The 111450-nt window shown below is 73.0% G+C and carries 94 protein-coding genes; 49 read left to right on the top strand and 45 right to left on the bottom strand.

The features are described from left to right. From eccCb to IEZ31_RS58110, 6 genes are all read left to right on the top strand, one after another. Positions 1–1324, top strand: a 1324-nt coding sequence (eccCb, locus tag IEZ31_RS55985; protein ID WP_229833963.1) for a type VII secretion protein EccCb, incomplete at its 5' end; no start/stop codon positions are given. 148 nt (positions 1325–1472) lie between these two features. Beyond that, positions 1473–1787, top strand: coding sequence for a WXG100 family type VII secretion target (locus IEZ31_RS01650; RefSeq protein ID WP_229833961.1), 315 nt, complete (start codon positions 1473–1475; stop codon positions 1785–1787). A gap of 25 nt (positions 1788–1812) precedes the next feature. Then, the gene (locus tag IEZ31_RS01645) at positions 1813–2094 is read left to right on the top strand and encodes a WXG100 family type VII secretion target (RefSeq protein WP_190247879.1); all 282 of its coding nucleotides are present in this window, start codon (positions 1813–1815) and stop codon (positions 2092–2094) included. A 133-nt stretch (positions 2095–2227) separates the two neighbouring features. Then, positions 2228–2770, top strand: coding sequence for a DUF2563 family protein (locus tag IEZ31_RS01640; RefSeq protein ID WP_190247878.1), 543 nt, complete (start codon positions 2228–2230; stop codon positions 2768–2770). Between the two features lie 9 nt (positions 2771–2779). Further along, the gene (locus tag IEZ31_RS01635) at positions 2780–4108 is read left to right on the top strand and encodes a WXG100 family type VII secretion target (RefSeq protein WP_190247877.1); all 1329 of its coding nucleotides are present in this window, start codon (positions 2780–2782) and stop codon (positions 4106–4108) included. Then, on the top strand, positions 4108–5796 hold the full coding sequence (locus IEZ31_RS58110; protein ID WP_190247876.1) for a S8 family serine peptidase: 1689 nt from the start codon (positions 4108–4110) through the stop codon (positions 5794–5796). The genes IEZ31_RS01635 and IEZ31_RS58110 overlap by 1 nt, the downstream gene beginning before the upstream one ends. A gap of 264 nt (positions 5797–6060) precedes the next feature. On the opposite strand, the gene mycP is transcribed toward IEZ31_RS58110, so the two are convergent. Beyond that, positions 6061–7479, bottom strand: a complete 1419-nt coding sequence (gene mycP / locus IEZ31_RS01625; protein ID WP_190247875.1) for a type VII secretion-associated serine protease mycosin — start codon at positions 7477–7479, stop codon at positions 6061–6063. Between the two features lie 76 nt (positions 7480–7555). Between mycP and IEZ31_RS01620 the strand changes: the two genes are divergently transcribed. Further along, a complete protein-coding gene (locus tag IEZ31_RS01620) occupies positions 7556–9028 on the top strand; it encodes a hypothetical protein (protein WP_190247874.1) in 1473 nt (490 codons plus the stop codon). A 54-nt stretch (positions 9029–9082) separates the two neighbouring features. Here the strand turns inward: IEZ31_RS01620 and IEZ31_RS01615 are convergent, their stop codons facing one another. Further along, positions 9083–10033, bottom strand: coding sequence for an LCP family protein (locus IEZ31_RS01615; RefSeq protein WP_229833959.1), 951 nt, complete (start codon positions 10031–10033; stop codon positions 9083–9085). On the opposite strand from IEZ31_RS01615, the gene IEZ31_RS01610 reads away from it, so the two are divergent. The 14 genes from IEZ31_RS01610 (at position 10008) to IEZ31_RS01545 (ending at position 23954) form a co-directional block, all read left to right on the top strand. Then, positions 10008–10283 (top strand): hypothetical protein, encoded by a 276-nt coding sequence (locus tag IEZ31_RS01610; protein WP_190248068.1) that lies wholly within the window; start codon positions 10008–10010, stop codon positions 10281–10283. The two genes, IEZ31_RS01615 and IEZ31_RS01610, sit on opposite strands and share 26 nt — an antisense overlap. Positions 10284–10824: 541 nt before the next feature. Continuing rightward, positions 10825–12135 carry a sugar transferase gene (locus IEZ31_RS01605; RefSeq protein WP_190248044.1) on the top strand — a complete coding sequence of 437 codons (1311 nt, stop codon included), beginning with the start codon at positions 10825–10827 and terminating at the stop codon, positions 12133–12135. Next, positions 12132–13235, top strand: coding sequence for a glycosyltransferase (locus IEZ31_RS01600; protein WP_229833957.1), 1104 nt, complete (start codon positions 12132–12134; stop codon positions 13233–13235). Before IEZ31_RS01605 ends, IEZ31_RS01600 begins: the two co-directional genes overlap by 4 nt. Then, positions 13211–14404 carry a glycosyltransferase family 4 protein gene (locus IEZ31_RS01595; RefSeq protein WP_190247873.1) on the top strand — a complete coding sequence of 398 codons (1194 nt, stop codon included), beginning with the start codon at positions 13211–13213 and terminating at the stop codon, positions 14402–14404. The genes IEZ31_RS01600 and IEZ31_RS01595 overlap by 25 nt, the downstream gene beginning before the upstream one ends. 80 nt (positions 14405–14484) lie before the next feature. Next, positions 14485–15657, top strand: a complete 1173-nt coding sequence (locus IEZ31_RS01590) for a glycosyltransferase (protein ID WP_190247872.1) — start codon at positions 14485–14487, stop codon at positions 15655–15657. Then, the gene (locus tag IEZ31_RS01585) at positions 15654–16850 is read left to right on the top strand and encodes a glycosyltransferase (RefSeq protein WP_190247871.1); all 1197 of its coding nucleotides are present in this window, start codon (positions 15654–15656) and stop codon (positions 16848–16850) included. Before IEZ31_RS01590 ends, IEZ31_RS01585 begins: the two co-directional genes overlap by 4 nt. Continuing rightward, on the top strand, positions 16850–18169 hold the full coding sequence (locus IEZ31_RS01580; protein ID WP_190247870.1) for an oligosaccharide flippase family protein: 1320 nt from the start codon (positions 16850–16852) through the stop codon (positions 18167–18169). The genes IEZ31_RS01585 and IEZ31_RS01580 overlap by 1 nt, the downstream gene beginning before the upstream one ends. Before the next feature lie 88 nt (positions 18170–18257). Next, complete coding sequence (locus tag IEZ31_RS01575) at positions 18258–19637, top strand: glycoside hydrolase family 55 protein (RefSeq protein WP_229833956.1); 1380 nt, start codon at positions 18258–18260, stop codon at positions 19635–19637. A 65-nt stretch (positions 19638–19702) separates the two neighbouring features. Next, a complete protein-coding gene (locus tag IEZ31_RS01570; RefSeq protein ID WP_190247869.1) occupies positions 19703–21460 on the top strand; it encodes an O-antigen ligase family protein in 1758 nt (585 codons plus the stop codon). A gap of 29 nt (positions 21461–21489) precedes the next feature. Then, complete coding sequence (locus IEZ31_RS01565) at positions 21490–21993, top strand: hypothetical protein (RefSeq protein ID WP_190247868.1); 504 nt, start codon at positions 21490–21492, stop codon at positions 21991–21993. 22 nt (positions 21994–22015) lie between these two features. Then, positions 22016–22429 (top strand): YbaB/EbfC family nucleoid-associated protein, encoded by a 414-nt coding sequence (locus IEZ31_RS01560; RefSeq protein ID WP_229834006.1) that lies wholly within the window; start codon positions 22016–22018, stop codon positions 22427–22429. Between the two features lie 2 nt (positions 22430–22431). Further along, on the top strand, positions 22432–22959 hold the full coding sequence (locus tag IEZ31_RS01555) for a hypothetical protein (RefSeq protein WP_190247866.1): 528 nt from the start codon (positions 22432–22434) through the stop codon (positions 22957–22959). A gap of 28 nt (positions 22960–22987) precedes the next feature. Continuing rightward, positions 22988–23281 carry a hypothetical protein gene (locus IEZ31_RS01550; RefSeq protein ID WP_229833954.1) on the top strand — a complete coding sequence of 98 codons (294 nt, stop codon included), beginning with the start codon at positions 22988–22990 and terminating at the stop codon, positions 23279–23281. Further along, a complete protein-coding gene (locus IEZ31_RS01545) occupies positions 23268–23954 on the top strand; it encodes a hypothetical protein (RefSeq protein ID WP_190247865.1) in 687 nt (228 codons plus the stop codon). Before IEZ31_RS01550 ends, IEZ31_RS01545 begins: the two co-directional genes overlap by 14 nt. 115 nt (positions 23955–24069) lie before the next feature. Here the strand turns inward: IEZ31_RS01545 and IEZ31_RS01540 are convergent, their stop codons facing one another. Together IEZ31_RS01540 and IEZ31_RS01535 are read right to left on the bottom strand one after the other, a co-directional pair. Beyond that, positions 24070–25311, bottom strand: a complete 1242-nt coding sequence (locus IEZ31_RS01540) for a beta-propeller fold lactonase family protein (RefSeq protein ID WP_190247864.1) — start codon at positions 25309–25311, stop codon at positions 24070–24072. Continuing rightward, a complete protein-coding gene (locus IEZ31_RS01535) occupies positions 25308–25817 on the bottom strand; it encodes a SigE family RNA polymerase sigma factor (RefSeq protein ID WP_229833953.1) in 510 nt (169 codons plus the stop codon). Before IEZ31_RS01535 ends, IEZ31_RS01540 begins: the two co-directional genes overlap by 4 nt. A gap of 144 nt (positions 25818–25961) precedes the next feature. Here IEZ31_RS01535 and IEZ31_RS01530 point away from each other — a divergent pair, with 144 nt between their 5' ends. From IEZ31_RS01530 to IEZ31_RS01520, 3 genes are all read left to right on the top strand, one after another. After that, complete coding sequence (locus tag IEZ31_RS01530; RefSeq protein ID WP_190247862.1) at positions 25962–26534, top strand: hypothetical protein; 573 nt, start codon at positions 25962–25964, stop codon at positions 26532–26534. A 153-nt stretch (positions 26535–26687) separates the two neighbouring features. Continuing rightward, a complete protein-coding gene (locus tag IEZ31_RS01525; protein WP_229833952.1) occupies positions 26688–27974 on the top strand; it encodes an immune inhibitor A in 1287 nt (428 codons plus the stop codon). A 541-nt stretch (positions 27975–28515) separates the two neighbouring features. Further along, entirely contained in the window at positions 28516–28935 is a 420-nt protein-coding gene (locus IEZ31_RS01520) for a PPOX class F420-dependent oxidoreductase (RefSeq protein ID WP_190247861.1), read from the top strand. Between the two features lie 4 nt (positions 28936–28939). On the opposite strand, the gene IEZ31_RS01515 is transcribed toward IEZ31_RS01520, so the two are convergent. After that, on the bottom strand, positions 28940–30403 hold the full coding sequence (locus IEZ31_RS01515) for a M1 family metallopeptidase (RefSeq protein WP_190247860.1): 1464 nt from the start codon (positions 30401–30403) through the stop codon (positions 28940–28942). Positions 30404–30507: 104 nt separating this feature from the next. Here IEZ31_RS01515 and IEZ31_RS01510 point away from each other — a divergent pair, with 104 nt between their 5' ends. Beyond that, positions 30508–30981, top strand: coding sequence for a GNAT family N-acetyltransferase (locus tag IEZ31_RS01510; RefSeq protein WP_190247859.1), 474 nt, complete (start codon positions 30508–30510; stop codon positions 30979–30981). Between the two features lies 1 nt (position 30982). Here IEZ31_RS01510 and IEZ31_RS01505 read toward each other — a convergent pair whose 3' ends face one another. The 5 genes from IEZ31_RS01505 to IEZ31_RS01485 are packed head-to-tail and all read right to left on the bottom strand — an operon-like array spanning position 30983 to position 36573. Then, positions 30983–32197 carry an ROK family protein gene (locus IEZ31_RS01505; protein WP_190247858.1) on the bottom strand — a complete coding sequence of 405 codons (1215 nt, stop codon included), beginning with the start codon at positions 32195–32197 and terminating at the stop codon, positions 30983–30985. A gap of 22 nt (positions 32198–32219) precedes the next feature. Next, positions 32220–33638, bottom strand: coding sequence for a glycoside hydrolase family 5 protein (locus tag IEZ31_RS01500; protein ID WP_190247857.1), 1419 nt, complete (start codon positions 33636–33638; stop codon positions 32220–32222). A gap of 13 nt (positions 33639–33651) precedes the next feature. Next, positions 33652–34470, bottom strand: coding sequence for a carbohydrate ABC transporter permease (locus tag IEZ31_RS01495; protein WP_190247856.1), 819 nt, complete (start codon positions 34468–34470; stop codon positions 33652–33654). Next, a complete protein-coding gene (locus tag IEZ31_RS01490; RefSeq protein WP_190247855.1) occupies positions 34457–35335 on the bottom strand; it encodes a carbohydrate ABC transporter permease in 879 nt (292 codons plus the stop codon). Before IEZ31_RS01490 ends, IEZ31_RS01495 begins: the two co-directional genes overlap by 14 nt. Continuing rightward, on the bottom strand, positions 35335–36573 hold the full coding sequence (locus IEZ31_RS01485; RefSeq protein WP_190247854.1) for an extracellular solute-binding protein: 1239 nt from the start codon (positions 36571–36573) through the stop codon (positions 35335–35337). The genes IEZ31_RS01490 and IEZ31_RS01485 overlap by 1 nt, the downstream gene beginning before the upstream one ends. Positions 36574–36927: 354 nt before the next feature. Here IEZ31_RS01485 and IEZ31_RS01480 point away from each other — a divergent pair, with 354 nt between their 5' ends. After that, positions 36928–39543 (top strand): AfsR/SARP family transcriptional regulator, encoded by a 2616-nt coding sequence (locus IEZ31_RS01480; RefSeq protein ID WP_190247853.1) that lies wholly within the window; start codon positions 36928–36930, stop codon positions 39541–39543. Between the two features lie 120 nt (positions 39544–39663). On the opposite strand, the gene IEZ31_RS01475 is transcribed toward IEZ31_RS01480, so the two are convergent. Both IEZ31_RS01475 and IEZ31_RS01470 read right to left on the bottom strand, forming a co-directional pair. Beyond that, positions 39664–40854, bottom strand: coding sequence for a cation:proton antiporter (locus IEZ31_RS01475; protein ID WP_190247852.1), 1191 nt, complete (start codon positions 40852–40854; stop codon positions 39664–39666). 6 nt (positions 40855–40860) lie between these two features. After that, positions 40861–41343 (bottom strand): cation:proton antiporter regulatory subunit, encoded by a 483-nt coding sequence (locus tag IEZ31_RS01470; protein ID WP_190247851.1) that lies wholly within the window; start codon positions 41341–41343, stop codon positions 40861–40863. A gap of 234 nt (positions 41344–41577) precedes the next feature. On the opposite strand from IEZ31_RS01470, the gene IEZ31_RS01465 reads away from it, so the two are divergent. The 3 genes from IEZ31_RS01465 to IEZ31_RS01455 all read left to right on the top strand — a co-directional run bounded on the left by IEZ31_RS01465 (position 41578) and on the right by IEZ31_RS01455 (position 48024). Continuing rightward, positions 41578–42228, top strand: coding sequence for a hypothetical protein (locus IEZ31_RS01465; protein WP_190247850.1), 651 nt, complete (start codon positions 41578–41580; stop codon positions 42226–42228). 82 nt (positions 42229–42310) lie between these two features. Beyond that, positions 42311–43057, top strand: a complete 747-nt coding sequence (locus IEZ31_RS01460) for a HoxN/HupN/NixA family nickel/cobalt transporter (protein ID WP_190247849.1) — start codon at positions 42311–42313, stop codon at positions 43055–43057. Between the two features lie 8 nt (positions 43058–43065). Further along, entirely contained in the window at positions 43066–48024 is a 4959-nt protein-coding gene (locus IEZ31_RS01455) for a carbohydrate-binding protein (protein ID WP_190247848.1), read from the top strand. A 36-nt stretch (positions 48025–48060) separates the two neighbouring features. Here the strand turns inward: IEZ31_RS01455 and IEZ31_RS01450 are convergent, their stop codons facing one another. Genes IEZ31_RS01450 through IEZ31_RS01440 form a run of 3 tightly spaced genes read right to left on the bottom strand, consistent with a single transcriptional unit; the run spans position 48061 to position 52258 of the window. Continuing rightward, positions 48061–49596 carry a glycosyltransferase family 39 protein gene (locus IEZ31_RS01450; RefSeq protein WP_190247847.1) on the bottom strand — a complete coding sequence of 512 codons (1536 nt, stop codon included), beginning with the start codon at positions 49594–49596 and terminating at the stop codon, positions 48061–48063. Continuing rightward, positions 49590–50609 (bottom strand): glycoside hydrolase family 26 protein, encoded by a 1020-nt coding sequence (locus IEZ31_RS01445; protein WP_190247846.1) that lies wholly within the window; start codon positions 50607–50609, stop codon positions 49590–49592. Before IEZ31_RS01445 ends, IEZ31_RS01450 begins: the two co-directional genes overlap by 7 nt. 2 nt (positions 50610–50611) lie before the next feature. Further along, the gene (locus tag IEZ31_RS01440; protein ID WP_190247845.1) at positions 50612–52258 is read right to left on the bottom strand and encodes a glycosyltransferase family 2 protein; all 1647 of its coding nucleotides are present in this window, start codon (positions 52256–52258) and stop codon (positions 50612–50614) included. A gap of 207 nt (positions 52259–52465) precedes the next feature. Here IEZ31_RS01440 and IEZ31_RS01435 point away from each other — a divergent pair, with 207 nt between their 5' ends. The 3 genes from IEZ31_RS01435 to IEZ31_RS01425 all read left to right on the top strand — a co-directional run bounded on the left by IEZ31_RS01435 (position 52466) and on the right by IEZ31_RS01425 (position 56096). After that, the gene (locus tag IEZ31_RS01435; protein WP_229833950.1) at positions 52466–54376 is read left to right on the top strand and encodes a potassium transporter Kup; all 1911 of its coding nucleotides are present in this window, start codon (positions 52466–52468) and stop codon (positions 54374–54376) included. A gap of 225 nt (positions 54377–54601) precedes the next feature. Next, the gene (locus IEZ31_RS01430) at positions 54602–54970 is read left to right on the top strand and encodes a MerR family transcriptional regulator (RefSeq protein WP_190247843.1); all 369 of its coding nucleotides are present in this window, start codon (positions 54602–54604) and stop codon (positions 54968–54970) included. A gap of 43 nt (positions 54971–55013) precedes the next feature. Next, positions 55014–56096, top strand: a complete 1083-nt coding sequence (locus IEZ31_RS01425) for an oxidoreductase (protein ID WP_190247842.1) — start codon at positions 55014–55016, stop codon at positions 56094–56096. Position 56097: 1 nt separating this feature from the next. On the opposite strand, the gene IEZ31_RS01420 is transcribed toward IEZ31_RS01425, so the two are convergent. Further along, a complete protein-coding gene (locus IEZ31_RS01420; RefSeq protein WP_229833948.1) occupies positions 56098–56766 on the bottom strand; it encodes a TetR/AcrR family transcriptional regulator in 669 nt (222 codons plus the stop codon). A 118-nt stretch (positions 56767–56884) separates the two neighbouring features. Between IEZ31_RS01420 and IEZ31_RS01415 the strand changes: the two genes are divergently transcribed. Both IEZ31_RS01415 and IEZ31_RS01410 read left to right on the top strand, forming a co-directional pair. Next, positions 56885–57619, top strand: a complete 735-nt coding sequence (locus IEZ31_RS01415) for a Crp/Fnr family transcriptional regulator (RefSeq protein ID WP_190247840.1) — start codon at positions 56885–56887, stop codon at positions 57617–57619. Between the two features lie 22 nt (positions 57620–57641). Next, complete coding sequence (locus IEZ31_RS01410; protein WP_190247839.1) at positions 57642–58394, top strand: endonuclease/exonuclease/phosphatase family protein; 753 nt, start codon at positions 57642–57644, stop codon at positions 58392–58394. A gap of 229 nt (positions 58395–58623) precedes the next feature. Here the strand turns inward: IEZ31_RS01410 and IEZ31_RS01405 are convergent, their stop codons facing one another. Then, entirely contained in the window at positions 58624–59268 is a 645-nt protein-coding gene (locus tag IEZ31_RS01405; protein WP_190247838.1) for a LysR substrate-binding domain-containing protein, read from the bottom strand. A gap of 41 nt (positions 59269–59309) precedes the next feature. On the opposite strand from IEZ31_RS01405, the gene IEZ31_RS01400 reads away from it, so the two are divergent. After that, a complete protein-coding gene (locus tag IEZ31_RS01400) occupies positions 59310–59681 on the top strand; it encodes a DUF5997 family protein (RefSeq protein WP_229833946.1) in 372 nt (123 codons plus the stop codon). Between the two features lie 71 nt (positions 59682–59752). Here IEZ31_RS01400 and IEZ31_RS01395 read toward each other — a convergent pair whose 3' ends face one another. From IEZ31_RS01395 to IEZ31_RS01375, 5 genes are all read right to left on the bottom strand, one after another. Beyond that, on the bottom strand, positions 59753–60613 hold the full coding sequence (locus IEZ31_RS01395) for a hypothetical protein (protein WP_190247837.1): 861 nt from the start codon (positions 60611–60613) through the stop codon (positions 59753–59755). Further along, positions 60610–61128: an RNA polymerase sigma factor gene (locus IEZ31_RS01390; protein WP_190247836.1), complete on the bottom strand. Its 519-nt coding sequence runs from the start codon at positions 61126–61128 to the stop codon at positions 60610–60612. The genes IEZ31_RS01395 and IEZ31_RS01390 overlap by 4 nt, the downstream gene beginning before the upstream one ends. A 141-nt stretch (positions 61129–61269) precedes the next feature. Further along, positions 61270–62652, bottom strand: a complete 1383-nt coding sequence (locus IEZ31_RS01385) for a cellulase family glycosylhydrolase (RefSeq protein WP_190247835.1) — start codon at positions 62650–62652, stop codon at positions 61270–61272. Between the two features lie 183 nt (positions 62653–62835). Then, the gene (locus tag IEZ31_RS01380; RefSeq protein WP_190247834.1) at positions 62836–64926 is read right to left on the bottom strand and encodes a ThuA domain-containing protein; all 2091 of its coding nucleotides are present in this window, start codon (positions 64924–64926) and stop codon (positions 62836–62838) included. A gap of 11 nt (positions 64927–64937) precedes the next feature. Then, positions 64938–68111, bottom strand: a complete 3174-nt coding sequence (locus IEZ31_RS01375) for a galactose-binding domain-containing protein (protein WP_190247833.1) — start codon at positions 68109–68111, stop codon at positions 64938–64940. Positions 68112–68562: 451 nt separating this feature from the next. Between IEZ31_RS01375 and IEZ31_RS01370 the strand changes: the two genes are divergently transcribed. The 3 genes from IEZ31_RS01370 to IEZ31_RS01360 are packed head-to-tail and all read left to right on the top strand — an operon-like array spanning position 68563 to position 71155. Beyond that, positions 68563–69195, top strand: a complete 633-nt coding sequence (locus tag IEZ31_RS01370; RefSeq protein ID WP_190247832.1) for an HIT family protein — start codon at positions 68563–68565, stop codon at positions 69193–69195. Continuing rightward, entirely contained in the window at positions 69195–69860 is a 666-nt protein-coding gene (locus IEZ31_RS01365) for a class I SAM-dependent methyltransferase (RefSeq protein WP_190247831.1), read from the top strand. Before IEZ31_RS01370 ends, IEZ31_RS01365 begins: the two co-directional genes overlap by 1 nt. 14 nt (positions 69861–69874) lie before the next feature. Continuing rightward, the gene (locus IEZ31_RS01360; RefSeq protein ID WP_190247830.1) at positions 69875–71155 is read left to right on the top strand and encodes a prenyltransferase/squalene oxidase repeat-containing protein; all 1281 of its coding nucleotides are present in this window, start codon (positions 69875–69877) and stop codon (positions 71153–71155) included. Here IEZ31_RS01360 and IEZ31_RS01355 read toward each other — a convergent pair. From IEZ31_RS01355 to hisD, 3 genes are read right to left on the bottom strand one after another with little or no spacing between them, the layout of a single operon-like run. Next, entirely contained in the window at positions 71112–71588 is a 477-nt protein-coding gene (locus tag IEZ31_RS01355; RefSeq protein ID WP_190247829.1) for a nucleoside 2-deoxyribosyltransferase, read from the bottom strand. The genes IEZ31_RS01360 and IEZ31_RS01355 overlap by 44 nt on opposite strands. Positions 71589–71611: 23 nt before the next feature. Then, a complete protein-coding gene (locus IEZ31_RS01350; protein WP_229833944.1) occupies positions 71612–72376 on the bottom strand; it encodes an SDR family NAD(P)-dependent oxidoreductase in 765 nt (254 codons plus the stop codon). After that, positions 72373–73674 carry a histidinol dehydrogenase gene (gene hisD / locus IEZ31_RS01345; protein ID WP_190247828.1) on the bottom strand — a complete coding sequence of 434 codons (1302 nt, stop codon included), beginning with the start codon at positions 73672–73674 and terminating at the stop codon, positions 72373–72375. Before hisD ends, IEZ31_RS01350 begins: the two co-directional genes overlap by 4 nt. 37 nt (positions 73675–73711) lie before the next feature. Between hisD and IEZ31_RS01340 the strand changes: the two genes are divergently transcribed. Beyond that, on the top strand, positions 73712–74701 hold the full coding sequence (locus IEZ31_RS01340) for a LacI family DNA-binding transcriptional regulator (protein ID WP_190247827.1): 990 nt from the start codon (positions 73712–73714) through the stop codon (positions 74699–74701). Between the two features lie 63 nt (positions 74702–74764). Here IEZ31_RS01340 and IEZ31_RS01335 read toward each other — a convergent pair whose 3' ends face one another. From IEZ31_RS01335 to IEZ31_RS01310, 6 genes are read right to left on the bottom strand one after another with little or no spacing between them, the layout of a single operon-like run. Next, positions 74765–76360, bottom strand: a complete 1596-nt coding sequence (locus IEZ31_RS01335; protein ID WP_190247826.1) for a DUF4139 domain-containing protein — start codon at positions 76358–76360, stop codon at positions 74765–74767. Positions 76361–76398: 38 nt separating this feature from the next. Next, positions 76399–78582: a glycosyl hydrolase family 95 catalytic domain-containing protein gene (locus IEZ31_RS01330; protein ID WP_190247825.1), complete on the bottom strand. Its 2184-nt coding sequence runs from the start codon at positions 78580–78582 to the stop codon at positions 76399–76401. Next, positions 78566–80443: a beta-galactosidase gene (locus IEZ31_RS01325; protein ID WP_229833942.1), complete on the bottom strand. Its 1878-nt coding sequence runs from the start codon at positions 80441–80443 to the stop codon at positions 78566–78568. The genes IEZ31_RS01330 and IEZ31_RS01325 overlap by 17 nt, the downstream gene beginning before the upstream one ends. A 4-nt stretch (positions 80444–80447) precedes the next feature. Next, complete coding sequence (locus IEZ31_RS01320) at positions 80448–81377, bottom strand: carbohydrate ABC transporter permease (RefSeq protein WP_190247824.1); 930 nt, start codon at positions 81375–81377, stop codon at positions 80448–80450. Next, a complete protein-coding gene (locus IEZ31_RS01315; RefSeq protein WP_229833940.1) occupies positions 81374–82312 on the bottom strand; it encodes an ABC transporter permease in 939 nt (312 codons plus the stop codon). The genes IEZ31_RS01320 and IEZ31_RS01315 overlap by 4 nt, the downstream gene beginning before the upstream one ends. 49 nt (positions 82313–82361) lie before the next feature. Then, a complete protein-coding gene (locus tag IEZ31_RS01310) occupies positions 82362–84041 on the bottom strand; it encodes a type 2 periplasmic-binding domain-containing protein (RefSeq protein WP_190247823.1) in 1680 nt (559 codons plus the stop codon). A gap of 218 nt (positions 84042–84259) precedes the next feature. Between IEZ31_RS01310 and IEZ31_RS01305 the strand changes: the two genes are divergently transcribed. Further along, complete coding sequence (locus IEZ31_RS01305; RefSeq protein WP_190247822.1) at positions 84260–86503, top strand: beta-glucosidase family protein; 2244 nt, start codon at positions 84260–84262, stop codon at positions 86501–86503. Here the strand turns inward: IEZ31_RS01305 and uxaC are convergent. Further along, the gene (gene uxaC / locus IEZ31_RS01300) at positions 86493–87905 is read right to left on the bottom strand and encodes a glucuronate isomerase (RefSeq protein WP_229833938.1); all 1413 of its coding nucleotides are present in this window, start codon (positions 87903–87905) and stop codon (positions 86493–86495) included. The two genes, IEZ31_RS01305 and uxaC, sit on opposite strands and share 11 nt — an antisense overlap. A gap of 398 nt (positions 87906–88303) precedes the next feature. Here uxaC and IEZ31_RS01295 point away from each other — a divergent pair, with 398 nt between their 5' ends. Beyond that, the gene (locus tag IEZ31_RS01295) at positions 88304–89293 is read left to right on the top strand and encodes a LacI family DNA-binding transcriptional regulator (RefSeq protein WP_190247821.1); all 990 of its coding nucleotides are present in this window, start codon (positions 88304–88306) and stop codon (positions 89291–89293) included. Positions 89294–89347: 54 nt separating this feature from the next. After that, positions 89348–90556, top strand: coding sequence for a D-mannonate dehydratase ManD (gene manD, locus IEZ31_RS01290; RefSeq protein WP_190247820.1), 1209 nt, complete (start codon positions 89348–89350; stop codon positions 90554–90556). 25 nt (positions 90557–90581) lie between these two features. On the opposite strand, the gene IEZ31_RS01285 is transcribed toward manD, so the two are convergent. The 4 genes from IEZ31_RS01285 to IEZ31_RS01270 are packed head-to-tail and all read right to left on the bottom strand — an operon-like array spanning position 90582 to position 94516. Further along, a complete protein-coding gene (locus IEZ31_RS01285) occupies positions 90582–91394 on the bottom strand; it encodes an ABC transporter permease (protein WP_190247819.1) in 813 nt (270 codons plus the stop codon). Next, entirely contained in the window at positions 91391–92269 is an 879-nt protein-coding gene (locus IEZ31_RS01280) for an ABC transporter permease (protein WP_190247818.1), read from the bottom strand. The genes IEZ31_RS01285 and IEZ31_RS01280 overlap by 4 nt, the downstream gene beginning before the upstream one ends. Continuing rightward, positions 92269–93477 (bottom strand): ABC transporter substrate-binding protein, encoded by a 1209-nt coding sequence (locus tag IEZ31_RS01275; protein WP_190247817.1) that lies wholly within the window; start codon positions 93475–93477, stop codon positions 92269–92271. The genes IEZ31_RS01280 and IEZ31_RS01275 overlap by 1 nt, the downstream gene beginning before the upstream one ends. A gap of 31 nt (positions 93478–93508) precedes the next feature. Beyond that, entirely contained in the window at positions 93509–94516 is a 1008-nt protein-coding gene (locus tag IEZ31_RS01270; RefSeq protein WP_229833937.1) for an ABC transporter ATP-binding protein, read from the bottom strand. A gap of 123 nt (positions 94517–94639) precedes the next feature. On the opposite strand from IEZ31_RS01270, the gene IEZ31_RS01265 reads away from it, so the two are divergent. Further along, positions 94640–96106 carry a PucR family transcriptional regulator gene (locus IEZ31_RS01265; RefSeq protein WP_190247815.1) on the top strand — a complete coding sequence of 489 codons (1467 nt, stop codon included), beginning with the start codon at positions 94640–94642 and terminating at the stop codon, positions 96104–96106. 61 nt (positions 96107–96167) lie between these two features. Here the strand turns inward: IEZ31_RS01265 and katG are convergent, their stop codons facing one another. Then, the gene (gene katG, locus IEZ31_RS01260; protein WP_373294480.1) at positions 96168–98345 is read right to left on the bottom strand and encodes a catalase/peroxidase HPI; all 2178 of its coding nucleotides are present in this window, start codon (positions 98343–98345) and stop codon (positions 96168–96170) included. Positions 98346–98445: 100 nt separating this feature from the next. After that, positions 98446–99291 carry an alpha/beta fold hydrolase gene (locus IEZ31_RS01255; protein WP_190247814.1) on the bottom strand — a complete coding sequence of 282 codons (846 nt, stop codon included), beginning with the start codon at positions 99289–99291 and terminating at the stop codon, positions 98446–98448. Positions 99292–99355: 64 nt separating this feature from the next. Between IEZ31_RS01255 and IEZ31_RS01250 the strand changes: the two genes are divergently transcribed. The 3 genes from IEZ31_RS01250 to IEZ31_RS01240 all read left to right on the top strand — a co-directional run bounded on the left by IEZ31_RS01250 (position 99356) and on the right by IEZ31_RS01240 (position 101322). Beyond that, positions 99356–100072, top strand: coding sequence for a TioE family transcriptional regulator (locus IEZ31_RS01250; protein WP_190247813.1), 717 nt, complete (start codon positions 99356–99358; stop codon positions 100070–100072). A 260-nt stretch (positions 100073–100332) separates the two neighbouring features. Next, entirely contained in the window at positions 100333–100479 is a 147-nt protein-coding gene (locus IEZ31_RS01245) for a hypothetical protein (protein ID WP_190247812.1), read from the top strand. A 177-nt stretch (positions 100480–100656) separates the two neighbouring features. Next, positions 100657–101322, top strand: coding sequence for a response regulator (locus IEZ31_RS01240; RefSeq protein WP_229833935.1), 666 nt, complete (start codon positions 100657–100659; stop codon positions 101320–101322). A gap of 10 nt (positions 101323–101332) precedes the next feature. Here IEZ31_RS01240 and IEZ31_RS01235 read toward each other — a convergent pair whose 3' ends face one another. Next, complete coding sequence (locus tag IEZ31_RS01235) at positions 101333–102826, bottom strand: MFS transporter (protein ID WP_190247810.1); 1494 nt, start codon at positions 102824–102826, stop codon at positions 101333–101335. A 340-nt stretch (positions 102827–103166) separates the two neighbouring features. Here IEZ31_RS01235 and IEZ31_RS01230 point away from each other — a divergent pair, with 340 nt between their 5' ends. Further along, a complete protein-coding gene (locus tag IEZ31_RS01230; protein WP_190247809.1) occupies positions 103167–103850 on the top strand; it encodes an AfsR/SARP family transcriptional regulator in 684 nt (227 codons plus the stop codon). A gap of 9 nt (positions 103851–103859) precedes the next feature. On the opposite strand, the gene IEZ31_RS01225 is transcribed toward IEZ31_RS01230, so the two are convergent. From IEZ31_RS01225 to IEZ31_RS01205, 5 genes are read right to left on the bottom strand one after another with little or no spacing between them, the layout of a single operon-like run. Next, entirely contained in the window at positions 103860–105062 is a 1203-nt protein-coding gene (locus tag IEZ31_RS01225; RefSeq protein WP_190247808.1) for a cytochrome P450, read from the bottom strand. After that, positions 105059–105700, bottom strand: a complete 642-nt coding sequence (locus IEZ31_RS01220) for an HAD family hydrolase (RefSeq protein WP_190247807.1) — start codon at positions 105698–105700, stop codon at positions 105059–105061. Before IEZ31_RS01220 ends, IEZ31_RS01225 begins: the two co-directional genes overlap by 4 nt. A 5-nt stretch (positions 105701–105705) precedes the next feature. Then, a complete protein-coding gene (locus IEZ31_RS01215) occupies positions 105706–106821 on the bottom strand; it encodes a beta-ketoacyl synthase N-terminal-like domain-containing protein (RefSeq protein ID WP_190247806.1) in 1116 nt (371 codons plus the stop codon). Continuing rightward, positions 106818–108041 carry a beta-ketoacyl-[acyl-carrier-protein] synthase family protein gene (locus IEZ31_RS01210; protein WP_190247805.1) on the bottom strand — a complete coding sequence of 408 codons (1224 nt, stop codon included), beginning with the start codon at positions 108039–108041 and terminating at the stop codon, positions 106818–106820. The genes IEZ31_RS01215 and IEZ31_RS01210 overlap by 4 nt, the downstream gene beginning before the upstream one ends. Then, complete coding sequence (locus IEZ31_RS01205) at positions 108038–108304, bottom strand: acyl carrier protein (protein WP_190247804.1); 267 nt, start codon at positions 108302–108304, stop codon at positions 108038–108040. The genes IEZ31_RS01210 and IEZ31_RS01205 overlap by 4 nt, the downstream gene beginning before the upstream one ends. 230 nt (positions 108305–108534) lie before the next feature. Between IEZ31_RS01205 and IEZ31_RS01200 the strand changes: the two genes are divergently transcribed. Both IEZ31_RS01200 and IEZ31_RS01195 read left to right on the top strand, forming a co-directional pair. Then, positions 108535–109521: a hypothetical protein gene (locus tag IEZ31_RS01200; protein WP_229833933.1), complete on the top strand. Its 987-nt coding sequence runs from the start codon at positions 108535–108537 to the stop codon at positions 109519–109521. A 70-nt stretch (positions 109522–109591) separates the two neighbouring features. Next, positions 109592–110650 (top strand): sensor histidine kinase, encoded by a 1059-nt coding sequence (locus IEZ31_RS01195; protein WP_190247803.1) that lies wholly within the window; start codon positions 109592–109594, stop codon positions 110648–110650. On the opposite strand, the gene fabG is transcribed toward IEZ31_RS01195, so the two are convergent. Continuing rightward, complete coding sequence (gene fabG, locus IEZ31_RS01190; RefSeq protein ID WP_190247802.1) at positions 110601–111305, bottom strand: 3-oxoacyl-ACP reductase FabG; 705 nt, start codon at positions 111303–111305, stop codon at positions 110601–110603. The genes IEZ31_RS01195 and fabG overlap by 50 nt on opposite strands. Positions 111306–111450: the final 145 nt, after the last annotated feature.

The raw sequence follows: 111450 nt of genomic DNA, 5'->3' as shown, positions 1-111450 counted from the left end.
CGGCGTCGCCGGCCGCCGCGAGGGCGAGGCCGTGCGGCGCACGGTCGCCGAGGTGGCGGCCCTCATCGACGAGCGCGAGGCCAGGTTCACCGAGCTCGGCGTGGAGTCGATGCAGGCGTACCGCAGGTCCCGCAACGCCGGCGACATCGCCGACGACCCGTTCGGCGACGTGTTCCTCGTCGTCGACGGCTGGGGCACCGTGCGCGAGCACTACGAGGAGCTGGAGCCGCGGATCACCTCGCTCGCCGCGCGGGGGCTCGGCTTCGGCATCCACGTCGTCATCGCCGCGAACCGCTGGGCCGAGCTGCGCAGCAACCTGCGCGACCTGATGGGCACGCGCGTCGAGCTGCGGCTCGGCGACCCGGCCGAGTCCGAGATCGACCGGCGGGCCGCGCAGAACGTGCCGGCCGGCACCCCGGGCCGCGGCCTCACCGGCGACAAGCTGCACTTCCTCACCGCGCTGCCGCGCATCGAGGGCGGTGAGGGGGTCGAGGACCTCGCGGCCGGCGCCGCCGACCTAATCCGCCAGGTGCGCGAGGCGTGGCCGTTCCAGCCGGCGCCGCCGGTGCGCCTGCTGCCGAAGGTGCTGCAGGTGACCGAGCTGGCGAAGCTCGTCGCGCAGCGGCCCCAGTCGGGCGTGCCGATCGGCATCAACGAGACGCACCTCGCGCCCGTGCACCTCGACTTCGCGGCCGAGCCGCACCTGATCGTGCTCGGCGACGCGGAGTCGGGCAAGACGGCGCTGCTGCGGCTCATCGCCCGCAGCATCATCGAGACCAAGACGCGCGACGAGGCGCGGATCTTCGTCGCCGACTTCCGGCGCAGCCTGCTCGGCGTGGTCGACCAGGAGTACCTCCTGGACTATGCGCCGTCGCACTCGGCGCTCGGCGGGATGATCGGCGACCTGCGCGGCGCGATCCAGGCCCGGCTGCCCGGGTCCGACGTGACGCCCGAGCAGCTGCGCAACCGCAGCTGGTGGCGGGGCCCGGACCTCTACATCCTGGTCGACGACTACGACCTGGTGGCGCTGCCCGGCAACAACCCGATCTCGCAGCTGCTGGAGCTGCTGCCGCAGGCGCGCGACGTCGGGCTGCACCTCATCCTGACCCGCCGGGTCGGCGGCGCGGCGCGGGCCCTGTACGAACCGGTCATCCAGCGCCTGCGGGAGCTGGACGCCCCGGGGTTCCTCATGTCGGGCAACCGCGAGGAGGGGCCGCTGTTCGGTGATCTTCGACCCAGCCCGCAGCCGCCGGGGCGCGGTACCCTCGTGCGCAGGAGCGACGGCCGCCAGCTCGTCCAGACCGCATGGATCGATCCTGTGTAATGATGTCAACGGTCGCGGGCTGCGCGACCTTGCCATTGTCCGATACCGTCGCATTGGAAACACCAACGTCGATGACCGCGGCGCCACCGTACGGGGGTTGCTCCGGGTGTCTTGTCCCGCGGGACAATCCAGGAAGGGGTGAGTTGGCGTGACGCAGCCGATGAGAGTCGATTCTGCGACCATGCACGCTGCTGCGAAGGACGTTCGCAGCACGCACGACACCGTCAACGGCAAGCTGTCCGATCTGCGCAACCAGATCGACGACCTTGTCGCCGCATGGAAGGGCCAGGCCTCAGCCGGTTTCGAGTCGGTGATGCGGCGCTGGGACGGCGACACGAACAAGCTGCTCAAGGCGCTCAGCGACATCGCGGACCTCCTCGACAAGGGTGCGAACACGCACCAGGCCAACGAGGAAGAGCAGGCCGCGATGATGAACAAGTACAACACCGCGCTGAACTACTGACGGCCGAGAGCGGAGGGTTCCTTCGATGACGTACTTCGAGACTAACTACGAGAAGATGGACCAGGCCTCGGCCCAGATCCAGGCCATCTCCAAGACGATCGACACCGAGCTCGACACGCTGCGTCGCAAGCTGCAGTCGATGACCTGGGACGGTCAGGACCGCGAGGCCTACAACCAGCACCAGGCGGCGTGGGACTCGGCCGTGGCCGACATGAACGCGCTGCTCAACGAGATCGGTGGCGGCGTCGGCATCGCGCGGCAGAACTACATCACGACCGAGATGAACAACGCCCGGGTCTGGCGGTAGTTCGGCTCGGCGGGCCACCCAGTCCGGATCGGCGTGGCGCCTCTGGTGCCACGCCGATCGGCTTCACGGGGAAAGCGCTCATCGGGCACGAGCGAGCGCATGAGCGAGAGGATGGCGAGTCACGTTGGTTGCCTTGCCCGAGAACTCCAAGGTCGACGTCGAGCAGATCGAGAAGCTGCCGCCGCTCCTGGACACGCTCCAGCGGTACGTCGAGACAGACTGCATCGGCTACATGACGAACATCAAGGCCCACCTCGACGTCAGCGGCGTCGACATGGACGACGTGGACGTCAAGCTCAACGCCCAGGCGACCCCGTTCGGCGGTTTCTACAGCGCCTACGGTGTCCAGGCCAAGGCGAGCTCGGCCTACAAGTCGGTCAACGAGAGCCTGCACAACCTCGCCAAGACGATCGGTGAGCTCATCGAGCCGACCAAGAAGATCGCGCAGAACTACCGCAGCACCGAGGAGCAGAACCGGGCCAGCATGGCCGACATCAAGCGGCTCCTCGACGAGGGCACCGGCACGTACAAGGTCAAGGACCAGGACGCGGTGGACAACACCAACCCGACGTCGCCGATCGCGCAGGAGCCGCACGAGGACGACGACGTGCAGATCCTCGCGCCCGGCCCGCTCGACGGGTCCGGCTCGGGCAACCCGAAGACGACGGCGGTGTAGGCGGCTGACATGGGTGGCGGAACCGACCCGGGGGACCTGGGCACCACGCAGTACGAGAACCCCAACGAGGGCAACAACGGATTCTGGGCCTCGACGTTCGGCACGGCGTACGCCAACGAGAAGGACCCGTCCTGGGAAGACGTCATCGCGATGGTCGTCATCCCCGGCAACCCGGCCGCGATCGAGCAGGCGGCCGACGAGTGGCGCGAGCTGCTGCGCCGCGTCCACGAGGTGGAGCGCGTCCTGACCGAGGTCAACAAGGACCTCGAGCACTGGAAGGGCGCGGGCGGCGAGGAGTACCGCCGGCACATCTCCGACATGATCAAGAAGATCAAGGGGATCTACAGCGAGCTCGACAACCTGCCGCACTACCTGGACCAGGCGGCCGGCAACCTGCGCACGGCGATCGACAAGATCCCGATCCCGGACGACATGGCCTACGAGGTGATGGCCGCCAAGAACGGGTACATCGCCAACGGCAAGGTCTCCGGCCCGTGGTTCGCCGGCGGCATCTACGACACGCTGCTGCCCGTCTACGGCAACAAGTGGTACGACGAGGCGCGCGAGTTCTTCACCTGGGACTGGGCGTCGCACAAGCTGCGCGACTGGATCTCCACCCAGGACGACAAGGCCAAGGACGCCTATCAGGCGCTGGCCGGCCAGCACTCCAACACGATGTCGCACATGCCGGGCGCCAACACGACCGGCTTCGACGACCCGCGCGACCCCGAGCCGTTCGACCCGACCGACCCGAAGCTTCCGGGCGGCCCGGGCGGCGTGCCGGACCTCGGCAAGGGCATGGGCGACCCGAAGATCGGCGGCCCCGGGATCACCGACCCGAGCAAGAACCCCGATCTCGGCAACCCGGACTTCACCAACCCCAGCACCACCGACCCCAACCTCGGCGACCCGCCCGGCACCGGCCTGGCCGGCGCGGGCGGCGGCGGCATCGGCGGGCTCGGCAACCCGGGCTCCGGCGGGCTGGGCCCCGGCGTCGGCGGGCTCGGCGGCGGCGGTGGCGGGCTCGGCGGTGGCGGCCTCGGTGCCGGTGGCCTGAAGGCCGGCGGCGCGGGCGGGCTCGGCGGCATGATGCCCGGCATGGGCATCGGCGGGGGTGCCGGCCGCGGGGTCACCGGCGCGGGCGCCGGACGCGGTGGCGTCAAGGGCGGCGGCGCGGGCGGCAAGGGCCTGGGCGGCGCGCGCGGCGGCCTCGGCATGATGCCGCACGGCGGCGCGGGACACGGCAACGGAGACGGCGAGGACCACAACACGTGGCTGCAGGAGGACGAGGACGTGTGGGGCTCGGACAGCGAGGCCCCGCCCTCGGTGCTGGGTTGATGGGACGGACGAACGGCACGCCGCCGGCCCCGCGCCGGCGGCACCGCCTGACCGCGGCGGTGGCGGCGCTGGTCATGAGCGTGCTCGGCGGCCTCGCCGGTGCGCTGGCCGTGCCGGGCGCGGCCCACGCCGAGACGATCCGCGAGATGCAGTACTTCCTCGACACGCTCGGCGTCGTGAAGGCCCAGCAGACCGCCAAGGGCGACGGCGTCACGGTCGCGGTCATCGACGGCGGCGTCGACGCGAAGCACCCGGACCTGGCCGGCGCGGTGCTCCCGGGCGTCGCGATGCCCGGCGCCGGGCAGGCCGACGGCTCGACCGACCGGCAGGGCCACGGCACGCGGATGGCGTCGCTCATCGCGGCGCGCGGTGGCGGCGCGAACCACGCGCTCGGCATCGCGCCGCGGGCGAAGATCCTGCCGATCGCGATCCCGTACGAGGAGACCGCCGACCCGGGCGCGAAGCCGACCGACCTGTCGGCGCCGATCCGCTACGCGGTCGACCACGGCGCGAAGATCATCAACATGTCGATCGCCAACCCGACGAGCGGCCCGCGCCAGCCGGACATCGACGCGATCGCGTACGCCCGCTCGAAGGGCGCCATCATCGTCGCCGCGGGCGGCAACCGCACCCAGGGCGACACGAAGGTCCCGATCCCGGGCAGCTATGCGGGCGTCATCACGGTCGGCGGCACCAACCGCGACGGCACCGCCTGGTCGGGCTCGATCGCCGACGAGACGGTCGACATCGCCGCTCCGGCCCAGGACCTCGTCGCCGCGGCCCCGACATCGAAGATCAAGTCCGGCTACGGCCAGAGCAGCGGGACCAGCGGCTCCACCGCGATCGTGTCGGGCGTCCTGGCGCTGATCTGGTCGAAGTACCCGGACATGGACGCCGCCAACGTCGTCAACCGCCTGTTCAAGACGGCCCAGGACAAGGGACAGCCCGGCCGCGACCCGGTGTTCGGCAACGGCGTCGTGGACCCGGTGGCGGCGTTGACGGCCGACGTGCCGGCGGTGACCGCCGATCCGCTGGGCCCGGCAACCTCGGCGTCGACCGCGGCCACGACCGCCCCGACCGGCTCCGACAAGTCGTTCGGCACCCCCGCGGTCCGCACGGCGATCGCCGCGGGCGTCGGGCTGTTCTGCATCCTGGCGGTCGCGCTGGCGATCATCCTGCCGGTCCGCGCGGCGGCCCGCCGGCGCGCTCGCGGCCCGCAGGCGCCACCGCCGGGCCGCTTCCCGCCTCCGGGCCCGCCCGGCCCCGGATTCTCCGGTCCGCCCGGCTACGGCCCGCCCGGCGGGCCGGGCGGCTTCGGTCCACCGGGCCAGCCCGGCGGCCCGGGAACGGCCGGCTCCGGTCACCCAGGCCCGCCCGGCGGCCCCGGCACGGCCGGCTTCGGTCACCCGGGCCCGCCGGGCGGCCCTGGAACAGCCGGCTTCGGGCAGCCGGGGCCGGCCGGTCAGACCGGGCAGCCGGGGCACGGGTTCGGCCCGCCGCCCGGCCCGCCACAGCGCGGTGATGGGCCCGCGACGGCCGGCTGGGAGCAGGCGACGGGTCAGCACACCGGACCGGTCGGGGGCCATTCGGGCATGTTCGCGGCCCAGCCGGACCACACGGGCGCGTACGGCAACCCGCCGCCCGGGCGCCCGCAGGACCAGCCGCCGGCGGCACCGCCCACGGGCTGACCGACCGCACGAGACGCATCGGCCGATCGACTCGAAGCGCGAGTGGATCGGCCGTCGTCGTTCCCACCGAACGCGCGGTGCCGGGGGGAGGTGGGTGGTGCGGCGTCGGAGGCGGGAAGATGCGCGCGGTCCGACCAGCTGGAGGGCCCGCACGCCGGGGTCCGGCGAGTGCGGCTGGCAGGGGTTCGCGGGGCAGGCCCGGCGGTGCGGCCGGGCAGGCCCGGCGGTGCGGCTGGGCAGGTCGGTGCGGGCGGCTGGGGGAGGTCAGTGCGGGCGGGTCGGTGGGCCGCCGGTGGAGCCGCCCGACGCCGTCGGCATGCTCAGGCCGCGGCGCTCCGCGGCCGCCAGACCCCGGGCCTGGGCGCCTCGGCGGACGATTGGGCCGGTCACCGTGAGCTCGTTGGATGCCTCGTCGCGGCGTGAGCGGCCGCCGCCGCCACCCCCGCCGCCCGGCCGGGAGCCGGGCCTGGAGGACCCGCCGCCCGCGGAAGCCGGCGGGAACGCGGGCGCCGCGTCCGTGCCCAGGCGGCGGCGGTGGGCGCGCTGGGCGATCAGGCCCACCCACACCAGCGCCGTCAGCAACAGGGCACCCAGGGTCGTCCAGATCGCCGGCAGGTGCGAGTCCTTCGTGGCGGCCGCGCTCGGGCCCAGCCGCGACGCCCGGCTCGCCGCCGGCCCGGCGCCGCCCCCGCCGCCCTGGATGGTGGCCACGGCCCGGTACGGGTTCACGGTGCCGTAGCCGACCTCCTGGTCGCGGCCCGCCGGCGGGTGGTCGGCCGTCGACGTGATCCGGTCGGCGATCTCGCGGGCCGTCATGGTGGGGTAGTAGGCGCGCAGCAGCGCCGCGGTGCCGGAGACATAGGGCGCGGCGAAGCTCGTGCCGCCGCTGGAGCGCAGGCCGAACCCGCCGCCCTGCGGGGCGGGGCCCTGGATGCGCACGCCCGGCGCGGCGACGTCCACGAAGTCGCCCGTCGTCGATGTCGGCACGTGCTTGTCGTTCTCGTCGACGCCCGCGACGGCGATCACGCCGTCGTAGGCGGCCGGGTAGGCCGGCTGGTTGCCGGTCTGCGAGGCCCCGTCGTTGCCGGCCGCGGCCACGACGATCACGTTGCGGCTCAGGGCGCGGGCCACGGCGGCCTGCAGCTGCGGCGTCGGCTGCGTGACCAGCGAGAGGTTGATCACCCCGGCGCCGTTGTCGACCGCGAAGTTGATGGCGTCGGCGATGACGTTGGGCAGGTTCGTGTCGTGGGACTTCTGGTCGTCCTCGACGACCCGGATCGGGAGGATCCTGGCGCCCGGGGCCACGCCGTAGAAGCCGGTGTTGGGCAGCTTCAGGCCGGCGATGATCCCGGCGACGAACGTGCCGTGGGCGACGAGGTCGCAGTCGGGGGTGCCGGTGGCGACGTAGTTCTTGCCCGGCAGCACCTGGCCCTTGAGCGACGGGTGCGAGGTCGAGACACCGTTGTCGATCACCGCGACCGTCACGCCCACGCCCGTGCTGAGCGGCCAGGCCGCCTCCGGGTGCAGCCGGGCGAGCGGCCACGGCGTGTCGGTGAGCTGGTCGCCGAAGCTCGGCCCGCAGGCCGCCGCGGCGACCCCGCCGAGGACCGGCAGCGCCGGCGCGGCCAGGCCGAGCAGGGCGACGGTGAGGATCCGCGCCGTCCATCGATTCCCGAGCTGCACGAGCGACAGGGTAGCGTGCCGACGGCGAGGGTGCTGGCCTGTGGACTCCTGGCCGTACGTTGGTACCCTGCGGCTCGTGAGTGACGAGGCGCGTCAGTATCCAGGACCCGGCCAGCACCCGCAGGGGGTCAGCCCGCCGTCGCCGTGGGCGGTGCCGCCCACGCAGCGGCCGGAGCCGGAAGAGCCCGAGTGGGAGCAGCAGACGGAGGCGGTCTCGCCCAACTGGCTGCCCGCTCCCGGCGAGCCGGCGCCGCCCGCGACGTCGACGCCCGGCGCCACACCCTATGGCCAGCAGCCGCCGTCACAGCAGCCCCAGTACGGGCCGCCCCAGCAGCACGGGCAGCCCCAGTACGGGCCGCCCCAGCAGCACGGGCAGCCGCAGTACGGCCCGCCGCCGCAGCAGTACGGGCAGGGATACGGCCAGGCGTCCGTCCCGCCGTACGGGCAGACGTCCGCGCCGCCGTACCCGCAGCCCGGCTTCCCGCCGGTCTCCGGCCCGCCCGGCGCGGCGGGCCAGACGTCGGGCGGGCCGTACTGGACGGGTGGCGGCCCGGCGGTGACCCCGCCCGGCGTGAGCCCGGCCGGCCAGTATCCGCAGCAGCAGCAGCCCGGCCCGATGCCGCCGCAGCCGGCGCCCGGTTCGTGGACCGCCGGGCAGGCACCGGCCGCGCACCAGCAGCCGCCCGGCCAGTGGCCGCAGGGGTACGCGGCGGCCCCGGTGTCGGTGCCGCCCCAGCCGGTGTCCGTGCCGCCGCAGCCGGTGTCGGTGCCGCCCCTGCCGGTGTCGGTGCCGCCGCAGCCGGCGGGGGACTCGTGGCCGTCGGCGCAGCCCGCGCAGTCCAGGCCCGGCTGGACCGCGGCCGCCCCGGAGGAGCCGGCCGCCGACCTCGACGAGCCGTCGGGCGGCCGGACGGTGCTGTGGAGCATCGTGGTGGCCGTGGTCGTCGCCGTGCTCGCCGGCGGTGGCGGCTACTTCCTCGGCGCCTCGGGCACATTCGGCGGCAAGAAGGCCGATCCGCAGGCCGGCGGCAGCCCGGCCGGGTCGTCGCCCCCGTCGTCGAGCGGCTACGAGCAGAGCCTGGAACAGCAGAACAAGCCGAAGTTCGACGGCGATCTCGCTCCGCTCGCGGCGCCGTGGCTCACGCAGCTCAGCGGCTGCCGCACCGACACGGAGCCCCGCGGGCCCAAGCTCGCGGACGACGAGTCGAGGCACGTCCACTGCCGGTACTTCGGGCTGTCGGTCCAGTTCGCGCAGTATCCGTCGGCGGAGGCGCGCGACGCCGCCCGCGCGTACCGGGTCAAGCTCTACACGAACTCGGGCGACAGCCTGGCGCCGGGCCTCGTCGAGCCCGGCCCGAAGACGAGCGGCAGGGGCGCGCAGGGCGAGTACGTCGAGTATGCGCTCAAGTACAAGGAGGACCGGGTCCTGTGCGGCATCTGGTGGAACCGCAACGACGGCAACGCCGGGATGTACATGGAGGGCGAGTGCGTGGACGGGGCGAGCGCCGACTGGAAGCCGCTGCGGGAGCTGTGGCAGCGCAACAGCTGACCTGAAGCCCGACAAAAAGGGCCGCGGGGAACCGCGGCCCTTTCGCGTGTCGCGTTACTTGGTCGGTGCCGGCAGCGGCTGGTCCTCGCGCAGCGCGTCGTAGAACGGCTTGATCTTGTCGTCGTCGGCCAGCACCACGCTCTCCGAGCCCATCATGCCCGTGCCCTTGGTGGGGCTGGTGAAGAACGACAGGTCGTCGCCGCGCAGGTTGCGCAGCTCCATCGCCATGTCGAAGATGTTCAGCGTGCCGTCGACGGTGACCGAGTCGGCCGTCGCGTGCAGGAACGAATTGAGCCGCGCCGGGTTCGCGAGGGTGCCGCCGGAGGCCGCCTTGTTCAGGATGGCCTTGATGACCTGCTGCTGGTGGCGGATGCGGGCGAAGTCGCCGTCCTTGAACGCGTAGCGCTCGCGAGCGTAGTCGAGGGCGGCCGCGCCGTCCATCGTCTGCACGCCCTTCTCGAAGCGCCGCTTGCCGTCGGGGTTCAGCGAGTGCGTCGACGTGAAGCTCTCGGTCACGTCGATCTCCACGCCGCCGAGCGCGTCGACGATCTCCCGGAAGCCGGAGAAGTCGACGATCGCGACGTGGTCGATGCGCACGCCGGTGAACCGCTCCACGGTCTGCACGGTGAGCGGCACCCCGCCCCAGGCGTAGGCCGCATTGATCTTCGCGTTGGTGTTGCCGTACTGCCCGTTCTTCGACTTCGGCACGAAGACCCAGGTGTCGCGGGGGATCGACACCATCTGCGCCTTCGACCGGTTCTTGTCGAGGTGCAGCACGATGATGGTGTCGCTGCGCGAGCCGCCCTGGTTCTCCGGGTCGCGGGTGTCGCTGCCCAGCAGCAGGAAGTTCATCGCGCCCTTGGCGCCCTCCGCCTTCTGCGGCCGGTCGGCCTCGGGCACCTCGCTGAAGGCGTCGACCCGCTTGACCTCGCCTGTGACGGACCGCAACCACAGGCTGACACCGAGCATCGAGCCGCCGATGATCACCACCAGTGACGCGGCCACGATGAGCCAGATCCGTTTTTTCCGGCTCATCCGCTTCGACGAAGGCGCAGGTGAGGGCGGCTTCGTGGGCGTGTCCGGGGCGCTGCGCCGCCTGCGGCGCTGCGCCGGGATCCGCTCGACGACCGCGGTGGCGTCACCGTCCGTAGGCCATTCTTCCCTGGGCATGGCGACGATCGTACGCATGGACGGCACGCCGCACGGACCGGCCGGTCGATGGCCGAGGTTGGCACGCGACCCCGGAAATCGGTGAAGGAAGGGGAGATGCGGCATCTGCCGGTATTGCGGTACTAGCGAGGGCCCGCAAACGTGCGAAGTGCCGCGAATGCCTGCAGTTGCACTGTCCGGATACGCCCGTAGTTGCAACTGGTGCCTGTGACCCTCATCTCAAACTCCGGACCGGCTTCATGCTGCGGACTGGTGAAATCCGGCGACTTGGTCCTAACATCCAGATCCATTGGGCGCGGCGATGCGCTCGTTGCGTCGGCGGGGGAGCCATGCACGTTGATCCGGGTCGATCGGCGTCTGCGCGCACGGACACGGGTCCGGCGGCAGACGTCTCGCTCGCGACCGCTGACGAGACCGGCGCTTGGATCCCGGTCCAGCGCGAGGACGCGGACAGTCGGTCGGTTGATCCCGATCGTACATTCGAATATTCGAATAAGTCGATAAGGAGGCCTCCTCCCGCGTCGCCCCCGCCACCGCCGCCGTCGGGCGGGATCACCGGCTCGACCGTGGTCCTGCCGTATCTCGGCTCGTCGACCGCCCGCCGCACCCGGGCCCTGCGGGTCTGGATGCTCTCGCTGCCGGTCGACTTCGCCGCGTTCGCGCTGCCGGCGATCCACTTCCAGCAGCACTGGAAGAGCATCGTGGTGGCGGCCGGGCTCACCGTGCTGCTGTTCGCCGTCGGCGGGCTCTACGGCGCGCGCCGGCACCTGAGCTTCCTCGACGACCTGCCGATGCTGCTCGGCCGCATGCTGGTCGCCGGCGCGCTGGTCGCGATCGTCGTGGCGATGCGGCACGGCTCGCCCGACAACCTCGCCTCCTACCTGCGCGTCATCGCCGTCTCGTCGACGCTGGTGCTGCTGGGCCGCGCGGTCAACTACGCGTCGGTCCGGCTGGCCCGGCGCCGCCGCTGGGTCGAGCACAGCGCCATCATCCTGGGTGGCGGGCCGGTCGCGATCGAGCTGGCGCGGCTGCTGCGCCGCTACCCGCAGTACGGGCTGCGCTTCGCGGGCTTCGTGGACGTCGACACGACCGCGCACGAGCTGCAGGAGAGCACCCCGCTCATCGGCCGGTTCGACGACCTCGACGAGGTCGCCCGCATGGTCGACTGCGACGTCATCATCATCGCCGACATCGACTGCCCCGAGTCGCGCCTGCTGCCGGTCGTGCGGTCGACCTCCGCCGCCGGCTACGACCTGTGGATGGTGCCGCGCCTGCGCGAGTTCAGCGCGCAGAGCAGCAGCCCCGACCACATCGGCGCGATCCCGGTCGTGCGGGTGCGCCGCCCCACGCTCAGCGGCGTCAAGTGGCTGGTGAAGCGCGCCTCCGACATCGCACTGTCCGGCCTCGCGCTGCTCGTCCTCAGCCCGATCCTGCTGATCACCGCGATCGCGGTGCGGCTGGAGGGCGGGCCCGGGATCTTCTTCCGCCAGCAGCGCATCGGGCAGTTCGGCCGGCCGTTCCAGCTGGTGAAGTTCCGCTCGATGCGCCCAGTGAACGAGGCCGAGTCGCAGACAAACTGGAACATCGCGGGCGACAAGCGGGTCGGCCCGGTCGGTAAGATCATCCGGCGGACCTCGCTCGACGAGTTGCCCCAGCTGTGGAACATTCTGCGCGGCGACATGACGATCGTCGGCCCGCGGCCCGAGCGGCCGTACTTCGTGGACCAGTTCTCCGCCGAGCACCCCGACTACGCGATGCGCCACCGGGTGCCGGTCGGGCTCACCGGCCTGGCCCAGGTCAGCGGCCTGCGCGGCGACACCCCGATCTCCGACCGGGCCCGGTTCGACAACTACTACATCGAAAACTGGTCGATCTGGCTGGACGCCAAGGTGGTGCTGCGCACCGTCGCCGAGGTGTTCCGCGGTGGCGGTCGGTGAAGCGAGAGGAAACGCCCACCGTGGAGCTCCTGCCGGGCAAATCGGTCGCCATCGTCCACGAGTGGTTCGCCGCGACCGGGGGCTCGGAGAACGTCTTCGTCGCCATCAGCGAGGTGCTGCCGCAGGCCAAGCCGTTCGTGCTCTGGCGGGAGGAGGACGCGCAGCGCGGCGCCGGCTTCCAGCAGTCGTGGCTGGCCCGCACCCCGCTGCGCAAGGCCAAGCCGCTCGCCCTGCCGGCGATGCCGCTGGCCTGGCGCACGCTGACGCGGGAGAGCTTCGACGTCGTCCTGTCGTCCAGCCACGCCTTCGCCCACACGGTGAAGATGGGGTCGAACGAGGCCACGCGGTACCTCAGCTACATCCACTCGCCGGCCCGCTACGTGTGGAGCCCGGACTTCGACGGCCGCGGCTCCGGCGGCCTGCTGGCGCTGCCGCGCAAGGCGCTGCAGGTCGCCGACGTGCGCCTCAGCCGGCACGTGCACAGCTACGCGGCGAACTCCCGCGAGGTCCAGGCCCGCATCAACCGGTTCTGGCACCGCGACGCCCGGGTCATCCACCCGCCGGTCGACGTGGCGTACTTCGCGGCGGGCGCGCCCCGCGAGCGTGAGTACCTGCTCGGCGCCGGCCGCTGGATCCCGTACAAGAACTTCGACCTCGTCATCGAGATCGCCGAGGCCGCCCGGATGCCCCTCGTGATCGCGGGCTCCGGCCCGGAGGAGGACAACCTGCGGCGGGCCGCGCAGCGGGTGAGCGTGCCGGTCCACTTCGAGCACCGGCCTTCGCGTGAGCGGTTGCGCGAGTTGTACTGCGGAGCCCGCGCCCTGCTGTTCCCCGCGCACGAGGACTTCGGCATCATCCCGGTCGAGGCGCAGGCCTGCGGCACCCCGGTGCTCGGCGTGCGGCGCGGCGGCCTGCTGGAGACGGTCGTCGACGGCGAGACCGGCTACCTGCTCGACTCCCGCGACCCGGCCGACTACGCCACCGCCCTGCAGCACCTCGGCAAGCTCGACCACGAGCGGATCCGGGCGCACGCGTGGAACTTCTCCGACGAGGTGTTCAAGGCGAACATCGCGGCGTGGGTCACCGACGAGGCCGCCTGACCGCGATGCGCATCGTCCACGTCAGCCACACCTCGCAGCGCGGCGGCGCCGAGCTGGCCCTGGTCCGCCTGCTGGCCCGGCCGTCGCGCTGGGACGCCGCCGTGTGCGCGTCCCCCGGCGGCGACGCGTTCGCCGGCCTGCCGGTGCACGGCGTCCCGGTCCAGCTCGACCTGCCCGGCCTGCCCGGGGGCGGCACGCGCGGCAAGAGCCCGGCGCTGGCCGCGAAGTACCTGTCGGCGCTGCGGGCCGCGGCGCGGACGCTGCGGGACAGCCCGCTCGTGCACGAGGCCGACCTGCTGCACGCCAACTCCGCGGCGGCCGCGATCATCTGCGCGCTCGCCAACCGCCGCCGGCGCGTCCCGCTCGTCGTGCACCTGCGCGATCTCGTCGACCCCGAGAGCCTCGGGCGCTTCGGCTTCGAGGCGTTCACCCGCATCGGGCTGGTCCGCGCCGACGCCGTCGTCGCCAACTCCGCCACCACCCTGCGGTCGGCCGAGAGCCGGATCGGCCCGGGCGTGTTCCAGGCCGTCCTGCAGAGCCCGAGCGGCATCGACCGGCGCGTGACGACGCCGTCCGTGGCCGACCGGGTGCGCACCGTGGGCATGATCGGGCGGCTGCAGCGCTGGAAGGGCCAGCACGTGTTCCTGGAGGCGTTCGCCCACGCCTTCGCCGGCACCGACGTGCGCGCCCGCCTGGCCGGCGCCGCGCTGTTCGGCGAGGCCGCCTACGAGGAGGAGCTGCGCGAGCAGGCGGCCCGGCTCGGCATCGCCGGCCAGGTCGACTTCCTCGGGCACGTCGAGGACATCCCCCGGTTCATCGACGGCGTCGACGTGCTCGTCCACGCCTCGACCCGCGCGGAGCCGCTGGGCCAGTCGGTGCTGCAGGGGCTCGCGCACGCGAAGCCGGTCGTCGCCACCGAGGGCGGCGGGCCGGGGGAGTGGCTCCGGCCGGGCGAGAACGGGCTGCTCGTGCCGCCCGGCGACGCCGGTGCCCTCGCGGACGCGCTGCGGACCCTCGCCGCGCCCGGCGACCTGCGCGCCCGGCTCGCGGCCGGGGCGGCCCGCACGCCGGGGCTGCTCACCGACGACGAGTGCGCGGACGCTCACGCGGCGTTCTTCGGTACCGTACTCGGCGTGCGGGCGACGGCGAGCGGAAGGCACCCAGAGTGACCGGTCCGGAGCGGAGCGCAGGGGTCGGTCGCCACGGGTTCAGCCCGGAGATCGGGCGGCCGGAGCACAGCGGAGGGCGGATGGCCAGTCGCCCACTGCGCGTGGCGTACGTGCTGTTGCGAGAGCCGACGTACAGCGAGACCTTCATCTGGTCGGAGATCAACGCCGTGCGCGCCGCGGGCGCCGAGGTGGCGCCGTTCTTCGCCCGTGACCGGCCCCGGGGACGCCGGGCCGAGGCGGTCAGCGCGCTGCGCAGCCTGCTCGACCACCCCGGCCGGGTGCCGGGGCAGGTCGGCCGGCTCGGCGCCTCGTACGGCGCGCGGGCCCTGCTCGCGAGCGCCTACGCGACCGCGCTGGAGCGGGACGTCGCCGCGTTCCGGCCCGACGTCGTGCACACCCACTTCGTCAACCTGCCCACCGCCGTCGCGGTGCTCGTCGCGGAGCGGCTCGGCGTGCCGGTGACCGCGCTCGCGCACGCCGCCGACTTCCTGCTCGACGGCAACCCGGGGGCGCTCGACCGGCGCGTGGCCGCGCTCAGCCACCTGTTCGTCATCTCGTCCGCGGCGGCCACGCAGCTGCGGGAGAAGGGCGTCGACCTGTCGCGCGTGTCGCACAGCGTCGTGCGGGCCGCGTTCGACGGCACGTTCACCGACCCTCCGGCACACCGCGCACCCGGGCCGCTGCGGATCGTCACGATCGCGCGGCTCATCGAGAAGAAGGGCATCGACACCGCGGTCGCGGCCGTCGCCCGGCTCGTCGCGGCCGGGCACCCGGTGCGGTACGACGTCTACGGCGACGGCCCCGAGGGCGAGCGGCTGCGACAGGCCGTCGCGGCCGACCCCGCGCTGTCCGGCAGCGTAATGCTGCACGGTGCCGCCGCCCACGACGTGGCGATGCGCGCGCTCGCCGGCGCCGACCTCGCGGTGCTGCCCTGCCGGCCGGCCGCCAACGGCGACGTCGACGGCATCCCCGTGGTCCTCATGGAGGCGGCCGCCCGCGGCGTGCCGGTGGTCACCACCGCGGTCTCCGGCATCCCGGAGCTGGTCACCGGCGACGCCGGCTGGCTGGTGCCGCCGAACGACGCCGCCGCGCTCGCCGCCGCCATCGCGCACGCCGCCGGGGCGCCCGACGAGGCGTGGCGCCGGTCCGCGGCGCTGCGCGCGCGGATCCGCTCGGAGTTCGCCCCCGGCCTGCAGGCGCAGCGGCTGCTCGGCACCTGGAACGCGCTGGTCGAGACAGGGGTGCGCCGATGAACCCGGGTGCGTCGACGAACCTCACCGTCGTGTCGACCTTCTTCCCGCTGCCGCAGGACCGTGGCGACCCGGTGCGGGTGCTCATGATCCTTCGCGCGATCGCCCGTTCCCGGCCCTATACGCTGCTCGTCGTGCGGCGCCACGACACCACCACCGCGCTGGTCGACGAGCTGCGGCGGATGCTGCCCGGGGTGACCGTGGCCGACTTCCCCGCGACGCCGTACCGGCTGAATCGCCTCGGCCCGCTCGGCCGGTTCCCCGAGGCGTCGCTGGAGGGCATGCCGCCGTGGGTGCGCACGCGGTACAGCGAGGGCCTGCACGAACGGCTCGCCCGCAGCACCGGCGCGGCGCTCGCGATCGGCGAGGCGGCCGGCGCGTACTTCCGCGACACCACGCTGCGCTGGCACTGGGACAAGGCCAACGTGCTCGCGGCGAGCACCCGGCAGGACGTCGACGAGGCACCGAGCCGGGCGCACCGGCTGCGGGCGCAGTTCCTGGCCCGCGCCTCCGCCCGCTTCGAGGCCGAGGCCCTCCGGCGCTGCAGCACCGTGTCGGTGACGAGCGACGCGGAGTCCGCGCGGCTGGCCGAGCACTACCACCGGCCGGCCGACTTCACCCTGCCCAGCTGCGTCACCGTGCCCAGCGGCCACACCCCGGCGCCGCGGCCCGGGCACCTCGTGTGGCTCAGCAGCTTCTCCTACCGGCCCAACCTGCTCGGGCTGCGCCGGTTCCTCGACGAGGGCTGGCCGGTCGCCCGGCGTTCGGGGTACACCTTGAGCCTCATCGGCTCCGGGCTCACCGACGCCGTCCGGGACGAGCTCGCCCGCCACGACGGGGTCGAGGTGCTCGGCTTCGTCGAGGACCTGCGCCCGGTCCTGGCCACAGCCCGGGCCGCCGTCGTGCCGCTGTGGAGCGGCGCCGGCGTCAAGCTCAAGACGCTGACGCTGCTGGCCCACTCGGTGCCGGTCTTCGCCACGCTGGTCGGCGCGGAGGGCGTCCCGTCGAACGGGGCCGTGCGGCTGGCCGACACGCCGGCCGGGCTCGCCCACGAGCTCGTGTCGGCGACCGCGGAGGACCTCGACAAGATGGCCGGCGAGGCGCTCCGCCTGGTCCGGCAGCAGTTCTCCGAGGAGTACTTCGCCGAGCGCCTCATCGGGTCGCTCGGCGCGACCGGCTATCTCGGGCAGCGCTGATGTCGACGAGAAAACTGGCCATCGCGTCCTTCGCCAACCTGCTGATCCCGATCAGCGGCCTGCTCGTCAGCCCGTTCCTGTCGCGCGAGCTCGGCCCGGAGAACCGCGGCCTCTACGCGGCGCTGACCCTGCCCATCGTCGTCTACGGCTGGCTCGGCACGTTCGGCCTGCAGGACGCGCTGAGCTTCCACGTGCGCAACGGCAGCCTCGGCCGCCGGGCCGCGGCCAAGGTGAGCCTCATCGCGTCGGTGCCGCTCGGCGTGCTCAGCATCGTGCTGCTCGGCGCGCTCGGCATGTTCGTCTTCGCCGACGACGCCGACCACTACCGGCTGTTCCTCATCCTCGTCGTGCTGGCCCCGCTGCACGTCGTGTCGAACCTGTTCATCGGCGGGCTCACGGGCGCCTCCGACATCCACGGCGTGAACCTGGTCAAGGTGCTGCCGGCGTTGGCCCGCACCGGGATCGTCATCTTCGCCTGCCTCGCGTTCGACCTCGACGCGTTCTGGGCCGCGCTGCTCTTCGTGATCACCGCCGTGGTCGGCGTGGTGGCCGGCCTGCAGCGGCTGCGGACGGTGCCCGACGAGGACGGCCCGCCGCCGGCGGCGATCCCGAGCCGGTCGCTGTTCACCTACGCCATGGCCTGCCTGCCCGGTTCGCTCGCCGCCGTCTCCAGCGCGCGCCTCGACCAGATCGTCGGCCTGCCGGTCATCGGCGCGAAGGAGCTCGGCTACTACGCGGTCGCGGTCAGCGTCGCGGAGATCCCGATGGTCATCGCGACCGCGGCCCGCACCGTCCTGCTCGGCAAGCCCGACACCACCGAGCCGCGCAGCGCGACCCAGGTCGCCCGGCTGGCCGTCGCGACGTCGGTGTTCGCCTGCGGCTTCCTGGCGCTCGTCGCGCCGTTCGCGGTGCCGTTCGTCTTCGGCGGGGCCTTCGCCCCCGCGGTGACGCCGACCGTGATCCTGTGCCTGGCGACCATCCTCTACACGAACATGACGCTGTTCACGGCGGTACTGCTGGGCAACGGCAAGGCCGGCTGGTCCTCGATCGCGCTCGTGGTCGGTTCGGCGTGCGGCGTCGTGCTCCTCTTCGCGCTCGCCTCCCTCGGCGCCGTCGGCGCGGCGCTGGCCAGCCTCGGTGGCTACGGCGTATCGGTCGTGATCGCCGCCGCCGCCCTGCGCCGGTCGGGCAGCGCGCACACTGTGCGCATGCTTACGATGCTGTACCGGGACGACGTCGTCCGGATCCAGGATCAACTCATCTCCCGGATCAGCACGGTCATCGCACCGAAGCGGCGCGCAGGCAGACATGCTCGATAAAATCCTGGCTCGTCCGCGGACCGTGCTGTTCGACCCGCTGTTGCGCCGCTTGCTTCGCCGGCCCGCGCGGGTCGCACCAGGAGACCGCATGATCGACGACTATCCGGACATGCAGCCGGCGGCACGGGTCGTCTCCCGCCGCGCGGCGCTGACGGGTGGGGCGCTGGCGGCGGGCGCGGGGGCCACCGCGGCGGGTGTGATCGCCGGTTGGGGCGGTTCCCCGGAAGGCCGGGCCGGCGAGGCGGCGTTCAACGTCCGCGACTTCGGCGCCGCCGGGGACGGCAAGGCCGACGACACGGAGAAGCTCCAGGCGGCGATCGACGCCGCGCGTGAGACCGGCGGCATCGTCCTGCTCCCGCCCGGGACGTACCTGACGCGTCGGCTGACCCTGCACTCGCGGATCCACCTGCGCGGTTCCGGTGGCGACGCCACGGTGCTCAAGCTCTGGCCCGCAGCGAACACCGCCATCCTCGAGTCCCCCGGCTTCGACAAGCTGACCGGCACCGACTCGGCCGACGGGACGACCCTGTTCAGCGTCCGCGACCTCACGCTCGACGGGAACAAGGACCAGAACCCCAACGGCGGCTACGGCATGCGGCTGTACAGCTACGCGTACGAGATCAGCGACGTCATCGTCTTCAACTGCCGCAACGACGGCATCTACAGCGAGTGGGGGACCTCCAGCGCCCTGCCGGCCCCCTCGCACCAGATGGAGGCGCGGCTGTCGGGGATCCGGTCGCACGACAACGACGGTCACGGCATCAACTTCACGGGACCGCACGACTCGATGTTCCTCAACTGCCTGACGTTCCAGAACCGCGACTCCGGCTTCCGGATCGCCGGCAACAGCCCCGGGACGCTGATGGTGAACTGCCACGCCTGGGGCCTCGACCAGAACATCGCCTTCGACCTCGCCGCCGCGCACGTCAGCTGCATGAACTGCTACGCCGACCTCAACGGTGGCATAGGCGTGCGCATCTCCCGCAGCGGCTGCCGCTGGATCGGCGGGACGGTCCTCGGCTACAACCACGCCGGACCCGGTCGCGAGGTCGGCATCCAGCTCGTGGCCGGGCCGAAGCCGGACGAGCCGACCGGCACCATGATCGACACCAAGGTCATGAACTGCGCGACCGCCGCCGTCGACTTCGGCGGTGAGCGCGGCTCGTCGAGCATCCGGGCGCTGTTCTGGCAGCCCGGCGTCAAGGACAAGCAGGGAGTTCCCGTCCCGGGCACGGGCCTCGGGTGGATCGGCACGCCGGACCCCACCACCCAGGTCGAGCTGACCACCGGCCTCGGCGACCGGAAGAACCTGGTGATCCGGCCGGCGTTCGACCTGCGGGTGCAGGCGACGCCGCCGGCTCCGGCGGCGGACGCGGTCCGCGTCTTCGCCCGCAAGGTGGGCGGCCGGACCCAATTGTGCGCACTGTTCCCGGGCGGAGCGGTGCAGGTGATGGCGACGGAGCCCTGACGATCATGAGCGATCCAGCGCCCGCGCACCCCTCACCAGGCACCGGTGCAGGGACGAGCCGACCCGTGGCCGACCTCGGGCCGCTCTTCTGGGTGCGCGCCGTCGCGGCACTGGCCCTGGGCGTCGTCGTCTGCATCTGGTCGCCGAGCTACTACGTCACCGTGCTGGCGGCATTGGCGCTGCCGGTCGTCACGTGGCGGTACTCCCTGGCCACCGTTGTGTTCTTCGCGATCACGGCACGCGAGGCCCCGTCGGGCCGGGGCTTCGACTACGTGACGATGCTGGGATCGCAGATCTACTACCAGGGCAAGGTCCCGGCGATCAGTTTCCTCGCCGCCTCGGCGGTCGCCGTCACGCTCCTGCGCCTGTACCGCCGCGGCGGCCGGCTCCGGCCGAGCCGGACCGCCTGGTGGCTGCTCGGCTGCCTGGGTGCGCTCGCGCTGCTCGCCTTCGTGCTGGGGATCGTCTACGGCCAGTCCGTCGTCTCCGCCGCCAACCAGAACAGCCGCAACTTCGCCGTGGCCGCGCTGGGCGTCGTCATCGGACTGCTCGTCATGCAGTTCCCCGAGGAGATCAGGGCCGTCAAGATCGCGGCGGTGAGCGGCCTGGGCCTCCTCGTGATCGCCGCGGTCTACGCGGTGGCCACCGGGCAGGCCGCGGACGACCGGGTGAGCCGGTACTTCACGTACTACGACTCGGCGCTGCCCGCCGTCGCGACCGCGGTCTTCGGCGCGCTGCTGGTCGGCCGGGCGCGCGTGACCTGGCCGGCCGGGCTGGCCATGGGGCTGTCGCTGGCCCTGGTGCTGATCGGTTTCCGGCTCACCATCTGGCTCGCCACGTTCGTCGTCCTCGCGTTCACCGTCGTGCTCTGCCGCGAGTGGACGGCCATCGCGCGCCGCGCCGCCGTCAGCGCCGTGGCGCTGGTCGTCTGCATCCTGGTCCTGCCGGGGATGCGGTCGGACATCACCAGCCGGGTGCTCGGCGCCTCTTCGGCCGCCCCGGCGGGGGCGACGGCCGCGCCCACGCAGGGCGCCACTCCGCGCAGGAGCGTCCCGCCCACACCGAGCGCGGCCGAGTCGGCCGGCACGCCGGCCACCCCGACCGCCGGCCCCAGGCGCAGTGCTCCCCCCAAGGCGAACACGGGCGACAAGGGCCACAACGTGGCCGCCGAGTCCAGCCAGGGGCACTTCGAGGACATCCGCGTCGCATGGTCCTACGTCCGCAAGAACTTCTGGACCGGGATCGGGCCGCAGCACCCTCAGCTGCCCGGCCTGGCGTCGGACAAGACCACGGTGCTGTACGTGCACAACGAATGGCTGCAGGACTGGCTGCGCTTCGGGCCCGGCGCCGTGCTGCTCGTGACCGCGTTCCTGCTCATCGCCGCGGTCCTGGCCATGCGCACCCTGGCCGGGCGGCGGGCCCCCGCACTGCACCGCGCGGCGGCGATCTTCGGGCTCATCACGCCGATCTGCCTGCTGGCGTTCCCCTACTTCTCGGAGTCCAGCCAGTGGCCCCTGCTGCTGGGCGTCGCCGTCGGGATCCTCGCCGCCGGCTGGAACGAGACCGACGAGGAGTCACCGCGGCCGAGGGGGCGGCACGCCGCGGGCAGGGGCTACCGCCCGGCCCCGCCACCACCGGTCGTGCCCGCCGTGCCCGCCGTGCCCGGCACCGAGGCTGACACCGTCGTCTTTCCCGCGGTCGGCGGACCGGGAGGGGACGACGACACGGTCGTGCTCCGCGCCTTCGGCGCATCCGGCAACCGGTCGCCGGTCGACACCGGCGTGCTGCCCGCGGTCCCCGATGCCCGTCCGGATCCCGCGTGAGCCGCCGGCGCCGCGCGTAGAACCGCCGGGTGGACGGCCGTTCCCTCGGCATCGTGATGCTGCGTGCCGCCCTCGGCACCTCCCTGGGGGCCGCTCCCTTCATCAGCAGCGCGCTCCGCTTCGCCCTCATGGTCGGGCTCGGCAGCACCGGCACCGCCCTGCAGGCCGTCGCCGCCGCCTACTTCGCCTTCTGCGTCATGGCCGTCACCGCCGCCGCCTTCATCGCCGCCTGCGTCGTGGCCGTCATCATGGCGATGGCGACACCGGCCTTCCCCGCGGTCAAGAGCGCGGCCGAGGCGGTCGTCTCCGCCATCGCGATGGTCGCCGGCGCCGCCGGGAAGGTGCTGACCGGGATCGCCGCCGGCGGCACCGCGATCCTGATGGCCGGGTTCGGGCTGAAGATGTTCGTCGGCTCCGAGCCGGGCGGCGTCAAGGGTGCCGACTTCCAGCAGATCAAGATCGACTACTCGCCGCTCGGCAGCGGCGACTACGTCGCGCCGAAGAAGGAGCTCCCGGCCCCGGCCGGCCCGTGACCGAGAACGAGAGGAAGTGACCATGGATCCGGACCGGATCGTCGAGGACGCGCTGCGGCAGATGCGCGCGGTCGAGGACTTCCAGCGGAGGTCGGCCGCCATGGTGGGCCGCGGCGAGGCGCTCGGCGGCCTGGTGACCGCCGAGGCCCGCGGCGACGGCGGCCTGTCGGCCATCACCATCGACCCGCGGGCGATGCGCTCGTCGTCGCAGGAAATCGGCGAGGCGACGCTGGCCGCCGCCCGGGCCGCGATCGAGGACCTCCAGCAGCAGACGATGGCGGCGATGCAGGAGGTGGTCGGCGGCGAGGTCATGGACGCCCTGACCGGCAAGGCCGACCCGACCAAGCTGATGGCCGAGGCCGAGCAGAAGTTCCGCATGTCGGCCGACGACGCGCTGGCCGAGATCGACAAGCTCCGCCGCCAGGGTGGGTTCTGACCGTGGTCCGCCTCCGCCGCGACCGCGCCCTGCTGCGCACCCACGGCTTCGTCTTCGCGCTGATCGCGCTGCTCGTCGCCCTCGCGGTGACCGGCATCGTGTTCTCCGGCAGCTACCTCAGCGGCGGCGGCCCCGCCTGGATGGACCTGGGGCTGAAGACGCTCGCCTGGCTGTGGATCGTGCTCGCGGCAGTGTCGCTCCTGGTCGCGGCCGCGGTGTTCGCCCTGTTCGTGCTTCCGTGGCTGTCCGGCCGCACCGAGCTCACCGACCGCGGCATCGTCCTGCGGTGGCGCGACCGCGCGGAGACCCTCCCGTGGATCGACGTGGCGGAGCTGCGGGCGATCCCGGCGTCCGGCGGCCACCTGTACGCGGTGCGCATGGAGACCGGCACAACCCCCCGCCGCGTCGGCCGGGGCTGGGTCGGTGGCACGAAGGAGGCGTACCTCGGCTGGCACGAGGGCGCCGACACCCCGGTCGCGGCGGTGGCCCGCCCGTCACTCGGCATCAAGTACCACGGCGCGGCCCGCTGACTCGCGGGCGGACAGGTATGGTCGGGCCGTGGCCGATGACGACGGGCTGCTCCTGGCGGCCGTGGTGGAGATGGCCCCGGGCGAGGCCGAGGCCGGCCGGCGCTACGAGGACGCCGTCCTGGCCCACCTGGGCCGCCACGGCGGCGTCCTCGAGCGCCGCACCCGCAGCGCCGACGGCGCCACCGAGGTCCACCTGATCCGGTTCGCCTCCCGCGACGGCTACGAGTCCTTCCTCGCCGACCCCGACCGCCTCGCCCTGCGCGAGACCCTCGGCCCGGCGGCCCCCACCACCAGGGTCATCGAGGTCCGTGACGTCGCGTAGGCCCGTGTGGGCGCTCGCGGCGGCCGGCCTCGGGCTGCTCGCGTTCCTCGCCGACTACCTCGACGGCGCCGCCAGGGCCGTAGCGGTCGCCGTGACGAGCAGCGGTTTCGCGTGGGGCCTCGCCGCGTTCCTGGCCGGCTGGTCCGCCACTGCCCGGCGCGCCGCGGTGGTCCGCGCCACCGGGACCCTGGTCGTGGCGACGCTCGTGTACTACCTGCTGGTCGTCTTCGTCAGCCGGCGGTGGAGCGGCTTCACGCTGGAGGACGGCAGCTCGGCCGACGCCTACGGGCTGCGGTCCGTCGCCCTCATGACCGGCGTGTGGCTGGCCGGCTCGCTCGTGGCCGGGCCGCTGCTCGGGCTGCTCGGCCACGCCGTGCGCACCGGGCCGCCCCGGTGGGCGGCGGGCGCGGCCGGGGTGGCCTGCGGGTTGCTGTCCGCCGAGGGCTGGGCGACGACCGTGCCCTGGCGGGTGCTCCTGAGCGACGACCCGTTCGTCCGGGCCGTCGCCGCCGGGACGGCCGTGCGGATCGTGCTGCCGCTCGTCGTGCTCGGGTGGCTCGCGGCGCGGCACCGGCTGTGGGCGGCGTGGCCGGTGCTGGCCGGGGCGGCCGTGGCCGGCGGCGTCGGGGGAGTGGTGCTGTGGCGCGTGTTCGTCGCTTCTGTCAATGCTTGACAGAATGTCTGATCGAGTGCAGTCTCTATGGAACTTGTTGAATTTTGTCGAACAGGCTCACGCTGGCCGCCGTCCTGCTGCCCCAACGGCACTGCGCGTCCATCCATAGACCGCCCTAGGTGGGGTGTGGCGGGGTACGGCGGCGGCCGGTGAGGGGCCGCCGCCGGACCGCCACCGCCAGCCCGGCCACGGCCACCAGCGTGGCCACCACCGCCAGGAGCCACCGCCACTCCTCCCGCAGCGGGGTGAGCGGCGCGTCCAGGTCCGGGCCGCCGAACCGTCCCGCGACGACGAGGTCGCGGGCGACGTCGAGCTGCTCGGCGCGCGAGGGACCCTCGGCCAGGACCGCCGCCGGCTCGCCGGGCCGCACCGCCTGGATCGTCCGGCCGTCGACGATCCAGATCGCGGCTCCGTCGTGCCAGCCGATCAGCCGGTCGGGCCAGCCGCTGCGGCCGGTGCGCGACTCGTCCGTCGCCGCGCCGGTGGCGACGTCCACGAACCGCAGGTGCCACCGCTGCCGGGCCAGGAGCGCGAGCGCGCTGTCGCGGCTGGTCGCGTCGCGCCCGCACTCGCTCCACGGGCACTGCTCAGCGACGAGGAAGATGAGCCGGCCGCCGGTGGCGTCCCAGCCGGCGAACCTTTGCCAGGCCCCGTACGGCACCCGGGCCGCGGCGTCGCCGGTGGCCGCGTCGACGACCGTCACCTGGTCGGACTCGGCCAGGGCGACCCGGCGGCCGTCCGGGGAGAACGCGCCCCCCGACGGGCTGCCGACCCCGAGCCGCTCACCGTGGCCCGTGGCCGCCTCCACCACGGTGGCGCCGGTCGGCGAGGTCATCAGGAGCTGCCGGCCGTCCGGCGACCAGTCGGCCACGGATCCGAACGAGGCGTCGATCGGCACGACGGCGTTGGTCGACAGGTCGACGATCCGGTCGGGCTGGGCGAGGAACCGCCCGTCGGGCGAGAGCCGGCCCAGCCGCGCCGAGCCGCGGAAGGAACCGTCCTGGCCGATGACGGTGACCGGCCTGGCCGGCAGCGACAGGCGGCCCTGGACGTTGACGAAGGTGAGCATGACCGGCCCGTTCGGATCGCGCTCGGCGAGCTCCTGCCAGGGCCGGGCCGGCTCGAAGCGGCGCGGCACCGCGGGGCCGCCGCCGTCGCCGGGGACCGCCGCCGGTGGCCCGGGCCGGACGAGCAGCGCGGGCCCGGCCACCGCGGCCAGGGCGATCAGCGCCAGACCGCCCGCCGTCCACCGGCGGCGCCGCCTGCGGCGTCGTCCCTGCACCCAGAGGCCGGCGGTGGCCGGTGGCCGCGCGTCCCCGGCCAGCTCGGTCAGGGCCTCCTGCAGTCGCGTGGTCATCGGTCCACCGCCTTGGCGAGGTCGGACAGTTCGGGGGCGAGGCGGCGCAGCCGGGCCAGGGCGTCGCGGGTCTGGCTGCGGACGGTGCCGACCCGCACCCCGAGGACGGTCGCGGCCTGGGACTCGGTGAGATCCTCGAAGTACCGCAGCACGAGCACCGCCCGCTGCTTCGGCGCCAGGGTGTCGAGGGCCCGCCGCACGGCGACGGTCGTGGTGACCTCGCCGGCGATGTCGGGCACCGCCGGCTCCGGCAGCTCGCCGGTCGGGCGGGCGTCCCGCCGGTGGCGGCGCCACCACGACAGGTGCTTGCGGTACAGCACCGTGCGAACGTAGGGCTCGGGGTCGCCGCCGGCCAGGATGCGTTCCCACCGCGACGCCACCTCGATGAGCGTGACCTGCACGAGGTCCTCGGCGAGGTGGGCGTCGCCGGTCAGCAGGAACGCGACCCGCGCCAGCCCCGCGGCGCGGGCCCGCACGTACTCCTCGAAGAGCGTCTTGGACCCCACACCACCTACCACGCTCGGAGACCATCGCATCTAGGGGCGGTCGTTGTCACACATTGGCACGAGCACCGCGACGGCGCCCGGCGTCAGGCGACGGTGAGGTTGACGGGGCGGCCGCCCGGCTCGGGGTACAGCAGGAGCGTCCCGGTGGAGCACTGGCGCAGCCTGTGGCGGGCGGCCCCGCCCCAGCCCCGCCGCCCGGTGCCGGCCACCGACCAGCCCGCCGCGGCCGTGGTGATCGGGCGGCCGCCGACCGACGCGGCCGCGCTGCGGGAGCGCCCCCGGCTCGCGGCCGCGATCGACGCCGCCCTCGGTGGCGGCGACGTGCGGCAGGTCCTGCTCGCCGGTCCCGGCGGCGCCGGCAAGTCCCAGCTCGCCGCGGCCGCGTTCCACCGCGCCCGGGGCCGGACCAAGCTCTGGGTGCCGGCCGCGTCCCGCCCGGCGGTGCTCGCCGCGTACGCGCGGGCCTGGCGGGCCATCGCCGCCGCCGACGGCCCCGACGGGGGCCTCCAGCCGGTGGTCGAGGAGGTCTTCGGCCGCGCGCACCGGCGCCCGCTGCGCACTCGGCACCAGCGGGCCGAGCTGCGCCACCGCGGCGGCGACGAGCGGGGCGCGGTCGCGGATGCGGCGACGGTACTGGCGGAGATGCGCGACGTGCAGGGCGACGACCACCCGCGGACCCGCGAGCTGGCCGACCTGCTCGCCCGCTGGACCGTGTAACTTTCACGGCCGAAAAGTTTTCGTCTCGCTGGTGTTACAGTCACTTGCGTCGATGCGTTGACAGTTGGGTTCTTCGATGTCAAGGTCCGCCCGAAAAGGTTTTCGGATCGGCTCCGAGTTCGATCTGAGTTCTATTTGAGGGAGGACCCGCAGATGCGATTGCCCAGCATCGCCGCCGTGGCCGCCGCGACGCTCGCGCTGCTCGTCGGCGTGCCCGTCGTGGCGGACGCGGCCCCCGGCCAGGGCGACAACCTGGCCCGCGCCGCCACCGCCACCGCGTCCTACACGTCGCCGTGGGAGAGCGTGGCCGCCGTCAACGACGGCATCGACCCCACCACCTCGAACGACACGGTCAACCGGCGCTGGGGCACCTGGCCCAACACCGGCGAGCAGTGGGTGCTGCTCACCTGGCCGTCGGCGCAGACCCTGCGCTCGGCCGACGTCTACTTCTTCGACGACAACGGCGGCGTGCGGCTGCCGGCGTCGTGGCGGCTGCAGTACTGGACCGGCTCCGCGTACGCCGACGTGTCCGGTGTGAGCGGCTATCCCGTCGCCGTGAACAAGTACAACGCGGTGAACTTCAACCAGGTGAGCACCAGCCGGCTGCGGGTGGTCCTGCAGAGCGGGTCGGCGTCGGTCGGCCTGCTGGAGGTGCGGGCCTACGCCTCGGCGATCACCACGACCCCGACCACCCCGACCACCGGCTGGAACCCGCCGGCCAACCTGGTCACCCCGCTCAACCAGGTGTGGACGCACCAGGAGCAGACCTACACCAACCTGTACGGGTTCCGGAACTACGGCTGGGACCAGCTCTTCGCCAACGGCGGCAGCATCAACTACTGCGTGCGCTGGGACTCGTCGGCGACGGTGAGCGCCGCGCTGCGCGACCGCATCCACGCGGCGCTGCAGCGGCAGTTCAAGAAATGGATGGACGTCATGGTGGGCCACAACGGCTGGCCGTACCAGAACGTCCCCGTGAAGGTGGTCGGCTGGGCGGTGCGCGACCGCGCGCAGCTACAGTGGAGCGACACCTCGGTCGACATCTACGTCAACGACATCCGGGAGAACGCCCCGCAGTGCTCGACGCCGTGCGGGCGCTTCTTCAACCAGAGCGGCCAGTATCCCAACTGTCCCGGCGGCCCGTCGCACCACTACGACATGTCGCTGTGGCTGACCGCGGGCTTCGGCGGCGGCGCCGGCGGCGACTGGGGCCAGCGCATCGGCAGCGAGTACTACGTCGGCGCGCTCGACACCGACAACATCCACATTCTGCTGCACGAGATGGGCCACAGCTTCGGCCTGGACGACTTCTACGACTGGACCCCGACGGGCGTCGGCGGCTTCCTCATGAAGGCGGGCTCGGCGTCGCAGATCACCGAGTTCGACGCCTGGATGTTCCGCGACTGGTGGCGCCACCTGAAGAACCGCTACGGCTACTGACAGCTCCCGCCGCCCGGCCCCGCCCCCGCCCCCCGGCTCCCGGCTCCCGGCCCAGCTAAGACGTCGGTCGATCTACCCTCACTTCGATCTCCGATGCCGAGGGTAGATCGACCAACGTCTGTGCCTGTCGTCCGCGTGTCCGCGCCGCGTCCGCTCGCCTGCGCCCGCGCCGCCCGCGCCGCCCGCGCCCCGGTCTGGCTGAGACGTTGGTCGATGCACCCTCATGCCGATGTCGGGACGCGTCCGAACCGAGATTGGTGGGCGGCGGCGCGGGCAGCCGGGCGGCTTACGCCTGTGCCGCGCCGCGTCGCGCAGGGTCGTGCCGCGGCCGGCCCATGATCGATGGAGACTTCCGGCTGCCATGGCAGCCGAATCCGTCCATCGATCATGGGCACCCACCTCGGGTGACCGGGCGCGGCGGCCCGAGAGCAGCAGCGGCAGCACCGATCCGGTCGGCGGGTGCCACTGGCCGGCGAGCGGGTCACCCCCTTGCTCGCGCGATCGGTGCGTCGCCGCGCGCAACACTGCAGGTGTGGCAACGATGACGGATCAAGAGGTGATGGACCTCCTCGGCGAGGGCACCCACACGGGCAAGCTCGCCACGGCCGGTACCCGGGCCGACCCGCACGTCGCGCCGATCTGGTTCGTGATCGACGGCGGCGACCTCGTCTTCAGCACCGGCACCGAGTCGGTGAAGGGACGCCACCTGCGGGCGAACCCGCGGGCGGCGCTCACCGTCGACGTGGAGCGGTTCCCGTACCAGTTCGTGGCCGTGCGGGGCGAGGTCACCATGGCCGAGGACCCACCGGACCTGCGCCGGTGGGCGACCCGGATCGCCGAGCGCTACGTCCCCAAGGGGGAGGCCGAGCGCTACGGCGAGGTGAACAGCGGAGCCGGCAACCTGCTGTGCCGGCTGCGCATGGAGCGGCTCACGGGTGAGCGCGACATCGCCGTGATCTGAGGCGCTACTTGGGCGTGGTGGGCGAGTCGAGCCAGGTGTTGATCAGGGACGTGAAGTCCTTGCCCGTGTGCTGGTTCACGAACGCGATGAACGACGCGCGGTCCTGGGTCGTGTTGCGGTGCTTCTGGGCCCAGTCGGTGGCCATCGCGAAGAACGCCGTGTCGCCGATCTGCTTGTGGATCTGGTGCAGCATGAGCGCCGGGCACATGTACACGTTGCTCTCCGCGAAGCTGTCCGCCTTCGGCTTGCCGGGCGGGCCGAGCCGCTGGCGCAGGCGGGCGTCGACCCCGCGGGCCCAGTCCTCCCACGCCTTCGCGGTGACCTTGTCGCGCTCGTTGGTGTAGAGGTGCTGGGCGTAGGTCGCCCAGCCCTCGTTCAGCCACAGGTCGTTCCAGTTCGTCGGGGTGACCGCGTCGCCGAACCACTGGTGCGCGTACTCGTGCAGCAGGTCGGCGTCGAACCCGGTCTTGAAGGCGGCCTCGCTGCCGTAGTCGGGCAGGCCCATCGTGATCATCTGCTGGGTCTCCATGCCCGACGCCGACGGCACCATGAGCACGCCGCCGCTGTCGAACGGGTACGGCCCGAAGCGCTGCTCCAGCCAGGTCAGGTACTGCGGCGACTTGCGCAGGTAGGGCAGCGCCTTGTCGTCGGCGCCGGCCCGCCACCAGTAGGTGAGCGGGATCCCGTGCGGCCCGGCGGCCGTCTCCTTCTGGTACTTACCGACGGCGAGCGTCGTCAGGTAGCTCGCCACCGGCGCCGTCGCCGTGTACTTGAACGTCGTGCCCTCCGGCGCCTGCGCCGTGCCGGACGCGATCGCCGACCACCCCTCGGGCACGGTCACCGCGATGTCGTAGAGCGCCTTGTCCGACGGCTGGTCGTTGGCGGGGTACCAGGTGGAGGCCCCGTACGGCTCCTGCATGGTCCACAGGCCGCCGTCCTTGGTGACGGTGAGCCCGAGCGGCTCCGAGTCGGTCCGGTGCGACGGCATCGGCACGGTCGTCGGCGTGCCGTGGTACTTCACGACGAGCGTGGCGAACGCGTCCTTGGCCAGCGAGCCGGCGACCGTGAGCTTGGTGTCCGCGACGGTACCGCCGGCCGGCGCCCCGTTCACCGTCACCTCGTCGATCGTGTAGGCCTTGGAGAAGTCGAGCTTCAGGTCACTGACCGCGGCCGCGGCCCGGATCCGCAGCGTCGCCGTCCCGGTGAGGGTCTTCGTGTCCGGCTTCCAGTCCAGGACGAGCCCGTAGTGCAGCACGTCGAGCGCGGGGTTGCCGTAGCCGGGATACATGGGGTCGGCGACGGGCGTGGACGTCCCGCCCTGCCAGGCGGTGTAGTCGACCCCGGCGGAACTGGGGGCGGCGGTGCTGGGCGCGGTGCTGCCGGAGGCCGCGGGGTCGGGCTCGCTATCGGTGCACGCGGCCGTGAGCAGGGCCGCGACGAGAACGCCAGAGATCAAGATACGACGCACGGGCGTGACCATACGGTACCGGGCGCCCCCGCGAGGCCCCGACACAACGACCCCGATACATCCCACCAGCCCACCCGGCCCACGGCGGCGGTACGATGCCGGCCGTGATCGAGACCTCGCGGCTCGTGCTGGAGCCGCTCGACCAGGATGCGCTGCGGGCCGTGGCCGGCGGGGAGCGGACCGGCCGGGCGTGGCATGCGGAGTTCCCCGTCGAGGACGACCGGGACGCCGCCCGGATGACCCTGCGGCACCTCGATCCCGTGTTCGGGTGCCTCGCGGTCGTCGAGCGGGGCAGCGGGAACGCGGTCGGGACCATCGGGTTCTTCGGGCCGCCGGACGAGCGGGGGGCCGTGGTCGTCGGGTACGGGCTGGTGCCCTCCGCACGCGGGCAGGGGTATGCGACCGAGGCGCTGCGGGCGCTCGTCCGGTTCGCGTTCTCCAACGATCAGGTGCGGCGGATCGAGGCCGATCCCGATCGCGCCAACCGTGCCTCGCACCGGGTGCTGGAGAAGGCCGGGTTCGTGCGCGGGCGTGCCGACGGGGACGCCGTCTGGTACGCCGTCGAGCGGGCCGGCTGAGTCAGCGCTGGGCGATCATCGCCTCCAGCGGGAGCAGCGCGGAGCCCGTGGCCACGGCGTCGCCGCCGAAGGCCGCGTCCAGCAGCCGGAACTGGGCGCCCGGGCGGGACAGGCTGTGCGCGCGGATCGACTCCTCGATGCGGGCGGCCAGGGACTCCATCAGGCGCAGGCCGACCCAGCCGCCGATCACGATCCGCTCCGGGCCGGTCAGGTTCACCATGCCGCCCAGGGCCGCGCCCAGGCAGTCGACCACGTCGTCGACGACCGCCGCGGCGGACGGGTCGCCGGCCGCCGCCGCGGTCAGGAGCTCGCCGATCGCGCGCCAGCCCGAGCCCTCGAAGGTCGCGCCCGTGCGGCGCCAGGCGTCCAGGATCGCGTCGGCGCCGAGGTAGGCCTCGACGCAGCCGCGGTTGCCGCAGCGGCAGGGGCGGCCGCCGCGCTCGACGACCGTGTGGCCCCACTCGCCGGCGCTGGAGTGGGAGCCCTGCATGAGGCGGCCCTCGGTGACCACGCCCAGGCCGACGCCGCGGCCGAGGAGGACGACCAGCGCGTGGCCGGCGCCGCGCGCGTTGCCGAACCACAGCTCGGCGCGGGCCTGCATCTTCGCGCCGTTCTCGGCGAGCACCGGCATGCCGACGTCGCACAGCGACGTGACGGGGACCGGCGGCCAGCCGAGGCTCTGCGCATACAGCAGCTGCCGGCCGTCGGCGCCGACCTCGACGATGCCGGGCAGGCCGAGGCCGATGCCCAGCAGGGTCGGCCAGCGGGCCGCGTGCCGCTCGCGCAGCGCCTCCAGGGCGTCCTGGAGGTCGACGCCGATCTTCTCCGGCGACTCCTCCTCGGCACCGCCGCGGAACTCGCGGTCGATGCGCTGCATCGACAGGTCGAACATCTCCACCGCGACGCCCCGCTCGCCGATGTCGGCGCCGATCGTCACCGCGCTCTCGGCGCGCGGGGCGATGACCGCGATCGGCCGCCCGCCCCGCGACGACACCGAGCCGCGCTCCTCGACCAGGCCGTCGGCGATGAGGGCGGCGACCAGGTTGGCGGCGGACGCGGTGGACAGGCCGCAGTCGCGCGCGATGTCGGCCCGGGTGGTCTGCTGGGCGAGGATGACGTGCCGCAGGACCAGCGCGCTGTTGCGCTGCCGCAGGGTGGTGACCGTCGACACCTCGGGAAGGCCGGTGCTGTGCCGGCCGGCGGCGAGGTCGCTCATGGTTGCCCGATCATACTCGTCGTCAGTCCCCGCTCAGCTCGATCGCGCGCAGCCGGGCGGCGGTCGTGGCCCGGGCGACGATCCGGTCGCCGTGCCAGCGGACCTCGAAGGACCCGTCGCTGTCGACCCGCCAGGCGGCGGGCCGGCGCTCCAGGGGGAAGTGCAGTTCCTCGCCGGCCGGCACGCTGATCGGCGCGGTCTCGTCGGCACCGTACGGCTCGCCGAACGGGTGGTGCCACACGTTCGCGGTGTCGAACCCGGCGAACCGGTCGCGGAAGCGGGCCCGCTGGTCGATGTAGCCCCAGCCGGGCACGCGCAGCGGCGCGCGGCCGAACATCGCGTTGACCACGTCGGGGCGCCGCTCGCAGGCCGGCAGCGCCACCGCGTCGAGGAACCGCAGCAGGACGCGCCAGGCGGTGTCGGGGTCCACATCGGACGCCGGATCCGCGATGAGCTCCCAGCCGTCCGGCCGCCGCGCGGACAGCGGCGACGTGCGGGTGTCGAGCTTCTTCCACGGCCAGAAGTTCCAGCCGATGCCGTGCTGCTCGTAGAGCCGGTGCGCGGTGTAGATCCACTCGGGCGTGTTCTCGCCGCCCTCGCCCATGTAGATGGGCAGGCCCAGGCGGTACCGCGCGTCGAGGTACGGCTGGATCGAGGAGCGGTCGGGCGGGCACCAGTAGCGGTGGAACTGCAGCGCCGAGTTCGGGTCGAGCACCTCCGTGAAGATCGACCAGTTGGTCGCCCAGTGCGAGCCCTCGTAGACCAGCAGGTGGTCGGGGTCGACGGCGCGGATCGCGGCGGTCAGCTCCCGGTACAGCTCGACCAGCTGGGCGGCGTAGACGTGCTGCCACTCGTTCGGCAGCGGCTCGTTGAGCAGGTCGTACCCGAGGACCACGGTGCGGCGACGGTACCGCCGGGCGATCTCGGTCCACAGGTGCACCGTCAGCCGCCGGTACCGCGGCACCATGAACAGCTCCGGTCGCCCGTTCGGCGAGTCGTCGATGTTGGTGCCGGTCTGCCCGCCGGGCGCCCCGTGCAGGTCGAGCAGCACCCGCAGCCCGTGGCGCTCGCACCAGTCCAGCAGGTTGTCGACGTGGGCGAACCCGTCCGGGAGGAACTCGCCGTCGTCGGACATGAGGACCCGCGAGTTCAGCGGCAGCCGCACGTGGTCGAAGCCCAGCGCGGCGATCTCGGCCACGTCGGCCTCGGTGACGAACGCGGCGCGGAACCGGGCCCAGAACTCGGCGGCCCGCTGCGGCCCGACGAGCCGCTCGACGTGGGCCTCGATCTGCCGGGGCGAGCTGAGGTCGTCGCCGAACCGCCACATGTACCCCTCGGGCAGCAGCCAGTTGCCGAGGCCGATGCCCCGCAGCAGCAGCGGGCGGCCCGCGCCGTCGAGCAGCTGTGCGCCGTCGGCGCGGACGAAACCTGCGAGTCGCATGAACTTCAACGCCTTACTTGAGACCGGACATGGTGAAGCCCTGCACGACGAACCGCTGCAGGACGGCGAACACGGCGAGGATCGGCACCACCATGAGGGTCGCGGCGGCCATCTGGAGCGAGGGGTTGGTGGCGATCTGCCGGTTGAGCAGCGACACCCCGACGGAGAGCGTGTAGAGGCGCTCGTCGTCGGCGACGATGAGCGGCCACAGGAAGCTGTTCCACCCGGCGATGAAGGCGAGCACGGCCTGCACCGCGAGGATGGGCCGGGACAGCGGCAGGACGACGCGCAGGAAGATGCGCGCCTCCCCGGCGCCGTCGATGCGGGCGGCCTCCAGCAGCTCGGCCGGGATCGTCGACATGAACTGGCGGAACAGGAACACGCTGAACCCGGAGACCAGGCCGGGCAGCGCGATGCCCAGCAGCGTGTTGGTGAGCCCGAGGCCGTTGAGGATGAGGTACGTCGGGACCATGGTGACCTGGACCGGGATCATCATCGTGACCAGGACGAGGAAGAACAGCGGCTCCCGGCCGCGGAAGCGGAACTTCGCGAAGCCGTACCCGGCCATGGCCATGACCAGCACGCCGGCCATCCCGATGACGACGACGGTGACGGTGTTGAGCAGGTACCGGCCGAAGTCGAGCTCCTCGAACAGCTGCCGGAAGTACTCCAGCGTCGGCTGCTGCGGCAGGACCTTCGGCGGGTAGGCGACGGACTCGCTGCGCGGCTTCACCGAGCCGAACACCATCCAGGCGAACGGGAACGCGGTGACGAGCGCGCCCAGCCCGAGGACGATCCCGATGACGATCGTCGTGCTTCTACGCTTCCGCATCGGTCTTCACCACTCGCAGCTGCAGCAGCGTGACCGCCGCGATGACGACGAACAGGACGACCGAGCCGGCGCTCGCGTAGCCGAACTGGCTCACCGAGAAGCCTTTCTGGTACAGGAAGAGCGAGATGCTCGTCGACTCGCCGAGCGGGCCGCCCTTGGTGAGCACGAACGGCTCGTCGAAGAACTGCAGCCAGGCGATGACGGTCGTGACGGTGACGAAGAGGATCGCGAAGCGCAGCAGCGGGACGACGACGCTGACGGTCGTGCGCAGCTCGCCGGCGCCGTCGAGGGCGGCGGCCTCGCGGTACTCCTTCGGCACCGCCTGCAGCGCGGCCAGGAAGATGATGATGTTCAGGCCGGTGCCCCGCCACACGGCGACCAGCGCGACCGAGAACTTCACCCACAGCGGGTCGCTGAGCCACCGCACCTCGGGCAGGCCCACCGTCGACAGGAGATGGTTGAGCAGGCCGAACTGGGTGTTGTAGAGGTACCCCCAGACGAGCGAGACGGCCACGACGGCGGTGATGGCGGGCACGAAGTAGAAGCTGCGCAGCGCCCGGAAGTACCGGTTCCCGGAGCGGTGCAGCAGCAGCGCCACCGCGAGGGACAGCACCACGACCGACGGCACGCCGACGACGACGAAGATGCCGGTGTTCGTCAGCGCCTGCCAGAACTCGTCGTCGGCGAACAGCCGCTCGTAGTTGGCGAGGCCGGTGAAGCCGATCCGGTCGCGGTCGCCGAGGCCGGCGAGGTTGAGGTCGGTCAGGCTGACGCCGAGCGCGACCAGGATCGGCAGGACACCGAAGGCGAGCAGCAGCACCATCGCGGGGCTGATGAAGGCGTACGGTGCGAGGCGCTGTCTCATCAGTTCACTGAGGTGGCGCCGGTGGCGCTGTACAGGTTCTTGAGGGCGGTGTCGCGGCCGTCGCCCTTCAGCACGATCGAGTTGAGCGCGTCGAGCAGCGCCTTGCCGGTCTCGCCGTCCCAGTTCGGCACCAGCGGGAGCAGCCGGGCCGTCGCGAGCTGCTTGGCGTAGACCTGCACCAGCGGGTCGGCGGTGAGGCTGCTGTCGGTGAGCGCCTGCTTCACCGTCGGCAGCTGGCCGTCCAGCTTGTACCAGGTGAGCTGGGTCTGCGGCTCGGACAGGTAGTCGAGGAGCTGGAGGGCGCCGTCGCGGTTGCCGGTGCTGCCCCAGACGCCGAGGCTGGATCCGGCGAGGAGGGATGCGTCGGTACCGCCGGTGGGAATCGGGGCGACGGACCACTTGCCCTTCAGGTCGGGCGCGGCGGCGCTGACGGCGCCGGCGAGGTACGGCCCGGAGACGAGCATCGGCACCACGCCGGACGTGAAGCCCTGGACCTGGTCGAAGTCGGCGTTGGTGGGCACGCTCTTGTCCGCGTAGAGCCCGGTGTAGAGGTCGACGGCCTTGCCGAACTCGGGCGTGTCGAAGGTGATCTTTCCGGACGCGTCGACCACCTGGCCGCCCTGCGTCCACGTCATGATGACGGGCAGGGCGCTGTCCCACTGCGGGATGTAGTACCCGTACCGGCCCTTGCCGCGCTGCGCGAGCGTCCGGGCGTCGGCGCGCAGCGCGTCCCAGGTCTTCGGCGGCTCGCTGATGCCGGCGGCCTGGAGGATGTCGGTGCGGTAGAAGAGCACGCGGGTGTCGCTGACCCACGGGACGCTGACGACGTTGTTGCCGATCGCGGTGGCCTTCCCGGCGACGCCGTCGAGGAACTTGTCGGCGGCCAGGTTCGGGTGGTCGGCGAGCGTCTTGTCGTCGAACGTCATCAGCGCGCCGGAGCTCGCGAACGTGCGCAGTTTCGACAGGCCGATCTGCAGCACGTCGGGCCCCTTGCCGGACGCGACGGCGGTGGTGAGCTTCTGGTCGATCGAGTCCCAGGGGATGGCGACCGCGTCGACGGCGATGCCGGTCTTCGCGGTGAAGGGCTTGACGAGCTCCTCGAAGTGGGCGGAGCTGTCGCCCATGATCCAGACGGTGAGCTGCTTGGGGTCGGCGGCGGACCCGCCGCCACCTCCTGAGCACCCGGCGCTGCCGAGCGCGGCGACCAGCACGGAGGCAATGAGGGCACGACGTCTCATGGCGGAGGCGAACCTTTCGGGACGGGGGCGTACGTCCATTCTTATGCGGCTTACGCTAAGCCATAGAAAAAGCCTCCACAACCCCCTGACCTGTCGATGCGCGCGGCCTGCGGTCCGTTTCAGAAGTTGACCTTGGTGGGTTTCGGCCGCCGGGGCAGCGGAAATCCACCAAGGTCGACCGGGGCCCGCGCCCGTACCGCGTCGGCGCCGGTCACGCTGGCGGCGATCCGACCGCCGCGCGGTACGGCATGCGACAGATGATCACCGCAACCTCCCGGCCCCGCCAGACATCTGACCTGACATCTGACCACACATCTGCACAGGTGCAGGCGAAGTGAACCACTGGGAGCGTGCATGGCTGACCCGCGATTCGGCGTCCTCGGACCACTGGAGGTCACGCTCGGCGAGCGGCCGGTGGACCTCGGCGGCCTCCGCCCCCGCATGCTGCTCGCGCTGCTGCTCAGCACCGGCGGCCAGGAGGTGGCGTTCCACCGCATCGTCGAGGTGCTCTGGGGCGCCGAGCCGCCGGCGACCGCCCTCGGCACCGTGCACAGCCACCTGGCCCGGCTGCGTCGCGCGCTGGAGCCGGACCGGCCGCCGCGTTCGCCGTCGCGGGTTCTGGTGCGGGTCGGCGCCGGGTACGCGGTGCGGCCCGCCCCGGGCTGCTTCGACGCCGACCGGTTCAGCGGCCGCGCCACCGAGGGGCAGGAGCTGGTCGCCGCCGGCCGGCACGGGCCGGGCCGCGAGCTGCTCGACGCCGCGCTCGCCGAGTGGCGGGGCGGTGCCTACGCCGACTTCCCCGACGCGCCGTTCGCCCTCGCCGCCGCGCGGCGGCTGGAGGAGCAGCGGGTCCAGGCCCGCATCGACCGCATGGCAGCCGAGCTCGGGCTGGGCCGGCACGAGGCGGCCGTGGCCGAGCTGTCCGGGCTGGCCCGCGAGCACCCCGGCCGGGAGCGGCTCTGGCAGCTGCTGGCGGTGGCGCTGTACCGCTCCGGACGCCAGGTCGACGCCCTCGCCGTGCTCCGTGAGGCCCGGGCGACGCTCTCCGGCCGGTTCGGCGTCGACCCCGGCCCGCCCCTGCACGCCCTCGAGGCGGCCATCCTGCGGCACGAGCCGGTCACGCTCGACGGCCCGGCCCCCGCTCCGGCCGCGGTCGAGTTTCCGGTACCGGCGGCGCCGATCGTCGGGCGGAGCGCGGAGCTGGCGGCGCTGGGCGACCTGCTGCGCGCGGCCCGGGTCGTGACGGTCACCGGCCCGCCGGGCGTGGGCAAGAGCCGGCTCGTGCAGGAGTACGCCCATCGGCACGCGGAGCTGACCGGGGTGCCGCCGGTGCTCTGGCCGGGCGAGCCGGGGCCGGAGACGCGGCTGCTCGTCGTCGACGGGTCCGGCCCGGTGCCGGCCGAGCGGCTCGCCGCGTCGACCCGGGTGCTGGCCGCCGCGCGCGAGCCGCTCGGGCTGCCGGGGGAGGCGCTGCTGGAGCTCGGCCCGCTGCCGCTCGGCGACGCCGTCGACCTGTTCGTGGCGCGGGCCGCCGAGGCGCCCGACCGGGGGCTGGCCGCCGCCGTCTGCACGGCGGTCGGGTGCCTGCCGGCGGCCGTCGAGCGGGCCGCCGCCCTGACCCGGGCGCTGCCGGTGGCGGCGCTCGCGGTACACCTGCGTGAGGATCCGGCCGGGCTGCTCGGACCCGCCGCGGACCCGATCGGCGGGGCGCTCCTGCCGGGCGACGCCGCGCTGCTCGGCCGGCTGGCCGTCTTCGAGGGCGGCTTCGACCTCGACGCGATGGACGCCGTCGCCCCCGGGCAGCGGGCGCGCCTGCCCGGGCTGGTCGCGCGGTCCCTGGTGCAGGTGGTGCGCGACCGGGAGACCGGGGTGGCGCACCGGTACCGGCTGGGGCGCCCGCTGCGGCAGTACGCCGCCGGGCTCATCGACGACGACGAGCGGGCCCGGGCCGTGCGCCGCCACCGCGACTGGGCGCGCCGGCTGTCCGGCGAGGCCGCCGCCGGCCTGCGCACGGCCGCGGCCGACGACTGGCTGCGCCGCCTGCACCGGGAGCGGCGCAACGTCCGGGCTGCCCTGCGGCACGCGCTCGCCGACGGCGACGGGGCCGCCGCGGTGGACGTGGCGGGCGGCGTGGCCTGGTACTGGTTCCACCACGGCGCCACCGCCGAGGGCACCGCGTGGTTGCGCGCCTCCCTGGCGGCCGCCGGCCAGGACCGCTCGTCGGCCGGCCGGGCGGCCCGCAGCCGGGCGCAGCTGGGCCTGTCGGCGCTGCGCTCGATCGCGGGCGACGTCCCCGACGCGGTCGCCCAGGCCCACGCGGCGGTCTGGGAGGCCGAGCGGGCCGGGCACGACTACCTGCGCGCGGACGCGCTGTGCGCACTGTCGTTCGTGGCGGCGGCCTCGGGCGACGCGGCGTTCGCGGGTGCCGCCGCCGCTCGCTCGTACCGCGCCGCCGACGTCGTCGGCTGGCCCGACCTGCGGGCCCAGGCCGGCATGGTGTCGGGGCACGCGCAGTACCTCCGCGGCGACCTGACCGCCGCCGCCGACCTGCTCGCCGAGGCCCGCCGCTCGGCCCGCAAGTGCGGCTACGGCTGGGTCGTCACGGTCGCGGGCTGGCTGGGCGTCGAGGTGGCCCTGGACCAGGCCCGCCACGACGAGGCCCGTCAGGCGGCGCTGCTGCTGTCCGGCCGGCTGGGCGACTCGCCGACGGTGAGCTCCTGGCTGGTGACGACGCTGTCGCTGGCCCGCGCGCTGACGCTGACGGGCGACGGCGAGGCGGGTGCGCTGCTGTGGGGCGCGGTGACGGGCATCGGCCGCACGGTGGGCCTGACGGCGCAGCGGATCGGCCGCGCCCACGCCCACCGCACCCGCCACGGGGCGCCGGCCCACCGCCACACGGCCGCGTACGTGCGCGGCCTGGAGATGGACCGCGCGGAGGCGGTGGCCCTGATCGCCACCCTGGCCCCGTAACGGCGCCGGGCTCCACGATCAAGGGAAACGTCTGGTCGCTCCGGCGGCCGGAGGTTTCCCTTGATCATGGGCCGGGCGTTCCTGTTCGGATCGCGCCGGCGCCGCTGCACGCCGCGTGACTCAGGCGGCTTCGACCGCCGGCTCCGGCTCGGTGCCGCGGCGGCGCAGGCGCCAGCGCACGATCGGCTCCAGCGACCGGGCCAGGATCGGGCCGGCGACCGCGAGGACCAGCACGTACGCGGCCGCGAGCGGGCCGATCTTGTCATTGAGCCCGGCCGCCACCGCCAGGCCGGCGATGACGATGTTGAACTCGCCGCGCGGGGTCAGCGCGATTCCGGCCCGGGCCCGGCCGAGTGGGCCGATCCCGGCCCGGCGGGCCGCCCACCAGCCGGTCGCCGCCTTCGTCGCCAGGCCCACCGCGGCCAGCAGCAGCGCCCAGCCGAGCATCGGCGGGAGCGCGTTCGGGTCGGTGTGCAGGCCGAAGAAGACGAAGAACACCGCCGCGAACAGGTCCCGCAGCGGCGACAGCAGCTCCCGCGCGGTGTGCGCGAGGGGCCCGGACAGCGCGATGCCGACGAGGAACGCGCCGACCGCCGCCGAGACCTGCAGCAGCTGGGCGACGCCGGCCACCAGCACCGTGAGGCCCAGCACCTTGAGCAGCAGGACCTCCTCGTTCGGCGAGCTGACGAACCGCTCGACGTAGCGGCCGAACCGCAGCGCCACGATGAGGATCACGGTGATCGTCGCCGCGGCGATCGCGAGCGTGGTGAGCCCCGCCATCAGCCCGACGCCGGCCAGCAGCGCGGTGAGGATCGGCAGGTAGACCGCCATCGTCAGGTCCTCGAACACCAGCAGCGACAGCACGATCGGCACCTCGCGGTTACCGAGCCACTGCAGGTCGGCGAGCACCTTCGCGGTGATGCCGGACGAGGTCACGTACGTGACGCCGCCGAGCGCGACCGCCGCGACCGGGCCCCAGCCCAGCAGCAGCGCCACGGCGACGCCCGGCGCCGCGTTGAGGACGAGGTCGACCAGGCCCGCGACGGCGTTGTGCCGCAGCGTGCCGACGAGCTCGGGCGCGGTGTACTCCAGGCCGAGCGTGAACAAGAGCAGGATGACGCCGATCTCGGCGCCCGTGGCGGTGAACTCCTCGCTCGTGGCCAGCGGCAGGATGCCGCCCTTGCCGAACGCGAGGCCGGCCAGCAGGTACAGCGGGATGGGGGAGATGGAGAACTTGGCGGAGAGCGCCCCGAGCAGGCCGAGCCCGAGGATCACCGCGCCGATCTCGATGAGCGCGACGGCACCGTGCATGCGCGGTCAGCCGTTGGAGAAGATGTTGGAGACCGCCGCCGTGCCCTCGGCCGTGCCGACCACGACGACGAGGTCGCCGGGGAGGAAGCCGAAGTCGGGCCGCGGGCTGGCCAGGATCTGCCCGGCCCGGATCACGGCCACGATCGACGCGCCGGTGCGGGTGCGGGCCTGGGTGTCGCCGAGCGAGCGGCCGTCGTACGGCGAGCCGGCGATGATCGGCACCTGCGCCGTCACCAGCCCGGTGACCTGCCGCTGCAGGTCGGCCAGCCGCTCGACGATCCGCGCGGTGCCGAGCAGCTCGGCGACGCCGTTGGCCTCGTCGGTGTTCAGTGCCAATGTGGCCGCGACCGTATCCGGATCGTCAGGGTCGTAGAGGACGATGTCCCGCCGTCCCGAGACGTGCGACACCACCGCCGCGTGCTGGCCCTTGGCGGTCACGAACTCGTGCCGCAACCCGATGCCTGGCAGTGCCGTGCGTTCCGCGTCCACCGGTCGAACCCTCCTCATGGTCATGCTGAACTGGCCCACTGTCCCGGACCGATATGGCCGAATTACCGTTGAATGATGACAGTTCTGTGACAAAACTGCTCGTCCCGAATGTTCATCCGGGTGTTCCCTCCTGCTGGCCAACGATCGGCAGACTCGGCGCGTACCAAGATCCTCTATTCGGAGTATGCCTTGGCCACGCGCGGACGACAGCGGTGGCGGGGAGCGGTGTGCCTGGTGGCGCTCGCGGTCCTCGCCGGGTTCGCCGTTCCCGGGACGGCGGCGGCGCACCCGTTCGGGGACCCGCAGGCCGTCGCCGTCGGCCTCGGTGACGGCCGGCCCGACGTCGTTCGGGTGCGGTGGCGGGCCGGCGGGCTCGACGACCTGACGCTGCTCGGGGTGTCGCTCGGCATCCTGCCGCAGGACCGGGTCATGCTCGACGGCGCCGTCTTCTACCGCGACGCCGACGCGGCGGCCATCGCGCCCGCGCCGGCCTTCGCCCGGTACCTCCTCGACCGGATCACGGTCAGCACCGCGGGCCGCGCCTGTCCGGGCTCGGTCCAGCCCGTCGAGGACCTCGCCAAGCGCGGCGTGACGGTCGACTTCGCCTGCCCGGGGCCGGTCGGCGTCGCCTCGGTCGCGGTCCGCACGCTGACCGACCTCCACCCGGCGTATCAGACCCTGGCGACCGGCCCGGACGGGCAGCGCACCGTGTACCGCCAGGGCGCCGAGTCCCACGACTGGCCCCTCGGCGAGGTGCCGGCGACCGCGCCGGCGTCGGGAAGCAGCGCCGCGATCCAGCTCACCGCCGTCATCGCCGGCGTCCTCGTCGCGATCGCCGTCGTGTGGCTCGTCGGGCGCCGCATGCGGCGGCGGAGGCTGGCATGAGCGGTTCCGGAGCGAAGCGGAGGAGGCCGCTCATCGTGGGCTCAGTGTGGGGCTCGTGCGGCCGGAGCGGAGCGGAGGGCGCATGAGCGATCGGCTGCAGGAGTTCGTCATCGCGCCCGGCATCGCCCCGCTCGCGTTCCTGTTCGCGTTCCTGGCCGGCGCCGGGCACGCGCTCGGGCCCGGGCACGGCAAGAGCCTCGCCGCGGCGTACCTGGCGGGCTCCCGCGGCCGGATCCGCGACGCCGCCTGGCTCGGCGGCTCGGTCGCCGCGATGCACACGGTCTCGGTGCTCGCCATCGGCGTCGCCTGGACGTTCTTCTCGCTCTCCGACCTGGTCCGGATGGAGGCGCTGACCGGCTGGCTCCAGTTGGTCGCCGGCCTCCTGGTCATCGGCACGGGACTCTGGCTGCTCCGTCGTCAGCTGCACGGTCACCATCACCACCACCATCACGACGACCATCACGATCATCATCACCACGAGCCCGGACCCGACCGGGCGCGACGGCCCGGGCTCGTGCTGCTCGGGATGTCCGGCGGGCTCACCCCGTCGCCGGCCGCGTTCCTCGTCCTCGCCACCGGCCTGTTCGTCGGCCGCGCCGGGTTCGCGCTGCTGCTCGTGCTGACCTTCGGCCTCGGCATGGCCGTCGTCCTGTTCGGCGTCGGCGCCCTCGCCGTCGCCGGGCGCACCGTCGTGAGCCGCAAGGCGCACTCGCACCGCCTGCTCCACGTGGCCGCCCGCGTGGCCCCCGTCCTCGCCGCCGGCGGCATCACCGTCTTCGGCGCCGGCATCGTGGCGGTCGCCGCGACGCACCTCATCACCGTTTTGTAAGGAGAACCATGAGGCACCGACTACGGCGCGCGCTCCCGATCGCGCTCGCCGTCGTCCTGGCCGGCGGGTCCGTGCCGACGGACGCCGTCGCGGAGAACGCGCCGCCGCTCACCGGCGGCGCGCCCGTGCTCAACCTGAGCGACGGGCAGACCCTCGAAGGACGGGTCCGGGTCGACGCCGAGCCGACCGCGGAGAACGACTCGGTCGTCGCGCTGACCGTCGACGGCAAGGCCGTGGGGGCCCAGCCGACGAAGGGCACCGCGCGCTTCGCGTTCGACATGGGCGGCAACGGCACCGAGGCCCGCTACCACAACTACATCACCGTCAACGATCACACGGCCGAGGCGGACCGGGTCTACTTCCCGGACATCCCGGGCGGCCGCAGCGGCTCGCTGGAGTTCCCCGGCGCCTGGCTGCACCCGGGCGTCAACACCGTCACGGTGCACGCGGGCGCGAACTGGGTGGACACCACCAACGCCAACGCGGTGGGCGTCGAGACGCTGCCCTTCGGCGAGGGCCTGCGCTGCCCGAACTACGACGACTTCCCGCTGAGCAGCCTGAGCCTCAGCCTGCTCGGCGTCGTGGTCGACGGCGAGCAGAACGCCTTCAGCTACAGCTTCGGCGACGGCACCTGCGGCAGCTCGAAGAACCTGCTGGTCAAGGACCTCACGTTCGTCGTCTCCGGCGAGCCCGGCTCGACCGGCGGCCTCGGCGTCGACCTCGACACCACCACGCTGGACAACGGCGCCCACACGGTCGTCGCGACCACGAAGTCCGGCGCGACGGCGCAGGCCCTGGTCGCGGTCAACAACGCGCCCGCCGGCGCCCCGAAGGTGTCCCCGGCCGACGGCTCGCTGGTGCGCGGCACCCGGCCGGTCATCGCCGCCCTCGCCGGCGCGCCCGGCGTCGGCACCGTGCAGTCGCTGGCGATCGACGGCAGCCCGGCCGAGAACGCCGAGTCGCTCGCGGCCGGCACCGCGACCCTCGCGCTCACCGTCGAGGCCGGCAACTCGGTCGAGGCGAAGTACCACAACTACCTGCTCGTCAACGGTAACCGGGTCGACCTCGGCGGCGACTACGGCGTCGCCGGCGCCGAGAACGTCACGCTCAAGGTGCCGCACCGGTACCTCAAGCCCGGCGACAACACGATCCTGCTGAAGACCGGCGACTACAACGGCACCCTCAACGGCGCCACCTGCGCCAACCACGACGACTTCCGGGTCACCCGGGCGTCGGTCAACCTCACGCTGGGCACGAGCGGGACGGCCACCGCCGGCCCGACGTACCTGGTCACCACCGCCACGAGCGGCGCGGTGACGAGGGAGGCGACGACCGCCGCCTCCCTCGCCCTCGGTGACGGCACGTGCGGCGCCAACAAGGAGGCCGAGTTCCACTTCGACGTGGCGGGCGCCCCGACGACCCGCACGATCGACACGCTCGGCGCCGGCACCGACGCCCACCTGCGGGTGTTCGTCGGCGGCAACGGTGCCGACAGCGGCTTCGACAACGTCGTGCGGATCAACGGCATCCCGCTGAACCTCGGCATCTGGGAGAAGGAGGTCGCCGACCTCGCCTTCCCGAACGAGTGGCTCACGCCGGGCGTCAACGTCGTCGAGTTCGTCGCCGGCAGCGACCACGGCAGCGCCAAGGCGGGCGGCTGCGACAACTACGACGACTTCACGCTGCGCGACTTCCAGCTCGCCCCGGCGGGCGCGAAGGCCACGCTGGTGAGCCGCGAGATCGCCGAGAGCACGGTCACGATCGGCTCGGCAAGCTACCCGGCCGGCCAGCCGGTGACCATCTACATCGGCGACGGCACCTGCGGCAGCAGCAACAACGGCGTGCTCACCAAGACCGTCCTGTTCGACGTCACCGCCGAGAACGGCGGCGCGCTGCCGGCGCTCGGCCGGCGGGCCGACGTCGACACCACCAAGCTCGGCGACGGCGGGCACACCATCACGGCCGTCGTCGGGGACAAGACCTCGACCCGGCGGTTCACCGTCGACAACACGGCGCCCGAGGTCTCCGAGAGCGTGCCGGCCGAGGGCCAGCGGCTCACGTCGACCGTCGCGCTCGTGGTGAAGGTCAAGGACGCCTCCGGGATCGCCGGCACGCCGGTGATCACCCTCGACGGCAAGGCCGTCGCGCAGGGCGACCTGATCGGCCGCGGGCTGGCCGCCGGTGCGCACACGATCGCGGTCTCCGCGACCGACGTGCTCGGCAACGCGGCCACCCGGGAGATCCACTTCACCAGCGCGAGCATCCCGGACGTCCCGTCCGAGCTGACCGCGACCGTCGGCGAGCCCAACGCGCCGGCCGCCACGCTGTCGGCGAAGATCCCCGGCCCGGCCGGCGTGCCGCTCACGGCGACCTTCAGCAAGGCCGACCTGGTCCTGCCGACCAGCGGCTACCAGGGCGTCGCGACCGCCGTGCCGACCACGCTCGACGTGGCTCACGACGCCGTGGTGCAGCTCGGGTCGCTCCAGCCGCTCGACGGCCGGACGATCGACACGCCGTCCGGGCGTGACGTGGTGTTCCAGCGGTACGACCTGAGCGTCGGCACCGCGCAGGAGCCGATCCTGCGGTGGGAGGGCAACATCGACCCCGAGCGGGTCGTGGCGCTGCGCGTGTGGGACCCGGCCGCCAAGCGGTGGACCGTGCTCACCAGCTCCCGCGGACAGGCCGGCCACGCCACGGTGCTGGCCGCGCCGATCGGCGCCGAGCACCGCGACGGCGGTACCGTCCACGTCCTCGTCACCGGCGAGGACCCGTTCGCCGACGACCTGTCGCCGCGCGATGCGACGGCGCAGCAGGACAAGGACCGCTTCGAGGACCCGGCCACCTACGACTTCGCGCTCGCGCACTTCACCGACACGCAGTACCTCAGTGAAGGCGCGGCCGGCGGCACCTACGACGACTGGGACGGCCGCGCCGAGCCCTCCGACGTGATGGCCGCCGAGGAGCAGGCGATCTGGGCCGCGGCGTACCGCGGCACCACCCAGTGGATCGCCGACAACCGCGAGGGACGCAAGATCGCGTACACCGCGCACACCGGCGACATCATCGAGAACGACTACTACGACCCGCTCGCCAAGAACCCCGACGGCACGCTGCTGCGGCCCGGCCTCAACGAGCAGGTCGAGCGGGAGCTCGCGGCGGCGTCGGAGTACCAGAAGGTGCTCGACGACAACGGCGTGGTCAACCAGGTCATCGCCGGCAACCACGACGACCAGCTGGGCGCCGAGACCGGCCCCGACTCCCGGTTCAGCAAGACGTTCAGCGCCGAGCGCTACTACGGCGTCGCCAAGAGCTGGCCGGCGGGCACCGAGTACCACGCGTGGGACGAGCAGGTCGCGGCCGACGGCAGCGTCATCCCCGGCAAGGACAACCAGAACAACTACGTGCTGTTCTCCGCCGGCGGGCTCGACTTCGTCGCGGTCGGCCTGTCGTACGGCGTCACGCCGCAGGAGGCCAGGTGGGCCGACTCGGTCTTCAAGCGGTACAAGGACCGCAACGGCATCCTGCTGTCGCACGACTACCTGAAGCCGTCGGTCAACCCCGACGGCCGCGGGGCGGACTTCTCGGCGCCGGACGGCTCGCCGCTCTACAAGCAGGTCGTCGAGGCCAATCCGAACGTCTTCCTGGTGCTGGCCGGCCACGAGCACGGCGTCGGCACCAACCTGAAGACCAAGGTCGGCGTCACGGTCACGCACGACGTCGTGGAGCTGCTCGCGGACTACCAGTTCTACACGGTCTCCGCCGGTGACCTGTGGCCCGGGCGGGTCGACGCGAACGGCAACATCGACGTCAACGGCGACGGCACGGTGGACCACAAGGCCACCGACCGGCTGCAGTTCGGCGCGAGCTTCCTGCGCCTGCTGCAGTTCGACGTCGACCGGGCCGAGGTGCACATCGACACGTACTCGCCGTTCCTGAACAACTTCGGCGCGACCGAGTACGACATCCGGGCCGACGGCAGCCAGACGAAGCCGCGGTACAACGGGGCCGAGGACAACCTGACCCTGCCGGTCGACCTCACCAGCCGCAAGACGTCGTTCGCCACCGACTCCCTCGCGCTGTACGTGCCGGGCGGCACGATCGGCCGGCAGGACGTCACCGCGAACGGGACGGCGACGGTCGCCTGGCCCGGCCTCGCGCCGGCCACGTCGTACGGCTGGATCGTCTCGGCGAAGAGCGCCGACGGCGGCGAGGCGGTGGCCCAGCCGGCCGTCTTCCGCACGGTCAAGGCCAAGCCGCAGGTGACGGCGACGGCCGCGCCGGTCGACTGGGGCACCGCGGCGACGGTGAACGTCACCGTGGCCGCCGGCGGCCTGCCGGTCACCGGCAAGGTCGAGCTGCGCGAGGGCACCACCGCCCGGGGCACGGCCACGCTGGAGAACGGCAAGGCGAGCTTCACCCTGCCGGCCGGCCTGTCCGGCGGCGTGCACAACCTGACCGCGGCCTTCCTCGGCACCGACGGTTTCGAGGCGGCCGAGGCGGCCGTCGCGGTGACGGTGAGCCTGCCGGCGGCCTGGGCGGCGACGACCCCGTACAAGTTCAACGCCCGGGTCACCTACCAGGGCAAGGTGTACCAGGCCGCGTGGGCGACGCAGAACCAGAAGCCCGGCGACCCGACCGGTCCGTGGCAGGAGATCGCCATGGCCGAGGACGGCGCCGCGCAGTGGACCGCGTCGCGCATCTTCAACAACGGCGAGTACGCCGTCCACCAGGGCAAGCAGTGGCGAGCCATGTGGTGGACCCGCAACCAGGCGCCGGGCGACCCGAACGGCCCCTGGGAGGAGATCGCCCCGCCGCCGCCGGGTGGCGGCCCGGCGGCGTGGACCGCGACCCGGGTCTACAACACCGGTGACCGGGTGACGTACCAGAACCACGTGTACGAGGCGAAGTGGTACACCCGCAACCAGAAGCCGGGCGACAAGAACGGCCCCTGGAAGCTGGTCGGCTGACCGGGTCGGGTCCGGAGCCGACCGGCCCCGACCACATCAGCCAGGCAGTCCTGCTGCTGGTGCCGCCGTTGCCGGGCGCACCAGCAGCAGGACCCGCACCCCCTGGTACTCGTCCATGCGCGCCACGGAGAACTCGTCGCGCAGGAGCCGCGCCTCGGCCGGGTCCATCTCGCCGAACGGGTCGTCGGTCCGGGCGGTGGTCATCAGCCAGACCCGGTCGAAGCGCAGCAGGCAGCCGCGCAGGTCGTCGCAGCGCGCGCCGTCGTAGTTGCCGGCCTCCCGCGGGTCCTGGGCCAGGAAGGCGCCGTGCAGCTCGATGCCGCGCGGCCGCAGGTAGTACGCCGGCATGTGCGGGTGCAGGATCGCGTCGTTGTCGCCGGCGATGACGAGGCCGTCCGTCGGCTTGGCGCCGGCGAAGGCGGCCGAGGCGGCCCGGAAGTCGGGGTAGCCGAGCAGCGGGTCGTGCCGGAGCTCGACGTTGCCGGGCACCATGAGCGCGAACACCCCGACGAGCACGGCCACGCCGGCCCGCCGCGCGATGCTCGACGGCCACGCCGTCGCCGTGCGCCACAGCGCCGCGGCCGCGAGCACGAACCACGGCGGCAGGGCGAACAGCAGGTACCGCAGCGACGCCAGGTTCAGCAGGCCCATCGCCGGGATCACCAGCGCGTACGGGAACGCGGCCCACGTGACGAGCGCGAGGACGCGGCTGCGGGCGGCCGGGACGAGGCACGCCCCGAGCACCGCGAACCACACCACGGCGGCCGCCGCCAGGTCGTTGCGGAACGCGTAGACGACGAGGAACAGCGCCTCGTCGAAGCCGCGGGCACCGCCGCCGATCTGGCCCTGCTGCTGGTACCCCCGGACCACCACCGGCGACAGGGCGAGCAGCGCCGCCCCCGTCGCGACCGCCCAGCCGGCGACCAGGCCGCGCCGGCCGCCCTCCCGGCGCACGCACCACAGCACGGCGAGGCCGTGCGGGAGCAGCACCAGCAGCGCGACCAGGTGCACCGCCCCGGCACCGATCAGCGCCAGGGCGTAGGCGGCCCACCAGCCCCGGCGGGCGCCGTCGAGCAGCCGGAACAGGGCCAGGGTGGCGCCGGACGCGAACATCACGGCGAAGGCGTACGGGCGGGCCGTCTGCGCGTACAGGCCCATGAACGGCACCGCCGACATGAGACAGCCGGCGAGCAGCCCTACGGCCGGCTGGTAGACCCGGGCCGCGATCCGGACCACGAACCAGGTCGCGGCCGCCATCGCCAGCACCGACGGCACGCGCATGGCCAGCGGCGAGTCGCCGAACAGCCGGATCCACCCGTGCATCAGCAGGTAGTACGGCGCCTGCACGGTGTCCAGGTGCCCGATGAGCGTGCCGAAGTCGTGCCGGTCGAGCGTCGAGGCCCACCAGGTCGCGTACTCGTCGAGCCACAGCTGCCGGCTGCGCGCCCCGATGAACCCGGTCGCGAGCGTGAGGACGACCGGCAGGGCGAGCAGCGGCCAGGGCAGCGGCGTGTCGGCCGGGACGGCCCGCCGCCGGCCGGCGACCGCCGGCCGCTCGGTGGCGGTCAGCATGCCGCTCCCGCCTTGCGCAGGCTGCCGGTGAACGCGGCGAGGTTGGCCGGGCTGTCGTCGTAGCGCCAGTCGTACCGCGAACCCTGCCCCGGCGGCCGCATCGACCACACGAAGCCGGCGATGCGCGGGTGCGCCCGCAGCCACGGCCCGAACGCCGTCAGCCAGCCCGTCTTCGCCTTGCTCGGGCGCACCCCGACCTCGGTCAGGATGAGCGGCTTGCTGGTGAAAGAATCGAGTTGGTCCAATGTGGACTTGTAGGTGGCGTCGGGGTTCGCCTCGAACTCGCCGTAGCCGGTGAGGCCGACGAAGTCGACGACGTCGTCGCCCGGGTAGAACTCCCGGATCGGCGTGCGCACGGCGCCGCGCACGATGTTCGGCGACCAGACCCACAGCGCGTTCGTGGCGCCGGCCTCGTCGAAGAGGCGCACGACGTGCCGCCAGGCCTCGCGGTACTGCGCCGGCGTGTTCTTGCCGACCGGCCCCCACGGGTACCAGGCGCCGTTCATCTCGTGCGCGAACCGCAGCAGCAGCGGCTTGCCGTAGGCGCGGATCTCGGCGGCGATGCGCCGGTACTCGGCGTCGTGCGCGCCGTTGATCGTCGACGCGAGGGTCCACCGCGGGTCGTTGACCTTGCCGTCCTGCCACGGTTCGAGGGCGAGCAGCGGCACGCCCGGCAGCGCGGCGAGCTGCGCGGCCGACACGCCGCCGGTGACCGCGCTGAACACCTCGACCCAGCCGGGCCGGCAGCCGGTCGCCGTCGCGATCGTCTCGATCGACGCCGGGTCGGTGTGCAGCGTGTTGACGCCGAACACCGGCCCGTTCCGCAGCACGTCCTCCGGCCGGGCGGCGGCGGTCCTGGTCTCCGGCGACGGGCTGGCCGCCCCGCTGGCCGGGGCGGGGGTGCCGGGGTTCTGGGCGTGGCCGGACGCCGGCCGCTCCGCCTCGCGGCCGGCGAGGCCCGCGAGGGTGATGGCGGCGACCGCGGCCACCCCGAGGATCGTTGCCCTGCGCACGCTCATACCGTCACCCGCGCGGCGTTGCGGGCCCGGCGGGCCGCGGCGAGGACCTCCTGGGCGCTGGTGACGACCGTGCGGTCGGCCGGCTCCGGGTCCGGGTCGGGGTCGGCGACCGGCAGCGCGTACCGGCCGAGCGTCAGCGGCAGCAGGAACCAGGCGGCCGGCAGGGCGAAGAGCACGGTGATCCAGTAGTCCCGCCAGTCGTGGCCGGCGAGGCCCCAGCCGATGCCGGCCCACACCGCGAGCTGGGTCGGCAGCACCCACCAGCGGACCAGCCGCAGCACCCGCCGGGCCGTCGGGGTGTGCCGGGCCGCGCCCGTGGCCACCCAGCCGGCCGTCCGGCCGCGCAGGGCGTCCCAGATGGCGACGGCGTGGCAGAAGCCGATGAGGGCCTGCACCCGCAGTACCACCGGAGTCCATCGGCCGTCGGTCAGCAGGGGCATGACGACCAGCCAGACCAGGAGCGTGCCCGCGAGCGAGAAGTAGTTCATCGGCCGGATCTGCTCCGGGAACCACCACACCATGAGCAGCAGCGGCACCGGGCCGGTGAACGTGGTGACGGCGGTGGCGATGTAGTAGAGGAAGCCGGTCCAGAAGCACAGCTTCTGCCGCCGGGACAGGGCCCGGGTGCGGTGGAACTCGCGGTCGGACAGCAGCGACATCGAGCCGGTGCACCAGCGGTACTGCTGGTTGGCGAAGCCGTCGAGGTTGTCCGGGCACATGCCCTTGGCCAGGATGACCGGGACGTAGCGGGTGACGTACCCGGCGAGCTTCATCCGCACCCCGGTCCACACGTCCTCGCTGTGGCCGATCTGCGCGAACCCGCCGCCCTTCTGCAGGGCTTCGCGGCGGTACAGCGCGTTGGTGCCGACGCAGATCGCCGCGTCGACGCCGTCGCGGGCCGGCTGGATCCAGCGGTAGAACAGCTCCTGGGTGGCGGCCGCCGCCCGCTGGAGCCAGTTGAACCGCGGGTCGGTGACGTCGAAGTACTGCGGCGTCTGCACGATCCCGGTGGCGGGGTCGTCGAAGTACGGCATCATCTCGCGCGTCATGTCGGGGCGCGGCGCGAAGTCGGCGTCGAAGACGTGGATGAAGTCGCCGGTGGAGTGCTCGAACGCGTGCTTGAGGTTGCCCGCCTTCTTCATCCGGCCGCGGTCGGGCCGGCAGAGGTAGACGGCGTGGTAGCGCTCGGCGAGCCAGCGCACCGAGCCCCGGCCGGAGTCGTCGCACACGTAGACGGTGAGCCGGTCGGCCGGCCAGTCCAGGCCGGCCGCGTGCATGATGGTGTTCCGCAGGACGTGCATCGGCTCCCCGGCGGTCATGATGAAGACGTCGACGGTCGGCGGGTCGTCGGGCGGCCGCCAGCCGGCGACCTTCTCCCGGTGCTGGTCGATGTTGGAGCGGCGCCGGCGGGTCGAGGACACGATCGAGACGCCGACGGTCACGGTCAGGAACCCCACGACGAGGAACAGCCCGGCGGTCCACCAGTTGTTCAGCGCGAGTTGCACCAGCCCGTAGGCGACGCCGAGGAACGACGCGACGGAGAACGCGAAGACGCCCCGGCTCTGGGCGCCGTAGTAGAGGAACTTCTCGTTGCGGCCGGGCGGCTCGGGCAGGTACGGCTCGGGCTTGCTGGCGCGACGCACTACCGATGGCCTTTCGTCGATGGCAGACATAGGGCTTCTCCCGGACGGCCGCGGCCGGATCCTCGGCCCGCGGCCGCCCGGCTGAGGGGCGTGACGGCGTCCGGTTCACGATGTGTGTGGATGTCTCGCCCCGCAAGCACAACCCGCCCGATCTCACCCGTCGAATCACCCGGGTGACGGGGTGACCGACGCGGTATCGTGCGCAGAGTGACGGGTCGGCAAGCTGCTGGCGTCGTGCGGCCGGCGCTGGTCGTCGGGGCGCTCGGGGTCGTGTTCGGGGACATCGGGACCAGCCCGATCTACACCCTCCAGACGGTCTTCAACCCGGCGGACCCGCACCCCGTGCCGGTCAGCGTCGACAACGTGTTCGGCGTCGTGTCGCTCGTCTTCTGGTCCGTGATGATCATCGTCACGGTCACGTACGTCCTGCTGGCCATGCGCGTCGACAACGACGGCGAGGGCGGCATCATGGCCCTCATCACGCTCGTGCGGCGGTGGGGCGGCCCGGCCGGGCGGCGCAGCGCCGCCGTGCTCGCCGGGCTCGGCATCTTCGGGGCCGCGCTGTTCTTCGGCGACAGCATGATCACGCCGGCGATCTCGGTGCTGTCGGCGGTCGAGGGCGTCAAGGTGGTGCAGCCGTCGCTCGGCGAGCTCGTCGTGCCGGTCACCGCCGTCATCATCATCGCGCTGTTCCTGGTCCAGCGGCGCGGCACGGCGGCCGTCGGGCGGGTCTTCGGGCCGGTGATGATCCTGTGGTTCGTGACGATCGGCGTCTGCGGGATCACCGGCATCGCCAGGCACCCCGGCATTCTCCGGGCGCTGTCGCCGACCTACGCGGTCGGCTTCCTCGCCGGCCACTTCCACATCGCGTTCTTCGCCCTGGCGGCCGTGGTGCTCGCGGTGACCGGGGCCGAGGCGCTGTACGCCGACATGGGCCACTTCGGCCGCAAGGCCATCACGTGGGGCTGGCTCGGCCTGGTCCTGCCGGCGTGCGTGCTGAGCTACCTCGGCCAGGGCGCGCTGATCCTCGCCGACCCGGCCAACATCAGCGGCCCGTTCTTCCTGCTCGCGCCCTCCTGGGGACGCCTGCCGCTGGTCGTGCTGGCGACCGCGGCGACGGTCATCGCCTCACAGGCGGTGATCACGGGCGCCTACTCGGTGGCCTCCCAGGCGGCCCAGCTCGGGTACCTGCCGCGCCTGCGGGTCACGCACACCTCCGAGTCGACGATCGGCCAGATCTACGTCCCGTGGATCAACTGGCTGCTCATGGTCTCGGTGCTCACGCTGGTCTTCGCGTTCCGCAGCTCGGCCGCGCTCGCCTACGCGTTCGGCATGGCCGTCACCGGCACGATCACCATCACGACCCTGATGTTCTTCTACGTCGCCCGCCAGCGCTGGCACGTCTCGCGCTGGGTGCTCGGCGCCGGCGCGACCGCCCTGCTGCTCGTCGACCTGCTGTTCGTCGGGGCGAACCTGACCAAGCTCGTCCACGGCGCCTGGCTGCCGCTGCTCATCGCGCTCACCGCCTTCACCGTCATGACCACCTGGCAGCGCGGCCGGCAGATCGTCACCGCCGAGCGGCAGCGCCTCGAGGGATCGCTGCCGGAGTTCATCGAGCGGCTGCGCACCGACCACACCCTCACCGTGCGCGTGCCGGGCACGGCCGTGTTCCTCAACCGCGGCCGCCAGACGGCGCCGCTGGCCCTGCGCGACAACGTGGAGCACAACCACGTCCGCCACGACCACGTGATCATCATGTCGATCGAGACCGAGCCGGTCCCGCGCGTCGACCCCGACGACCGCATCGTGGTGGACGACCTCGGCTACGCCGACGACGGCATCCTCCACGTGACCGTCCGCTTCGGGTACGTCGAGCGCCCCGACGTGCCGGCCGCCATGCGGCTGATCGACCGGGAGCGGACCGAGGGCGAGCTGCAGCTGGACCAGGCGTCGTACTTCCTGTCGAAGATCGAGCTGCGCGCCGGCCCGGACCCGGCGCTGGCGCCGTGGCGGAAGCGGCTGTTCATCGCCACCTCGCTCATCACGGCCGACGCGGCCGAGCACTTCAACCTGCCCCGCGACCGCACGGTCATCATGGGCTCCCACATCGAGGTCTGACCCGCTCCCGGGTACACCAGCCGGGCCGGCGCCGGTCGCGCTCCGAACTCGCGGCGCGGGTCCGGGACGCGGGCCCGCGCGCGCTGTGGAGCGGCGTGCTCGGGTGGGGTGGGGCCGGGCGGTTGTGAGAGACGTTGGTCGGTGGCGGTGGCCATGTCGTCGCGGGGCGGATCGTGCCCGCCGCCGGGGTTTTCCAGGTGGACGTCACTGGCCTAGATTCGAGGTATGCGCATCGGGGAGCTTTCGGCGCGGACCGGGGTCAGTGTGCGTTCCATCCGGTATTACGAGCAGCAAGGACTGCTGGTGTCCGCGCGGACCGGCAGTGGGCAGCGGGTGTTCGCCGAGGCCGCCGTCGAGCGGGTGCGGCTCATCCAGCGGCTCTTCGACGCCGGGCTCAGCAGCCGGCGGATGTACGAGCTGCTGCCCTGCATGACCGATCCCGACAGCCGCACCTCCTGGCTCACCGACCGGCTGCGGGAGGAGCGGGAGCGCATGGTCGCGGAGATGGCCGCCCTCGCCCGGACCGTGGCCGCGCTCGACGTCATCGTCGGGGAGATGGCCGTCACGGCGGACCGGGTGCCGAAGGCCGCCTGACGGGCTTGCCCCTGACACCGGTGTCAGCACCTAGCGTCGGGGCATGACCGCCTGCCTCAGCGTCCACCTGCCGGTCGAGCCCGTGACGTTCGCCGGGCTGCCGCTCGCCTCGCCGTTCGTGATGGCGCCGATGACCCGCGCGCAGTCGCCGGGCGGGGTGCCGACCGAGGCCGTCGCCGCGTACTACGCCCGCCGGGCCGCCCACGGTCTCGGGCTCGTCATCACCGAGGGCGTGCTGGTCGGCCACCCCACGGCGGGTCACGAGGATGCGGTACCACGGATGACCCCCGGCGCGGCCGAGGACGGCTGGCGCCGCGTGGTCGACGCCGTGCACGGCGCGGGCGGGCGCATCGCCGCGCAGCTGTGGCACCTCGGCAGCCTGCGGGAGCCGGTCGACGGCGTCACCGCCTGGACGCCGTCCGGGGTGCGCGAGCCGGGCCGGCCGGCGACCCACGCGATGACCGCACGGGACGTCGACGAGCTGCTGGCCGCCTACGTCGGCGCGGCGCGGGTGGCGGCGCGGGCCGGGTTCGACGCCGTGGAGGTGCACGCCGCGCACGGGTACCTGCTCGACGAGTTCCTCTGGCCGTACACGAACCGCCGCACGGACGCGTTCGGCGGCTCCCCGGCCCGCCGCGCGGCGTTCCCGGCCGAGGTCGTGCGGGCGGTCCGCGCCGGGTTCGGCCCGGACCGGCCGGTGATCGTGCGGTTCTCCCAGTTCAAGGAGCGGGCGTTCGAGGCCCGGATCGCCGAGACGCCGGCCGAGCTGGGCGTCGTCCTCGACGCGTTCGCGCAGGCCGGCGCGAGCGCGCTGCACGCCTCGCAGCGACGGTTCTGGGAGCCGGCGTTCCCCGGCGCGGGGCTGAACCTCGCCGGCTGGGCCAAGCGGCTGACCGGCCTGCCGGCGATCACTGTCGGCTCGGTCGGGCTGACCCGCGACTTTCTCACCGGCGCCGGCCCCGGGTCGGTGACCGGGCTGGTGGAGCGGCTGGCGGCCGGCGAGTTCGACCTCGTGGCACTGGGCCGGATCCTGCTCGGCAACCCGGCCTGGGTGACGCACGCGGCGGCCGGCCGGCTCGACGCCATCGCCGACTACCGCAAGGCCCACGAGGACGTCTACTTCTAAGTTAGGCCTGCTGCAGGGCGCGGCGGATGGTGGCGGCGACGACCTCCGGGTCGCGGCGGTCGTGCAGCACGAGGACCGTCGAGCCGCCGTCGCCCGGCGGGGTGCCGGGCTCGGTGAACAGCGCGATGACCTGGGCCATGGCCGCGTCGAGCTCGGCGGCGGGCTCCGCGGTGTCGCGGCGCAGCCAGCGGCGCAGCACGTGGTTGTGGGCGGAGACCACGGCGGCGGCCATGAGCTCGGCGCGCAGGGCCGAGGCGGGCTCGGGGGCCATCCGCCCGGCGATGAACTCGCGGAACAGCCGCTGGTAGCGCGCGACGCTGGCGATCTCCCGGTCGCGCAGGACGGCGATGCGGCTGGTCAGCGCGTAGCGGTGGCGGGCCCGGTCGGCCTCCTCGATGTAGTGCAGCAGCACCAGCCGGACGGCCTCGACGACCGCGACGAGGGCCGAGCCGGCGGTCGAGGTGGCGAGGCGGTCCCGGACGGCGGCGATGAGCCGGTCGTGGTCCGGGAAGATCACGTCCTCCTTCGACCGGTAGTGCCGGAAGAGCGTGGTGCGCCCGACGCCGGCCCGGTCGGCGATGTCGTCGACGGTCGTCTGCTCGTAGCCGCGCTCGTCGAACAGCTCGAAAGCCGCGTCAACGAGCCGCTCGCGTACACCAGTCCCGGTCACCGTGCCATCCTCGCGCATCGTCGCGACAGCCTGTTGCCTCGCGTCCTCGGTATCTAGTACCGTCCGAATGGTACTCGGTACCGCCCTACCGGGTCCGGGTCCCACGCTGGGAGGGCTCATGACCATCACGATTTCCGCCGACGCGCCGGACCTGACCGGCCTGTTCGACGACGCTGACGGCACCGAAGGCGCTGACGACACCCGCGGGACTGCCGGGTTCGCCGCCGCGGCGCCGCAGTTCGACACCGTCACCGCCGACCGCCGCACGGTGCTCTACCGCGAGGGCGAGACCGGCGACTACCTCTACGTCCTGCTGTCCGGCAAGGTGAAGCTCAGCCGCAGCGCCAGCGACGGCCGCGAGTGCCTGCTGTCGCTGCTCGGCCCCGGGGAGCAGTTCGGCGAGCTGGAGCTCATCGACGGCGGCCCCCGGGTGACCACCGCGACGGTGGTGGCCGACGCGCGCCTGGCCCGTCTCGGCCGCACGGCGCTGCACCGCTGGATGGCCCAGCAGCCGGACGTCGCCGAGCGCCTGCTGCAGGTCGTCGCGCGGCGCATCCGCGGCAACCGCGCGACGGTCGACGACCGCCTGTTCAGCGACGTCTCCGGCCGGGTGGCCGGCCAGCTGATCCAGCTCGCCGACCAGTTCGGCGTCGCCGAGGAGGGCGGCACGCGCGTCGTGCACGACCTCACCCAGACCGAGCTGGCGCAGTACGTGGGGGCCTCGCGCGAGTCGGTGAACAAGGTCCTCGCGAACTACGCGAGCCGCGGCTGGGTCCGGCTCGAGAACAAGTGCATCGTCATCCTCGACGGCGCCCCGCTGGCCCGCCGCGCCCAGCACAAGCGCCGCCGTTGATCGACTGTGGTGGAATGGCGGGATGCGGCTGCTGACCCTCAACGCCCTCTTCAAGGGTGATGTCCGGGCCCGCCTGCGGGCGCTCGCGGGGCACCTCGCGGCCACGCCCTACGACGTGGTGTGCCTCCAGGAGGTGCTGACCGCCGGGGGCGCGCGGCTGCTCGCGGGACTGGCGCCGGCCTACGCGCACCGGCGGTACCACGGGATGCTCGTCCTGAAGGGCGGCCTGGTCCTGCTGTCCCGGCACCCCGTGGTCAGCTGCTCGTTCGTGCGGTTCCCGGTCGCCGGCCCCGCCCGGCCGGAGCTGCTCATGCGCAAGGGCGCCCAGGTGGCCGTGCTGGAGACCCCGGCCGGCCGCCTGGCCGTCGTGAACACCCACCTGTCGGCGAACCGCGACGACGACTGGTCCCCGGCGAACCGCTGGACGGCCGTGGCGCGGACCGAGCTGACCCACCTGGCCGGCGCGGTGGCGCGGCTCGACCCGGCGCTGCCGTTGGTCGTGACCGGCGACCTGAACCTGCCCCGCGACTCGGCCGCGCTGGCCGACTTCCGCGCGGTGGCGGGCCTGACCGACCCGATGGCGGGCGACCCGCGCCCGACGTACCGCCCGACCCCGCAGTGGCCCACGCCGCCGGCCTTCGACCACGTCCTCGTCCGCGGCCTGACGGCGACCTGCCGCCTGGCCTTCGAGGAGGAGCGCGTGCCACTGTGGGACGGCCGCTCGGTGTACCTGTCCGACCACTACGGCATCGAGGCCGACCTCTCCTTCGCCTGAGCGGGCGCGGCCGCGGACGCCGAAGCTGGACCGCCCCGGGCGCGCCGCCCCTCGGCTTGCCCCATCTGGCGCCCCCGCGTCGCCTGCTAGTTTGACGTTGGTCGATCTACCCTCAGTTCGATCACCAAGTCTGAGGGTAGATCGACCAACGTCTATCAATGTCCGACCCGGCCGCCCGGCTCGCGCTCCTGCGCACCCTGGATGCGCGGCCGGCGGATGACGCGAGCCGTCAGCGGCGGCGGCCCTTGCGTGGGGGTCTCGGGGCTCGGGCCGGTGGCGGGGTCGGGGCGCGGCCGCGGGTGCTGTTCGCCGTGCGGCCGCGGACGATGCCGATCATCTCCTCGACCAGCTCGGTGTGGGCGTCGCGCGGCCAGGCCAGGACCACCGAGGAGGTCGGGGCGTCGGTCACCGGGCGGTACGTGAGGTCGCGGCGGTGGTGCAGCCGGGCCAGCGACATCGGGACCAGCAGCAGGCCGGCCTCGGCCGCCACCAGCTCGATCGCGAGCGCCGTCGTCGCCGGGCGGTCGTCCGGCGCCCCGCCCGGCGGTTGGAGCACCTCGTCGAGCGGGCGGAGCAGCGGCTCGTCCAGGTCCGTGACCTCGGCGAGGGTCAGCTCGTCGGCCGCGGCCAGCAGGTGGTCGCGCGGCACGACGACGACGGTCTGCTCGCGGTACAGCGGGATGGCATGCAGCAGCTCGCGGTCCACCGGCTCGCGGAGCAGGCCGGCCTCGGCGCGGCCCGGCAGGTGCTCCGGGGCGTCGGCGGACTCCGCCGGGACCAGCTCCAGCCGGGTCTCCGGGCGCCGCTCGGCCCAGGTGCGGGCCCACCGGTCCACGACGACCCCGGGAACGACGACCAGCCGGAACCTCTCCACCGACCTCAGGGTACCGGCCACCCTGCCGCTACTCTGACCGGGTGAGCAAGCCGAAGAAGCCCCAGGAGATGAAGCCCGCCACGGCGGCCGCGAAGCTGGACGTCTACCTGCCGGCGACCCCGCCCGAGTTCCGGGCCGGCCCGATCACCCGTGAGCAGCTCGACGAGCTGCAGCGCAACCCGCCGCAGTGGCTCGCCGACCTGCGCCGCGACGGGCCGCACCCGCGCAACGTGGTCGCGGCCCGGCTGCGCGTGTCGAACAGCGGCCTGGCCCGGGGCGGCGTCACCGAGGCGCTGACCACGGCCGAGATCCAGGCCCTCGCCGCGGACCCGCCGGAGTGGCTGGTCCGCGAGCGGGAGTCGCTTGCCGAGGTCCGCGCCGAGGAGCGGCGCCTCCAGGAGCGCCGCGCCTGACGAGGCACGAACTGCGACACGCCGAGGAGCGCCGCGCCTGACGAGGCACGAACTGCGACGCGCCGAGGAGCCTAACGAGGCACGAACTGCGACGCGCCCGGAGGGCCGCTCCTGGGCGGGCGCGGCGCCTGGCCGTCCGCGGAGACCCAGAGGACGACGACGTCGTCCGGCAGCGGGGCCGTGTCGTACACGATCCACGTCGACGGGATCTGCTCCGCCGGGGTGTCCAGGGACTGCCAGCCGACCCGGTACGTCGCCGTCTGCCCGCGGGACTCCAGGATCCGCCGGGCGTCCGCCACCGTGCGGCCCCGTAGCTGCGCCGCGTCGGCGTTCTGCTGGGCGGAGCCGCCCTCGATCCACTCGCCGGGCTTCGCGGCGCGGCCGAAGGACAGCCGGGCGTACGAGGCGAACGTGACCGGCACCCGCACGGCGACCGCGCAGGAGCCGTTGGGGCTGCAGTGGCCCGGCGACTCGACGTACTCGATCGTCGGGCCGTTGCCCGTGTCGCCGACCTCGCTGAAGACGACCCGGCCCACCTGGCCGGCGTCGACGGGGACCAGCGTCAGCTCGATGTTCAGCCCGTGCCGGGCCAGCTCCTGCCGGTACCGGGCGGGATCCGCGTCCGGGTCCAGGATGCGGATCGTGATGTACTGCGAGTCGCGCGTGATGTCCAGCGCGTGCGCGGGCGCCGGACCGCTCCCGGGCAGCAGCGCGATGACGACGAACGCCGCGATCGCGGCCGCCGCCACCGCCGGGATCGCGATCCAGGGCCGGACCCAGGGCCGGATCCGGGTGCGGTTCGCGTGGCGGATGCTCTCCAGCAGCGCGGTGGCGGCCGGCCCGTCCGGGTCCGCGGCGGCCGGCGGGACGGCCCGCGGCGGGGCCAGCAGCCGGACCAGGCGGTCCTGGTCCTGCTCCGAAGGGTGGCTCATGCTCCTGCTCCTCGGTCGGTGGTCGGGATCGGCTCGCCCAGCGCGGCGGCGAAGCGCTGCCGGGCACGGTGCAGGCGGATGCGGACGGCGTTCGGCGTGCAGCCCAGCGCCACCGCCAGCTCGTCGGTGGTGAGGCCCTCCCACGCGACCAGGCGCAGCAGCTCCCGGTCGGCGTCGGGCAGGCCGTCGAAGGCGTGGGCGACGTGCTCCGGCGGATCGGTCTGGACGGCCGGGAGCGTGGCCAGCTCGCGGCGCAGCTGGGCGGCGAGCCCGGCCCGGCGCCGCTCGGTCCGGCCGTGGTTGGCCAGCACGTTGCGGGCCACCCCGAACAGCCAGGCACGGGCCTGGTCGGCCGGGATGTCCGCGAAGCGGCGCCAGGCGACGAGGAAGGTCTCGGCGACCACGTCGGCCGCCGCCTCCGGCGGGTCGACCCGGCGCAGGGCGTAGCCGAGCAGGTCCTGATAGTGCGCGCGGTACAGGCGTTCGTACCGGTCGGCGGCGGGGGCGCGAGCCAAGGTCCAGCTCCTCACGGGTCGGCGAAGCCGGGTGGGTGCCCGGTCACCCTGACATGTCCGGCACCCGCCGGAATGTTTCAGCCCGCACACGACGACGCCCCGCCGGCGGAACAGGCCGGCGGGGCGTCGTGCGGACCGTGACTACGAGGCGGTGCAGGACACCGCCGGGGCGGTGTTCGTGCCGTTCCACGAGCCGAGGAAGCCGAAGTTCGTGCTCGCCCCGGCGCCCAGGGTGCCGTTGTAGCTGACGTTGCGGGCGGTGACCGCCGAGCCGGAGCTGGTGATCGTCGCGCTCCACGCCTGGGTGATCGTCTGGCCGTTGGCGAAGGTCCAGGTCACGGTCCAGCCGGTGATGGCGGCGGTACCGGCGGTGACCTTCACGTCGGCCTGGAACCCGCCCGGCCACTGGCCCACGATCGAGTACGCGGCCGTGCAGCCCTTGGTGCCCGAGGACGGCGACGGCGACGCGGACGAGCGGCTCGGGGACGGCGACGGCGAGGCCGACGACCGGCTCGGGGACGGCGACGCGGACGACGGCGGCGGGTTCCCGCTGAAGATCGTCGCCTCCTTGGCGGTGGCCTTGATCCCGTTCGTGCCGTTGAAGATGCGCTGGCCCCAGGTGGTGAGCTGGGCCGGGTTGAAGTTCGTCGCCATGTCGAGGATCGGGTCGGTGTTGCCGCTCCAGGACCAGCCGAGGTACCCGAGCCCGCGCGCCTGCGCCTGGGCCAGGATCGTCTCGTGGTCGACCTCGTTGCTGTTGAACTGCCAGCCGAACTCGCCGATCACCAGCGGCCAGCCCGCGGCCTGGATGCGGTCGAGGTAGTCGATGACCTTCGCCGCGGTGTTGTAGACGGCGTACATGTGGATCGACAGCACCGTGTTGTGCTGGGTGTCGGCGTTGAGGACCGTCTGGCCGTTGTCGCGCATGACGTTCTGCCAGTCCTGGCCCCAGTTCGGCGCGTCCACCATGATGAGGTGCTCGAAGCCGTTGCTGCGCAGCTTCTGGATGGCGGCGACGGTCGCGGCCGTCCACTGGCCGGGGTTGTTGTTGCCGATCGGCTCGTTGCCGATGTTGATGACGACGTAGTTCTCCTGGCCGACCAGGTTCGCCTTCTGGCTGATCCAGTAGTTGACCGCCTCGTCCAGCGTGGCGGCCGCGCCGTCCTCGCCGTAGCCGGTGGTGTCGTGGACCTCCAGCACACAGATCATCCGGTTGGTCTTGCACAGCTGGATGACCTGCGGCACGTCGTTGGACGGCCCCCAGCGCTTGCCGCTGCCGAGCACCACGCGGACGGTGTTGGCGCCCAGGGCCTTGATGTTGGCGAACGAGCTCGTCTGCCCGGTGTACCAGACGTGCGGGTGGTTGACCCCGCGCATGATGAAGTTCTGGCCGTTGGCCTCGACGATGTTCCGGCCGCTGATGTGCAGCCCGACCGCGGCGGACGCGGGCTGGGCATAGACGAGGATCGAGGCGGCGACGGCGACCAGTGCGGCGCCGAGGATGGCGATTCGTCTCTTCTTCATGACCTACCTCAGGACGGGGGAGGGGGCACGCTCAGTCCGGCCGGACGATACGCGTCGATGTTTCGAAACGCGATCGAACCGCTTCGACCAGCGCGGCCCGGCGCCCAGGCGCGCGCTCCCGACCTGGGGTTCCGTCCCCTCCGGCGGTCGTCGCGCCGGAGGGGACGGGGGTGAAAGATACAGTCAGCTGCCGTAGACCTCGAGCTCCCAGAGCGAGTAGCCCCACTGGGTGGCGCGCTGGGTGCCGTTGACGCGGAGGTAGCGTCCGCTGCCGGTCACGGTGACGTCGTCGACGCCGCCGTCGCCGGTGGTGGTGCTGTAGACGGTGGTCCAGGTGGAGCCGTCGGCCGACGTCTGGATCTGGTAGGCGTGGCCGTAGGCCGTCTCCCAGCTCAGCCTGACCCGGCTGATGGCGCGGGTGGTGCCGAGGTCGACGCTGATCCACTGCGGGTCGCTGTAGGCGGATCCCCAGCGGGTCGCGGCGTTGCCGTCGACGGCGTTGGCGGCGGCGTGCGGGCTGCCGGGCTCGACCGACGACGCGGTGACCGGGCGGCCCTGGGAGAGCAGGCCGGACTGGGGTGTTCCGTAGACGTTGAGGTCCCAGAGCGAGTAGCCCCACTGGGTGGCGCGCTGGGTGCCGTTGACGCGGACATAGCGCCCGCTGCCGGACACCGCCACGTCGTCTACGCCGCCATCACCGGTGGTGGTGCTGTAGACGTTGGTCCAGGTCGAGCCGTCGGCCGAGGTCTGGATCTGGTAGGCGCGGCCGTAGGCCGTCTCCCAGTTCAGCCGGACCCGGCTGAGGGAGTGCACCGCGCCGAGGTCGACGGCGATCCACTGTGGATCGCTGTACGCGGATCCCCAGCGGGTGGCCGCGTTGCCGTCCACCGCGTTCGCCCCGGCGTGCGGGCTGCCGGGCTCCACCGACGAGACCGTCACCGGCCTGCCGCGCGCGACGTCCGTCGCCGGCGGCGCGCCGTCCGTCTTGATGCGGATGTTGCGGTAGCTGATGTGAGCGGCGTCGCCGTCGTTCTGCACGCCGACATAGCCGTTACCGATGCTCCGCGAAGATACGTAGTCGTTGACCTTGACTCCGTTGAGGTACACCTCGACGCGCTGGCCGTGGACCTGGATGTCGTAGGTGTTCCACGCGCCCGGCGGGTTGAGGTTCGCCGCGCGCAGCGCCGCGTCAGGGGCCTTGAAGCTGTAGACGCTGCCCGTGGTGCGGGCCGGGTCGGCGTCGGTGGCGTCGACCTGGATCTCGTGGCCCGCGTTCACCGGTGCCCAGGGGTCGTTGCCGGGGTCGGGGAAGCCGATGAAGACGCCGCCGTTGTCGTCGCCGGGCATCATCCAGTCGACCTTGAGGGAGTAGTCGGCGAACGTGCTCACGGGGTACCAGAGCAACCCCATGCCGCCGAAGGAGCTGATCGTGCCGTCGGCCAGGGTGAACCCGCCCGGTCCCGCCATGCGCCACCGGTCGAGGCTCGCCTGCGTGCCGTCGAACAGCGCCGTGTAGCCGCGCTCCGGCCGGCAGTCCCCGGCCGCCGCGCCCGCCGCCCAGCGGATGCCGCCGAGCAGCAGCCGCGTGAAGGTCGGGTCGGCGTATGACTCGTCGGTGTGGCCCATGCCGGTGTACCACGAACGACCGCCGTCGTAGGCCTGGCACCACGTGATCGGGTGATCCGCGCCCATCGATCCGCCGCTGTACGTCGACTCGTCGAGCGTCGCGAGCACCTTCACGTTCGCCCGCGGGTTGGTCGCGTAGTTGTACCACTCGTCGACCCGCGTCCACGCCGAGGCGAGGTGCGCGGTCGACGGGTGCGCCCGGTCCTCGGCCCGCACCGTCGCCTGCTGGTTCGCCGGGTGGCTGCTGAAGTACGCACCGACCAGCCCGCCGTACCACGACCAGCCGTACTCGGTGTCGGCCGCGGCGTGGACGCCGGCGTAGCCGCCGCCGGCCCGGACGTAGGACTGGAACGCGGCCTGCTGGGCGTCGTTCAGGACATCGCCGGTCGTCGACAGCCAGACGACCGCCTTGTACTGCGCGAGGTTGGCGACCGTGAACGCCCCGGCGTCCTCGGTAGCGTCGACGGCGAAGTTGTTCGCCGCGCCGAGCTGCTGGACGGCGGCGATGCCGGCCGGGATCGAGCTGTGCCGGAAGCCCGCCGTCTTGGTGAACACCAGCACCTTGAAGGCGGGCGCGGCGTTCGCCGGCGTGACCGCCGTCAGCGTGGCGGCGGCGGCGAGGGCGAGCACCGCGAGGAATCTGCGCATCATGGCTCCTCTCAGGCGCCGTAGATCTCGAGTTCCCAGAGCGAGTACCCCCACTGGGTGGCCCGCTGGGTGCCGTTGACGCGGACATAGCGCCCGCTGCCGGACACGGTGACGTCGTCGACGCCGCCGTCGCCGGTGGTGGTGCTGTACACGGTGGTCCAGGTGGAGCCGTCGGCCGAGGTCTGGATCTGGTACGCGCGGCCGTAGGCGGCCTCCCACTTGAGCTTCACCCGGTTGATCGTGCGGGTGCTGCCGAGATCGACGCTGATCCACTGCGGGTCGCTGTACGCCGAACCCCAGCGGGTGGCTCCGTTGCCGTCGACCGCGTTGGCGCCGACGAGCAGGTTGCCGGGCTCCACCGACGACGTGGTGACCGGCCGGCCCTGCGACAACAGGCTGGCGGTGCCGTAGACGTTGAGCTCCCAGAGCGAGTAGCCCCACTGGGTGGCCCGCTGGGTGCCGTGGACGCGGACAAAGCGCCCGCTGCCGGACACCGGCACGTCGTCCACGCCACCGTCGCCGCTGGTGGTGCTGTAGACGGTCGTCCAGGTCGAGCCGTCGAGGGAGGTCTGGATCTGGTACGCGCGGCCGTAGGCGACCTCCCAGCTGAGCCGTACGCGGCTGAGGGTGTAGGTGCCACCCAGATCGACGGCGATCCACTGTGGGTCGCTGTAGGCGCTCGACCACCGCGTCGCGCCGTTGCCGTCCACCGCCAGGCCGCCCGGCCGCGCCGGGTCGTCCGTCGACGAGACGGTCACCGGCCTGCCGCGGGCGAGGTCGGCCGACGACGTGAACGTGAACGCGTCGACGTTGAACAGCGCGCCGGTGCCGCCCTTGAACGTGAGGTACAACGGCCTCGTCCCGGCCTGCGGGCTCAGCGTGGTGCTGACCGTGGTCCAGTTCTCCCAGCCGCCGGTGCCGGGCACCGCCACCGACCCGGCGAGCGGCCCGGTCGGCGAGTCGCTGCGGAACTCCAGCGTGCCACCCGCGGTGGCGGAGGCGACCCGGGCGGTGACCCCGGTCGTGCCGGCGAGGTTGTAGGTGGTGAACGCGAGCCAGTCGCCGTTGTCGATGGCACCCACGTACGAGCCCTCGGCCGTCGTGGTGTTGTAGATCGTCAGGTTGCCGCTGGACGAGCCGAAGTGCTCCGCCTGGCGGTGCCGCGGCTGCAGCACGATCTGCGCGTGCGCGGTCAGCCCGCCGCGGTCGGTGTAGGCCGCGTCGACGACGCCGAAGATGTTGTCGCTCGGGTTGTGCTCGCTGCTGGCCGACGTCTGCAGCACGCCCGTGCAGCCGGTGGTGCTGGTGATCGGGTGGCCGTGCTGGTCGTGGCCGAGGACGAAGTTCACCGCGACGCGCGAGCAGTCGATCGTGCCGTCCTCCGGGTCGGTGACGCTGACCTGGAACGGCACCGCGTCGCCGAAGTCGAACAGCGATCCGTTGGCCGGGCCGGTGATGGTGACGACCGGCGTCGTGTTGCCGACCGTGATCGTCGTCGATGCTGAGCCGGTGTTGCCGGCCGGGTCGGTGACGGTGAGCCGGGCGGTGTAGCTGCCGTTGGCCGAGTAGGTGTGCGAGGGATTGGCGGCGGTCGAGGTACCCCCATCGCCGAAGTTCCATGCGTAGGTGAGCGCGCCGCCCTCGGGGTCGGTCGAGCCGGCCGAGCTGAACGCGACGGTGAGCGGCGGCTGGCCCGAGGTGCGGTTCGCGGTGACGACCGCGGTCGGCGCGCGGTTGCCGCCGGGGACGCCCTCGATGCGGTACAGCGCCGAGTTCTCGTCGCCGTTGAACCAGCCGGCGCCGTAGTCGAGCACGTAGAGCGCGCCCTCCGGGCCGATCGCCAGGTCCATGATGTGCTTGTGGGTCCAGGGGAAACTCTCGACGGCGCCCGGGCTGCCGTCGGCGTTCACCTGCACCGTCTTGATCCAGTCGAGGGAGAACTCGCCCGCGAAGAACTTGCCGTCGAAGCTCTGCGGCAGCTTCGTGGCCGAGTTCAGGCTCGGGTTGAAGCGGTACACCGGGCCGGCCATGGGACCCCCGCCGGTGTTGCCGAGCGGCGAGCCGGGCTGGTTGTCGTACGCGAGCCAGGCGGGCTTCGCGGCCGGCAGGTTGGTGAGGCCGGTGTTGTGCGGCGAGTCGTTCACCGGCGCGGCGCAGTCGAACTTCGGCCCGGACGTCCCGGTGGCGAAGTCGTAGTCGTTGTAGGGGGCGTTGTACCCCTGGCAGTACGGCCAGCCGTGGTTGCCGGGCCCGGTGATCCGCTCGAACTCCTGGTGCCCGCCCTCGCCGCGGTTCGGGTCGTTGGTGTCGGAGTCGGCCGCGTAGTTGCCGATGTAGACGACGCCGGTGGCCTTGTCGACGGACATGCGGAACGGGTTGCGGAAGCCCATGGCGTAGATCTCCGGCCGGGTCCGCGCCGTTCCCGGCGGGAACAGGTTGCCGGCCGGGACCGTGTACGTGCCGTCGGCCTGCGGCGTGATCCGCAGCAGCTTGCCGCGCAGGTCGTTGGTGTTGCCGGCGCTGCGCTGGGCGTCGAAGTCCCAGCTCCAGCCGGGCCGCTCGTCGATCGGCGTGTAGCCGTTGGACGACCACGGCTGGGTGTCGTCGCCGGTGGTGAGGTAGAGGTTGCCCTGGGCGTCGAAGTCGAGGTCACCGCCGACGTGGCAGCACATCCCGCGGTCCGTGGTCACCTGCAGCATCCGCTTCTCGCTGGCGAGGTCCACGGTCCCGTCGGCGCGCACGGTGAAGCGGGAGAGCTGGTTGTACCCCTGCCAGCGCGCGAAGTCGGCATCGGTCCCCGTCGACGGGGCGTCCCCGGCGGGCGTGCTCAACGGCGGCGCGTAGTACAGGTAGATCCACCGGTTGCCGGCGAAGTTCGGGTCGGCCGCGATACCCTGCAGCCCTTCCTCGTCGTGCGTGTACACCGGGATCGTCCCCGCGACCCTGGTGTTCCCGGCGGCGTCGGTCGAGAAGATCCGCCCGTCCCGCGAGGTGTGCAGCACGGTCCGGTCGGGCAGCACGGCGAGCGACATGGGCTCGCCCATGGCGGCGGTCCCTTTGGCGAGCGTAACCTCCTGCAACACCTCGGCCGCCAGGGCCGGCGCGGCGGTGCGGGCAAGATCGACGGCGGTGAGACTACTGGCGACGAGCGTGGTGGCAACGATGGCGGCGATGCGCCTGCGCATTGGCGGACTCCTTGTCGAGGCAAGGGGTGCGCCGCCACCCTGATGTTTTGACAAAAGTCACCGAACTTTCGTCAACGTCGATGAAAGCGTTCCAGCCCCGGCCCGAACTTGTCAACACCGCACCGCTACGGTGCTCCGGTGGGTTTTCCGATCATCGGCTCGGTCATCGGTCCGTCCGGCGGGCACGGGCGCAGCGAAGCGACGGGTCCGAGGTTGGTCGCCATGCTCGCCGGAGTCCTTTGGCGTTCGGCGGCGCCGGCCGGTCGGTCGAATGGGGGATGTGATTCCGGGAATTTCGTCCGCTCGGGGTAGCTCTTTCCGCTTCACCTGCGCGGTGCCGGAATGTGCATTGATGGACGACGCACCTGCTTGCCATACTTCGCGCACGCAGGCGTTCGTCGATAGAGTTAGGCAGTCTTCGATGTCTCGTCATCCGCACCGTTGGCCCGCAGTGGATGACGACTGCCTGTTCTGCTCCGTGAATCATGAATCTGACGAGGCGTTGGAGTGGTATGACCGGCCGATCGTCCGCGAACCGGGGGTAGGTGTCGCCATAACTGCGCTGGGGTCCTTCGTTCCGGGTTACCTGCTGGTCGCGCCTGCCTGGCATCTCAGCTCGGTCCAGGGCCTGCCGATGAGCGTCGTGTCGGGGTTCATCGACTTCCTGACCCAGGTGGTGGACCATGTCGAAGCCGCGTTCGGACCCTGCACGGTCTTCGAGCACGGCAGCTGCCGGTCGTCCGAGCGCAGGCGGTCGGCCTGTCTCACCCACGCGCATGCCCACGTCATTCCCGGCCGATACTCGTTGGGCTCGCTGAGGTTGCCGGTGCGCGTGTTCGACGATTTCGCGGCGTTCGCGGCGTTGCCGGTTCAGGACCGACTCGACGGGTATCTGATGTACCGGGAACCTGACGGGCCCGTGTGTTACGCCGAGGATCTCGGTGTTTCGCAGTACTTCCGGCGACATATCGCCGCAACGCTCGGCGCGGCCGACGACTGGGACTATGCGGTCTTTCCGCACTGGGACAACATGCGGCTTTCCATTCGCGAGCTCATGTCCACACCGACCAGGATTGGGATTTGATGACGTCCCGCACGACGATGCTCCCCTCGCAGGTCCACTTCTGGGACAGGTGGCACGTCCGCCGCGGTGCGACCGGCGAGGACCCATTGCACCGGGAGCTGCGCCAGCGCTTTCTGGAGCTGATGCCGGCCGGCGAACGGGTGAGCGTCGCGGATCTCGGATGTGGACAGGGGCACGACGCGGTGGCATTCGCCGCCGCCGGTCACACCGTGACGGCGATCGACTTCTCGCCCGTTTCGGTGGAGCAGGTACGGCGCCGAGCGGAGCAGGTGCACCGCAGTGTCGCGGCGCTGTGCCACAACCTGGCCGAACCCCTGCCCTTCGCGGCCGGCTCGATGCACGGCGTCTACGCCCACCTGTCCCTGCACTACTTCGACGACGCGACCACCCGGTTGGTCTTCACCGAGATTTGGCGGGTGCTCGTCGCGGGCGGCGTGCTCGTGTTCAGCGTCAAGTCGACCGATGATCCGTACTTCGGGACCGGTGACGAGGTCGGCCCGAACATGTACTGCCGCAACGGTCATCTCCGGCACTTCTTCAGCCGTGAATACCTCGAGTCGCTGCTCGTGGACTGGAAGCAGGAGGACGTCCGGCACTGTCGCGGTCGATACGCGAGCCACGAGCCGAGCGCGTTCTTCCACGTGGTGGCGCGAAAGCCCGAGTAGCGGGAGCGGCGCGCGTGGACTCCATCGACACCGCCGAGATCGAGGCCTGCGTCGACCGCTCCATCCGGCTGCTGCGGCGGACGTTCCGCAAGCACGGCCCCGGCGGCGGCTGGTACCACGACCTGGAGAACGGCCCGCCGGGTCCGTCGGCCACCGCCGCTGGTCTGGCCTCGATGCTGATCGTCGCCCGATCGAACGAGCACGTCGCCGACGCGTTCGCGTTCCTCAAGGCGCGGCAGTGCCGGTCCGGCGACCGCCTGATCGACGGCGGGTGGGCGGTCAACACCAGCAACGGCATACCGGTGTCCGAGTGCACCGCGTTGGTCGTCTGGTTGATCGCACGCTGCGGAACCCACCTCACGCCGTCGGCACCGGACCTCCGGCGGGCGGTCCAGTGGCTGGCGCGCAATCAGAACCCGGACGGCGGCTGGGGCTCGTTCAGCGGGCAGCCGTCGCGTACGTGGCTGACGGCGCTGTCGGTCCGGGCGCTGAGCGCGGCGCGCGCCGCGGACCCCAGCCTCCGGCGCGGCGTCCAGTGGCTGCGGGAGCACTGCGGCGACGCCGGCGGGTGGGCCGAGGTGCCGGGCGCTCCGCCGACCGTCACCCACACCGCGCTGGTCCTGACCGCGCTGTACGAGGCGGGAACGCCCGCGCAGGACCCGAGACTGTGCGACGGCTACGCCTGGCTCCTGCAGCACCTCGATCCGGGGCGGCTGCACGACGACGAGGCCCGGTACGAGGTCTACAACGTGACCCGCACGTCGGCCGACGGCAGCGCGTCGACGTGGGTCAGTGCGGTGTGGCACCCGGGGTTGCCCTATGCGGTGTCGGCCCTCACCCGGCATGCCGGCGAGCCGGCGGCACCGGTGCTGTTCACCGCGGTCAACACGCTGCTCCGCGGCCAGCGCGCCGACGGCCGCTGGCCGGGCGTCGACGGTGCCGCCCGCCTGTCGATGTGGGACCTCTGGCCGTACCTGGACGCGCTGCACGACGTCGAGACGATGCGCCTGGCGCACCGGGGCGACCGGCTGGTGCTGCTGCGGCCCGGCGCCGTGCTGGTCCAGCGGCCGTCGGTGCGGTCCGTGGCGCCGGCGCGCGTGCTGACCGGGGGCCGTCGCACCCGGTGGGGATCCCTGCTGCGCCGTCACTGGGCGACGGGGATCCTCGCGGTGTCGGTGGTGGTCGGCGCGGTAGCGGCCCTGCTGGGCGTGATCGCGCCGCGGGAACTCGTGCTCGGGCTGTTGCTTCCGGTCATTCTGGTGTTCGTCCAGCGGGCAATGCGGCCGTCCCGATGAGCACGTCACGCAGTATCGCGACCGCCTCGTCCTGCGACCGGCAGACGTGGGTGGCGTGGTACCGAAGCCACGGGCGCTGCTCGTACCCTGTCGAACCGACGTACACGACCGCCGGGATGCGCCACTGGTGTGCGTAGACGAGCTCGGCGACGCAGCCGATGTAGTTGCGGGCCGGGATCGTCATGTCGACCAGCATCGCGTCGCTGCGGCGGAGCAGGGCGAGGTCCAGTTCGACGATGGCGGCGGCGTGCGCACTGCCGGTGAGGCCGGGCAGGTCGGCGCCGGCCTCGTGTTCGACGGGATCGACGAGTCGCAGGCCGAGCCGTGCCAGGGCCTCGCGGGCCCGGGCCGACGACATCGCGACCTCGGTGGGGTCGACGAAGTCGACGGCTCGGGCGAAGTAGACGGACGGCTGCGGGCGGGCGGCTTCCATGGTCGGCAACGGTACCGATCGGGTCAGCGGGCGATCATCCCGGCCGAGAGGTCGATGTCGGCGCCGCACAGGCCGGGCATGTTGAGCATCGCCGCCGTGGCCAGGGCCACCTCCTCCTCCGTCACCATGCGTTGCAGCGCCGCGCGGGAGACGAAGGCCGCCTCGGCCTCCGCCGGGGTCGTGCCCGTCCTGGCTGCCTCCAGGGCGAAGTTGCGGCTCATGCGCGGGCCCTCGACCGGGCCGGGGGAGAGGGTGTTGACCGAGACGCCGAGCGGGCCGACCTCGTGGGCGAGGGTCGTGGTCAGGCCGATGACGGCCATCTTCGAGGCCGTGTACGGCGTCCGGCGAGCGAGGGGGCGTTTGCCGCTCACCGAGGCCACGTTGACGATGTCGCCGCGGCCCGCGGTGAGCATCGGCGGGAGGAAGGCGCGGCACATGAGGTACACGCCGCGGACGTTGACGGCGAAGACCTCGTCCCAGTCGTCCGGGCCGACCTCCCACAGCGGGGCCACCGGGCCGGCGATGCCCGCGTTGTTGACCAGGATCGAGACGTCCTCGGCCGCGAGGTCGCCCGCCAGGGCCGCCACCGAGGACGGCGCGGCGGTGTCGGCCGGGGCGACCACGCCCGGCGTCGCCAGCTCGGCCGCCACCGCCTCGAGCTTGTCGCGGTGGCGGCCGGTCAGGATCACCCGGGCGCCGCGGGCGGCCAGCAACAGCGCGATCGCGCGGCCCAGGCCGTTGCCGGCGCCCGTCACCAGCGCGGTGCGGCCCGCGATGCGGTCGCTCACCCCTGGTACCAGGGCAGCGGCGCGCCCGCGTACTTGTGGGCGCGGACGTCGCCGGAGCGGGCGTGGCCCTCGAACAGTTCGACGCGGGAGGCGCGGCCGCACAGCTCGCCCAGCCGGGCGCTCGCCGCCTCGTCCGTGACCTCCTGGTACGTCACCGTCTTCAGGTACTTGCCGACCCACAGGCCGCCGGTGTACGTCGCCGCGCCGCGCGTCGGCAGGGTGTGGTTGGTGCCGATGACCTTGTCGCCGTACGAGACGCAGGTGCCCTCGCCCAGGAACAGGGCGCCGTAGTTGCGCATGACCTCCAGGGCCTCGCGCGGCTGCGACGTGAGGACCTCGACGTGTTCGAAGGCGTAGCGGTCGGCGAGTGCCCAGGCCGCCGCGCGGTCCGGCACCACCACGACCTCGCCGTGGTCGCGCCAGGCCGGGCCGGCGAAGTCGACCGTCGGCATGCCGGGCAGCAGCTCGTCGACCAGCTCGAGCACCCGGCGGCCGAGCGCCTCGGAGGTGGTGATGAGCACCGCGGGCGAGTCGGGGCCGTGCTCGGCCTGGCTCAGCAGGTCGACGGCGACCACGAACGGGTCGGCGTGCTCGTCGGCGATGACCAGGATCTCCGTCGGGCCGGCGAACAGGTCGATGCCGACCTCGCCGAAGAGCTGGCGCTTCGCCTCGGCGACGTAGGCGTTGCCCGGGCCGGCCAGCAGGTCGACCTTGCCGATCGTCTCGGTGCCCAGCGCGAGGGCGGCGACGGCCTGGGTGCCGCCGAGCAGCAGGATCTCGTCGGCGCCGGCCAGGTGCAGGGCGGCCACCGTGGCGGCCGGGACCTCGCCGCGGATCGGCGGGGTGCACGCGGTGACCCGCTCGACGCCGGCCACCTTGGCGGTGACGACCGTCATGTGGGCCGAGGCGACCAGCGGGTAGCGGCCGCCGGGCACGTAGGCGCCGGCCGCGGCGACCGGGATGTTCTTCTGCCCGAGGAAGACGCCGGGCTCGGTCTCGACCTCGAAGTCGGTGAGGGACTCCCGCTGCCGCTCGGCGAAGTCGCGGACCCGCTGCTGGACCGTCCGGATGTCGGCGAGCGCCTGCGCCGGCACGGTGGCGACGATCTTCTCGATCTCGTCGGGCGTCAGCTGGAACGACGCCGGCGACCAGCCGTCGAAGCGCTCGGAGTAGCGGCGCACGGCGGCGTCGCCCTCGGCGCGCACGTCGGCGATGACCTCGGCTACGGTCTGCTGGACCTGCCGGCGGGCTGCGGGGTCGCCGGCTCGCGGCGACGCCGCCTTGAGATGAAGCGTCATGCCCTCACCGTGGATTGCATACGTATACTTGTCAACCGTGGCGCGGGTGACCAGCTTCGACGTGGCGGCGCTCGCGGGCGTCTCCCAGCCGACCGTCTCGCGGGCGCTGCGCAACCTGCCCGGCACCGCGCCGGAGACGCGCGAGCGGGTGCTGCGGGCCGCGGCCGAGCTGTCGTATGTGACGAGTGACCGCGGGCGGGCGCTGTCGACGAGCAGCACCCGGCGCATCGCGGTGGTGGCCGCCGAGCTGACGAACCCCTACTACCCGGAGCTGGTCGAGCCGCTGCGCCGCGAGCTGGCGCGGCACGGCTACCGGACCGTCCTCGTCGCCGACGGCGACGACCTCACCGACGGCTCCTACGACGGCGTGGTGCTCACGACCACGACCCGGCACTCGACGCTGCCGCGCGACCTCACCGAGCGGGGCGTCCCGCACGTGCTGGCCAACCGGCTGCTCGACCACCCCGAGTCGCCGGGCTGTGCGATCGACAACCACGAGGGCATGCGGGTCGTCGCCGACCTGCTCGCCGGGCTCGGCCACACCCGGATCGGGGCGGTCCACGGCCCGGTCGACACCTCGACCGGCCGCGAGCGCGCCGACGGCCTGCGGGCGGGGCTGCGCCGGCACGGCCTGCACCTGCGCCGGGCCCACGTCCGCCGGGTGCCGTTCAGCCACGATGCCGGGTGCGTCGCGACCCGGGAACTGCTCGGGCTCGACGACCCGCCCACCGCCATCGTCTGCGGCAACGACGTGATCGCGTTCGGCGCGTTGTCGGCCGCCCGCGAGCGGAACGTCACCGTGCCCGAGGACCTGACGGTGATCGGCTTCGACGACATCCCGGCCGCCGGCTGGCCGCTCATCAGCCTGACGACGATGCGCTGCGACCTCGCGGAGCTGGCCCGCAACGCCGTCGAGCTGCTGCTGGCCCGGATCGCCGGCACCGCGGAGGCGTTTGCGCAGCGCCGGCTTCCTCCGGTGCTGGTGGAGCGGACGACCCATGCGCGGTGCTCAGGCCGTGTCGAGTAGCCCGGCGGATGGCCCCGTGCCGGACCGTCCGTAGCGTCGGCGGCACCAGCGCCGGCGGGTGACCTACTCGCGCCAGCCGGAGAGCTCGACGCCCTTCGCGGTCTCCACGCGGTACCCCAGGCGCAGGGTCGCCGACTGGCCCTCGGCGAGCTGCAGGCGCCAGGTGAGCACGCCGAGGTCGGTGCGCTCGGCCGGCTGGGGCTCCACGGCGGTCTCGCGCACGGCGATGCCGTCGTGGCGGCTGACCGGCAGCTGGTCGAGCACCGTGATACGGACCGTGCGGCCGGTGTAGTTGCCGATCGTCGTGCGGTACTCGACCTCGCGGCGCCGGCTCGAGCCCAGCGTCGCCTTGGTGGCGGTGCGGCGGACCAGCTCGCGCTCGACCCGGACCCGGTCGTCCAGGCCGAGCGCCAGCTCCAGCTCCTCGCCGGGCGCCCAGGTCGACAGGTTGGTGCGGCTGACGAAGTCGGCCTCGTGGAACACCGAGGCCTTGCCGGGCGGCAGCGTGTGCTGCGACGAGTTGGTCACCACGGCCCGGACGTGGACGTCGGTCGAGCGGGCCGGGGCGGTGACGTGGTCGAGCCGGGCGGTCAGGTCGACCACGGCGATCGTGGCGCGGGCGGTGGTGCCGTCGGCGGGCACGGCGACGGGGCGGGCCGGGCGGTACGTCGCCGCGACCGGGCCCTCCTCGACCCGCGCCTGGGCCACCTCCAGCTCCATCGGCGCCGAGACGTCCATCGCGGCCGCGACCGCGCGGGGCGGCGGCGCACCGCCGGGGGCGGCCATCATCGGCGCCGGCATGGGCATCCCGCGACCGCCGTACGGCTGGGGCGGCGGGGGCGGCGGCAGGAGCGGGTCGAGGTACCACGGGTCCAGCTCGGGAATCGCCACGACGCCCGACGGGCGGGCGGTCGACAGCGCCAGCTCGCACTCCGGCCAGTCCTCGCCGGTGCGCTGCTCCACCAGCCCGAACCAGGACAGCTGCAGCGTCTCGCCGACCAGCCGCACGTCGTACGTCGAGCGCCAGCCGGCCTCGGGCACCTGGTAGGAGACGTCGAGCTCGACCTCGCCCGGCGCCGACACGGCGAGCGTGACGACGGCGTAGCGCCCGTCGGGCTCCCGCTTGCCGGACAGGTCGGCGAGCCGCCGGTCGAGCGCGGCGAGCCGCTCGGCGACCTCGGTGCGGCGGCGGCGCAGGTCGCGCAGGGCGGCCAGCACGCCGGTCAGCTCGTCGCCCAGCGTCGTGGTGAACGACGCCACCGCGTCGGTCGCCGCGGCGCCGGTCGCGACCGCCCGCGCGTAGGCGCCGCCGGCCCGCTCGCCCAGCGTGGTGAGGAACGTGCGGCGCTGCTGCAGCACCGACTCCGCGTCCTCGATCTCGACGGACTCGTCGGCGGCGCGGTCGCGCTCCTCGCGGACCGCGGCCAGGGAGGCGTCGGCCGGCCGCTCGCGGCGCCGGAGCACGACGTCGACGCCGAGCACGGTCGCCGGCCCGCGCCCGCTGACCCGGATCGAGTCGCCGTCGAGGCTCAGCGGCAGCGGCCCCACCTCGACGACCTGGTCGCCGGCGTCGAGCGTGACCCGGCCGCGCCGGGTGACCCGAGCCTGCGTGGGGTAGACGGTGACCGCGACGACGGCGGCGTCGATCGTGTGAGGCACGTTGGGCACCGTAGCCCATCGGCGCACCCCGGGGCAGCCTACGACGCGGTCAGGACGTACTCGGTGCCCGCCGTGGCGTCCCAGGTCAGCCGTCGGCGGCCGGGGGCCGCGCCCGGGGCGGCCGTCGCGCCCGGGACCGTGAGCGGGCCGGGCGGGAGGTCGGCCACCAGGGGGCCGTTGCGGCCGGCCACGATGCGCGCCTCGCGCAGCGCGCCGCCCGCCCAGGACAGCGCCACCTCGTGGCCGCCGCGGCAGCGCAGGCCGCGGGCCGAGCCGGACGACCAGGCCGGCGGGAGGGTCTTGAGCAGCGCGACCGTGCCCTCGTGGCTCTGCACCAGCAGCTCGGCGATGCCGGCCGCCGCGCCGAGGTTGCCGTCGATCTGGAAGATCCAGCCGGTCGGGCGGGCCGCGTCCGGGTGCAGGGTCAGCAGCGACGGCGAGCACAGCTCGTCCAGCAGCGCCCGCAGGGACGACGCGGCCAGCGGGGCGTCGCGCAGGCGGGCGGCCAGGCACAGCACCCAGGCGCGGCTCCAGCCGGTGTGGCCGGTGCCCGCGGCCAGCCGCTGGTGCAGCGCCAGCCGGGCCGCCGCGTAGTCGGCCGGGGTGCCCGTCTCGGTGATGCGGGTGCCGGGGTACAGGCCGTAGAGGTGGGACAGGTGGCGGTGGCCGGGCTCGCCGGGCGGGCGGTCGTCGTACCACTCCAGCAGGGCGCCGTCGGGGCCGGTCTGGACCGGCCGCAGCAGCTCCAGCGCCCGGGACGCCTCCGCCGCCAGGGGACCGCCCAGGGCGGCGCAGCGGGTGAGCACCTCCCGCGCCAGCTCCTGGTCCATCGCGCAGCCCCAGGACACGGCGGTACCGCCGGAGAAATCGTGCTCCGGAGAGGTCGACGGGCTGAGGACGAGCGCGCCGGACGCGTCGGGGACCAGCAGGTCGAGCGTGAAGCGGGCCGCCGCCGCGAACACCGCCGGATCGGGCGGTTCGCCCCCGAACGACCAGTGCTCCCACAGGTGGGCCGAGAGCCAGGCCAGCGCCGACGGCCAGTTCGCCCACTGCGGCTCGCCGGGCACCGGCGCGGTGAACCGCCACAGGTCGGTGTTGTGGTGGGCGGCCGCGCCGCCGGCGCCGTAGTGGAACGCCGCCGTGGGCGCGCCGGCCACGGCCAGGTCGCGGGTCAGCGTGAGCAGCGGCTCGTGCAGCTCGGCCAGGCCGGTGGTCTCGGCCGCCCAGTAGTTCATCTGCGCGTTGATGTTCGTCGTCCAGTTGCTGCTCCAGCCGGGCCGGACGTCGGCGTTCCAGATGCCCTGCAGGTTGGCCGGCTGGGTGCCCGGGCGGGAGGCGGCGACGAGCAGGTACCGGCCCAGGTGGAACAGCAGCTCCTCCCGCGGCGCGTCCGGCAGGTGCAGGTCGGCCCGGCCGAACCAGCCGCGGTGCTCCTCGACGTGCCGCTCCAGCAGCTCCGCCGTGGACAACCTCCGGGCGGCGGACACCCGGGCGACGGCATCGAGGGCGAGCTCGGAGAGATCGGTCGAGGGCGACTCGAAGGGGCCGCGGAAGCCGGTGGCCGCCGCGACGAGGAGCCGGTCGCCGTCGACCGCCGCCGCCACCGCGAAGCCCATGCCGGCGGGGCCGTAGGTCACCGCCGGCGAGCGGTCCACGACGTAGTTGGGCAGCACCGACTCGGGCGCCTGCCCGGTCCACACCAGACAGCCGTCGAGCTCCCCAAGCGTCACTCCCGGGTGCGGCGAGTGCAGCTCCGGGGCGCCGGGAGCGGCGACGGAGACGACCAGCACGTCGTCGGGCGCGGAGACGAACGACGTGACCTCGGCACCGCCGTGCCGCGTGACGGCGACGGCCCGGGCGAGGTCGAGCCACCGGCGATAGCCGTCCGTCGACGCCGAGCCAGCCGAGCCGTAGGCCAGCGTCAACCGCCCCAGCGGCTGGTAGGACTGGGTCCAGGCCGGCCCCTGCAGCGACCGGGCCAGCGCGTCGGCCCGCGCGTGGTCGCCCGCGGCGATCGCCGCCCGCAGCGGCGGCAGCGCCCCGGCCGGCGACGGGCCCGGCGGCGGTGCCAGCGGGCCGCCCGACCACAGCGTGTCGGCGTTGAGGTCGAACCACTCGGTGCCGCACCGGCCGTGCACCATCGCGCCGAGCCGGCCGTTGCCGATCGGGAACCCGTCGTGGAAGTCGGCGGCCGGCGCCGTGAGCTCAATGCGGTGCCGCAACGATGTCCACCGTCAGGTCGTCGTGGTTGAGCAGGAACACCCGGTCGCCTCGGCGCACGGCCTCGACGCCGGGCGGCAGGTCCGGCAGCACGGGCCGGACGCCGGCCGCGGCGCACACGGTCCGCAGCAGCCGCCGCATGCCGTCCGGCGACGGTAGCGTGGCCACGTACCAGGCCCGGCCGTTGCGCAGGACCATCGGCCGCCCGTCGAGCGGCCCGCCCCGGGCGGTCGCCACCACGGAGGCCCCCCGCGCCTCGGCCCACTCCGCGAAGCCGGTCGCGACGAAGTCGCCCAGGTCCCCCGAAGCGACGGCCAGCGGTGCCGCCAGGGGCCAGTGCTCCTCGACCCGGACGCCGAACAGGTCCGCGAGCCCCCAGGGCCAGCCGCCGGTGAAGACCCGCTCGTCGGGGTCGGCGACCCCGCTGAACGGCCCCATGACGAGCGTGCCGCCGCCGGCGACGTAGTCGCGCAGGTTGGCCGCCGCGGCCGGGGTGACCTGGTACAGGTTGGGGACCAGCACCAGGCGGTAGTCGCCCAGCGGCCCGTCGGCGCGGGCGAAGTCGCAGGTCACGTTGTCCCGCCACAGCGGCGCGTAGTACTCGGTGAGCCGGTCGACGTAGGAGAACCCGTCGAGCGGCTGGTGCGGCAGCTCGCAGGCCCGCCAGGCGTCCCAGTCCAGCACGATCGCCACGCCGGCGGCGACGGTCGACCCCACCACGGCGGACAGCGCGTCGAGCGAGGACCCGAGCTCGCAGATCTCCCGGAACACCCGCGAGTCGGGCCCGGCGTGCGGGACCATCGCGCCGTGCGCCCGCTCGGCGCCCTGCCGCGACGCCCGCCACTGAAAGTGCAGCACCCCGTCCGCCCCCCGCGCCACGGCCTGCATCGACCACAGCCGGTTCAAGCCGGGCCGCTTCGGCGTGGCGACCGGCCGCCAGCTGGCCGCCCCCGGCGACTGCTCCATGAGCAGCCACGGCCGCCCGCCGCCGAGGGAGCGAACGACGTCCTTCGACAGGGCCCCGCGCAGGGCGGCGTCCGGGTCGTTCGGGTCCGGATAGGTGTCCAGCGAGACGAAGTCCTCCTCGGCGGCCCAGCGCCAGCCGTCGGTGTGCCGGTAGAGGTCCATGAAGTTCGTCGTCACCGGCACGGCAGGGTTCGCAGAACGAACGGCGTCGCGCTCGGCGGTGAAGCACTCCAGGAGGGCGTCCGAGACGAAGCGCTGATAGTCCAGCTCCTGGCCCGGGTTGCCGATGTACTGCATGTGCCGCGGCGGCAGCACCTCGTCCCACGACCCGTAGCGCTGCGACCACACCGCCGTCCCCCAGGCCGTGTTCAGCCCGTCGAGGTCGCCGTAGCGGCGGACCAGCCAGCCGCGGAACCGCCGGGCGCAGTGGTCGCAGTGGCAGGCGGTGCCGTACTCGTTGCCGATGTGCCACATCCGCAGGGCCGGGTGCCGGGCGTAGCGGGCGGCGAGCGCCTCGGTGACGACGAGCGCGGCCCGCCGGTAGGCCGGCGCGCACGGGCAGTACTGGTTGCGCGAGCCGTAGAGCCGCCGCACGCCGTCGGGCCCCTGCGGCAGGGTGTCGGGGTGCCGGTGCCCGAGCCACGGCGGCGGCGACGCGGTGGGGGTGGCCAGCGCCACCCCGATCCCGTTGTCGTGGAGCAGGTCGAGGACGGTGTCCAGCCACTCGAACGTGAACCGGCCGGGCTCGGGCTGCAGCGCCGCCCACGCGAAGACGCCGACCGTGACCAGGTTGACGCCGGCCGCGCGCATCAGCCGTACATCGTCATCCCAGACCGCCGCGGGCCACTGCTCGGGGTTGTAGTCGCCCCCGAACAGCAGCCGCCCCTCGCTCAGCACGTGCTCAGCCCTTGATCGCGCCGGTCAGCATGCCCTTGGTGAAGTGCCGCTGGACGAACGGGTAGGCGAGCACGATCGGGATGAGCGTCAGCGTCACGACCGCCATCTGCAGCGAGAGGTGGGCGATCTGCTGGTGGCCGGCGTACTGGCCGGTGCCGGTGGTGCCGGTGCCCGGCATCGCGCTGCCCTGCAGCGTGTAGGTGTAGAGGATCATCTGCAGCGGCCACTTGCCGTTGTCCGGCAGGTAGAGCAGGGCGTTGAAGAACGAGTTCCAGTAGCCGACCGCGTAGAACAGCGTGATGACGGCGAGCACCGCCCTCGACGTGGGCACGATGACCGACCACAGGATGCGCCAGTCCCCGGCGCCGTCCACCCGGGCCGCGTCGATGAGCTCGGGTGCGGTACCGCTGAAGAACGCCCGCAGCACCAGGATGTTGAACACCGACACCGCCAGCGGCAGGATCATCGTCCAGTACTGCCCGTAGCCGCCGAGGGCCGTGACGACCAGGAACGACGGGATGAGCCCGCCGCTGAAGAACATCGTCACGACCAGAAACATGAGGATCGTGCGGTGGGCGAACGAGCCGCGGCGCGACAGCCCGTAGGCGCACAGCACGCTCACCACCATCGACAGCGCGGTGCCGACGACGGTGATGACCAGGCTGACCAGCAGCGAGTGGGTGACGAGCTGGTTGGTGAAGATCTGCCGGTAGGCCTCCAGGGTCAGGCCCTTCGGCACGGTGACCAGCCCGCCGGCCTCGTTGATCGACGCCTGGGTGGAGAAGCTGGTCAGCACGATCGAGTACAGCGGCACCAGGATCACCGCGACGACGAGCACCAGGACGACGCCCTTGCCGGCCTTGGCGGCCGGCCCGGACGGCTCCTCCCACACGGGCCCCTGGTGGCGGCGGCGCGCCTGCACGTTGACGCTCATTTGCGGTACAACCCGTCCTCGCCGAAGGCGTGCGCCAGCTTGTTCGCGGCCAGCACCAGCAGCAGTGACAGGACGCCCTTGAACAGCCCGGCGGCGGCGCCGTAACTGAAGTTGTTGTTCACGACGCCGTAGTAGTAGGCGAACGTGTCGAGCACCTCGGAGGCGTCGCGCCCGACCGCCTGCCGCTGGACGAGCATCTGCTCGAAGCCGACGGTGAGCGCGTTGCCCAGCCGCAGCACCAGCATGAGCACGATGACGCCGCGCATGCCGGGCAGCGTCACGTGCCACAGCCGCCGCCACCGGCCGGCGCCGTCGGCCGCGGCCGCCTCGTAGAGGGTCTGGTCGATGGCTGCGAGGGCAGCCAGGAACACGATGATGCCCCAGCCGGCCTCCTTCCACACCGCCTGGGCGGTGACGAGGAACTTGAAGGCCTCCGGGTTGGTCATGATGTCCCAGGTCTCGTACCCGTGCCGGCGCAGCAGGGTGTTGAGCGCCCCGGCGCCGCCGAGCATCTCCTGGAACACCGTCACGACGAGCACCCACGAGAAGAAGTGCGGCAGGTAGACCACGGCCTGCACGAAGGCGCGCACGCGGCCGCTGGCCACCTCGTTGAACAGCAGGGCCAGCGCGATCGGCACCGGGAAGTACAGCACCAGCTGCACCGCGCTGATGACGAGCGTGTTCTCCAGCGCGTGCCAGAAGATCGGGTCCTGGAGCAGCCGCTCGAAGTTCTTCAGGCCGACGAACGGGCTGTACCAGAACCCCGAGTAGATGTCGTAGCTCTGGAACGCGGTGACCAGCCCGAGCATCGGCGCGTAGGCGAACACGGCCAGCAGCACGACCGTCGGCACCGTCATGATGAGCAGCGAGCGGTCGCGGCGCAGGCGGATCCGCCAGCGCCGCTCCCGATTCGGTGCCGGCCCGGCTGCGTCCACGGTCCGGTCCGCAGCCGGGCTTGCTGATGTCGTCGCGGTCACCGCGTCCTCACTGGCCGGTGCCGTACTTCGTCCGGATGTCCTCGTAGAACTTGCGCAGGTCGTCGCCGCCCTGCCGGCGCCAGTTCGCGACCGCCTCGGTCCACGCCGAGATCGGCTTGCGGCCCAGCTTGACGTCGGTGATCGTGTCCTTCATCGGCTGGGTGAGCGAGCCGAACTGGGCCGGCTCGGAGACGTTCATGCCGTAGAAGAGCGGCTTCTTGAGGTACTTCACCATGTCGGCCTGCCAGGCCGCGTAGTCCTTGGCGACCTGCGCGTTGCCGGACTTCACCGTGGTCGGCGAGAGCGGGCTCGCGAGGAACTGGTACGACGTGGCGATCTCCTTGCTGCCCTGCTCGGTCAGCAGCGGGTTGCCGTCCTGCATCGTGTAGTGGGTGCCGGAGACGCCGAAGTTGACCGTCAGCCACTCCGCCGAGCCGTAGGGCGCGGCGAGGTAGTTGGCGATCGACAGGAGCTCCTTGATCTGCTTGTCGCTGAGCTTCTTGTTGAGGTAGCTGTACATGCCCGCGCCGTTGCCGATCTCCACCGTCGGCTGGCCGCCGGTTGCGCTGAAGGTCTTGAACGCCTGCCGGTTGTAGCTCGGGTTCGCCGCCGCGCCGGACTTGGTGTCGTCGCCGTTCCAGGCGCCGGTGCCGTCGGCGCAGACCGCGACCTTGCCGCTCCAGAACCGCTGCTTGGCGTTCTGGCTGTTGTTGGCGACCGCGTCGGGGTGCAGGTAGCCGGCCTTGACCATCTTCGCGTGCCAGTTGAGCGCCTCGACGATGCCGTCGGTCTCGTAGCGGTGCACCAGCTTGCCGCCGTTGTCGGTCCACGGGTAGTTCCCCGACGGGAACCCGTAGAGCTGGCCGATGTAGCCCGCGTCGTCGCCGAACAGGTCGTCGAACGCCCACTGGCCGGCCGCGGCGTTGGTGAGCGCCTTGCCGACCGCCTCCAGGTCGGCGACGCTCTTGATGTCGGCGGAGACGCCGGCCTTGTCGAAGAGGTCCTTGCGGTAGAAGTAGGCGCCGGCGACGACCGCGCCCGACGAGTAGATCGGCAGGCCGTAGAGCTTGCCGTTCCACACCGCGGAGACCCAGGCGTTGGTCGGGATGGCGGCGAGGTTGGGGTACTGCTTGATGTTGTCGCCGGACAGGTACGGCGTGAGGTCGGCGAACTTGGTGCGGACCGCCTCGCCGAAGTTCAGCTTGCTGATGTTCCAGCTCGGGATGTCGATCCAGTCCGGCAGCTTGTCCGAGGCGAACAGCGGGGCCAGCAGGTCGCCGTAGGTGTTGCCGTCGGCGGGCTGGATCTTGACCGTCGCGCCGAGCTCCTTGTTGACGGCGTCGTAGTAGGCGTTGCCGCTCGACGGCGGGATCGCGCCCCACAGCGGCGTCATCGTCACGTAGGTACCGCCGGAGCCGACCGGGCCGGTGACCGTCTTCGGCGGGCTGGCCGGGTACGACAGGAAGGTCGGGTCGGTCACGCCGCCGGCCGCGCCGGTCACCGACGCGATGTCGGGCTTGACCGAGGTGGCGGGCACGAACGCGGGCAGGACCTTGGACAGGTCGGTCTGGCTGGTCGTGCCCGGGTTGTTCTCCTTGGGGCTGCCGCACGCGTCGAGCAACGGCGTGGCGGCGATGACGCCGATCGAGGCGAGCAGGCCCCGGCGGCTGAGCCGGTGGCTTCCCATGGTGGTACCACCCTTCGGGTGTGTGCGATGCGGAGGTGGGGTGTCGAAGCGCTTCGAGGCTGGGACAGTAGGACATCGTCGATGGCTCGACAAGGACGGTCGTCGATGCACGCGGACAACCTCGGGATCCGGGATGAAACTTTCGCCGGGTTTGACAGCAGCCGGGCGAGCCCCGATCATCGCGACATCGTCGAAGCGCTTCGAAGGGGTCGTTTCTTTTGGATCTGCTGCGCGAACTCACCACGGCCGAGAAGCTGGCCCTGCTCCACCAGGCGCAGCCGGCCGTGCCCCGGCTCGGCCTGGCCGCGTTCCACACCGGCTGCGAGGCGCTGCACGGCGTCGCCTGGCTCGGCCCGGCGACCGTGTTCCCGCAGGCGGTCGGGCTCGGCGCGACCTGGGACCGGGGCCTGCTGCGGGAGGTCGGCGCGGCGGCCGGCACCGAGGTGCGGGCGTTGCACCACGACGACGGGCGGGCGTCGCTCAACGTCTGGGCGCCCGTGGTCAACCCGCTGCGCGACCCGCGCTGGGGCCGCAACGAGGAGGGCTACAGCGAGGACCCGTTCGCCACCGCGCAGCTGGCGATCGCGTACTGCACCGGCCTGCGCGGCGACGACCCGTCGGTCTGGCGGACCACGCCGGTGCTGAAGCACTTCCTCGCGTACAACGTCGAGACGCTGCGCGACAAGGCCGACATCGCCGTGCCCGAGCGGGTGCTGCACGAGTACGAGCTGCCGGCCTTCCTCGGGCCGCTGCGCGCCGGCGTGGTCGCGGGCGTGATGCCGGGGTACAACCTGGTCAACGGCGTGCCGAACCACGTGCACCCGCTGCTGCGCGTGCTGCGCTCGGCGGCGCCCGACGTCGTGATCTGCTCGGACGCGTACGCCCCGAGCAACCTGCTCGCCCAGTTCCCGACCGCCGCCGAGGGACACGCCGCGGCCCTGCTGGCCGGCGTCGACAGCTACACCGACAACGGCCCCGACGGCGGGCCGACCGTCGCCGCGTTCACCGAGGCCCTCGACCGCGGCCTGGTCACCCTCGCCGACGTCGACGCGGCCGTCGGGCGGATCCTCGCCATGCGCGCCTGGACCGGCGAGTTCTCGCGGGACGCCGACCCGTACGCCGGCACCCCCCGCGAGGTCGTCGCCGGCGCCGAGCACGGCCGGCTGGCCGCCCGGGCGGCCCGGGCCGGGATCGTGCTGCTGAAGAACGCGGGCGGCGCGCTGCCGCTGTCGTCGCCCGGCAGCCTCCCCGGCACGGTCGCCGTCGTCGGGCACCTCGGCGACCGGGTGCTGCGGGACTGGTACAGCGGCAGCCTCCCCTACGCGGTCACCGTCGCCGACGGCCTGCGCGACCGGCTCGGCGCCGACCGGGTCACCGCGGTCGACGGCCTGGACCGGGTCCGTATCCCGCTGTTCGGCGACACCGTCCTCGCGCGCCAGGACTGGGGCACCAGCGTCCAGTGCCCGGTGCCGGTGCACACGTTCCGCGCGCCGAGCGGCTATCTCACCGCGGACGACGCGGGCGTGCTGTCCCTCGACGCGCCGACGCCCGACGGCTGGGAGGTGCGCGAGCTGTGGGAGCTGCACCCGGTCGACGGCGGCGTCGCGCTGCGCTCGAACGCGCTGGGCCGGTTCGTGACGGCCGCGCTGACCGCCACGGGTTCCCTGGACGACGCGGCCGCCTTCGCCGTCGAGCCGGTCTCGTCCGGCATCGAGGCGGCGGTGGCGGCGGCCAGCGCCGCCGACCGGGTGGTCGTGGTGCTCGGCAACGACCCGCACATCAACGGCCGCGAGACCGTCGACCGCGACGGCCTGGCCCTGCCGGCCGAGCAGGAGGCCCTGCTCCGGGCGGTCTGCGCGGCCAACCCCGCCACGGTCCTGGTCCTGGTGTCGAGCTACCCGTACGCCGTCGACTGGGCCCAGGACCACGTCCCGGCCATCCTGTGGACCTCGCACGCCGGCCAGGAGCTCGGCTCGGCGGTGGCCGACGTCCTCCTCGGCACGGTCAACCCCGGCGGCCGGCTGCCCCAGACCTGGTATCGCGGCGACACGGTCCTGCCGGCACCGACCGACTACGACGTCATCGGGTCCGGCTGGACCTACCAGTACTTCCGCGGCGAGCCGCTGTACCCCTTCGGCCACGGCCTGTCGTACACGACCTTCGCCTACGGCCCGCTCACGGTCGACGGCCCGACCGCCCGGGTGACGGTGACGAACACGGGCGAGCGCGACGGCGACGAGGTCGTCCAGCTCTACGTGACCCCGCACGCCTGGCCGGTCCCGTCGCCGTCCCGCCGGCTGGCCGCCTTCGAGCGCGTCCCGCTGGCGGCGGGCGAGTCCCGCGAGGTGGTGCTGGACGTGGCTGCGGAGGCGCTCGCCCACTGGTCGGGCGACGGCCTCGTGACGCCGCCGGGCTCGTACACCTTCACCGCGGGCCCGTCGGCCGTCACCGTCAGCCGGTGAGCGGCTCCGGGCGGCGGTACAGGCGGCGGGGGATGGTGTAGGCCAGGTCGGCCGCCGTCTCGAACGCCTCGTCGAGGTCCAGGAGGCGGCGGGCGACCAGCTCGGCGAGGTAGCCCGCGTCGATGCGGCGGGCCAGGTCGTGACGGGCCGGGATCGAGGCGAACGCGCGCGTGTCGTCGACGAAGCCGGCCGTGCGGTAGAAGCCAGCGGTCTCGGTGACCGCCTGGCGGAAGCGGCGCAGCCCGTCCGGGCTGTCCAGGAACCACCAGGGCGCGCCGAGGTGCAGCGCCGGGTAGACGCCGGCCAGCGGGGCCAGCTCGCGGCTGTAGGCGGTCTCGTCGACCGTGAACGCGACCATCCGGAACCGCGGCTCGTGGCCGAACGCCTCCAGCAGCGGCCGCAGCGAGCGGGTGAACTCGGCGGCGACCGGGATGTCGAACCCGCGGTCGGGGCCGTAGCGCTCCAGCGCCGCCCGCGAGTGGTTGCGCAGCACGCCGGGGTGCAGCTGCAGCACCAGGCCGTCCTCGCAGGACATGCGGGCCATCTCGTACAGCATGTGGCCGGCGAACGCGGCCGCGTCCCGTTCGCTGACGGCGCCGCGGAGGGCGGCGCCGTAGATGCGGGCGGCGTCGGCCTCCGGCAGCGGGTCGGTGCCGGCGGACTCGTGGCCGTGGTCGGTGGCGAGGGCGCCCGCCGCGACGAAGTCGAGCCGCCGGCGGCGCAGCGCCTCCAGGTAGCCGGCGTAGTCGCCGGTGTCCACGCCGGCCAGGCGGCCCAGGTCGGCCACCTCGCCGGCCCACTGCGGGCGGGCCAGGTGCACCAGCGCGTCGGGGCGGAACGTCGGGATGACCTGCTCGCCCCAGCCCTCGGCGGCCAGCCGGCGGTGCGCGGACAGGTCGTCGAGCGGCGAGTCGGTGGTCGCGAGCACCTCGATGCCGAACCGCTTGAACAGCGCCCGCGGCCGGAACTCGGGCTCGGCGAGCCGCTCGGACAGCTCGTCGTAGAGCTCGTCGGCGGTCTCCGGCGCCGGGGCCAGTTCGACGCCGAAGACGTCGACGAGCTCGTGCGTCAGCCAGTACCGCGACGGCGTGCCCCGGAACAGGTGCCAGTGCGCGCAGAACGTCCGCCAGATCTCGCGCGGGTCGCGGTCGGCCCCGACGCCGAGGTCCTCCAGGGGGACGCCGCCGGCGTGCAGCAGCCGGGTGACGTAGTGGTCGAGCGTGATGAACATGCGGGCCGGGTCGGGGAACGGCACGTCGTCGGCGAGCACGGCGGCGTCGACGTGGCCGTGCATGCAGACGAGGGGCAGCGAGCGCGTCTCGGCATACAGGTTGAGGGCGATGTCGCGCGCGGTCGGATCGAGCGGGAGGGCGCGGTCCTCGTGCAACTGTAAGTATCTCACCGGCAGCTCCGTACAAACGTTTTCATCACTCTGATGTCCCTGAACGCAAGCCGTCAAGTCCGGATCGACGGGAGTCTTGACAATGTTGTGCAAAGGTTTTCAGACTACGTGGGAGCGTTCCACCGCAAGCTCGAAGTGCGTCGCGCAGCGGCGCATGGGGGGTGTGGGGTGGGAACCCCCCACGAAACCGCGGGCGAAGCCCGTGGAGCTAGAAACAGTTCGAGTGCGTCGCGCAGCGGCGCGTGGGGGGTGTGGGGTGGGAACCTCCCACGAAACCGCGGGCGAAGCCCGTGGAGCTAGGAACAGTTCGAGTGCGTCGCGCAGCGGCGCATGGGCGGTGTGGGGTGGAACCCCCATGAAACCGCGGGCGATGCCCGTGGAGCTAGGAGCAGCTACCCGTGGCCGTCACGATCAAGGACGTCGCCCGAGCGGCGGGCGTGTCACCGTCGACGGTCAGCCGTGCGCTCTCCACGCCGCAGCTGCTGCTGCCCGAGACGCGCGAGCGCGTCCAGCGGGCCGTGCAGGAGCTCGGCTACCACCCCAACCGGGCCGCGCGCGGCCTGATCACCGGCCGGACCGGCAACATCGGCCTGATCGTCCCCGACCTGACCAACCCGTTCTTCCCCGGCGTCGTCAAGGGCGTCCAGGAGCGCGCGCACGAGTCGGAGTTCTCGGTGTTCCTGGCCGACACCGACGAGCACGCGGCCGCCGAGGCCGACCTGGTCCGCGCGCTCGGCAAGCAGGTCGACGGCATCATCCTGTGCTCGCCCCGGATGAGCGAGGCCGAGGTGCGGGCGGTCGCCGGCGAGACCCCGGTCGTCATGCTCAACCGGCGGGTCGGGCGCATCCCGTCCGTCACCGTCGACCTCGGCGAGACGATCCGGCAGGCCGTCGCCCACCTGGTGGCGCTCGGGCACCGGCGGATCGGCTACGTCGCCGGGCCGCGCAACTCCTGGTCGAACAGGGAACGGCTGCGCGCCCTGCGCGCCGCCGCCGCGGCGGCCGGGGTCGAGCTGGAGGAGATCGCCACCGTGGCGCCGAAGTTCGCCGGGGGCGTGGCCGTCGCCGACGTCGTCCTCGCCGCCGGCGTCACCGCCGTGGTCGCCTACAACGACCTGGTGGCGCTCGGCCTGCTCAACCGGTTCGCCGCCCGGGGCGTCGCCGTCCCGGCCGACATCAGCGTCGTCGGCTTCGACGACATCCTGTTCGCGGAGATGGTCAGCCCCGCGCTGACCACGCTCGCCCTGCCGCAGGAGCCGACCGGCCGGGCCGGCGTCGAGCTCCTGCTCGACCTCCTCGAAGACCCCGACCGCGCCGGCAACGCCCGGCGCGAGCTGTCCGCCCAGCTGATGGTGCGCGGATCCACCGGTCCGGCCCGGCCGGAGTGACACCCCACAGTCAACCCCGACGCAACTCGTCGCCCGAGTCAAGGAAGAACCGGAATGAAGATCGCCGACGTGCGGGTCGTCGTGACCTGCCCGGGCCGCAACTTCGTCACCCTGAAGATCGTCACGGACGAGGGCGTCCACGGCGTGGGGGACGCGACGCTCAACGGGCGCGAGCTCGCCGTCGCCGCCTACCTGCGCGACCACGTGGCGCCCGCGCTCATCGGGCGCGACCCGAGCCGCATCGAGGACACCTGGCAGTATCTCTACAAGGGCGCCTACTGGCGCCGCGGCCCGGTGACGATGACCGCGATCGCCGCCGTCGACACCGCCCTGTGGGACATCCTCGGGAAGGTCGCCGGCCTGCCGGTCTACAAGCTGCTCGGCGGCCGCTCGCGCGAGGGCGTCACCGTCTACGGCCACGCCAACGCGGACACCACCGACCAGGTGCTCGCCGAGGTCGCGCGGTACGTCGAGCTCGGCTACCGGGCGGTCCGCGTGCAGACCGGCGTGCCCGGCCTGGCCAGCACCTACGGCGTCAGCGGCGACAAGATGTTCTACGAGCCGGCCGACGCGGCGCTGCCGACGGAGAACGTCTGGTCGACCGCGAAGTACCTCGCCCACGTGCCGACGGTCTTCGCCCGGGTCCGCGACGAGTTCGGCCCCACGCTGCGGCTGCTGCACGACGTCCACCACCGGCTCACCCCGATCGAGGCCGCCCGCCTCGGCAAGTCCCTGGAGCCGTACGCGCTGACCTGGATCGAGGACCCGGTCCCGGCCGAGCTGCAGGAGGGCTTCCGGCTGATCCGGCAGCACACCACCACGCCGATCGCCGTCGGCGAGGTCTTCAACACCGTGTGGGACTGCGAGACGCTCATCCGCGAGCAGCTCATCGACTACATCCGCACCACGGTCGTGCACGCCGGCGGCATCACCCACCTGCGTCGCATCTTCGACCTGGCCGCGCTGCACCACGTGCGGTCCGGCTCGCACGGCGCGACCGACCTGTCGCCGGTCTGCATGGCCGCCGCGCTCCACCTCGACCTGGCCATCCCGAACTTCGGCCTGCAGGAGTACATGCGGCACACCCCGGAGACCGACGCCGTCTTCCCGCACGGGTACCACTACGACGGCGGCTACCTGCACCCGGCCGAGACCCCGGGCCTGGGCGTCGACATCGACGAGGATCTCGCCGCGCGGTACCCGTACCGCCCGGCCCAGCTGCCGGTGAACCGCCTCGAGGACGGCACGGTCCACAGCTGGTGATGGCCCCGAGCCGGCCGGACGGGGCCTAGAGGCGGCCGCCGGCGGTGTCGGACGACAGGCGCTGGGCGACGTAGATGGGGATCACCGACAGGACGATGAGCACCGCCGCGACCACGTTGATGACCGGGGCCTGGTTCGGGCGGAACAGGTTGGCGAAGATCCAGATGGGCAGGGTCTGCACGCCCGCGCCCGCGGTGAACGTGGTGACCACGATCTCGTCGAAGCTCAGCGCGAACGCGAGCAGCCCGCCGGCGAACAGCGCCGAGCGCAGCAGCGGGAAGGTGACGAACCGGAACGTCTGCCACGACGACGCGCCCAGGTCGGCCGAGGCGTCCTCCAGGTTGCCGCCGAGGCGGCGCAGCCGGGCGAGCACGTTGTTGTAGACGACGACCACGCAGAACGTGGCGTGCCCGACGATCACCGAGAACAGGCCCTTGCCGACGCCGAGCGGGCCGAGCACCGTGCGGAACGCGCTGTCCAGGGCGATGCCGGTGACGATGCCGGGCAGCGCGATCGGCAGCACCACGAGCAGCGACACCGTGTCCCGGCCGAAGAAGCGGTGCCGCTGCACGGCGAACGCCACGAGCGTGCCGAGCACCAGCGCGATCCCGGTCGCGCCGAGGCCGGCCTTCGTCGAGGTCCACAGTGCGGCCCGGGCCCCGTCGTTCTGCCAGGCCCGGGTCCACCACTCGGTGGTCCAGTCGGGCGGCGGCCAGGCGAAGGACCGGTCGGCGTTGAACGAGTTGACCAGGACGACGAGCAGCGGCACGTAGATCACCGCGAGGCCGAGGACCATCGCCAGGCGCAGCAGGATCCGGGCGGTGCGCGACAGCGTCACAGTTCCTCCAGGGCGCCGGAGCGGCGGACCGCGACGAGGTAGATCACCATGATGAGCACCGGGATCGTGGCGAGCGCGGCGGCGAACGGCAGGTTGTTGGCCGCGCCGATGTTCGCGTACACCAGGTTGCCGATGAGCTGCGTCTTGCCCCCGACGATCTGCACCGTGATGTAGTCGCCGAGCGACAGCGAGAACGTGAAGACCGAGCCGGCGAACAGCGACGGCACGAGCATCGGCAGCACGACCGACCGGAACGTGCGCCAGCCGCGCGCCCCGAGGTCGGCGGACGCCTCCAGCAGCGAGTCGGGGAGCCGCTCCAGGCCCGCGTAGAGCGGCAGGATCATGTACGGCAGCCAGAGGTACGACAGGACGATCACGGTCGCCGGCAGACCGTAACCGGGACCGTGGCCGGGCCCGCCGAACAGCGAGTCGACCGGCCCGCCGTTGGCGAGCAGCACCCGCCACGCGTAGGCCTTGACGAGGTAGCTGGCCCACAGCGGGGTGAGGACGGCGACGACGAGCCAGCGCCGGCTGCGCGGCGACGCCACCTTGGCCATGTAGAAGGCCATCGGCAGGGCCACGAGCGCGGTGACGGCCGTGACGGCGGCCGCGACGCCGACGGTGCGCAGGGTCACCGCCCGGTAGACCTCGCCGGTCACGACCGTGCGGAAGTTGTCCAGTGTGGGCTGCCGGACCACCTCGCCGGTGAACCCGTTGACGGTCCAGAACGCCGACACCAGCAGCACCGCGAGGGCGCCGAGGTAGGCCAGGACGAGCCAGGTCAGGGGCGCGGCGAGGAGGGCGGCGAGCCGGACCCCCGCGTGGCGGTGCAGCCACGCGGAGACCCGGCGGTCCACAGTGGAGGGCGCGGTCATCAGCCCTTGATCTCGGTCCAGGCCTGGGTCCAGGCCGCGTAGTCCTTGCACTTCACGTCGGTGCGGCCGTCGATGCACTGGGAAAGCGGCGTGGTCCAGTACCAGACCTTGCCGAAGTACGCCTCGTCCTCGGCGTGGAACGTCGCGCAGTGGTCCTTGGCGGCGGTCTTCGCGCAGGCCAGCTTGTTCGACGGCGCCTCGCCGAACCACTCGGCGACCGCCGCGTTGGCCTCGGGCGAGACGATGTGGTTGACCCACTTGTAGGCGCAGTTCGGGTGCTTGGCCTTCGACGACACCATCCAGGTGTCCGACCAGCCGGTCGCGCCCTCCTCGGGCAGGATCGCCTCGACGGGCACGCTGTCGGCCTTGGCCAGGTTGACGATGACCTGCCAGGTGGTGCCGAGGACGCTGTTGCCGGCCTTGAAGGCCGAGATCTCCTTGGTGTAGTCCGACCAGTACTCGCCGATCACCTGGTTCTGCTGCTTGAGCAGGTCGACGGCGGCGGCGAACTGCTTGTCGTCGAGCGCGTAGGGGTTCTTGATGCCGAGGTCGGGCTTGGTCTTCATGAGGTACACGGCGGCGTCGGCGATGTAGATCGGCGAGTCGTACGCGGTGACCTTGCCCTTGTACGGCGAGTTCGCGTCGAACACGACGCCCCAGGAGGTCGGGGCGGTCTTGACCACGTCGGTGCGGTACATGAGCAGGTTCGCGCCGCGGCCGTGCGGGACGCCGTAGGAGACCCCGTCGACGGAGTTCCACGCCTTCATCTTCAGCCCGTCGAAGACGTCCTTGTAGTTCGGGATCAGGTCGGTGTTCACCGGGGCGACGTCGCCGCCGTAGATGAGCCGCAGCGAGGCGTCGCCGGAGGCCGACACGACGTCGTACTCGCCGGTCTTCATCAGCGTGACCATCTCGTCGGACGTGCCGCCGATCTTCACGTTGACCTTGCAGCCGGTCTCCTTCTCGAAGCCGGTGACCCAGTCGACCTTCGGGTCGGTGCTGCCGTTCTCGACGTAGCCGGCCCAGGCGACGATGTTCACCGAGCCCTCGCCGGCGCCGAGCGTGGCCAGCTTGTCGATGTTCGGCGGCTTGAGCCCGCCCGGGCCGCCGCCGGTGCCGCCGGCACCGCCACCGCCGCTGTCGCCGCAGGCGGCGAGCGCGAGCAGACCGACGGCCGCGGCCGCGGTCCACCACTTCGTGGATCGCATAGGGACTCCTCGGGGAGCAGAAACAGCAGTGTCAGGGGATCGTGATGACGTGCTCCGGCGACCACGTCAGCCGGACGGTGGTACCGCGCAGGTCGCCCGGCGTGCGCCGGTTGTGCTCCAGGACCACGAACCGCGGCCCGGCGTCGAGGTCGACGACGTAGCGGATCTGCGGCCCGGCGTAGACCACCTCGGCGACGGTGCCCTCGGCGACGGTCGCGCCGTCCGTCACCGGCCCGTCGAGGCTGATCTTCTCCGGGCGGATGGCGTAGGTGCCGTCCGCGCCGACGAGCTTGCGGGCGGCCTCGCCGGTGACCAGGTTCGAGGTGCCGACGAACCCGGCGACGAACGCGGTGGCCGGCCGCTCGTACACCTCGCCGGGCGTGCCGACCTGCTCGATCCGGCCCGCGTTGAACACCGCGACCCGGTCGCAGAGGGTCAGCGCCTCCTCCTGGTCGTGGGTCACGAAGACGAACGTGATGCCGACGTCGCGCTGGATCGCCTTGAGCTCGATCTGCATCTCCTCGCGGAGCTGCCGGTCGAGCGCGCCGAGCGGCTCGTCGAGCAGCAGCACCCGCGGGCGGTTCACCAGCGCCCGGGCGAGGGCGACCCGCTGCCGCTGCCCGCCGGACAGCTCCGCCGGGCGGCGGTGCCCGAGGCCATCGAGGCGCACCGAGGCGAGCGCCGCCTCGGCCCGCTCGCGGCGCTGCGCCTTCGGCACGCCGCGGACCCGCATCCCGTACTCGACGTTGCGCCGCACGTCGAGGTGCGGGAACAGCGCGTAGTCCTGGAACACCGTGTTCACGTCGCGCTCGAACGGCGCCGCCCGGGTCACGTCGGTGCCGTTGAGCAGCACCGTCCCGGCCGTCGGCAGCGCGAACCCGGCGATCATCCGCAGGACCGTGGTCTTGCCCGACCCGGACGGCCCGAGCATCGCGAAGAACTCGCCGTTTTCGATCTCCAGGTCGATGCCGGCGACCGCCTCCACCTCGCCGAAGTGTTTGCGCAGACCGCGCAGCACGATCGCCGGGCTGTCCTGCACCGTCGCCTCCTCGCCACGTGTGGCCCCGGGTTGGAGGCCAACCGTAGGCAACCCGGCCAGCGCCGGTAAATGGACGGATGTCCAAGCGTTGTGCCGGTTGTCTGTGCGGTCGTACAGTCAGGCGTGGCGCTGCGCCTCGCCGACCTGATCGCCGATCCGACCCTCGACCTCCGGCTGGTCGACGGGGCCGCGGCCGCGCTCGCCCGGCCGATCCGCTGGGTCGCGGTGACCGAGCTGGCTGACCCGCGGCCGTTCCTGTCCGGCGGCGAGCTGGTGCTGACGACCGGGCTGCGCCAGCGCAGCGCCGCCGCGCAGCGGGAGTTCGTCGCCCGCATCGCCGACCGCGACGTGGTGGGCGTCGGCTTCGGCATCGGCCTGACCCACAAGGCGGTGCCGGTCGCGACGCTGGCCGAGGCCCGGCGGCGCGGGCTGCCGGTGCTGGAGATCCCCTATTCCACGCCGTTCATCGCCGTCGACCAGTTCGTCGCCGACCGGATCCTGGAGGAGCAGTACGGCCGGTTCCACGACCTGCTCGACGAGTACGACACCCTCGCCCGCTCGCTGCTGTCGGGCCGCGGCCTCGGCGCGCTCGTCGACTCGCTGCAGCAGATCCTCGGCGCCCCGGTCATGGTCGTCGACCAGCAGGGCCACATCCTCGCCACCGCGCCGGCCGCGGCGCCCTGGCCGGTCGAGGAGATCCTGGCCGGCGTCCACGGCACCGTTGCCGGGCTGACCGCGACCCCGGTCCTCGTCGAGGAGGCGGTGGTGGCGCACCTGTGCTGCCGCACGCCGCGCCGCTCGGCCGACGTGCTGCCGTACGCGGTGGCGCTCGTCGGCCTGGAGCTGGCCCGGCGCCAGGCGGTGCTCGCCGGGCAGCGCCAGCTCGTCGGCCAGGTCCTGGAGGACGTCATCCGCGGCGGCATCACCGCGGCCGAGGCCGAGCGGCGGCTCGCCACGTTCGGCATCCTGGCCGCCGGCGGCCACGTGGTGCTCGTCGGCACCGCGGACCCGGCCGGCGACCTCCCGGTGCGGCTCACGGCCGTGCCGCAGCTGCCCGGCGCGATCACGGCGGTCGTCGACGAGTGCCTGGTCGCGGTGCTCACCCCGGGCCACGACCCGCGCCGGGCCGCCCAGCTGCTGCTCGACCAGCTCGGCCGGTACGGATCGGCCGCCCGGGTCGGGATCGGCGGCCGCCGCGCCGGCGTCGCCGGCCTGCGCTGGAGCTACTACGAGGCGTTCGAGGCGATGAGCCGGGGCGCCGGGATCAACGACCGCGAGCGGATGAGCCTGACCGGCCTGCTGCTGGCCAGCGAGGACGTCCCGCTGCGGGACCTCGCCGAGGACCTGCTCCGCCCGCTGCGCGAGTTCGACGCCCGGCACGGCGGCGCCCTGGTGCGCACCCTGCGCGAGTACCTCGACGCGAACGGCTCGGTCGCGACCGTCGCCGAGCGGCTGATCGTGCACCGCAACACCGTCCGCTACCGCGTGGAGCAGATCGAGTCGCTCACCGGGCGCTCGTTGGGCAGCACCGCCGATCGGGTGCAGCTATGGCTGGCCCTGGCCGCGACCCGGATCGGCACCGCCCCCTGACCCGCTGACAAGACGAGCGGGCCGCGCAGGTGATCCCGCGCGGCCCGTTCCTACGAGATGCTCAGCGCAGGTCGAAGCGGTCGAGCTCCATGACCTTGACCCACGCGGCGACGAAGTCGCGGACGAACTTCTCCGCCGCGTCGTCGGCGGCGTAGACCTCGGCCAGCGCGCGGAGGATCGAGTTCGAGGCGAACACGAGGTCGGCCCGGGTGGCCGTCCACTTGACCTCGCCGGTCGCGGCGTCGCGGCCCTCGAAGACCTCCTCGCCCTCGCCGACGGCCGACCAGACGGTGCCGAAGTGCAGCAGGTTGACGAAGAAGTCGTTGGTCAGCGTGCCCGGCCGGGCGGTGAGCACGCCGAGCTGCGAGTGCTGGGCGTTGGCGTCCAGCGCCCGCAGGCCGCCGACGAGGACCGTCGCCTCGGGGGCGGTCAGCGTCAGCAGCTGGGCCCGGTCGATGAGCAGCTGCTCGGTCGGGCGCTGGTGGCCCTTGCCGAGGTAGTTGCGGAAGCCGTCCGCGGTCGGCTCCAGCACGGCGAACGACTCGACGTCGGTCTGCGCCTGCGACGCGTCCGTGCGGCCCGGGCGGAACGGCACCTCGACGGCGACCCCGGCGTCCTGCGCGGCCTTCTCGACGGCGGCGGAGCCCGCCAGCACGATCAGGTCGGCGAGGGAGATCTGCGTGCCGGTCTGCGCGGCGTTGAAGTCGCGCTGGATCTCCTCCAGCGTGGTGAGGGCCTTCGCCAGCTCGGCCGGGTCGTTGACCTCCCACTGGCTCTGCGGGGCGAGACGCACCCGCGCGCCGTTGGCGCCGCCGCGCTTGTCGGTGCCGCGGAACGTGGCCGCCGACGCCCACGCGGTCGCGACGAGCTGCGACACGGACAGGCCCGACGCCAGCACCTTGGCCTTGAGCGCCGCGACGTCGTCCGGCCCGACCAGCTCGTGGGTGACGGCGGGCACCGGGTCCTGCCAGATCAGCTGCTCCGCCGGGACCTCGGGGCCGAGGTACCGCGAGACGGGACCCATGTCGCGGTGGGTGAGCTTGAACCAGGCGCGGGCGAACGCGTCGGCGAACTCGTCCGGGTTCTCGTAGAAGCGCCGCGAGATCCGCTCGTAGTTCGGGTCGACGCGCAGCGCCAGGTCGGTCGTCAGCATCATCGGCGCGTGCCGCTTGGCCGGGTCGTGCGCGTCGGGCACCAGCTCGGCGGCGGCCGGGTCGGTCGGCTTCCACTGCTTGGCGCCGGCCGGGCTCTCGGTCTGCTCCCACTCGAAGCTGAACAGCGTCTCGAAGAACGTGTTGTCCCACTTGGTCGGGGTCGGCGTCCAGGCGCCCTCGAGGCCGCTGGTGATGGTGTCGCCGCCCTTGCCGGTGCCGTGGGCGTTCTTCCAGCCCAGGCCCTGCTCCTCGATCGGCGCGCCCTCGGGCTCGGCGCCGACGTTCGCGGCCGGGCCGGCGCCGTGCGCCTTGCCGAACGTGTGGCCGCCGGCGATGAGCGCGACGGTCTCCTCGTCGTTCATGGCCATGCGGCCGAACGTCTCGCGGATGTCACGGGCCGCGGCGAGCGCGTCCGGGTTGCCGTTCGGGCCCTCCGGGTTGACGTAGATGAGGCCCATCTGGACGGCGCCGAGGGGGTTGGTGAGCTTGCGGTCGCCGCTGTAGCGCTTGTCACCCAGCCAGGTGTCCTCGGTGCCCCAGTTGACCTCGGTCGGCTCCCACACGTCCGCGCGGCCGCCGGCGAAGCCGAAGGTCTTGAAGCCCATCGACTCCAGGGCCACGTTGCCGGCCAGGATCAGCAGGTCGGCCCAGGAGAGCTTCTGGCCGTACTTCTGCTTCACCGGCCACAGCACGCGCCGCGCCTTGTCGAGGTTGCCGTTGTCGGGCCAGCTGTTCAGCGGCGCGAAACGCTGCTCGCCGGAGCCGCCACCACCGCGGCCGTCGAAGGTGCGGTAGGTGCCGGCGCTGTGCCACGCCATCCGGATGAACAGCGGGCCGTAGTGGCCGTAGTCCGCGGGCCACCAGTCCTGCGAGGTGGTCATGACCGCGGTGATGTCGGCCTTCACGGCCGCGAGGTCGAGGCTCTTGAACGCCTCGGCATAGTCGAAGCCAGCACCCAGGGGGTCGCCTGCCGGCGGGTTCTGGTGCAGGACCGTCACGTCCAGCTGGTTGGGCCACCAGTCCCGGTTCGACCTGGCCTTGTCCTCGGTTGCCACGTTGCTCTCCTTGGTGGGCTCGGAAGCGATCCGCGAAGAGTGTGGACCAATTTTCTGGAAAGAGTCAAGAAAATCCTGCGGGCGTGTCGCCCAACTGCACACCGCTGCCGGGTGACGCGCCCGCGGGCCGTCACCGCAGGTGGCGGTCCAGCCACGGACGCATGATCGGCAGGACCGCGGCCGCCTGCATGGCACCCATGTGGTCCAGACCGTCGAGCACCTCGACCTGCCAGCCGAGCGCCGCCAGCTCGGCCCGCGCCGCGACGACCGGGGCGGCGATGTCGACGGTGACGCCGCCCCACCGCTCGTCGTACGTGATCGCGTCGGCCGACCCGACCACGCACAGCCGCGGGAGGTCGAGCCGGGCCAGGTCGGCGGCGGCCGCCCGGTCGTCGAAGTCCCGCAGCGCCTCGTAGAGCGTCACGAACTGGCGGGTCTGCGCCTCCGACAGGGTGAATTCGGCCGCCGACCAGTCGTCGCCCGCGGCCGCCTCGACGGGCGCCGCCGGCGGGGACACGGCCATCGCGTGGGCCGCCGCGGTGACCCTGAGCATCGCCGCGTACGGCCCGTCGATCGGCGGGTAGCCGCCCATCGCCAGCCCGGTCAGCCGGTCGGTGCGCAGCGCCAGCTGGAGGCCGGCGACGGCGAGCCAGGAGTACCCGTAGTACGCGAACCGCTCGGCCCCGGCCGCGTCCGCCACCGCCAGCAGGTCGGCGGCGAGGGCGCCGGGGGTCAGCGTGTCCGGCTTCGGCGTGCCGAGCACGTGCCCCTCGTAGTCGAACGCCACCACCCGGTACCCGTCGGCGAGCCCCTCGATCAGGGTCCGCCCGAGCGCCGGGTCGGCGCCCCACCGGCGCAGCTCGTCGGCCTGCGGGCCCTCGACGGGCGTGGGGTTCACGGGCAGCAGCACCGCGGGCCCGGCGCCGTGGACCTCGATCGTCAGCAGGTTGCCGTCATGCAGTCGTACCGTCGTCATGACCTCTACCGTATCGTTGAACTTGCTTGAGAGGATTTTCCGCAGTACGACCTGGGAAGGCTGGATGAAGCCTCAAACCGCGGTGCATCACCGGCCGGTCGACCTGGCCCGGGAGCACGGCATCTCCCCGCAGACGGTCCGCAACTACGAGCGCGACGGCGTGATCCCGCCGGCCGAGCGGGCCGAGAGCGGGCACCGGCGGTACACCGGAATCCACGCCGGCGCCCTGCGCGCCTATCTGGCGCTCGTCGCGGGCCACGGCTACGCGACCGCCGGTGACGTCATGCGCGCCGTCGCGGCCGGTGACCTCGACACCGCCCTGCGCGCCGTCGACCGCGGCCACGCCCAGCTGCTGCGCGACCGGGAGACCGTCGACGCCGTCGAGGCGGCCGCCCGCGTCCTGACCGCCGGCCCGGCGCCGAGCCTGCCCGACCGCGCGCTGCCGATCGGCGCGGTCGCGCACCGCCTCGGCCTGCGCCCCGCGACCCTGCGCAAGTGGGAGCGGGCGGGCATCCTGCGCCCCGAGCGCGACCGCGCGACCCGGCAGCGTGTGTACCGCCCGGCCGACGTCCGCGACGCCGAGCTCGCCCACCTGCTGCGCCGGGGCGGCTACCTGCTCGGCCACATCGCCACGGTGGTCGACCAGGTCCGCACGGCCGGCGGCCCGGAGCCGCTGGCCGCGTCCCTGGCGAGCTGGCGCGAGCGCCTCGCCGCCCGCTCCCGAGCGATGCTCACGGCGGCGGCCCGCCTCGACGACCACCTCCGCGCCCTGGGCCACTGACCGCGCCCCCGGACCGCTCGTCTCCTGTCACGAGTACCCGCGGAGCGACCCACAGCGCCGCGGCGCTGTGGCTTCGCCCGACGCTGGTTGACCTTGGTGGATTTCCGCTGCCAGGGCGACCGTGACCCACCAAGGTCAACTGGAGACGCGGTCGGCGGACCGTGTGCGGATCGTGATCGGGGCGCCTTGCGCGGCCGGTCGCCGGTGCCCTAAGGTCGGCCCCGCCGACACCCCGACTTTCCGGACGGAAGGGATGCGCCGTGCGCCCCGATCACGACGAGCCGACCGAGCCGCTGGAGTCCGGTGACGGCCGCGGCGAGGCCTCCGGCGCGGGCGTCCTGGTCTTGATCGGCGTGATCGGCATCCTGGTCATCGTCGGCTTCGTGTTCAGCGTCGTCAGCCGCTGACCTGCGCAAATCGCCGCGGCAGGTTTCTGTACCGTATCCGTTGCACCGAAGAATTTACGTGCGGACAGCGCCGGGCCCCCCATGGCGGCGGCCGGTGAACGTACGCTACGTGAGCGGGGGTATACGCACCCGTTGCATGTAGAAACTTCGATCAAGTGCACCGAGGAGCTCGGGTCTGTGAGTGGAAGTCCTGTCCGTGTCCTGCTGGTCGACGACCACACCCTCTTGCTGGAGGCCGTGTCCGAACTGCTGCGCATGGAGGACGACATCGAGATCGTCGGCACCGCGGGCGACGGCGGGTCGGCGGTCGCGATGGCCGCCTGCGTGCTGCCCGACATCGTGCTGCTCGACATCGAGATGCCCGGCGAGACCCCGCAGGAGACGCTCGCGCGGATCAAGGAGGTGTCGCCGTCCTCCTCGATCATCGCGCTGAGCATGCACGACGGCGCCGGGCTGGTGCGGGAGATGCTGTCGGCCGGCGCCCGCGGATACCTGCACAAGAGCGTGAGCCGCCAGGACCTCGTGGCGGCGATCCGCAGCGTGCACCGCGACCGCAGCCGGATGGTCGTGTCGGTGTCGAGCAACGGCTTCCACGCCCCCGACCCCGCGGAGGCCGCGGGGCCGGGCGCGCTGTCCGCACGCGAGCACGAGGTGCTCGCGCTCGCCGCCCAGGCGCTGAGCAACCGCCAGATCGCCAAGCAGATGTCGATCACCGAGGGCACCGTCAAGCGCCACCTGCGCAACATCTTCGCCAAGCTGGGCGCCGTGTCCCGCATCGACGCGGTCAACAAGGCGATGGCGCTCAACGGCCAGCCCGGCTACCCGGGCCGCCGCTCCGCCTGATCCGCCGGGGTCAGGCGCTCTCCAGGGCGCCCTCGGGGGCCGCGTCCGCCTGCGACTCCAAGCCGCCCACCGGGCGCTCGCGCAGCAGCGAGAAGGCGAGCACCGCCGCCAGCGCGCAGAACACCGCGCACGCCACCACCGCGACGTGCACGCCCGAGGTGTGCGCCTCGGCCAGGAACGTGCGGAACGCTCCCGCCGGCAGGTCGCTCACGTCGCCGCCGACCGCCTTGTTGGCCAGCTCGCCCGCCGTGCCCTGCTGGTCGGGGAACCGGCCCAGCCCGTCGGCGACCTTCGGCCGCACCACCGACACCACGATCGCGACCATGCCCACGACCGCGACCGCCTCGCTGGCCAGCCGGACCGTGTTGAACATGCCGGCCGCCATGCCGGCCCGCGACGGCTCGACCGTGCCGACCGCGGCCCCGTCGAGCAGGCCCACCATCGCGCCCATGCCGATGCCGATGAGCAGCAGCGGGCCGGCCAGCGCGAGGATGCCGATCTCCGGGCTGAGCACGGTCAGGCCCAGGCACCCGGCGGCGATGATGAGCATGCCGGCGCTGAGCATCACCCGCGCGGGGACGCCCCGGGCGACCAGCCGGCCGGCGATCAGCGGCGAGACGAGGATCGGGCCGGTCATGAGCAGCATCGTGACGCCGGCCGTGCGGGCGCTGGCGCCGTTGGCGCTGATGAAGTACGCCGGCAGCACCACGAGCAGGGCCACGAACCCGACCGAGATCCCCACGTTGAGCAGGTTGACCGAGATGAACGCCTTGTTCTTCAGCAGGCTCAGGTCGAGCATCGGGTCCGGCCGGCCCCGCTCCACGAACGCGAAGACGACCAGCATCACGGCCGAGGCGGCGAACAGCCCGATGATCCGCCCGCTGCCCCAGCCGTACTGCGGGCCGGAGATGATCGCGAGGGTGAACAGCACCAGGCTGGCCGTGAACGTCACCACGCCGGCCCAGTCGACCCGGCTGGCGCTCGGCGCCTTGCTCTCGGCCACGAACGGCAGCCCGATCATCGACGCCACCACGATCAGCAGGTGCGCGACGAACACCGCCCGCCAGCCGAACGCGCCGACGAGCAGGCCGCTGGAGGTCGGGCCGAGCGCCAGGCCGGCGCCGATCGTCACGCCGAGCACGCCGAACGCCCGCGCGCGGGCCGGGCCGTCGAACGCGGAGGCGAGGATGGCGGTGCCGGCCGTCATGATGCCGGTCGCGCCGAGGCCGGCGAAGCCGCGCGCCACGTCGACGACGTAGATGTTCGTGGCGAAGACCGTCACCAGCAGTGACAGCGCGTAGAGGCCGGTGCCGAGCGTGAAGATCCGCCGGCGGCCGAAGCGGTCGCTGAACGAGCCCGCCACGAGCATGAGGCTCGCCGCGACGATGTTGTACGAGTTGACCACCCACTGCAGGGGGACGAGATCGGCGTCGAGCCGCGCGCCGATCTCGGGCAGGGCCGCCGACGTCCCGCTGATCCCCAGCGGCACGATGAGAACGGCCATGCAGACCACGAATAGCGTGATTCCCGGATGGTTCCGGGTCGGTGTCGCGGAATTGGCCAGTGCCGTCATCCGACGTGCTCCCTCGCAATGTGAAAATGCCGACACCGTCACGTCATCATGCGGAAACGCGCGCCCGCAATGCGGTGACACCCAAAGACCCCCCGCATGTCACTTAAGAGGCATCGCCGCTGCCTGCTTGGTGGCAGGTCACCCGCGCAAGGTCCCGTAGCATTGAGGGAGGTCAAAGCGTGTCACTGGGGGATTGATGCTGAAACCGGAATGCGTGCGCTATGGCATCCTCGGTCCGCTGCAACTGCGGGTGGGCCCGGATCCACGGCCGATGCGCGGGCCGAAGGTCCGGAAGGTCCTGGCCCTGTTGCTGGCCCGGGCGAATCAGGTGGTGTCCGCCGACACGCTCGTCGACGAGTTGTGGGACGAACAACCGCCGAAGACGGCGGTGGCGACCCTGCGGACCCACATTTACCATTTGCGGCGGTCACTGGACAATGTCACGCCGGGGCTCAGTGAAACGCTGGGCACGGCGGAGACGACCGGCTACGTGCTGGCGGTCGGCCCGGGGCAGCTGGACGTGCACGGGTTCTGCGACCTGACCCGGCAGGCCAAGGACGAGGAGCCGGCCACCGCGCTGCGGCTGCTCGACGAGGCGCTCGGCCTGTGGCGCGGCCCCGCGCTGTCCGACCTGCCGGCCGGGCGGCCGTTACGCCAGCACATCGCCCAGCTGGAGGAAATGAAGATCACGGCGCTGGAGTCGTGGGTCGGCCTGCACATGCAGCTCGGCCGGCACCGGGCGCTCGTGGCGGAGCTGCGCGGGCTGGTGTCGCGCTACCCGCTGCACGAGTGGTTCCACACCCGCTACATGGAGGCGCTGTTCCGTTCCGACCGGCGCAGCGAGGCGCTGCACGCCTACCAGCGGCTGCGCCGGATCCTCGCCGACGAGCTCGGGATCGACCCGTCGGCCCAGGTGAGGTCCCTCCACCGAGAGATCCTCACCTCGGGCACGTGAACGAAGGGGTCACCAGCGGACCGGCAGGGCGGTGGGGCGACGCAGCAGCACCCCGTCGTCCCACGGCAGCGTCGCCGGGTCCGCGTCGAGGGCGAGCGCCGGGAACTCGGCCGCCAGCCGGGTCAGCACCGTCTCGATCTGCAGCCGCGACATCGCGGCGCCGAGGCAGTGGTGCATGCCGTAGCCGAACTGCAGGTGCCGCGGGCCGGAGCGGTCCGGGTCGATGACGAGCGGCTCGTGGTACACCTCGGGATCCCGGTTGGCCAGGAAGGCGTTCGGGTAGACCAGGTCTCCCTCGGCGAGGTCGCCCTCGGAGCTGTGGAAGGGCCGGGTCGCGACCCGCGGGAACGCCGACATGCGGCCCAGCGGGATGAACCGGATGAGCTCCTCGACGAGCTTCGGCGCGACGTCCGGGTCGGCGACCAGCCGCTGCCACAGCGGCGGGGCGGCCAGCAGCGCGTACACCGACTTCGTCATGACCGACAGGCTGTTCTGGTCGCCGCCGAGCACCGAGGCGAGGACGAGCCCGGCCAGGTCGGCGTCGGTGAGCGGCGGGTCGCTGCGGTCGCGGGCGGCCAGCAGCCGGGCGATGAGGCCCTCCGGCCGCACCGGGCGCTTCCCGCCGACCAGATCGAGGACGTAGTTGTACACCAGGAAGAAGTGCTCGACGAGGCCGTCGACGTCGTCGCGGGCGGCGATCTGCACGATCCGCGCCGAGGGCCGGAAGTACGGCACGTCCTCGTCCGGGATGCCCAGCAGCAGGCAGTTGAACCGCAGCGGGATCTCGTCGAGCACGTCGGCGAACAGGTCCGGCCGGTCGGCCGCCCGCAGCGCCGCGAAGCGCGCCGTGACGAGGTCCTGCAGCGCCGGCAGCAGCGCGCCCATCGCGTTCGCGCTGTAGTCGCTCGTCACCAGCGCCCGCAGCCGCGGGTGGTGCGGCAGGTCGAGGTTGATGAGCAGCTCCGGCGGCGTGATCGTGGGCAGGAAGCTCGGGCCGTCCGGCGTGTTCGTCACCGACCGGCTGAACGAGGAGTCCATGAGCACGGCCTTGACGTCCTTGAACCGCGTCAGGTGCGCGGCGGTGTGGCCGCTGGGCAGGACGACCTGCGGGATTCCGCTCGGCGTGCGCTGCGGGATCACGGTGTACAGCGGGGAGGGGTCGAGCCCGGGAATGTCGCCGATCGACACCCGGACATTGGCGGCGGTGGTCATGGCGTCTCCAACTCGATGAGGGCGAACAACAGGTCACGGGCGTCCGCGTCGGTGCGGTGGTGCACGGCCCGCCAGCCCAGCGACCGGGCGGCGGCGCAGTTCTCCTCGACGTCGTCGACGAGCACGCAGTCCTCGGGCGCGACGCCGGCCGCGTCGGCGGCCATGCGGAAGATGGCCGGCTCCGGCTTGCGCACCCCGACCTCGCACGAGTTGACGACGCAGTCGACGTCGCCGACCGGCCGGACGATCTCCCGCCAGTACGGCTCCCACTCGCGGACGTTGTTGGTGAGGATGCCGACCCGGCAGCCGTGCTCCCGCACGGCGTGCAGCGTCGCCACCATGGCGTGGTTGGCCTCGATGCCGTCGAACCACTGCCCGCCGAACGTCTCCAGGCGGCTGCGGGACAGGTCGGCGCCCGGGTACCGCACCCGCAGCGCCGCCCGCAGCCGCCGGCCCCACTCGGCCTCGGTGATGAGCGCGACCTCCAGCGCGGCGAGCGGGTGCCGGCCGAGGTCGGCGGTGACCGCGTGCATCGCGCTCTCCAACTGCTCGCGCGACAGCCCGGTCTTGCGCTCGTACGCCGCGAAGATGTCGGCCATCGGCGGCGACAGCACGCCGCCGAAGTCGAACCAGACCATCGGCTTCACGACGCGGCCCGCCGCACGACCAGGCAGCCGGCCGACCCGTCCGGTCCGAGCGCGGTGAGCAGCGCCACCGGGCCGCCGGCGTCCGGCGCCCGCCAGTGGGCCAGCACCGCGGCCAGCTGCAGGGCGCCGTTGGCGCTGAAGCACTCGCCGACGACGTCCTTCACCCGCAGCTGGGCGGTCCCCGGCCCGAGCGTCCGGCGGATCGCCCGCTGCTCGGCGGCGTCCAGCCCGGCCAGCCCGGTGGCGCCCGGCGCGACCAGCGACACCTCCTCGGGCCGGACCCCGCTGCGCGCCAGCGCCCGGGTCACGGTGCGGGCCAGCCGGTGCGCCATCGGCGGCCGGGCGTCGACCGGCCCGGGCGACTCGACCTCGCACGCGAGCAGCTCGGCGGCGACCGTCCGGCCCGCCGCCGCGGCCGCCTCGGCGTCCTCGACGACGAACAGCGCGCAGCCCTCGCCGATCGGCATCTGCGGGTCGAGCAGCCGCGTGGCCCGCCAGCCCCAGGCGGTCTGCGGGCACAGCTCCTCGACGCCGCCGAGCAGCACCCGGCCCACCCGCCCGGCATTGATGGCGTTCCGGCCGTACCGCACCGCGTGGAAGCTCGACAGCTGTCCACCCGCGACGGTCGCGTTGACGCCCTGCAGCCCGTTCCAGATCGCGATCTGGCCGGCGCAGCAGTTCATCACCGTGTTCGGGAAGGTGGCCGCGTCGACCAGGTACGGCTCGTCGCGCACGAGCGTGTCCCGCGCGAACTCGCCGATGCTGCGCAGGCTGCCCGAGCTGGTCCCGACGACCACGCCGGTCGCCGCGGGGTCGCCCGGGCCGCTGCCGCGCAGCGCGAGGTGGCTGCTGACCAGCCCGAGGGCGGTGGTCCGGTCGAGGTACCGGGTGCCCTTGCGCCCGACGTGCTCGGCCAGCCGCAGGTCCTCGACCAGCCGCACCGGCTCCGGCAGCACCTCCTGGCCGGGCAGCTTCGCCGGGTCGGCGCAGGCCGCCGCCCGGCCGCCGAGGGCGTCGACGAGCGTGTCGAGCCCGATGCCGGCCGGCGTCACCACGCCCTCGGCGGTGACCGCCAGCGGCCGCACGGCCGGACGGTCGGTTGTCGTCGTCATGCGACCTTCCCCAGGATCGTGATGGCGTTGTTGCCCCCGAACGCGAACCCGTGGTTCTCGGCGATCCGCACGTCGGCGGGCCGGGCCGTGCCGGGCACGCAGTCGAGGCCGGGCCCGAGCGCCGGGTCGACCCGGCGCAGGTTGGCCGTCGGCGGCAGGAAGCCGTCGTGGATCGCCCGGCAGCAGACGAGCGCGCCGAACCCGCTGGCGGCGCCCATCGTGTGGCCGAGCATCGACTTGATCGAGCTGATCGGCGGCACCCGGTCGCCGAACACCGCCCGTACCGCCGCGACCTCCGTCACGTCGTTGGTCGGTGTCCCGGTCCCGTGCGCGCAGATGTAGTCGACGTCGTCCGGCTCGATCCCGGCGTCGCGGTGGGCCGACCGGACGCACCCGGCGATGCTTGCCGCGTCGGGGTGCACCATGTGCTTCGCGTCGCAGCTCAGCCCGTAGCCGAGGAACTCCGCGTAGATGCGGGCGCCGCGCGCCACGGCCCGGTCGTACGGCTCGAGGAGCAGCGCCACGCCGCCCTCGGCGGTGAGGATGCCCTGCCGCTCGGCGTCGAACGGCCGGCACACCTCCTCGGTGAGGGCGCCGAGCCGGTAGAAGCCGGCGTGGTTGTACCGGTTCACCGAGTCGGCGCCGCCGCACAGCATCAGGTCGGCCTCGCCGCTGCGGACCAGGTCGGCGGCGTAGCCGAGCGCGTAGTTGCTGGCCGCGCAGGCCGTCGACAGGGTCAGCGCGTCGCCGGTCAGCCCCAGCTCGGTGTTGACCGCGACCGCGATCTGGCTGGCCGGCACCTGGGCGACCAGGCCCGGGTCGAGCGACTTGAGCCCGCCGCCCACCCACTCGGCGGCCAGCCGGTCGACGACCTGCGACTCGCCGCTCGTGGTGCCCATGACCGAGCCGGCCCGCAGCCGGTCGAGCCGCGCGGGGTCGAGGTCGGCGTCCCGGACCGCCAGGACCGCGGCGGCGGCCGCCAGCAGGCTGCTGCGGCCCCACCGCTCGGAAGTGACCCGCCGCAGCAGGTCGGCCGGCTCGAAGTCGCGCACCTCGCCGGCCCGCACGTAGGGGAAGCCGGTGGTGTCGAAGCCGGTGATCGGCCCGGTGCCGACCCGGCCGGCCCGGATCGCCGCGGTCAGCGCGTCGGCACCGATGCCGAGGCTGCTGACCGCGCCGAGCCCGGTGACGACGACCCGCCGCCCGGCGCGCTGGGTCATCCCTGCGCCTCGACGGCGGCCCGGATCGCCTCCAGGTTCACCAGCCGCTCGATCTCCGCCGGCGCCAGCTTGACGCCCAGCTCGCGGTCCATCCGCGACACGATCTGGATCAGCGCCAGCGAGTCGGCCTCGTACTCGTCGACGAAGCTCGCCTGCCCGTCCAGCTCCTCCGGGGCCAGATCCAGCTCCAGCTCGTCGACCACGATCTGCCGGATCCTCGACATCCGCTCGTCGACGGTGGCCGCGACCGAAGTGTTTGACATTGCCGCCTCCCCGCATTTCGACGCACCTTTTCGGCGTCACCGGTCGGAAGCGTATGCCGCGGATTCACGGTCGTTAAGAGCAATACCACGGACGACACATCGAGCCGTATATAAAGGGGTATTGACATCGACCAGTGTGCGTCTCGGAAGGGTGGATTCGACGGTGATTCTACGGCGCTTCTATGCCCGGCTGGAAGCCTGTGGAAAATTCACCCGACCGAGGAGCGGCGATGAGCCTGGAGACCCAGAAGCCGGCGCAACCGGTGCCGGACCGGCGGCCCGGACCGGTCCGCCTGCACCGGCCCCTGCTGTTCGTCGCGGCGGTCACCGCCGCCGGCTTCCTGTTCACCCTCGCCGGCCTGGTCGCCGACGACCGGACGCTCGGCGGGGCGCCGGTGTGGCTCAAGCCGATGAAGTTCACGCTGTCGTTCGGCATCTACGCGATCACGCTCGCCTGGCTGCTGCCGCGGTTCCGCAAGGGCCGGCGGGTGGCGTGGTGGGCCGGCACCGCGCTCGCCGCCGCGCTGCTGGCCGAGCTGGGCGCGATCTCGTTCCAGGCCGCGCGCGGGCACTACAGCCACTTCAACACGATGACGCCGGTCGACGCGCAGGTCATCCAGGTCATGACGGTGGGCGTGCTCGCGCTGTACCTCGGCAACCTCATCCTGATCGTCGTGCTCCTGCTGCGCGACCACGCGCTCGAGCCCGAGCTGCGCTGGGCCTTCCGGTTCGGGCTGCTCATCGCCTTCGCCGGCATGGTCGAGGGCTTCTTCATGAACGTGCCCACCGCCGCGCAGAAGGCGGCGGCGCAGGCCGGCCAGCCGACGCTCATCGGCGCCCACACGGTCGGCGTGCCCGACGGCGGACCGGGCCTGCCGGTCACCGGCTGGAGCACGATCGGCGGCGACCTGCGGATCCCGCACTTCCTCGCCATGCACGCCCTGCAGTTGCTGCCCCTGGTAGCGCTCGCGCTGCGCGCGCTGAGCCGCCGCCGGCCCGCCCTCGGGGCCACCGCGACCCGCGTGCGGCTCGTCCTGGTCGCCGCCGGCGGCTACGCCGGGATCGTCGCGCTGACCACCTGGCAGGCCTACCGCGCGCAGCCGTTGTTCCGGCCCGACGCGACCACCCTCGCCGCGCTCGCGGCGCTGGTCGTGCTCGTCGCGGCGGCCGCCCTGATCGTCGTTTCGGCTGGACGCTCCGCGGACCGGCGAATATAGTGGACATCACCTTTCCGTGATTCGGAAAGGCTCGCCGGAAATCTCCCACCGAAATGGACGCGGGGCGATTATGGTCAGCGTTCGCAGCAATTCCGGGACCGCCGTCGGCATCGGGCCGGAAGAGGTCCGCCGGCTCGGCGACCGGGTCGCCCGACGATTCGACGACCCCGAGCTTCGCGACCTCGTCGGGCAGGTGCTCGCCGACTGGCGCGACGAGCCGGCCAGCCTCCCGGTGGATCTGACCGGGCGGTATGACGAGGCGGCCGAGGCGCTCGGCGCGCTGTTCGACGAGGCGGCCGCCGAGCTCGCCGCCGCCGGGACCGAGCCGCTCGCGCTCGCCGGGGCGCTCGTCGCGCTGCGCCGGTGCGCCGACGCGCGGCTGGCGGCGGTCGCCCGGGCCACCGAGGCGGCGCAACGGGAGCGGGACCAGGCGGCCCAGACGGCGTACCGGCAGCGGCTCGCCCGCGAGATCCACGACCAGTTCGGCAACGGGCTGAGTGTCGTGATGCGCCGCCTGGACCTCTACAAGCTGACGCTGGAGCGCAGCCCCGACGCGGCCGCCGACCGGATGGACGCGGTGAGCCGGTCGCTCGACGAGCTGTTCGGCGTGGTCCGCTGGATCACCACCGACCTGCGGCCCTGCGAGGCCGGCCCCACCGAGCTGGAGACGGCGCTGTGGGATTTCGTGCACTCGGTCGAGCCGGCCCGCACCGAGATCACCGTCGCGGTGCACGGCTGGGAGCACGGCCTCACCGACGAGCTGCGCTGCGAGGTCGTCAGCGTCCTGCGCGAGGCGATGCGCAACGCGCTGACCCATGCCGACGCGGGCCGCCTGGACGTCGCCGTGCAGGTCTCGTCGGCCGGCGTGCGGGCGACCGTCGCCGACGACGGCGTGGGCTTCGACCCCGCCGCCGCGCCCGGCGGCAAAGGCCACGGGCTGCGCTCGATGGCCGAGCGGGTGGCCGGCGCCGGCGGCACGCTGCGCGTGACGAGCGAGCCGGGCGCCGGCACGAAGGTCGAGGTCTGGTTCCCGCTGGACGCGCGGGGCGGGCCGGGCGGGCTCACCGCCCGGCCGCGGGTCAGAGTCCCATCGCCAGCCCGCCGCTCACCGGGACCGCCGCGCCGGTGACGAAGGCGGCGTCGTCGCCGGCCAGGAAGCGCACGACCGAGGCCACCTCCTGCGCGGTGCCGGTCCGGCGCAGCGCGGTCTGGCGCACCAGCTCGTCGCGCCGGCGGTCGGACAGGTCGGAGATCATGTCGGTCTCGATGAGGCCCGGCACGACGACGTTCGCCGTGATGTTCCGCGGCCCCAGCTCCCAGGCGAGCGAGCGGGCCAGGCCGAGCATGGCGCTCTTCGAGGCGGCGTAGTTCGCCTGGCCGGGCGAGCCCATGAAGCCCATCACCGACGACACGAACACGATCCGCCCCCAGCGGGCCTTGAGCATGCCCTCGCTGGCCCGCTTGGCCACCCGGAACGCCGCCACCACGTTGGTGTCGAGCACCGCGGCGAAGTCGTCGACGGCCAGCATCGGCACGAGGGCGTCCCGGATGATGCCGGCGTTGGCGACGAGCACCTCGACCGGCCCGTGCTGCGCCTCGATCTCGTCGAACGCCGCCTCGACGGCCTCCGGGTCGGTGACGTCGCACCGCACCCCGAAGAGGCCCTCGGGCGGCGTGCCGGTCCGGTACGTGACCGCGACCTTGTCGCCGGCGTCCGCCATCGCCCGCGCGACGGTGAGCCCGATCCCGCGGTTGCCGCCAGTCACCAGAACAGTCCTGCTCATGCGACCTCCGCTCCGCTCCGGCCGCACGAGCCCCACACTGAGCCCATGATGAGCGGCCTCCTCCGCTGCGCTCCGGAACCGCTCATGCGTCCTCCGCTTCGCTCCGGCCGCCTGAGCTCCGCCCTGAGCCCATGGTGAGCGGCCT

This window comes from Dactylosporangium sucinum (assembly GCF_014647515.1).
Taxonomy (GTDB): domain Bacteria; phylum Actinomycetota; class Actinomycetes; order Mycobacteriales; family Micromonosporaceae; genus Dactylosporangium; species Dactylosporangium sucinum.
The sequence above is the reverse complement of the archived record's forward strand: the minus strand, read 5'-3'. Positions and strand labels throughout refer to the sequence as shown.

What these genes read in the sequence shown, in the direction of transcription:
- IEZ31_RS01645 (WP_190247879.1), top strand. Translation starts at nt 1,813, where the DNA reads ATGACGTACTTCGAGACTAACTACGAGAAGATGGACCAGGCCTCGGCC.
- IEZ31_RS01635 (WP_190247877.1), top strand. Translation starts at nt 2,780, where the DNA reads ATGGGTGGCGGAACCGACCCGGGGGACCTGGGCACCACGCAGTACGAG.
- IEZ31_RS58110 (WP_190247876.1), top strand. Translation starts at nt 4,108, where the DNA reads ATGGGACGGACGAACGGCACGCCGCCGGCCCCGCGCCGGCGGCACCGC.
- IEZ31_RS01610 (WP_190248068.1), top strand. Translation starts at nt 10,008, where the DNA reads ATGATCACCACCAGTGACGCGGCCACGATGAGCCAGATCCGTTTTTTC.
- IEZ31_RS01605 (WP_190248044.1), top strand. Translation starts at nt 10,825, where the DNA reads ATGCTCTCGCTGCCGGTCGACTTCGCCGCGTTCGCGCTGCCGGCGATC.
- IEZ31_RS01590 (WP_190247872.1), top strand. Translation starts at nt 14,485, where the DNA reads ATGGCCAGTCGCCCACTGCGCGTGGCGTACGTGCTGTTGCGAGAGCCG.
- IEZ31_RS01585 (WP_190247871.1), top strand. Translation starts at nt 15,654, where the DNA reads ATGAACCCGGGTGCGTCGACGAACCTCACCGTCGTGTCGACCTTCTTC.
- IEZ31_RS01580 (WP_190247870.1), top strand. Translation starts at nt 16,850, where the DNA reads ATGTCGACGAGAAAACTGGCCATCGCGTCCTTCGCCAACCTGCTGATC.
- IEZ31_RS01575 (WP_229833956.1), top strand. Translation starts at nt 18,258, where the DNA reads ATGATCGACGACTATCCGGACATGCAGCCGGCGGCACGGGTCGTCTCC.
- IEZ31_RS01560 (WP_229834006.1), top strand. Translation starts at nt 22,016, where the DNA reads ATGGATCCGGACCGGATCGTCGAGGACGCGCTGCGGCAGATGCGCGCG.
- IEZ31_RS01540 (WP_190247864.1), bottom strand. Translation starts at nt 25,311, where the DNA reads ATGACCACGCGACTGCAGGAGGCCCTGACCGAGCTGGCCGGGGACGCG.
- IEZ31_RS01525 (WP_229833952.1), top strand. Translation starts at nt 26,688, where the DNA reads ATGCGATTGCCCAGCATCGCCGCCGTGGCCGCCGCGACGCTCGCGCTG.
- IEZ31_RS01520 (WP_190247861.1), top strand. Translation starts at nt 28,516, where the DNA reads ATGACGGATCAAGAGGTGATGGACCTCCTCGGCGAGGGCACCCACACG.
- IEZ31_RS01505 (WP_190247858.1), bottom strand. Translation starts at nt 32,197, where the DNA reads ATGAGCGACCTCGCCGCCGGCCGGCACAGCACCGGCCTTCCCGAGGTG.
- IEZ31_RS01500 (WP_190247857.1), bottom strand. Translation starts at nt 33,638, where the DNA reads ATGCGACTCGCAGGTTTCGTCCGCGCCGACGGCGCACAGCTGCTCGAC.
- IEZ31_RS01495 (WP_190247856.1), bottom strand. Translation starts at nt 34,470, where the DNA reads ATGCGGAAGCGTAGAAGCACGACGATCGTCATCGGGATCGTCCTCGGG.
- IEZ31_RS01490 (WP_190247855.1), bottom strand. Translation starts at nt 35,335, where the DNA reads ATGAGACAGCGCCTCGCACCGTACGCCTTCATCAGCCCCGCGATGGTG.
- IEZ31_RS01485 (WP_190247854.1), bottom strand. Translation starts at nt 36,573, where the DNA reads ATGAGACGTCGTGCCCTCATTGCCTCCGTGCTGGTCGCCGCGCTCGGC.
- IEZ31_RS01480 (WP_190247853.1), top strand. Translation starts at nt 36,928, where the DNA reads ATGGCTGACCCGCGATTCGGCGTCCTCGGACCACTGGAGGTCACGCTC.
- IEZ31_RS01475 (WP_190247852.1), bottom strand. Translation starts at nt 40,854, where the DNA reads ATGCACGGTGCCGTCGCGCTCATCGAGATCGGCGCGGTGATCCTCGGG.
- IEZ31_RS01460 (WP_190247849.1), top strand. Translation starts at nt 42,311, where the DNA reads ATGAGCGATCGGCTGCAGGAGTTCGTCATCGCGCCCGGCATCGCCCCG.
- IEZ31_RS01455 (WP_190247848.1), top strand. Translation starts at nt 43,066, where the DNA reads ATGAGGCACCGACTACGGCGCGCGCTCCCGATCGCGCTCGCCGTCGTC.
- IEZ31_RS01450 (WP_190247847.1), bottom strand. Translation starts at nt 49,596, where the DNA reads ATGCTGACCGCCACCGAGCGGCCGGCGGTCGCCGGCCGGCGGCGGGCC.
- IEZ31_RS01430 (WP_190247843.1), top strand. Translation starts at nt 54,602, where the DNA reads ATGCGCATCGGGGAGCTTTCGGCGCGGACCGGGGTCAGTGTGCGTTCC.
- IEZ31_RS01425 (WP_190247842.1), top strand. Translation starts at nt 55,014, where the DNA reads ATGACCGCCTGCCTCAGCGTCCACCTGCCGGTCGAGCCCGTGACGTTC.
- IEZ31_RS01415 (WP_190247840.1), top strand. Translation starts at nt 56,885, where the DNA reads ATGACCATCACGATTTCCGCCGACGCGCCGGACCTGACCGGCCTGTTC.
- IEZ31_RS01410 (WP_190247839.1), top strand. Translation starts at nt 57,642, where the DNA reads ATGCGGCTGCTGACCCTCAACGCCCTCTTCAAGGGTGATGTCCGGGCC.
- IEZ31_RS01395 (WP_190247837.1), bottom strand. Translation starts at nt 60,613, where the DNA reads ATGAGCCACCCTTCGGAGCAGGACCAGGACCGCCTGGTCCGGCTGCTG.
- IEZ31_RS01385 (WP_190247835.1), bottom strand. Translation starts at nt 62,652, where the DNA reads ATGAAGAAGAGACGAATCGCCATCCTCGGCGCCGCACTGGTCGCCGTC.
- IEZ31_RS01380 (WP_190247834.1), bottom strand. Translation starts at nt 64,926, where the DNA reads ATGCGCAGATTCCTCGCGGTGCTCGCCCTCGCCGCCGCCGCCACGCTG.
- IEZ31_RS01375 (WP_190247833.1), bottom strand. Translation starts at nt 68,111, where the DNA reads ATGCGCAGGCGCATCGCCGCCATCGTTGCCACCACGCTCGTCGCCAGT.
- IEZ31_RS01365 (WP_190247831.1), top strand. Translation starts at nt 69,195, where the DNA reads ATGACGTCCCGCACGACGATGCTCCCCTCGCAGGTCCACTTCTGGGAC.
- IEZ31_RS01355 (WP_190247829.1), bottom strand. Translation starts at nt 71,588, where the DNA reads ATGGAAGCCGCCCGCCCGCAGCCGTCCGTCTACTTCGCCCGAGCCGTC.
- hisD (WP_190247828.1), bottom strand. Translation starts at nt 73,674, where the DNA reads ATGACGCTTCATCTCAAGGCGGCGTCGCCGCGAGCCGGCGACCCCGCA.
- IEZ31_RS01320 (WP_190247824.1), bottom strand. Translation starts at nt 81,377, where the DNA reads ATGAGCGTCAACGTGCAGGCGCGCCGCCGCCACCAGGGGCCCGTGTGG.
- IEZ31_RS01310 (WP_190247823.1), bottom strand. Translation starts at nt 84,041, where the DNA reads ATGGGAAGCCACCGGCTCAGCCGCCGGGGCCTGCTCGCCTCGATCGGC.
- manD (WP_190247820.1), top strand. Translation starts at nt 89,348, where the DNA reads ATGAAGATCGCCGACGTGCGGGTCGTCGTGACCTGCCCGGGCCGCAAC.
- IEZ31_RS01280 (WP_190247818.1), bottom strand. Translation starts at nt 92,269, where the DNA reads ATGACCGCGCCCTCCACTGTGGACCGCCGGGTCTCCGCGTGGCTGCAC.
- IEZ31_RS01275 (WP_190247817.1), bottom strand. Translation starts at nt 93,477, where the DNA reads ATGCGATCCACGAAGTGGTGGACCGCGGCCGCGGCCGTCGGTCTGCTC.
- IEZ31_RS01255 (WP_190247814.1), bottom strand. Translation starts at nt 99,291, where the DNA reads ATGACGACGGTACGACTGCATGACGGCAACCTGCTGACGATCGAGGTC.
- IEZ31_RS01250 (WP_190247813.1), top strand. Translation starts at nt 99,356, where the DNA reads ATGAAGCCTCAAACCGCGGTGCATCACCGGCCGGTCGACCTGGCCCGG.
- IEZ31_RS01235 (WP_190247810.1), bottom strand. Translation starts at nt 102,826, where the DNA reads ATGGCCGTTCTCATCGTGCCGCTGGGGATCAGCGGGACGTCGGCGGCC.
- IEZ31_RS01230 (WP_190247809.1), top strand. Translation starts at nt 103,167, where the DNA reads ATGCGCGGGCCGAAGGTCCGGAAGGTCCTGGCCCTGTTGCTGGCCCGG.
- IEZ31_RS01225 (WP_190247808.1), bottom strand. Translation starts at nt 105,062, where the DNA reads ATGACCACCGCCGCCAATGTCCGGGTGTCGATCGGCGACATTCCCGGG.
- IEZ31_RS01220 (WP_190247807.1), bottom strand. Translation starts at nt 105,700, where the DNA reads ATGGTCTGGTTCGACTTCGGCGGCGTGCTGTCGCCGCCGATGGCCGAC.
- IEZ31_RS01215 (WP_190247806.1), bottom strand. Translation starts at nt 106,821, where the DNA reads ATGACGACGACAACCGACCGTCCGGCCGTGCGGCCGCTGGCGGTCACC.
- IEZ31_RS01210 (WP_190247805.1), bottom strand. Translation starts at nt 108,041, where the DNA reads ATGACCCAGCGCGCCGGGCGGCGGGTCGTCGTCACCGGGCTCGGCGCG.
- IEZ31_RS01205 (WP_190247804.1), bottom strand. Translation starts at nt 108,304, where the DNA reads ATGTCAAACACTTCGGTCGCGGCCACCGTCGACGAGCGGATGTCGAGG.
- IEZ31_RS01200 (WP_229833933.1), top strand. Translation starts at nt 108,535, where the DNA reads ATGAGCCTGGAGACCCAGAAGCCGGCGCAACCGGTGCCGGACCGGCGG.
- IEZ31_RS01195 (WP_190247803.1), top strand. Translation starts at nt 109,592, where the DNA reads ATGGTCAGCGTTCGCAGCAATTCCGGGACCGCCGTCGGCATCGGGCCG.
- fabG (WP_190247802.1), bottom strand. Translation starts at nt 111,305, where the DNA reads ATGAGCAGGACTGTTCTGGTGACTGGCGGCAACCGCGGGATCGGGCTC.